This is a genomic window from Corynebacterium sp. HMSC14B06, assembly GCF_001807075.1.
Lineage (GTDB): Bacteria > Actinomycetota > Actinomycetes > Mycobacteriales > Mycobacteriaceae > Corynebacterium > Corynebacterium jeikeium_D.
In genome coordinates, this window is record NZ_KV787368.1 from 1 (window position 1) to 115,343 (window position 115,343).

99 protein-coding genes, 1 tRNA gene and 1 pseudogene (1 of these 101 running past the window's edge) are annotated in these 115,343 nt (G+C 59.2%); 39 read left to right on the top strand and 62 right to left on the bottom strand.

Going from position 1 to position 115,343, the window contains the following annotated elements; all coding sequences use genetic code 11:
• Nucleotides 1–80 precede the first annotated feature (80 nt).
• Together HMPREF3130_RS04055 and HMPREF3130_RS04060 are read right to left on the bottom strand one after the other, a co-directional pair.
• Entirely contained in the window at nucleotides 81–1,847 is a 1,767-nt protein-coding gene (locus tag HMPREF3130_RS04055) for a metal ABC transporter solute-binding protein, Zn/Mn family (protein ID WP_246815105.1), read from the bottom strand.
• Nucleotides 1,844–2,653, bottom strand: coding sequence for a metal ABC transporter ATP-binding protein (locus HMPREF3130_RS04060; RefSeq protein WP_035006260.1), 810 nt, complete (start codon nucleotides 2,651–2,653; stop codon nucleotides 1,844–1,846). Before HMPREF3130_RS04060 ends, HMPREF3130_RS04055 begins: the two co-directional genes overlap by 4 nt.
• A 289-nt stretch (nucleotides 2,654–2,942) precedes the next feature.
• Between HMPREF3130_RS04060 and HMPREF3130_RS04065 the strand changes: the two genes are divergently transcribed.
• Genes HMPREF3130_RS04065 through HMPREF3130_RS04090 form a run of 6 tightly spaced genes read left to right on the top strand, consistent with a single transcriptional unit; the run spans nucleotide 2,943 to nucleotide 9,641 of the window.
• Nucleotides 2,943–6,077, top strand: coding sequence for a Na+/H+ antiporter subunit A (locus tag HMPREF3130_RS04065; protein WP_318155832.1), 3,135 nt, complete (start codon nucleotides 2,943–2,945; stop codon nucleotides 6,075–6,077).
• Nucleotides 6,074–6,589, top strand: coding sequence for a Na(+)/H(+) antiporter subunit C (locus HMPREF3130_RS04070; RefSeq protein ID WP_048760372.1), 516 nt, complete (start codon nucleotides 6,074–6,076; stop codon nucleotides 6,587–6,589). Before HMPREF3130_RS04065 ends, HMPREF3130_RS04070 begins: the two co-directional genes overlap by 4 nt.
• A complete protein-coding gene (locus HMPREF3130_RS04075) occupies nucleotides 6,579–8,282 on the top strand; it encodes a Na+/H+ antiporter subunit D (RefSeq protein WP_049193797.1) in 1,704 nt (567 codons plus the stop codon). The genes HMPREF3130_RS04070 and HMPREF3130_RS04075 overlap by 11 nt, the downstream gene beginning before the upstream one ends.
• Complete coding sequence (locus HMPREF3130_RS04080) at nucleotides 8,282–8,887, top strand: Na+/H+ antiporter subunit E (RefSeq protein ID WP_070429375.1); 606 nt, start codon at nucleotides 8,282–8,284, stop codon at nucleotides 8,885–8,887. The genes HMPREF3130_RS04075 and HMPREF3130_RS04080 overlap by 1 nt, the downstream gene beginning before the upstream one ends.
• The gene (locus HMPREF3130_RS04085; RefSeq protein ID WP_069358944.1) at nucleotides 8,884–9,294 is read left to right on the top strand and encodes a monovalent cation/H+ antiporter complex subunit F; all 411 of its coding nucleotides are present in this window, start codon (nucleotides 8,884–8,886) and stop codon (nucleotides 9,292–9,294) included. Before HMPREF3130_RS04080 ends, HMPREF3130_RS04085 begins: the two co-directional genes overlap by 4 nt.
• Nucleotides 9,291–9,641 (top strand): monovalent cation/H(+) antiporter subunit G, encoded by a 351-nt coding sequence (locus HMPREF3130_RS04090; protein WP_069358945.1) that lies wholly within the window; start codon nucleotides 9,291–9,293, stop codon nucleotides 9,639–9,641. The genes HMPREF3130_RS04085 and HMPREF3130_RS04090 overlap by 4 nt, the downstream gene beginning before the upstream one ends.
• Nucleotides 9,642–9,763: 122 nt before the next feature.
• Here HMPREF3130_RS04090 and HMPREF3130_RS04095 read toward each other — a convergent pair whose 3' ends face one another.
• The 4 genes from HMPREF3130_RS04095 to HMPREF3130_RS04110 form a co-directional block, all read right to left on the bottom strand.
• Nucleotides 9,764–10,987 carry a glutamate--cysteine ligase gene (locus HMPREF3130_RS04095; protein ID WP_069358946.1) on the bottom strand — a complete coding sequence of 408 codons (1,224 nt, stop codon included), beginning with the start codon at nucleotides 10,985–10,987 and terminating at the stop codon, nucleotides 9,764–9,766.
• Between the two features lie 17 nt (nucleotides 10,988–11,004).
• Complete coding sequence (locus tag HMPREF3130_RS04100; protein WP_070429376.1) at nucleotides 11,005–11,562, bottom strand: hypothetical protein; 558 nt, start codon at nucleotides 11,560–11,562, stop codon at nucleotides 11,005–11,007.
• Between the two features lie 224 nt (nucleotides 11,563–11,786).
• Nucleotides 11,787–12,704 carry a LytR C-terminal domain-containing protein gene (locus HMPREF3130_RS04105; protein ID WP_070429425.1) on the bottom strand — a complete coding sequence of 306 codons (918 nt, stop codon included), beginning with the start codon at nucleotides 12,702–12,704 and terminating at the stop codon, nucleotides 11,787–11,789.
• A gap of 51 nt (nucleotides 12,705–12,755) precedes the next feature.
• A complete protein-coding gene (locus HMPREF3130_RS04110; protein WP_246815106.1) occupies nucleotides 12,756–13,103 on the bottom strand; it encodes a DUF3263 domain-containing protein in 348 nt (115 codons plus the stop codon).
• A 195-nt stretch (nucleotides 13,104–13,298) separates the two neighbouring features.
• Between HMPREF3130_RS04110 and HMPREF3130_RS04115 the strand changes: the two genes are divergently transcribed.
• Together HMPREF3130_RS04115 and HMPREF3130_RS04120 are read left to right on the top strand one after the other, a co-directional pair.
• Nucleotides 13,299–13,880, top strand: coding sequence for a peptide deformylase (locus HMPREF3130_RS04115; RefSeq protein WP_070429378.1), 582 nt, complete (start codon nucleotides 13,299–13,301; stop codon nucleotides 13,878–13,880).
• A gap of 3 nt (nucleotides 13,881–13,883) precedes the next feature.
• Entirely contained in the window at nucleotides 13,884–15,056 is a 1,173-nt protein-coding gene (locus HMPREF3130_RS04120; protein ID WP_049193790.1) for an N-acetylglutamate synthase, CG3035 family, read from the top strand.
• 46 nt (nucleotides 15,057–15,102) lie between these two features.
• Here the strand turns inward: HMPREF3130_RS04120 and HMPREF3130_RS04125 are convergent, their stop codons facing one another.
• Nucleotides 15,103–15,930 carry an RDD family protein gene (locus tag HMPREF3130_RS04125; protein WP_222865185.1) on the bottom strand — a complete coding sequence of 276 codons (828 nt, stop codon included), beginning with the start codon at nucleotides 15,928–15,930 and terminating at the stop codon, nucleotides 15,103–15,105.
• 121 nt (nucleotides 15,931–16,051) lie between these two features.
• Between HMPREF3130_RS04125 and HMPREF3130_RS04130 the strand changes: the two genes are divergently transcribed.
• The 3 genes from HMPREF3130_RS04130 (at nucleotide 16,052) to HMPREF3130_RS04140 (ending at nucleotide 18,015) form a co-directional block, all read left to right on the top strand.
• Nucleotides 16,052–16,849: an exodeoxyribonuclease III gene (locus HMPREF3130_RS04130; protein ID WP_070429379.1), complete on the top strand. Its 798-nt coding sequence runs from the start codon at nucleotides 16,052–16,054 to the stop codon at nucleotides 16,847–16,849.
• A 242-nt stretch (nucleotides 16,850–17,091) separates the two neighbouring features.
• Nucleotides 17,092–17,655: a MarR family winged helix-turn-helix transcriptional regulator gene (locus HMPREF3130_RS04135; protein ID WP_016421518.1), complete on the top strand. Its 564-nt coding sequence runs from the start codon at nucleotides 17,092–17,094 to the stop codon at nucleotides 17,653–17,655.
• A 42-nt stretch (nucleotides 17,656–17,697) separates the two neighbouring features.
• Nucleotides 17,698–18,015, top strand: coding sequence for a hypothetical protein (locus HMPREF3130_RS04140; protein WP_187403920.1), 318 nt, complete (start codon nucleotides 17,698–17,700; stop codon nucleotides 18,013–18,015).
• A gap of 37 nt (nucleotides 18,016–18,052) precedes the next feature.
• Here the strand turns inward: HMPREF3130_RS04140 and HMPREF3130_RS04145 are convergent, their stop codons facing one another.
• Complete coding sequence (locus HMPREF3130_RS04145; protein WP_049189483.1) at nucleotides 18,053–18,556, bottom strand: NUDIX domain-containing protein; 504 nt, start codon at nucleotides 18,554–18,556, stop codon at nucleotides 18,053–18,055.
• A 135-nt stretch (nucleotides 18,557–18,691) separates the two neighbouring features.
• On the opposite strand from HMPREF3130_RS04145, the gene HMPREF3130_RS04150 reads away from it, so the two are divergent.
• From HMPREF3130_RS04150 to HMPREF3130_RS04165, 4 genes are all read left to right on the top strand, one after another.
• Entirely contained in the window at nucleotides 18,692–20,350 is a 1,659-nt protein-coding gene (locus HMPREF3130_RS04150) for a hypothetical protein (RefSeq protein ID WP_070429380.1), read from the top strand.
• On the top strand, nucleotides 20,347–21,426 hold the full coding sequence (locus HMPREF3130_RS04155; RefSeq protein ID WP_070429381.1) for a glutamate ABC transporter substrate-binding protein: 1,080 nt from the start codon (nucleotides 20,347–20,349) through the stop codon (nucleotides 21,424–21,426). Before HMPREF3130_RS04150 ends, HMPREF3130_RS04155 begins: the two co-directional genes overlap by 4 nt.
• Nucleotides 21,423–23,897 (top strand): serine/threonine protein kinase, encoded by a 2,475-nt coding sequence (locus HMPREF3130_RS04160; protein ID WP_070429382.1) that lies wholly within the window; start codon nucleotides 21,423–21,425, stop codon nucleotides 23,895–23,897. The genes HMPREF3130_RS04155 and HMPREF3130_RS04160 overlap by 4 nt, the downstream gene beginning before the upstream one ends.
• Nucleotides 23,898–24,010: 113 nt before the next feature.
• Nucleotides 24,011–24,862 carry a L,D-transpeptidase gene (locus tag HMPREF3130_RS04165; RefSeq protein WP_070429383.1) on the top strand — a complete coding sequence of 284 codons (852 nt, stop codon included), beginning with the start codon at nucleotides 24,011–24,013 and terminating at the stop codon, nucleotides 24,860–24,862.
• A gap of 251 nt (nucleotides 24,863–25,113) precedes the next feature.
• Here HMPREF3130_RS04165 and HMPREF3130_RS04170 read toward each other — a convergent pair whose 3' ends face one another.
• Both HMPREF3130_RS04170 and pta read right to left on the bottom strand, forming a co-directional pair.
• The gene (locus HMPREF3130_RS04170; RefSeq protein WP_049193781.1) at nucleotides 25,114–26,310 is read right to left on the bottom strand and encodes an acetate kinase; all 1,197 of its coding nucleotides are present in this window, start codon (nucleotides 26,308–26,310) and stop codon (nucleotides 25,114–25,116) included.
• A gap of 5 nt (nucleotides 26,311–26,315) precedes the next feature.
• On the bottom strand, nucleotides 26,316–27,641 hold the full coding sequence (gene pta, locus HMPREF3130_RS04175; RefSeq protein ID WP_224783755.1) for a phosphate acetyltransferase: 1,326 nt from the start codon (nucleotides 27,639–27,641) through the stop codon (nucleotides 26,316–26,318).
• A 727-nt stretch (nucleotides 27,642–28,368) separates the two neighbouring features.
• Between pta and HMPREF3130_RS04180 the strand changes: the two genes are divergently transcribed.
• Nucleotides 28,369–29,757 (top strand): FAD-dependent oxidoreductase, encoded by a 1,389-nt coding sequence (locus tag HMPREF3130_RS04180; RefSeq protein ID WP_049169886.1) that lies wholly within the window; start codon nucleotides 28,369–28,371, stop codon nucleotides 29,755–29,757.
• Between the two features lie 33 nt (nucleotides 29,758–29,790).
• Here the strand turns inward: HMPREF3130_RS04180 and HMPREF3130_RS04185 are convergent, their stop codons facing one another.
• The 6 genes from HMPREF3130_RS04185 to HMPREF3130_RS04210 all read right to left on the bottom strand — a co-directional run bounded on the left by HMPREF3130_RS04185 (nucleotide 29,791) and on the right by HMPREF3130_RS04210 (nucleotide 36,854).
• Entirely contained in the window at nucleotides 29,791–30,561 is a 771-nt protein-coding gene (locus HMPREF3130_RS04185) for a sirohydrochlorin chelatase (protein WP_049169883.1), read from the bottom strand.
• Nucleotides 30,562–30,616: 55 nt separating this feature from the next.
• A complete protein-coding gene (locus tag HMPREF3130_RS04190) occupies nucleotides 30,617–31,918 on the bottom strand; it encodes a sulfate adenylyltransferase subunit 1 (RefSeq protein WP_049189478.1) in 1,302 nt (433 codons plus the stop codon).
• A complete protein-coding gene (gene cysD, locus HMPREF3130_RS04195; protein ID WP_070429385.1) occupies nucleotides 31,918–32,844 on the bottom strand; it encodes a sulfate adenylyltransferase subunit CysD in 927 nt (308 codons plus the stop codon). The genes HMPREF3130_RS04190 and cysD overlap by 1 nt, the downstream gene beginning before the upstream one ends.
• Before the next feature lie 119 nt (nucleotides 32,845–32,963).
• Nucleotides 32,964–33,728: a phosphoadenylyl-sulfate reductase gene (locus HMPREF3130_RS04200; protein ID WP_048734528.1), complete on the bottom strand. Its 765-nt coding sequence runs from the start codon at nucleotides 33,726–33,728 to the stop codon at nucleotides 32,964–32,966.
• Nucleotides 33,729–33,978: 250 nt separating this feature from the next.
• The gene (locus HMPREF3130_RS04205; protein WP_016421533.1) at nucleotides 33,979–35,685 is read right to left on the bottom strand and encodes a nitrite/sulfite reductase; all 1,707 of its coding nucleotides are present in this window, start codon (nucleotides 35,683–35,685) and stop codon (nucleotides 33,979–33,981) included.
• A gap of 143 nt (nucleotides 35,686–35,828) precedes the next feature.
• Nucleotides 35,829–36,854: a sulfite exporter TauE/SafE family protein gene (locus HMPREF3130_RS04210; RefSeq protein WP_049193775.1), complete on the bottom strand. Its 1,026-nt coding sequence runs from the start codon at nucleotides 36,852–36,854 to the stop codon at nucleotides 35,829–35,831.
• A gap of 253 nt (nucleotides 36,855–37,107) precedes the next feature.
• On the opposite strand from HMPREF3130_RS04210, the gene HMPREF3130_RS04215 reads away from it, so the two are divergent.
• Entirely contained in the window at nucleotides 37,108–38,613 is a 1,506-nt protein-coding gene (locus HMPREF3130_RS04215) for an FAD-dependent oxidoreductase (RefSeq protein ID WP_049189473.1), read from the top strand.
• Between the two features lie 64 nt (nucleotides 38,614–38,677).
• Nucleotides 38,678–39,181, top strand: coding sequence for a phosphoribosyltransferase (locus HMPREF3130_RS04220; RefSeq protein WP_048734520.1), 504 nt, complete (start codon nucleotides 38,678–38,680; stop codon nucleotides 39,179–39,181).
• A gap of 93 nt (nucleotides 39,182–39,274) precedes the next feature.
• Here the strand turns inward: HMPREF3130_RS04220 and purT are convergent, their stop codons facing one another.
• From purT to HMPREF3130_RS04250, 6 genes are all read right to left on the bottom strand, one after another.
• A complete protein-coding gene (gene purT / locus HMPREF3130_RS04225) occupies nucleotides 39,275–40,495 on the bottom strand; it encodes a formate-dependent phosphoribosylglycinamide formyltransferase (RefSeq protein ID WP_070429386.1) in 1,221 nt (406 codons plus the stop codon).
• Nucleotides 40,496–40,611: 116 nt separating this feature from the next.
• Nucleotides 40,612–41,643, bottom strand: a complete 1,032-nt coding sequence (locus HMPREF3130_RS04230; RefSeq protein ID WP_049189472.1) for a nucleoside hydrolase — start codon at nucleotides 41,641–41,643, stop codon at nucleotides 40,612–40,614.
• Between the two features lie 96 nt (nucleotides 41,644–41,739).
• Nucleotides 41,740–42,996: a glycerophosphodiester phosphodiesterase family protein gene (locus tag HMPREF3130_RS04235; protein ID WP_070429387.1), complete on the bottom strand. Its 1,257-nt coding sequence runs from the start codon at nucleotides 42,994–42,996 to the stop codon at nucleotides 41,740–41,742.
• Nucleotides 42,997–43,188: 192 nt separating this feature from the next.
• Nucleotides 43,189–43,827, bottom strand: a complete 639-nt coding sequence (locus HMPREF3130_RS04240) for an LppP/LprE family lipoprotein (protein WP_048734507.1) — start codon at nucleotides 43,825–43,827, stop codon at nucleotides 43,189–43,191.
• Nucleotides 43,828–43,989: 162 nt separating this feature from the next.
• On the bottom strand, nucleotides 43,990–44,574 hold the full coding sequence (locus HMPREF3130_RS04245; protein ID WP_069358963.1) for an LppP/LprE family lipoprotein: 585 nt from the start codon (nucleotides 44,572–44,574) through the stop codon (nucleotides 43,990–43,992).
• Between the two features lie 257 nt (nucleotides 44,575–44,831).
• A complete protein-coding gene (locus HMPREF3130_RS04250; protein WP_016421542.1) occupies nucleotides 44,832–46,121 on the bottom strand; it encodes an adenylosuccinate synthase in 1,290 nt (429 codons plus the stop codon).
• A 51-nt stretch (nucleotides 46,122–46,172) separates the two neighbouring features.
• Here HMPREF3130_RS04250 and HMPREF3130_RS04255 point away from each other — a divergent pair, with 51 nt between their 5' ends.
• Together HMPREF3130_RS04255 and HMPREF3130_RS04260 are read left to right on the top strand one after the other, a co-directional pair.
• Entirely contained in the window at nucleotides 46,173–47,117 is a 945-nt protein-coding gene (locus HMPREF3130_RS04255; protein ID WP_224784293.1) for a hypothetical protein, read from the top strand.
• A 134-nt stretch (nucleotides 47,118–47,251) separates the two neighbouring features.
• The gene (locus tag HMPREF3130_RS04260; protein ID WP_070429388.1) at nucleotides 47,252–47,944 is read left to right on the top strand and encodes a DUF1707 SHOCT-like domain-containing protein; all 693 of its coding nucleotides are present in this window, start codon (nucleotides 47,252–47,254) and stop codon (nucleotides 47,942–47,944) included.
• A 73-nt stretch (nucleotides 47,945–48,017) separates the two neighbouring features.
• Here HMPREF3130_RS04260 and HMPREF3130_RS04265 read toward each other — a convergent pair whose 3' ends face one another.
• The 11 genes from HMPREF3130_RS04265 to clpB all read right to left on the bottom strand — a co-directional run bounded on the left by HMPREF3130_RS04265 (nucleotide 48,018) and on the right by clpB (nucleotide 62,121).
• Nucleotides 48,018–49,421: an FUSC family protein gene (locus HMPREF3130_RS04265; RefSeq protein WP_005510217.1), complete on the bottom strand. Its 1,404-nt coding sequence runs from the start codon at nucleotides 49,419–49,421 to the stop codon at nucleotides 48,018–48,020.
• A 97-nt stretch (nucleotides 49,422–49,518) separates the two neighbouring features.
• Nucleotides 49,519–49,929 (bottom strand): DUF3151 domain-containing protein, encoded by a 411-nt coding sequence (locus tag HMPREF3130_RS04270; RefSeq protein WP_016421545.1) that lies wholly within the window; start codon nucleotides 49,927–49,929, stop codon nucleotides 49,519–49,521.
• Nucleotides 49,930–50,061: 132 nt separating this feature from the next.
• Complete coding sequence (locus tag HMPREF3130_RS04275; RefSeq protein ID WP_005510131.1) at nucleotides 50,062–51,279, bottom strand: glycoside hydrolase family 76 protein; 1,218 nt, start codon at nucleotides 51,277–51,279, stop codon at nucleotides 50,062–50,064.
• Nucleotides 51,280–51,348: 69 nt separating this feature from the next.
• Nucleotides 51,349–52,020, bottom strand: coding sequence for a TrmH family RNA methyltransferase (locus HMPREF3130_RS04280; RefSeq protein ID WP_070429389.1), 672 nt, complete (start codon nucleotides 52,018–52,020; stop codon nucleotides 51,349–51,351).
• Nucleotides 52,007–52,852, bottom strand: coding sequence for a lysoplasmalogenase family protein (locus HMPREF3130_RS04285; RefSeq protein WP_016421548.1), 846 nt, complete (start codon nucleotides 52,850–52,852; stop codon nucleotides 52,007–52,009). Before HMPREF3130_RS04285 ends, HMPREF3130_RS04280 begins: the two co-directional genes overlap by 14 nt.
• Nucleotides 52,853–52,988: 136 nt before the next feature.
• Nucleotides 52,989–53,549 carry an orotate phosphoribosyltransferase gene (gene pyrE, locus HMPREF3130_RS04290; protein ID WP_049189439.1) on the bottom strand — a complete coding sequence of 187 codons (561 nt, stop codon included), beginning with the start codon at nucleotides 53,547–53,549 and terminating at the stop codon, nucleotides 52,989–52,991.
• Between the two features lie 51 nt (nucleotides 53,550–53,600).
• Nucleotides 53,601–55,637, bottom strand: coding sequence for a type III secretion system chaperone family protein (locus HMPREF3130_RS04295; RefSeq protein WP_070429390.1), 2,037 nt, complete (start codon nucleotides 55,635–55,637; stop codon nucleotides 53,601–53,603).
• A 188-nt stretch (nucleotides 55,638–55,825) separates the two neighbouring features.
• The gene (locus HMPREF3130_RS04300; RefSeq protein ID WP_049169848.1) at nucleotides 55,826–56,656 is read right to left on the bottom strand and encodes a sulfurtransferase; all 831 of its coding nucleotides are present in this window, start codon (nucleotides 56,654–56,656) and stop codon (nucleotides 55,826–55,828) included.
• A gap of 265 nt (nucleotides 56,657–56,921) precedes the next feature.
• The gene (locus tag HMPREF3130_RS04305) at nucleotides 56,922–58,460 is read right to left on the bottom strand and encodes an HNH endonuclease signature motif containing protein (RefSeq protein WP_070429391.1); all 1,539 of its coding nucleotides are present in this window, start codon (nucleotides 58,458–58,460) and stop codon (nucleotides 56,922–56,924) included.
• A gap of 247 nt (nucleotides 58,461–58,707) precedes the next feature.
• Nucleotides 58,708–59,355: a GNAT family N-acetyltransferase gene (locus HMPREF3130_RS04310; protein WP_070429392.1), complete on the bottom strand. Its 648-nt coding sequence runs from the start codon at nucleotides 59,353–59,355 to the stop codon at nucleotides 58,708–58,710.
• Nucleotides 59,356–59,541: 186 nt separating this feature from the next.
• Nucleotides 59,542–62,121: an ATP-dependent chaperone ClpB gene (clpB, locus tag HMPREF3130_RS04315; RefSeq protein WP_070429393.1), complete on the bottom strand. Its 2,580-nt coding sequence runs from the start codon at nucleotides 62,119–62,121 to the stop codon at nucleotides 59,542–59,544.
• 360 nt (nucleotides 62,122–62,481) lie between these two features.
• Between clpB and HMPREF3130_RS04320 the strand changes: the two genes are divergently transcribed.
• Nucleotides 62,482–63,369 (top strand): fructose bisphosphate aldolase, encoded by an 888-nt coding sequence (locus HMPREF3130_RS04320; protein ID WP_070429394.1) that lies wholly within the window; start codon nucleotides 62,482–62,484, stop codon nucleotides 63,367–63,369.
• 131 nt (nucleotides 63,370–63,500) lie between these two features.
• Here the strand turns inward: HMPREF3130_RS04320 and HMPREF3130_RS04325 are convergent, their stop codons facing one another.
• From HMPREF3130_RS04325 to HMPREF3130_RS04335, 3 genes are all read right to left on the bottom strand, one after another.
• Nucleotides 63,501–64,139, bottom strand: coding sequence for a DedA family protein (locus HMPREF3130_RS04325; protein ID WP_070429395.1), 639 nt, complete (start codon nucleotides 64,137–64,139; stop codon nucleotides 63,501–63,503).
• Nucleotides 64,140–64,222: 83 nt separating this feature from the next.
• The gene (locus HMPREF3130_RS04330; protein ID WP_016421558.1) at nucleotides 64,223–64,840 is read right to left on the bottom strand and encodes a trimeric intracellular cation channel family protein; all 618 of its coding nucleotides are present in this window, start codon (nucleotides 64,838–64,840) and stop codon (nucleotides 64,223–64,225) included.
• Between the two features lie 99 nt (nucleotides 64,841–64,939).
• Nucleotides 64,940–65,788 carry a nitrilase-related carbon-nitrogen hydrolase gene (locus tag HMPREF3130_RS04335; protein WP_049171725.1) on the bottom strand — a complete coding sequence of 283 codons (849 nt, stop codon included), beginning with the start codon at nucleotides 65,786–65,788 and terminating at the stop codon, nucleotides 64,940–64,942.
• 143 nt (nucleotides 65,789–65,931) lie between these two features.
• On the opposite strand from HMPREF3130_RS04335, the gene HMPREF3130_RS04340 reads away from it, so the two are divergent.
• Together HMPREF3130_RS04340 and HMPREF3130_RS04345 are read left to right on the top strand one after the other, a co-directional pair.
• Nucleotides 65,932–66,249 carry a hypothetical protein gene (locus HMPREF3130_RS04340; RefSeq protein WP_049189443.1) on the top strand — a complete coding sequence of 106 codons (318 nt, stop codon included), beginning with the start codon at nucleotides 65,932–65,934 and terminating at the stop codon, nucleotides 66,247–66,249.
• A complete protein-coding gene (locus tag HMPREF3130_RS04345; protein ID WP_070429396.1) occupies nucleotides 66,237–67,799 on the top strand; it encodes an alpha/beta hydrolase in 1,563 nt (520 codons plus the stop codon). Before HMPREF3130_RS04340 ends, HMPREF3130_RS04345 begins: the two co-directional genes overlap by 13 nt.
• 108 nt (nucleotides 67,800–67,907) lie before the next feature.
• Here HMPREF3130_RS04345 and HMPREF3130_RS04350 read toward each other — a convergent pair whose 3' ends face one another.
• From HMPREF3130_RS04350 to dnaK, 4 genes are read right to left on the bottom strand one after another with little or no spacing between them, the layout of a single operon-like run.
• Nucleotides 67,908–68,318: a heat shock protein transcriptional repressor HspR gene (locus HMPREF3130_RS04350; protein ID WP_016421562.1), complete on the bottom strand. Its 411-nt coding sequence runs from the start codon at nucleotides 68,316–68,318 to the stop codon at nucleotides 67,908–67,910.
• Entirely contained in the window at nucleotides 68,318–69,514 is a 1,197-nt protein-coding gene (dnaJ, locus tag HMPREF3130_RS04355; protein WP_005511752.1) for a molecular chaperone DnaJ, read from the bottom strand. The genes HMPREF3130_RS04350 and dnaJ overlap by 1 nt, the downstream gene beginning before the upstream one ends.
• 60 nt (nucleotides 69,515–69,574) lie before the next feature.
• Nucleotides 69,575–70,162, bottom strand: a complete 588-nt coding sequence (gene grpE, locus HMPREF3130_RS04360) for a nucleotide exchange factor GrpE (protein ID WP_016421563.1) — start codon at nucleotides 70,160–70,162, stop codon at nucleotides 69,575–69,577.
• Between the two features lie 2 nt (nucleotides 70,163–70,164).
• Complete coding sequence (gene dnaK / locus HMPREF3130_RS04365; protein ID WP_016421564.1) at nucleotides 70,165–72,006, bottom strand: molecular chaperone DnaK; 1,842 nt, start codon at nucleotides 72,004–72,006, stop codon at nucleotides 70,165–70,167.
• 515 nt (nucleotides 72,007–72,521) lie between these two features.
• Between dnaK and HMPREF3130_RS04370 the strand changes: the two genes are divergently transcribed.
• A complete protein-coding gene (locus HMPREF3130_RS04370; RefSeq protein ID WP_016421565.1) occupies nucleotides 72,522–73,253 on the top strand; it encodes a YcnI family protein in 732 nt (243 codons plus the stop codon).
• Between the two features lie 223 nt (nucleotides 73,254–73,476).
• Here HMPREF3130_RS04370 and HMPREF3130_RS04375 read toward each other — a convergent pair whose 3' ends face one another.
• On the bottom strand, nucleotides 73,477–74,535 hold the full coding sequence (locus HMPREF3130_RS04375; RefSeq protein WP_016421566.1) for a chymotrypsin family serine protease: 1,059 nt from the start codon (nucleotides 74,533–74,535) through the stop codon (nucleotides 73,477–73,479).
• A gap of 381 nt (nucleotides 74,536–74,916) precedes the next feature.
• Here HMPREF3130_RS04375 and HMPREF3130_RS04380 point away from each other — a divergent pair, with 381 nt between their 5' ends.
• The gene (locus HMPREF3130_RS04380) at nucleotides 74,917–75,693 is read left to right on the top strand and encodes an enoyl-CoA hydratase (RefSeq protein ID WP_070429397.1); all 777 of its coding nucleotides are present in this window, start codon (nucleotides 74,917–74,919) and stop codon (nucleotides 75,691–75,693) included.
• A 268-nt stretch (nucleotides 75,694–75,961) separates the two neighbouring features.
• On the opposite strand, the pseudogene HMPREF3130_RS04385 reads toward HMPREF3130_RS04380, so the two are convergent.
• Nucleotides 75,962–76,192 (bottom strand): annotated as a pseudogene (locus HMPREF3130_RS04385) (AMP-dependent synthetase); the annotation flags it as partial.
• Between HMPREF3130_RS04385 and HMPREF3130_RS11335 the strand changes: the two are divergent.
• Nucleotides 76,158–76,556, top strand: coding sequence for an NAD(P)-binding domain-containing protein (locus tag HMPREF3130_RS11335; RefSeq protein ID WP_070549979.1), 399 nt, complete (start codon nucleotides 76,158–76,160; stop codon nucleotides 76,554–76,556). The pseudogene HMPREF3130_RS04385 and the gene HMPREF3130_RS11335 sit on opposite strands and share 35 nt — an antisense overlap.
• Nucleotides 76,557–76,578: 22 nt before the next feature.
• Here HMPREF3130_RS11335 and adhP read toward each other — a convergent pair whose 3' ends face one another.
• Nucleotides 76,579–77,640 carry an alcohol dehydrogenase AdhP gene (gene adhP / locus HMPREF3130_RS04390; protein ID WP_070429398.1) on the bottom strand — a complete coding sequence of 354 codons (1,062 nt, stop codon included), beginning with the start codon at nucleotides 77,638–77,640 and terminating at the stop codon, nucleotides 76,579–76,581.
• Nucleotides 77,641–78,013: 373 nt separating this feature from the next.
• Here adhP and HMPREF3130_RS04395 point away from each other — a divergent pair, with 373 nt between their 5' ends.
• The 3 genes from HMPREF3130_RS04395 to HMPREF3130_RS04405 all read left to right on the top strand — a co-directional run bounded on the left by HMPREF3130_RS04395 (nucleotide 78,014) and on the right by HMPREF3130_RS04405 (nucleotide 83,447).
• Nucleotides 78,014–81,304, top strand: coding sequence for a (Fe-S)-binding protein (locus HMPREF3130_RS04395; RefSeq protein WP_070429399.1), 3,291 nt, complete (start codon nucleotides 78,014–78,016; stop codon nucleotides 81,302–81,304).
• Nucleotides 81,305–81,553: 249 nt separating this feature from the next.
• Nucleotides 81,554–82,660, top strand: a complete 1,107-nt coding sequence (locus HMPREF3130_RS04400; RefSeq protein WP_246815107.1) for a histidine kinase — start codon at nucleotides 81,554–81,556, stop codon at nucleotides 82,658–82,660.
• A 133-nt stretch (nucleotides 82,661–82,793) separates the two neighbouring features.
• Nucleotides 82,794–83,447 carry a response regulator transcription factor gene (locus tag HMPREF3130_RS04405; protein ID WP_070429401.1) on the top strand — a complete coding sequence of 218 codons (654 nt, stop codon included), beginning with the start codon at nucleotides 82,794–82,796 and terminating at the stop codon, nucleotides 83,445–83,447.
• 110 nt (nucleotides 83,448–83,557) lie between these two features.
• Here HMPREF3130_RS04405 and HMPREF3130_RS04410 read toward each other — a convergent pair whose 3' ends face one another.
• From HMPREF3130_RS04410 to HMPREF3130_RS04420, 3 genes are read right to left on the bottom strand one after another with little or no spacing between them, the layout of a single operon-like run.
• Nucleotides 83,558–84,157 carry a hypothetical protein gene (locus HMPREF3130_RS04410; RefSeq protein WP_070429402.1) on the bottom strand — a complete coding sequence of 200 codons (600 nt, stop codon included), beginning with the start codon at nucleotides 84,155–84,157 and terminating at the stop codon, nucleotides 83,558–83,560.
• A gap of 8 nt (nucleotides 84,158–84,165) precedes the next feature.
• Nucleotides 84,166–84,840 (bottom strand): hypothetical protein, encoded by a 675-nt coding sequence (locus HMPREF3130_RS04415; protein ID WP_016421573.1) that lies wholly within the window; start codon nucleotides 84,838–84,840, stop codon nucleotides 84,166–84,168.
• A 47-nt stretch (nucleotides 84,841–84,887) separates the two neighbouring features.
• Nucleotides 84,888–85,481 carry a hypothetical protein gene (locus HMPREF3130_RS04420; RefSeq protein WP_016421574.1) on the bottom strand — a complete coding sequence of 198 codons (594 nt, stop codon included), beginning with the start codon at nucleotides 85,479–85,481 and terminating at the stop codon, nucleotides 84,888–84,890.
• 518 nt (nucleotides 85,482–85,999) lie between these two features.
• Here HMPREF3130_RS04420 and HMPREF3130_RS04425 point away from each other — a divergent pair.
• Entirely contained in the window at nucleotides 86,000–86,191 is a 192-nt protein-coding gene (locus tag HMPREF3130_RS04425) for a hypothetical protein (protein ID WP_049171743.1), read from the top strand.
• Nucleotides 86,192–86,241: 50 nt separating this feature from the next.
• On the opposite strand, the gene HMPREF3130_RS04430 is transcribed toward HMPREF3130_RS04425, so the two are convergent.
• Nucleotides 86,242–87,009, bottom strand: a complete 768-nt coding sequence (locus tag HMPREF3130_RS04430) for an FMN reductase (protein ID WP_049191049.1) — start codon at nucleotides 87,007–87,009, stop codon at nucleotides 86,242–86,244.
• Complete coding sequence (locus HMPREF3130_RS04435) at nucleotides 87,009–88,130, bottom strand: CE1758 family FMN-dependent luciferase-like monooxygenase (RefSeq protein ID WP_070429403.1); 1,122 nt, start codon at nucleotides 88,128–88,130, stop codon at nucleotides 87,009–87,011. The genes HMPREF3130_RS04430 and HMPREF3130_RS04435 overlap by 1 nt, the downstream gene beginning before the upstream one ends.
• 303 nt (nucleotides 88,131–88,433) lie before the next feature.
• Here HMPREF3130_RS04435 and HMPREF3130_RS04440 point away from each other — a divergent pair, with 303 nt between their 5' ends.
• The 3 genes from HMPREF3130_RS04440 (at nucleotide 88,434) to HMPREF3130_RS04450 (ending at nucleotide 92,485) form a co-directional block, all read left to right on the top strand.
• Nucleotides 88,434–88,970 carry a YceI family protein gene (locus HMPREF3130_RS04440; protein ID WP_048734412.1) on the top strand — a complete coding sequence of 179 codons (537 nt, stop codon included), beginning with the start codon at nucleotides 88,434–88,436 and terminating at the stop codon, nucleotides 88,968–88,970.
• Nucleotides 88,971–89,106: 136 nt separating this feature from the next.
• The gene (locus HMPREF3130_RS04445; protein WP_275435271.1) at nucleotides 89,107–90,489 is read left to right on the top strand and encodes a pyridoxal phosphate-dependent aminotransferase; all 1,383 of its coding nucleotides are present in this window, start codon (nucleotides 89,107–89,109) and stop codon (nucleotides 90,487–90,489) included.
• Between the two features lie 544 nt (nucleotides 90,490–91,033).
• Nucleotides 91,034–92,485: a YibE/F family protein gene (locus tag HMPREF3130_RS04450; protein ID WP_070429404.1), complete on the top strand. Its 1,452-nt coding sequence runs from the start codon at nucleotides 91,034–91,036 to the stop codon at nucleotides 92,483–92,485.
• Here the strand turns inward: HMPREF3130_RS04450 and HMPREF3130_RS04455 are convergent.
• Together HMPREF3130_RS04455 and dcd are read right to left on the bottom strand one after the other, a co-directional pair.
• Nucleotides 92,482–93,864, bottom strand: coding sequence for a UDP-glucose dehydrogenase family protein (locus HMPREF3130_RS04455; RefSeq protein WP_070429405.1), 1,383 nt, complete (start codon nucleotides 93,862–93,864; stop codon nucleotides 92,482–92,484). The genes HMPREF3130_RS04450 and HMPREF3130_RS04455 overlap by 4 nt on opposite strands.
• Nucleotides 93,865–94,065: 201 nt before the next feature.
• Nucleotides 94,066–94,647 carry a dCTP deaminase gene (gene dcd / locus HMPREF3130_RS04460; RefSeq protein WP_038626826.1) on the bottom strand — a complete coding sequence of 194 codons (582 nt, stop codon included), beginning with the start codon at nucleotides 94,645–94,647 and terminating at the stop codon, nucleotides 94,066–94,068.
• Nucleotides 94,648–94,854: 207 nt separating this feature from the next.
• Here dcd and HMPREF3130_RS04465 point away from each other — a divergent pair.
• Nucleotides 94,855–94,928 (top strand) — tRNA-Gly (locus HMPREF3130_RS04465).
• A 34-nt stretch (nucleotides 94,929–94,962) separates the two neighbouring features.
• Here the strand turns inward: HMPREF3130_RS04465 and HMPREF3130_RS04470 are convergent.
• The 10 genes from HMPREF3130_RS04470 to HMPREF3130_RS04515 form a co-directional block, all read right to left on the bottom strand.
• On the bottom strand, nucleotides 94,963–96,354 hold the full coding sequence (locus tag HMPREF3130_RS04470) for an ABC transporter ATP-binding protein (protein ID WP_016421583.1): 1,392 nt from the start codon (nucleotides 96,352–96,354) through the stop codon (nucleotides 94,963–94,965).
• A complete protein-coding gene (locus tag HMPREF3130_RS04475; protein ID WP_070429406.1) occupies nucleotides 96,351–97,037 on the bottom strand; it encodes an energy-coupling factor transporter transmembrane component T family protein in 687 nt (228 codons plus the stop codon). Before HMPREF3130_RS04475 ends, HMPREF3130_RS04470 begins: the two co-directional genes overlap by 4 nt.
• The gene (locus HMPREF3130_RS04480; protein ID WP_016421585.1) at nucleotides 97,030–97,626 is read right to left on the bottom strand and encodes an MptD family putative ECF transporter S component; all 597 of its coding nucleotides are present in this window, start codon (nucleotides 97,624–97,626) and stop codon (nucleotides 97,030–97,032) included. The genes HMPREF3130_RS04475 and HMPREF3130_RS04480 overlap by 8 nt, the downstream gene beginning before the upstream one ends.
• Before the next feature lie 34 nt (nucleotides 97,627–97,660).
• On the bottom strand, nucleotides 97,661–99,409 hold the full coding sequence (locus HMPREF3130_RS04485) for an ABC transporter ATP-binding protein (protein ID WP_070429407.1): 1,749 nt from the start codon (nucleotides 99,407–99,409) through the stop codon (nucleotides 97,661–97,663).
• A complete protein-coding gene (locus tag HMPREF3130_RS04490) occupies nucleotides 99,406–101,193 on the bottom strand; it encodes an ABC transporter ATP-binding protein (RefSeq protein WP_070429427.1) in 1,788 nt (595 codons plus the stop codon). Before HMPREF3130_RS04490 ends, HMPREF3130_RS04485 begins: the two co-directional genes overlap by 4 nt.
• An 84-nt stretch (nucleotides 101,194–101,277) precedes the next feature.
• Entirely contained in the window at nucleotides 101,278–101,745 is a 468-nt protein-coding gene (locus HMPREF3130_RS11470; RefSeq protein ID WP_224433374.1) for a recombinase zinc ribbon domain-containing protein, read from the bottom strand.
• 15 nt (nucleotides 101,746–101,760) lie between these two features.
• Nucleotides 101,761–102,150 (bottom strand): recombinase family protein, encoded by a 390-nt coding sequence (locus HMPREF3130_RS11480; protein WP_070429408.1) that lies wholly within the window; start codon nucleotides 102,148–102,150, stop codon nucleotides 101,761–101,763.
• A gap of 71 nt (nucleotides 102,151–102,221) precedes the next feature.
• A complete protein-coding gene (locus HMPREF3130_RS04505) occupies nucleotides 102,222–102,869 on the bottom strand; it encodes a response regulator transcription factor (protein ID WP_070429409.1) in 648 nt (215 codons plus the stop codon).
• Nucleotides 102,866–104,035, bottom strand: a complete 1,170-nt coding sequence (locus HMPREF3130_RS04510; RefSeq protein ID WP_070429410.1) for a sensor histidine kinase — start codon at nucleotides 104,033–104,035, stop codon at nucleotides 102,866–102,868. Before HMPREF3130_RS04510 ends, HMPREF3130_RS04505 begins: the two co-directional genes overlap by 4 nt.
• Before the next feature lie 56 nt (nucleotides 104,036–104,091).
• Nucleotides 104,092–105,423 carry an MFS transporter gene (locus HMPREF3130_RS04515; protein ID WP_083276334.1) on the bottom strand — a complete coding sequence of 444 codons (1,332 nt, stop codon included), beginning with the start codon at nucleotides 105,421–105,423 and terminating at the stop codon, nucleotides 104,092–104,094.
• A gap of 184 nt (nucleotides 105,424–105,607) precedes the next feature.
• On the opposite strand from HMPREF3130_RS04515, the gene HMPREF3130_RS04520 reads away from it, so the two are divergent.
• The 3 genes from HMPREF3130_RS04520 to HMPREF3130_RS04530 all read left to right on the top strand — a co-directional run bounded on the left by HMPREF3130_RS04520 (nucleotide 105,608) and on the right by HMPREF3130_RS04530 (nucleotide 110,110).
• Complete coding sequence (locus HMPREF3130_RS04520; RefSeq protein WP_005510532.1) at nucleotides 105,608–106,087, top strand: universal stress protein; 480 nt, start codon at nucleotides 105,608–105,610, stop codon at nucleotides 106,085–106,087.
• A 196-nt stretch (nucleotides 106,088–106,283) separates the two neighbouring features.
• The gene (locus HMPREF3130_RS04525; protein ID WP_005510537.1) at nucleotides 106,284–106,478 is read left to right on the top strand and encodes a DUF2613 domain-containing protein; all 195 of its coding nucleotides are present in this window, start codon (nucleotides 106,284–106,286) and stop codon (nucleotides 106,476–106,478) included.
• 29 nt (nucleotides 106,479–106,507) lie between these two features.
• Nucleotides 106,508–110,110 carry an alpha-(1->3)-arabinofuranosyltransferase domain-containing protein gene (locus tag HMPREF3130_RS04530; RefSeq protein ID WP_070429411.1) on the top strand — a complete coding sequence of 1,201 codons (3,603 nt, stop codon included), beginning with the start codon at nucleotides 106,508–106,510 and terminating at the stop codon, nucleotides 110,108–110,110.
• Nucleotides 110,111–110,116: 6 nt separating this feature from the next.
• Here the strand turns inward: HMPREF3130_RS04530 and HMPREF3130_RS04535 are convergent, their stop codons facing one another.
• Complete coding sequence (locus HMPREF3130_RS04535) at nucleotides 110,117–111,385, bottom strand: acyltransferase family protein (protein ID WP_070429412.1); 1,269 nt, start codon at nucleotides 111,383–111,385, stop codon at nucleotides 110,117–110,119.
• A 196-nt stretch (nucleotides 111,386–111,581) separates the two neighbouring features.
• On the opposite strand from HMPREF3130_RS04535, the gene HMPREF3130_RS04540 reads away from it, so the two are divergent.
• Nucleotides 111,582–112,742, top strand: coding sequence for a cell envelope lipid trafficking protein PgfA (locus tag HMPREF3130_RS04540; RefSeq protein WP_070429413.1), 1,161 nt, complete (start codon nucleotides 111,582–111,584; stop codon nucleotides 112,740–112,742).
• 92 nt (nucleotides 112,743–112,834) lie between these two features.
• Nucleotides 112,835–114,667 (top strand): MmpA family trehalose lipid delivery protein, encoded by a 1,833-nt coding sequence (locus HMPREF3130_RS04545; RefSeq protein WP_070429414.1) that lies wholly within the window; start codon nucleotides 112,835–112,837, stop codon nucleotides 114,665–114,667.
• On the opposite strand, the gene HMPREF3130_RS04550 is transcribed toward HMPREF3130_RS04545, so the two are convergent.
• Nucleotides 114,647–115,343 carry the 3' portion of a glycosyltransferase family 4 protein gene (locus tag HMPREF3130_RS04550; RefSeq protein WP_070429415.1) on the bottom strand. Its footprint extends 482 nt past the window's final position, so the window shows 697 of its 1,179 coding nt (coding positions 483–1,179); its start codon lies off the right edge, out of view; its stop codon occupies nucleotides 114,647–114,649. The two genes, HMPREF3130_RS04545 and HMPREF3130_RS04550, sit on opposite strands and share 21 nt — an antisense overlap.

A 115,343-nucleotide genomic window follows, 5' to 3' on the forward strand; every position in this document is an offset into this window, starting at 1 on the left:
CCCATTATCGGGGACACTCACAAGGTAACGGGAATGCGACCGGGGAAGCCCAACGCATGTGGGCCTCGAGCATTCGCGTTTTAGCGCTTCAGCCCCGCGATCATGGTCTTCAAGTTGCTGCGCAGGAAATCCTCGTAGGTTCCCGCGACCGTGCCCGGCTTGCCGAGCTCATCGGAGTGCAGTGGCTCGTCGAAGATCGGAATCCCGGCCTCCTTCGAGACGGTCTTCATGGGGCGCGTATCCACGTTCGACTCCACGAACAGGTGCTTCGGGCGCTTGTCCTTCAGCTGGCGCACGAGGTGTCCGATCTGCGCGGGGGAGCCGTTTTCATCCGTGTCGATCTGCCAGATATACAGCTGCTCCATGCCGTAGGTGTCGACCATGTATTGGAAGGCATGTTCACTGGCCACGAGCACACGATCCTCCTTCGGCAGCGCACCGATCTGCTCGCGGTAGTCGGCGTCGATGCTCTCCAGCATGGCCTTGTACTCCGCCCCCTTCTCCTCGATGTGCTCGGCACGCTCGGGCAGGGCCTCGGCCAGCGCCGCGGTCACGTTCTCGGCCATCGCGATGCCGACGGTCGGGTCCAGGAAGGCGTGCGGGTTGATCTCCTGATTGCCCTTTTCGTCCTTGAGGTACTTCGGTTCCACGCCCTTGGTGGCCTCGACCATCTGGGAATCGTCCAGGCCCGCGGTGTTTTTCAGTTTCGCGAGCCAGCCGTGCTCACCGCCCTCGAGGTTCAGCCCGTTGTAGAACAGCAGGTCGGCGTCGCTCGTCGCATCCAGGTCCGCGGGCAGGGGGGCGTAGTCGTGCGGGTCCGTGCCGGTCGGCACGAGGTTATGGACGTCCACCGCCTCGCCGCCGATCTCCTCCACCAGGTCCGCCAGCAGCGTGAAGGTGGTGACGACGTTCAGCTGCTCACCGTCTGCCTTCTCCTCCGTCGAGAAGGTCACGGCCCCGAACACGAGGGCACCGCCCACCAGGAGGGCCAACAGCGCGGCCAGTGGCTTATTGCCCAGCGAGCGAGCAATCAGTCCCTTGCCTGGCGCGAAGAGGAAAGCCAGCAGGAACAGCGCGCTGGCGGTCAGCACGATCGTCACGCCGGAGGACACGTTGTAGCTATAGCTCAGGAACAGCCCCACTACGGAGCTGAGCGCCGAGATCGCCACTGAAAACCCGATCATCACTCCCAGCCGGTTCGTCAGCAGGTACGCCGCCGACGCCGGAGTGATCAGCAGGGAGACCACCAGGATCACGCCCACCGTCTGCAGGGAAATGACCGTCACCAGCGTGAGCACCACCATCAGCCCGTAGTGGATTGCCCGCACGGGCACGCCAGCCGACTGCGCCATGACGGGGTCGAAGGTGCTGAGCTTGAGCTCCTTGTAAAAGACCAGCGTGAGAATCAGCACGGCAGCGGCAATACCGATCGAGAGGTTGCGGTCGGCGTCCTGAACGGTCAGGACGTTGCCGAAGAGGATCTCCGTCAGATCCGTCGCCGTCTGCGCTTTCGCCATGAGCAGCACGCCGATCGCGAAGAAGGTGGAAAAGACGATGCCGATCGCCGAATCGTTCTTCACAGTGGAGCGTTCGCTGATCAGCCCGATCGCCAGTGTGGCGAGTAGACCCGCGACCACCGCCCCGAGGAAGAGGTTCGTGCCGAGCAGGTAGGAGGCCGCGACCCCCGGTAGTACGGCGTGCGAGATGGCGTCGCCGATCAGGGCCATGCCGCGCAGCACGATGAAGCTGCCGACGATGCCGCAGGCCACGCCCACGATCACCGAGGTGATCAGCGCTTTTTGCAGGTAGCCGTGGCTGAGTAGTGAGTCGAGGAACTCCGCGATCATGCTGTCTCCTCCTGGAGGGCTGCCTGCCGTGGCGTGGGGTGGGCTGGTGCTGACGGCTCGCGGATGACGAGCGCGCCGAAGGCCTTCTGCAGCACGTCGGGGACGAAGACCTCCTCGGTGGGACCCGCCGCGACGAGCTCGCCGTTGAGGACGATGAGGTCGTTGTAGTAGCCGCGCACCGTGTTCATGTCGTGGTGCACGACGACGACGTGCTTGCCCGCGTCCGCCATCTGCCGCAGCAGGGTCACGATCGTCTTCTCGCTGGGGACGTCGATGCCGACGAAGGGCTCGTCCAGGAAGATGTACTCCGCGTCCTGGACGATGGCGCGGGCAAAGAGGACGCGCTGGAACTGTCCGCCCGAGAGTTCGCTGATGTGGCGGTGGCGAAAGTCCCACATGTCGACGTCCTTGAGAGCCTGGGTGGCTGCTTCGCGTTCGGCCTTGCCGGGGCGGTGGAAAAGACCCAGGCGCGGGTAAGTGCCCATCAGGACGGTGTCGAAGACGCTGGTGGGGAAGTTGCGGTCGAGGTCAGAGCGCTGCTCGATATAAGCGATTGCGCGGCGCTGCTCGGCGGGGGCCTTGCCGTCGAGGGTGACGGGGTAGCCGGCAGGGGCGCCGGTGGGGCCTGTGCCGTGGACGTTGTGTTTGTCCAGGATCTGGAGCATCGCCTTCATGAGGGTGGATTTGCCTGAGCCGTTGGGGCCGATGATGCCGTGCATGCCGGGGGAGTCGAGGGTGAAGCTGATGTTCCGAATCGCGGTGTTCGCGCCGTAGCTCACGCTCAAGTTCTGGACGCTAATACTCATGGCAGCCAAGAATAGTGGTCAGTTCAATGAATCACCAAGTTCAATGTATTGACCTTTGGGGTGGGGTGGTGTTGGGGGCAGTAATGGCACTGATTTGGGGCTTGAGCAGTCAGCCGCTCAAGCCCCAAAAAATGCCCAACTTCCGCCCCCCCCCCCACAACTCACCCCCAAATTTTCACTTTCCCAGAAACAATTGACCGTTTTCACACACTCGGTTAACACCGCTTCAAATGCTTAAGTCCCTAAAACGGGGTTGCATGAACTGGCGTGTTCCAATCATTATGGAATAGTGACTTCTCTCCTGTGCATCCTGTTCGTTACGGCAGCGCTTGCACCATGGACGATTAAGTGGCTCGGAACCCGCGGGTTCCTCGTACTCAGCCTCCCGCTGGCAGGCGGTGCCATCTACACCGGCACCCATCTCGTTCGCTTAGCTCTAGACAATGGCAACGGGGAAACTTCCGCACTCACGCAACCCGCCGTCACGCATTTTTCGTGGATGCCCATTATCCACTTGGATGTAAACCTGCGATTAGGTCCTATTGAATCGCTCTTCGGCACGCTGGTTTTGACCATCGGCTTTCTCGTACTGGTGTACTGCTCCGGTTACTTCATCAACCCGCCACTCGGCAAACGTCGCCGCGTAGGTTCCTTCGCAGCCCAAATGATCGCCTTCGCTGCGGCGATGTACGGCCTGGTCATCAGCGACAGCATCATGCTGATGTTCGTCTTCTGGGAAATTACCTCGGTTCTGTCCTTCCTCCTGGTGGGCTACTACGCCGAGCGCGCCTCCTCCCGTCGCGCAGCAGGCCAGGCGCTCCTGGTCACGACGCTGGGTGGCCTCATCATGCTGGTCGGTATCGTTCTGATGGGAGTGACCACCGGTTTCTGGAACTTCTCCGAACTCACCGCGCCTGGCGCTCTGACAGCGGCACAGCTGGACTCCACGGCAGTATCCACGGCCGCAATCCTGCTGGTCGTTGGTGCGCTGTCGAAGTCCGCTATCGCGCCCTTCCACTTCTGGCTACCCGGTGCAATGGCCGCCCCTACCCCGGTTTCTTCCTTCCTGCATTCGGCAGCGATGGTCAAAGCCGGTGTGTTCCTGGTTGCCCGGCTCGCGCCGACCTTCAATGACACCAACGCGTGGCAGCCAATCATCATCCCGCTCGGCCTCTTGACCATGATCATGGCCGGCTGGATGGCCCTGCGCCAGAAGGATCTCAAGCTGATTATGGCGTATGGCACTGTCAGCCAGTTGGGATTCATCATCACAGTCGCGTCGATAGGCACGCGTGCGACGATGCTGGCAGCCCTGGCACTGACGCTCGGCCATGCCATGTTCAAGGCCGCGCTGTTTATGGTCGCGGGCACAATTGACAGGCTGACTGGTACGCGCGATATCCGTGAGCTCTCTGGGCTCGGTAGAAAGTCGCCGCAGTTGCTGGTGATTTCGATTCTCGCCGCTGCATCGATGATGGGTGTGCCGCCGTTCTTCGGCTTCGTCGCCAAGGAAGCTGCGCTGGAGGCCACGCTCAATGCTGATCCGCTGCATGGGATGCCGTCGGTGTTTACCACCATTGGCCTCGTCGTGGGTTCGATTCTGACCGTAGCGTACTCGCTGTACCTGCTGCGCGCCGCGTTTGCGACCAAGTCCAGCACCCACGCCAGCGGCGGTGGCACTTCCCCTGCCGTGGCAGAGATGGATTCCCCGACGTGGGATCAGATTGGCCCGGCTTGGCTGTTGGCGCTGGCAGGTTTGGTTTTCGGCCTGGTTCCCCGCGTCCTCGACTCGACTATCTCGCCCTACCTCACCAATGCCTACCCGAATGCGGAAGCAGAATCGCACCTGGCTCTCTGGCACGGTTTCACCCTTCCTCTGGCGCTGACAGCCACAATTCTGATCACAGGTGGCATCATGCACTGGCAGCGCAAACTGGTGCGTCAGCTACAGTTTGAACAGCCGGCTCTCGGTAGTGCCGATGCGCTTTACGACGGCATCCTGGACTTGGCCCGCCGTCTTTCTCTCCGTGCCACTGCTGCGACCCAGCGTGGTTCCCTTCCGTTGAATGAGGCGGTCATTTTGCTGACCCTCATCGTGCTGTCCATCGGTGCCTTGTTGCTCGGTGAGCGTGATGAGCTCCGGATGGAACTGTGGGACTCTGCACCGCAGGGCGCGGTCGCGTTGATTATGATCATCGCGGCTTTGGCCGCCACCCAACAGAAAAACAGGCTCTCCGGTGTCATCCTGGTAGGTGTGACCGGCTACGGCTTGGCCATTATCTTCGCCATGTACGGTGCACCTGATTTGGCTCTGACGCAGCTGCTGGTTGAGACGGTCTCAATGATTGTTTTCGTGTTGGTGCTGCGCACGCTCTCGCCGCGGGCACCGGCATCAAATCCGAGGTGGATACGACACCGTGCATGGCTGGCCATCGCAGTCGGTGTCACTGTCCCAGTGTTGGCCGCCTACGCTATGGGCTCCCGTCGTACTGAGCCAATCTCCGGCGACATTCCGCCGCTGGCTCACGACATTGGGCACGGCCAGAATGCGGTCAACGTACTTCTTGTCGATATCCGCGCCTGGGATACCTTCGGTGAAATCACCGTGCTGGTGATGGTGGCGCTGGGGATTACCTCGCTGGTATTCCGCACGCACACGATGCACATGCGCTCAAAGATTAAGCCACAGCGGAATCGTGCTCGCCGCAACACCCGCTGGTTGAACACCATCGATGAGTCCGGTGAAGCCGAGCGGTTGCGCTACCCAATCATGGTTCTGGTGGCATCGCGCGCGCTCTTCCCCGCCATGATGGTGGTTTCCATCTACCTCTTCTTCGCCGGCCACAACGATGTCGGTGGTGGCTTCGCAGGTGGCCTCGTGGCTGCGCTGGCACTGACCATGCGTTATCTCATCGGTGGGCATCGTGAACTGGCAGCAACTCTGCCAATTCCTACCGAGGTACTTCTCGGCGGCGGTCTGCTGGTGTCGGCTCTTAGCGCCGTATGGCCACTGTTCGTGGGTTGGGCTCCGCTGACTTCCTGGTACGGCTCGCGGGAAATTCCGCTGCTCGGCGACGTCACCGTTGTCTCCCCTATGCTCTTTGACCTGGGTGTGTACATGATTGTCGTTGGCACGATTGTCTACATCCTGCGCAGTTTGGGCGGCGGCATCGATGCTCAGATAAACCTTCGCGCTGAGCGTGATCGTTCACGTCGTGTGAATCGAGCCGCACTCGGCCAGTCCCGCCAGCTGCGTAGCAAGTTGGCGGCGGCTAAGCCCGCAGGTGTTAAGTCCGCAGGCGCTAATCCCGCAAGCGTTAAACCTGCCGGCACTAAACCCGCAGACTCTGCCAACACAGCCACCTCAGAGGCTTCAGAACCGACAGCCCCAGCTAGGACCGAAGGAAAGGACACACACCCGTGATTCTCAATTTTGTTCTGCTAGCAACTGTCGGCACGCTGATTGCTACAGGGGTGTACCTGTTCCTCGATCGTTCGTTGACCAGGATGCTCATGGGACTGTTGCTGATGGGCAACGGTATCAACCTGCTCATCCTGCTTGGCTCTGGTTCGCCGGGACGGCCACCAATTTGGGATAGGGAATCGCTGGTCAGCGATGCTCAGGCAGACTCACTGCCCCAGGCCTTTATCCTCACCGCAATTGTTATTTCCATGGGCATGACCGCATTCCTGTTGGCTCTGCTCTATCGCCAGCACCGCTACCGCATCGGCGATCACGTGCAAGATGACCACGAGGACCGCAGCCTGGCAATGCGTCGGGCCAGCGACCCATCAGCTGCTCCGGACCACGACAAGTCCGACGATCCCACCACCGGTCGTCCCACAGAGGCCGGCGATAGCTTCGGTCCGGCCAGTTTCGAAAAGCCCGTGACCCCGCCATCAAACTCCCCAGGAGGTGACGACGATGACGACTGAGCAAATAATTCTGGCACTAATTCCGCTGCCTATCATCGTCCCCGCCGCCACCGCCGCAATTGCTCTGCTGCTGGCACGTTTTCCCAAAGCACAGCAGGCGATCGCGCTAATCTCGCTCGGCAGCCTGCTGGGAGTCGCCAGCGCCTTGGTGTATCTCATCTACGCGCACGGCGTCCACACGGTCCAGGTGGGCGGCTGGGACGCACCAATCGGCATCACGCTCGTAGCCGACAACCTCGCAGTGTTGATGATCACCGTCTCTCAGCTGGTCCTCTTTGCCGTGATGTGGTTCGGCATCGGCCAGGGTATTAGCGATGGTGACGAAGATGAGCCGATCTCCGTCTTCGTTCCGACGTACATGCTGCTCAACATGGGCGTCTCCATGGCCTTCCTGGCCGGCGATCTGTTCAACATGTACGTCGGCTTCGAGGTTCTGCTCGTAGCCTCCTACGTGTTGCTCACGCTGGGGGCATCGTCGTCACGCATTCGCGCAGGCGTGTCGTATGTGATGGTCAACATGTTGTCCTCGATGGTGTTCCTGCTGGCGATTGGCCTGGTTTATCAAGCGGTCGGCACGGTGAACTTCGCACACATTTCCCTGCGCATGGAGGACATCCCCGATGGCACCCGCACCGCGATCTTCGCAGTGCTGCTCGTCGCCTTCGCAGTGAAGGCGGCGGTGTTCCCGCTGTCGGCGTGGTTGCCAGACTCCTACCCCACCGCACCGTCGATGGTTACCGCGGTCTTCGCGGGGCTGCTGACGAAGGTGGGTGTCTACGCGATCATCCGCACGCGCAGTGTCGTTTTCCCAGACGGCAGGCTTGACGACGTCCTGATGTGGGCTGGCCTAGCGACAATGCTCATGGGCATTCTCGGTGCCATGGCCCAAAATGACATTAAACGTCTCTTGTCTTTTACGCTGGTATCCCACATCGGATACATGATCTTCGGTATTGCCGTCGGCAATACGCTGGGACTCGGCGGCGCGATTTTCTACATCGTCCACCACATTCTGGTGCAGACGGCATTGTTCCTGGTGGTCGGGCTTATCGAGCGCCAGGCGGGCTCGTCCTCCCTGCGCAGCCTCGGTAGCCTGGCCAAGACGTCGCCGCTGCTGGCGTTGCTATACCTCGTGCCCGCGCTCAACCTCGGTGGTATCCCACCGTTCTCAGGCTTCCTGGGCAAGGTCATGCTCATCGAGGCCGGCGCACAGAACGGATCCGCCACCGCATGGATTCTGGTTGCGGGATCTATCATCACCAGCCTGCTGACCCTCTACACCATGATTCTCGTCTGGTCGAAGGCCTTCTGGCGCGACCGTTCCGACGCCCCCGAGGGCGACACCGTGCTTGCGCAGCCAGCCGCGCTCCGGGAAAGGACTCAGATGGTTGCTATCGCAGAGCGTGACGACGTCGGCAAGATGCCACTCGGCATGGTGATGCCGACGGCCCTGCTGGTGATTGCCTCTGTGGGGGTTACCGTTCTGGCCGGGCCACTGTCCAATGTGGCTACCGAAGCGGCAAGCAACGTCGCGAATGTTGATGAGTACCGCGCAGCGGTCCTCGGTATCGACTCGGCCGATGACAAGGGCCTGGAGCAGCTGGAAAACCCAGGCCGCACCAAGAGCCCATGGAAGTCGGATTCAGCGACCGAACGTGCCACCAGCACGCTGGAAGGAGCAGGTGAAAGCTGATGAGTAAAGCGCGCGCCAAGGTGGCTGCAAAGCGACCACCACGTATTTCAATCCTGCTCTTCTTATTCACAGTGATTATTTGGGTCATGCTGTGGGGCGAGGTGACATTTGCCAATGTGCTTTCGGGAATCCTGGTAGCCACGTTGCTCAACCTCGCCATGCCTATCCCGCCAAACAGCGCGCTGGACATCAACTTCGGTGGCATGGTGCGACTGTTCGGTTCCTGGACAATCGACTTTGTGAAGGCCTCAATCAGTGTCTCCTGGCTGGCCATCCGACGAGCTGATCCACCACCGACGGCCATCATCAAGGTCCCTATGCGCACCAATGACGATATTTCGCTCACGACTGCAATGGCACTGATTAACTTGCAGCCGGGCGGAATCATCGTGGACATCGACAAGCGGGAAAAGACGCTGACCATGCACATTCTCGACGCGTCGTCGACGAGCAAGGTAGCCGAGCAAATCAACCAGCTGACTCGAATCGAGCGTCGGGTTATTCGGGCGTTTGAAAACCGCGATGTCAACGAGCAACCGACCAAGTCGGTGCCAAGTGACAACCAGGTGAGCAGTGACAAGAGCAGCGAAAGGAGTAGCCGATGAACCCGGAAGTTTTTAACACTCTGCTCGGAGTGGCTGCCGCAGGCTATTTCATTGCGGTGATGATTACCCTCGGGCACATGATTGCCGGTCCAAACTCGCTGGACCGCCTGGTGGCGCTGGAGTCGACGACTGCAATGCTGCAGGGCATGCTCGCTGCGTTCATGGCCTGGAGCTTGGACACTTCGGTGGTCTACCCAATGCTCATCATTGCGCTGCTCGGTTTCCTGTCTTCGCTGGCGGTCGCCAAGTTCCGTGTTCCGGATGACGGAAAGCAGCCCGCAAAGAGCTCCCGGAAGGGTGCGACGAAAGCAACCGGAAAGGTCGCCACAAAGAAAACCGCACAGAAAGCGGCGCCTAAGGCAACACCGACAACGGCTCCGAAAACAGCGAAGGGAGAATCCAAATGATTCTCGTGGCAGACATTATCGCCATCACACTGATTCTCACCGGAATGCTACTGTGCGTTGCAGCGTCCGTGGGATTGATACGCTTCCGCGACACCATCAGTCGGATGCACGCATCCTCCAAGCCACAAACACTGGGGCTAATTTTGACGCTGTCGGGCTCGCTTGTACACGTCGCCACGCACGCGTCAGCTCACACAACTACTAGCAGTGACTTGGCTCTGTTGACCCTGATTATCCTGTTTGCTCTGGGTACATCGCCGATTGTTAGTAACCGCGTTGGCCACGAGGCGTTCAAGGAGAGGCTCGTCGACGAGGACAGCGTGGCCCGCGATGACAGCCGGGAATAACGAGAGGACAATGGCCTTAAGTCACTGACTGGGTTTATGACAAAGTGACTAGGTTTATGCACCTCAAAAGTGCTATAAGCCTAGTCACTATTTTTGTCTAGGCACACACCGCTTAACGACGGCTAGTCGCTCACCTGCTCGTGGAAATCTGCAGGCGCTATCGGATGCCCGGCGCGCAGTTCCTGCACTGCAAGATCCACAGCGGCCCGCCACGGGGTGTGGCCAATGCGCTCTTCGTTCGCTCGTACGTCGTCCTCGGTAGCCATGGAAGGCAGCGCCCCGGCCGCATCCGCCACAGTGCGCTGACGCTCGTATGCCGCGCCCATTTCCACGATGTTGTTGACGAATTCCAGTTCGGCTCGGCAGCCCAGTTCGTCGGCAAGCGGGGCGAGCTGAACCACAAGCTCACGGAGTTCATCGCGAACCCACCGCTCGTCGGTATCGCGATTGACGATGACCAACGCGTCCATCCCGTAGCGAGCGGCGCGCCACTTGTTTTCGGCGATGTGCCAGGACTGCAGTGACGGTAGTTCCTCGCCAGCCTCCCACATGCGGTCGTAGTAAACCGTCAGGCAGTGCGTCAATGCCACGATAGCGGCGAGTTCCTGCAGGTTAGAGGTAGCGTCAGCGACACGAATCTCAATGGTGCCGTACTTTGATGCCGGGCGAATGTCCAAGTGCATCGAGCCGGTGTGATTGATGACGCCGGAGCGGGACTGGTCGTGCATGTAGGACTCCCACTCGGGCCACGTGTAAATCGCCGGCGGCTGACCCGCGGTGGGAAGCTGCTGGTAGAGCAGGCTTCGGTTGGAAGCGTAACCCATGTCCTCGCCGTTCCAGGCCGGTGAGGAGGCAGACAGCGCCAACATGTGCGGCAGCTTCGTTGCCAGAGCCTGAATAATCGGCCAAACGCGTTCGGAGTCTTTAATGCCTACGTGGACGTGGACTCCCCAGATAATCATCTGGTTCCCCCACCACTGAGTGCGGTTGATGATTTCGGAGTAGTGCCCCTTGGCACTGACCTGCTGAGCAGTACCGCGGGCGAACGGATGCGAGCCCGATGACCACACATCCACCCCAACGCGGTCAGCGGCGTCGAGAACCATATCCAGCTGGCTTTGGAGCTCCGCTACGGCATCGGGCACGTTCATGTGCACACCGGTGACGAGCTCTACAGTGTTGGCGAGGAACTCGCGCTGGAGCCCATGTCCGGGATGCTCCGCATCGATGATGTCGAGCACCTCGGCGGCAGCGGGGGCGGTGTCGCGCGTTCGTCGGTCAACGAACGCCACTTCCCATTCCACTCCCAGAGATGGCTGCGCCGATCCGGAAAATTGCTCAGTCATACCGCTATTTTTTCACACTAGGAGTCGTTTTCCTCAGTTGGCTCCGTCCAGGTGACGGTTTTTGCGCAGGAGGCAAGGTCACCGTTGGAATCGACAAGCGCAACTGTGGTGAAACTGTCTTCATCCACCTTGGACGGAACGTTCCAGACATCTGCATTCCGTTTGTCATCGACGTGCACTTCGCCGATGACACCTAACCCCTGAGCTGCGGGACTGCCTATGCCACTGCAGCCAGATGCACCGCGCGCCTGCACTGTGTACTTACCCTTATCCAAGGTAGTGAACTGACCTTTTTCGTCGGAAAGACCCATCCACCCCTTGGCACTCATGACCTGTACAGTTGCCAGCATTTTCATTGATCCGTCGTCGTTTGTGCGGATGAAGTTATAGGCGCTGACTCGCTCGGTCAGCTTCGGTGCAGCCGGATCTACGCTCACTGGCGCAGTGCTTGACGACGCGTCCGCGTTCCCGTCTTTGTCACTGCTGGATTCAACCCCTGAGCAGGAAACCAACAGTGTTGCAGCACAACCCAACGCGGTGGCGACAGCAACGCGACGACGCATTACGGCGAACATAAAAACCTCACAGACCTCACTGGCTACTAGCAGAATACTAGTACCCCTTTTTCAGCCGTGATCTGTTTGAGACTGCAAAATATGCAAAAGCCCCGCCTAAGCCATGAAATGTGTGGCTTACGCGGGGCTTGGGAAGCTATGGGAGGGCTTCGTACCACGGTGGCAGGTCTTGACGCTTAGGCCGCAGACCTTAGTGAGAGACCGAAGTTCGGTGGGCCGGGAGTCTAGTGAGCCGGGTCAGTGGCGACCACGACGATTCCCGCCGGAGCGTCCCGGAGACGGTCATCGCGAGGTGCGGCTTCCCAACCGTTGTCGTGCGCGATCTGCTCAGCAGCGGCCTTTTCCTCTTCGTTCCTCGGGTCGAAGTAGACGGTGGTCTTCTCCCACACACCCATCTTCTCTTCAGGAGCGTTGCCGGTCTCGCCGACACCCCAGCCCTGCTCGCCCATCTGCTTGGACAGGTCATCGGCAAGGCCCACGACCTCAGAGTTGTTCAGGACACTGACCTTGACAGTCTTGCGGTCAATCTGTGGCGCTTCGTTGGCCTCATCCTGTGCCGGCGGATTCTCCGCGGGAGGAACCGGTTTGCCTGGCTCGTTTGCCGGCGGTGGCAGGACCTCGCCGTCACCATCTCCAGCAGCACCATCCTTTGCCGGATCACTGCCGTTGGCCGAGTCAGCAGGCGCACCAGAGTCAGCCGGAGCGGATGCCGAGGTGTCATTCTGGCCGGTGTTCTCAGCATCGTCGCCACGCGTGCTGAGTGCGTAGGCACCGTAGGCGACCAGGCACACGCCGATAGCGAGCAGCACGATAGCGAGAACGCGCATGTAGCGGCCATCACCGGCACCGTCGCCGATGTCGCCGTCATCAGCACCATCAGCAGCTGCGGAATTGCTAGCAGCAGCCCGAGAGCCAGCACCGGTAGTGGCGGCAGCGGTAGCACCAGCAGCGGCTGCGCCAGCGGCCGAGGCCGCAGATCTGGGAGCTGCGTGTTGAGCATCCGACGGCTCGGAGTACGCGTGAGCGCCGCCAGCGGCGGGAGCCTCCGCGTAATCGCTGTACTCATCGAAGTCGTCGTAGTCGTCATCGAGTCGATGACGGCCCGGACGCGGCGAATTCTGAGGGTTTAGTTGGTCAGACACATCCCACATCCTATATGTTCTGCCGCCGAACCGTGAAGTGAAACTTGAACCTTATGCGTCGTGGTTGTCCCGCACGGCGCGCAGCCGATGAACCAACACGGGTTCGGCTGCTTCGGCTGCTGGAGAGTCGAGAAGTCGCGAAAGTACCTGGTGGTAGCGGATTGTGTTGTTTCCAAAGCCCTCGGCAAAGCGACGCCGAATTGCCTCCTGCCGCGCACCGGCCATACGCGGTCCACGGCGGGCAACTTTCAGCCATTCTTTCTCAAAATCCAGCATTTTCTGAGCCAAAACGGGTTCAATGCCGCTGGTATCACCCACGAGTCCGAGATGCTCGGATGAGTCAAGCCGCCGCTCGGCCTCAGGTTCGTGGCTGCCACCTATGGGCTTCTTGTTCACCACTTTCCGCACCCCGCTTTCCTTCTCGCTCGCCCTGATCCTCTATTCTGCACGACACTGTCTATGCAGATACTTAGTGAAGATACATCGTCAGATCTAGCCACCCAGCCTCACCTACGCCCCACCTACAACTCCCTGACACAACTCAGGCATCACCAGGCGATTTAGAAAACATGGACGCCGAGTAGAATCAGCGGCATGACTATCCGTCCCATTGTGATTGCCGGAGACCCCGTTCTCCACACTCCTACCCAGCCGGTGACCGAGGATGCCTCCGAGCTGCGTGAGCTCATCGAGGACATGTACGAAACCATGGACCGCGCCCACGGTGTGGGGCTGGCTGCCAACCAGGTGGGTGTCGGCAAGCGTCTGTTCGTCTACAACTGCCCCGATGACGACGATGTCTGGCACCGCGGCTGCGTCATCAATCCGGTGCTGACCACCAGTGAAATCCCGAAGACTATGCCTAACGACGACGGCTCCGATGACGAAGGTTGCCTCTCTGTGCCCGGCCTGTCCTTCCCCACCAACCGTGCGGAGAAGGCTGTTGTCACCGGCCTGGATGAAAACGGCGAAGAGGTCCGCATCGAGGCCACCGGTTTCTTCGCCCGCTGCATGCAGCACGAGGTCGGCCACCTGGATGGGTTCCTCTACACCGATTGCCTCACCGGTCGTTGGAAGCGCATGGCCAAGAAGGAAATCAAGCGCGCCGGTTGGACCGAGGGCGGCCTGACCTGGATGCCGGGCGTGGATCCGGATCCGTTCGGCCACGAGGATTAGATCGTGGCGGATAGGCAATTGGAGTCGTCGGCAAGCGAAAATGCAGCACAGAAGCTACCGATTTCCCGCTGGGGCGTCGGTGAAGTGGCGGTGGGACGTCGTGTCATTGTGCGGCACGCGCTGACCGATGAAGAAGCATTGGCCAGCGGCAAGAAGACTACGGACGTCATTGGGCATGTGCTCAGCATGGATCCGTTCGTCGTGCGTCCGCAGGTTCGTGCTGGCGTGCGTGCCGACGAATCCGTGGCAGCGGTGGACTTTAGCGATAAGCACATTTTGATTGTGAAGGCCCTGCCGGATCATCCGGTGCGCAATTCGGATATTCGCGCCGTGGAAACTGCGACAGCGAAGGCCTTCCCGGGTATCGCGCATGTGGTGGAGTCGGGCTGGCTGCTGCGAGCCGGCGATGGCATTACGGAGCGTTCCAACTCCGCGCTGCCGCTCGAACCCGGAGCCAGCACTCAGCCGGTGCCGTTGGAGAAGATTAAGTCGTTTTACGATTCCCACGATTTGCCGGTGCGGATTGCGATTCCGGATAGAATCGCCAAACCTGCACAGGCGCTGGTCGCGGGGCCGGAGTGGACGGTCGGGCCGGACATTGTGGTTATGACGCGCTCACTCGATGGGGATTTGCCGCCTGCTGAATTGGCAGCTGAATCGCACAGCGCCGTACAGGTGCTTGATGAGCACAGCGCCGTACAGGTGCTCGATGAGCACAGCGTCGAGCTTGCAGACGTGCAGGTGGATATCGCTGATCAACCTGACGACGACTGGCTGGGGCTCTACCATTTCCGCGGTACCACGCTGCCCGAGCATGCACTACAGCTTCTGCGCAATGAAATTGATGGCCGCATGTGCTTCGGACGCCTGCAAGTGCCTGACAACAATGCGCCTGAAGGCATACGCACGGTAGCCATTACGCGCGGCACGCTGACCGAATCGGACGACGGCCGTGTGTGGCTCGGGTTCTCCGCTGTGGAAGTCGCAGCCGATATGCGCCGCCGAGGACTTGGCACCCTACTGGGAATTCACATGATGCACTGGGGCACACAACACGGGGCAGATTCTGCATATCTGCAGGTATTGGGCTCAAATGAGGCTGGCATTGCGCTGTACCGGACACTCGGTTTTACCGAGCACCACCGGCACCGCTACGCGGAGCTGACAGGGGCTTAGGGGCCGGGGGTTACGTTTCGGCCCTGCGCTGCTCGCCCTGATTGCCCTACTTCCCGCGCTTAACCCTTTTAATCCGCTTCAGCTGCTTGCCCTGCTGCTCTTTGCTACCCATGCGATTGCCCATGCGGCGCTGCCCACGCGGCAGCTCGCGCGTCTCCGGCTTTTCCACCACACGGGTGTGGACCGAGAGTTCATGACGACCTCTCCCCAGCGGATCGCGTGAGGCAGCCATTGCAATCCAGCCGGCCAGGCCCGCAGAGACAAACCAACCGGCGACCGGAATCATCGACGGCAGAATCCAGGCATTGCGCACAAAACCATCGCGGGCTGAGACTGGCATCCCGTGTGCACCTTCGATTTTCATGCCCATGGCGTGTTTACCCGGCGACCCGTCGAAGATGGAGTCCCCCGCCACGCGGTAGAGGTAAAAACCACCGGGACCGAGGAAGAGGCTGATCAGCATCACCATTACGCCGCTGTCCGATGTCCCCACGATGCTAGTGAGAACTGCAATGGAGGCAATCAATGCAGTGTAGATGACAGAATCCACCAACAGCGCACCACCACGACGTGCCACTGAGCCATTGGCCAGATTGGGGTCAAAGCCCAGGTGTACTGCCATTTGAGCGGTCAGCGGCGCGACTTTGGGATTAGCACTGAGCTCACCGAAGGAAGACACCCCATAGCTAGCGGGGTACCCGCTTTCATAGCCGACCGGAATGTTTGCTACCGGATATGGCACTTCCTGATACGGCATTGCCGCATCGTACGCCGCATATGCGTCGTGTTCCCGATAAGCGTTCCTGCCACTACTACCCAGGTAATCCGTCGGACTGTACTCGCCGCCGTAACGGCGATCGTCCCAGTTAGCCAACCTCGAAACTCCCTTTCCTACCGGGCTTCCGCCCACCTTATCCGTTTTTGTCCGCCTATTTTGTCACTGCTTTGTTCAACGCATGAGGCCGCCGTTTCGTTCCCCTTTTACAATCGTTGATATGCAAATCTGTGTCTGGAACGTCAATTCGGCTCGAACTCGCCTCGACCGAATGGTGGAAATGCTGCGCCGGAATGACATTGATGTCCTGGCCGTCCAGGAAACCAAGTGCAAGGACGACCAATTCCCCACCGCTGCTTTTGAAGAGCTGGGATACCAAGTCGCCCACCACGGCCTGAATCAGTGGAATGGCGTTGCCATCATCTCCCGCGTCGGCCTTGAGGACATCCAGGCAGAGTTCCCCGGTCAGCCGGGTTTCAACAAGGACCCCGACGCAACTCCCGCATTGGAGGCCCGCCATATCGCCGCTACCTGCGGTGGCGTGCGCGTCCATAGCCTCTACATCCCGAACGGCCGCGACATCACCGACCCGCACTTCGAGTACAAGCTCGAATTTCTGGAGCGGCTCCGTCAGCACATCATCGCCACGCTTGACGACGACCCGGAGGCCACCTTCATGATGGGCGGCGACTTCAACATTGCCCCGACCGACGGCGATGTCTGGTCAATGGCAGCCTTCGCAGGGAAAACACACGTCACACCGCCTGAACGCGCAGCTTTCTATGCGCTGGAGCAGGCGGGCATGAAGGAAGTAACTCGCCAATTCACCCCAAACCAGTGGACCTACTGGGATTACAAGGCTGGCCGCTTTTTCAAGGATGAGGGCATGCGCATCGACTTCCAGCTCGCCTCCCCCGACCTCGCGGCAAAGGCGTCCGCCGGATTCATCGACATCGAAGAGCGTCAGGGCAAAGGCGCATCCGACCATGCTCCGGTGATTGTGGATTACGAAGTGTAGATAAACGGGCGGAAAAGCGCGTAGGCCTAGTTCCTACTAGGGGGTGTCGCTGGGGCCGTCGTAAAGCGGAGTCTTTGCTGCCAGCCCCTAAAATCAGGGGCAGAAATGGGCGATAAAGCACCCGCACAACACTTATGAGTCTAACTTTTTGTTCAATCTACAAATTTTCACCACAGAAAGTTATTTCGACGATATAAGGTGTTTATTCAGAACATCAATTCATTACGTCGGGAAGGAAGATCATGACTTCTGCACGCTCCCCTCAGCGCACCACTACCCCGGAGCCAGCGAGCGGCTTCCCCACCGCGGATGACTCGACTGAGTCCGATGAATCCCTGCGCGAAAGCGTGCAGAAGATTTCCATCGGCCTGTATGACTTCCTTGCGTCGACTCGCCGCCTCGGTGAGCGCCCGAATGCCAGGATGGACATTTCCCAGTCGGAAATGGAAGTACTGCACTTTATTTCAACCCACCCGGGCTGCGGCGTATCCGACATTGCACGCCTGCGTTTCCTGCGCCCGTCCAACGTTTCGGCAACAGTTCGCCGTCTACTCGACAACGGACTGATTGAACGCGAGAACAATGCAAAGGATCGCCGTGCGCAGAACCTCTATGTCTCCAGCGATGGCGAGACGCTGCTGGAGCAACTTATCGACCACTGGGGTGCGCTGGTGTACGAAATTGTGCGGACAATGTCGCAAAAGGACGTTCGTGCGCTCATTAAGGCACTGCCCTCGCTACTGAAGCTGGCGGAGCACTCGGAAAGCTATGTTGAGGAGCACCAGCGCCGCCAGGAGCCGTTCTAAAAGCGCGCCGCCAAGCCCTTCTTACTAGGTACGATGATGCTTATGGCTATTACTTTGAAGAAGGCAAAAGACGTAAAGACCGCTCCGCTCGTGGCCACTGGCCTCATCGGCGGCTGGCTCACCGCTCGCGAAACAGGCATTCGTCCGCTCGGTGGCGTCATCTTGGGTGCCGCCGGCGCATACGCAGCACGCACCTGGAGCGCAAAGACCGGCGCCCTGGGAGCCGCTGGCCTAGTGGCCGCCTACCTCGGCGCTTTCGGCCTCTCACACCCGCTGGCTAAGAAGATTGGCGCATGGCCGTCTGTCCTGACCGTCACCGCGCTGGCCGCTGGCGCGGCAGCAGTTGCCGACTCCAAGTAGTCGACGCAGAGAGCGCCGGTAGGTGCGAAGCCGACACCTAGTCAAGGGCCTCCAGCAGTTTCTCGAGGTGCGCGCGCACCCGGGGCCACGATTCCACAAAAGGCGGCAGCAGATCGAGGCTGTCGACGTCGTCAAGCGGAATCCAGCGCAGCTCTAGAGACTCTTCGTTCGGATTCGTCTCCAGCTCTTCGGCAGCTAGTGCGTAGACCGTGTGGTACTTCCAGCCGCCGGCGAGCTCGGGGCGGTCCGGATCGGCCGGGAAGGGCCCGGTGGTGACCTGCGTGTCGAGGATGCGAAGCTGATGCTCCAGCAGCCCAGTTTCCTCAGCCGTTTCACGCAGCGCGGTCGCCTCAGGAGTCTCATGAGAATCACAAGCCCCACCAGGAACACCCCACGTTAGGGGGAACGATGTCCAGTCAGCTCGATACTGCATAAGCACCGTGCGCTGAGGGCTCACAATCAGCAGCCCTGCAGCTCCGAAGCGTCCCCAGCAGCGCGTACCGTTGGGGCCGGCCGCCCAACCATTTCCATCCTGAAGCATGTCTCCACCCTACGCCAGATACCCTTGTGTTTTCCGTCACAAGCCCGAGCGACTAAGATTTGCAAGGAACTAACGTTGCTCTGAGCGGAGAGATTGTCGCAGGCGACTTCGGTCACGTCGGAAGGACACGTGCACATGGGTGAAACCACTTCAAGTGCGCCTCATTCCCGCGCCCACGACAAAAGCCGAAACCCATTCCACCGCAAGAATCGCGCTCCACGCCGAACTCGTTTCAGCGGTCGCACCACTCCCGGTGGCGAAAGCTTAGACATACACACTGCGGCTCAGGCGGCAAAGGAATCGAAAGATACTCCCGCCGCCACCCCGGCTCCCGAGAGCGCGGCACCATCAACTGCTCTGGACACTACAGAGTCCTCGGCTAATGCCCCAGCAACGGCCGCAACCCCAACAGCCCTGGCAGACTCTCCGCGCGATACAGACCTGCGCGTGGATGCCCTGGAGATTGGCCCGCGCAACCGGAGATTGACACGTTTTCTCGGTGAGCGCCTCTATGACAAGCTCGGCCCGTCGGCCACGTATGTGCGCCGGTCAGCGTCATTTTTGATAACGTCACCGGGCCGATTGACCATAGTCGCCCTCATCCTCATCGTCGCTATCCTGGCAGCCGGCCTATCCATGTGGCAAACAACCTCGCAACGCCAGCAGCAGCTCACCCGAATTTCGCAACTGAGCGAGCCGATGGCCAATGCCTCGCAGAATCTCTATGCCTCGCTGACGATTGCCGATGCGTCCGCCAACACCGCTTTTTCCCGCGGCACACTCAACAGCAGCCAGGACTTGGTCAGCAACTTCGACGATGTCATCGCACAAGCATCCATGTCCGCTACCCGCGCAGCTACGGGCATTGAAAACGTCGATGATCCAGAGATGAAGGATGTCGCGACTGTACAGCGACTGTTGCCGGTCTACACCGGCATGGTCGAGACAGCTCGCGCGAATGCGCGCCAGGGCAACCCCGTCAGTGTCGCGTACCTCGCCTCTGCCTCAAACTTGATGCAGGTCCAGATTCTGCCAGCTGCAAAGTCGCTCTACGAACGCACCAGTACCACGACTAATGAGGAGCAGCGCGAACTATCGAAGCCACCTCTTTTCCCGATGTCAGGCCTGGCAGCGGCAATTTTGATGCTGCTAATCACACAGTGGTGGCTGACTCGCCGCACCGGTCGACTATTCAACGTCGGCCTGTTTGGTGCAACCATGCTGATGGCCATCGCACTTGTCGGTGTGGGAATCGCCACCACTCAGCCGTGGCAGTCTAACTCCCTCTTCGGAGAGCAGCGCCCGGACGTTCATGCCCTAACCCAAGTACGCATTGATGCCCAGCAGCTACGCGCCAGCGAAACCCTCGGCTTAGTGCGCCGTCAGCCCGCGGATGCGGAGTCCTTCTCGCAGTCGGTGCGCACCCTGGTCGGCGAGCTGGAAAGAGTGGACACCAACGCGCCGGACGACGATGTCAGAGCCGCTATCCACGGTATCTACAGCTGGGAGTCCGGCCACAACCTGATGATGGAGCACTTGAGTTCAGGCGACTACGCCGGTGCGGTTCGCATCGCGACCGATGTGGATAATGCCAGCTCGTCGGCGACTGCGTTCAACCAGGTCGATGAGTCGCTACAGAATTCCATCGCCGAGTCCCGCCTGACCGCCCGTGAGAACCTCGACCAATCCCGTCGCGCTATCGCGGCACTATCCCTCGCCACGGTTACGCTGACCGTCATCGCGGCAGTTCTGGTTGTTTTCGGCTTCCGACACCGGCTTCTGGAGTACCTATGATTGTTTCGTTCTCCCCGTCGCTCCACAGTCTCGCCGGTTGGCGGCGCGGGGCCGTCCTTGGTGCACTCGCCATCGCCGGGCTCACCGTCAGTGCCTGCGCGACCGATTCGCTTGCCGACGATCCCTACTCGCGCACAATCCTGGAGGCCACCGGTGACTTCCCCCTGCCACCGGGCGCGTTCTACGACAAAGCCTCCTCGAGGAAGCCTGCGGCAGAAGCCAACACCCCAGATCTGTCCACACTCGCCCCCGATGACCAAACACCGGAAGAGCGAATCCCGGAGATTTACCAGCGCGGCCGCATCATCGTTGGTGTTGACCAATCATTGAACCTGCTCAGCTTCCGCGACTTCAGCAGCGGAGAGCTCTCGGGGTTTGAAGTATCCCTGGCACAAGAGATTGCCCGGGACATCTTTGACAATCCCGATGCTGTCGAGTTTCGGTTCGTCGACAGCAACGAACGCACTGCCGCACTCGAAGACGGCACTGTCGATGTCGTTTTGCGCACTATGACGGTCACCGATGCCCGGCGCGAAAGGGTGCTGTTCTCCACACCGTATTTGACAGCACGAGCTGGAGTTCTAGTCTCTTCGCCGGGTGGCGATGCTTCCCCCGAGGACGTCGAGGACGGTCGCATCTGCGTTTCCCGGGGATCCACTACCGAGGATTTGATTCGACGGCTCTCGCCGAACAATACGCTGCTGTTGGTCGGTAACTGGTCGGACTGCCTCATTTCACTTCAAAACAGCCAGGCAGAGATTGTCGTTGCCGATGACACCATCCTCGCTGGTATCAACGACCAAGATCCGGCTACCGCCATTGTCCAGCGGGGCTTGAACGAGGAAAGCTACGCGGCCGGTGTATCCAAGGGGAACCCAGGCCTAGTTCGCCAAATCAACGCGACCCTGGAGCGTATGGCCAGCGATGGCACCTGGCAGTCCCTCTACGACACTTGGTTCGGCCCCTTCCTGCCAAGCGGTACACAGCCATCGCCACAGTACGGCGACGATGAAGACATACTTGGAATCTCCCCCACACCGGAAGCTGCTCCAGAAGGCGAGGTGGATAACCGATGAGCGACGAAAACCAGTTCTCCGAACAAGCCCAGCAATCCGAGCAAGCCCAGCATCCCCAGTACACGCCGGAGCCCCAGGAGGATGCTCACGCAGAGGCAGAGGCAGCTGCCACTCAGGCCGTCGCCTTCGACCCATTCGCCGATGAAGACGACGAACAAGAGCCCGGCACTGCCGCTGTCGCCTTCGACCCTTTTGCGGACGATGATGACGATGACGAAGAGTTCGATATCGCCGAATTGTTGGGGCGCGGGGGCTCGTCGTCAAGCGCGACGACCCAACCCGGCGCCCAGACGCCAGATCCGTCGATGGCCTCGCACCGGAAAGCGTTGGAGGACTTCCGCCGGAGGCGATCGAATGCACACCGCGGACGCACTGTCGCCGACGGCATGGTGCACCTGCCGTACATCACAACGCAGGATCCGCGCGATGCAGTAATGAGTGATGAGAAGATTCGAGCGACGAATAAGCCGGCGCCGAGCCTGAAAGCCGGCGATATCGTGGCGGATCAGTACGAGATCGTAGGCCCGATTGCCCACGGCGGGCTCGGCTGGATTTACCTGGCGATTGACCACAATGTCTCGGATCGTTGGGTCGTGCTCAAGGGCATGATGGCAGCGAAAAACGAGAAGGATTTCGCCGTAGTCCAGGCGGAACGCGAGTTCCTCGCGGAAATCTCGCATCCGGGAATTGTGAAGATCATCAACTTCATCGATGAGACGGACGCCAACAGCGCCACCGGCTTCATTGTGATGGAGTACGTCGGCGGCCCGTCGTTACGCAAGCAGCGACGGAGCTACCCCGACGGCGTCATGCCCTGTGACCTGGCGATTGGCTACATCCTGGAGCTGCTCCCCGCGCTGGATTACCTGCACTCGCGCGGCGTTGTCTACAACGATTTGAAGCCGGACAACGTGCTGCTCAGCGAAGACCACGTCACGCTTATCGACGTTGGCGCGGTCACCGGCATCGGCGCCTACGGCCATATCTACGGCACGCCCGGTTTCCAGGCGCCGGAGATTGCCACGACGGGACCAACGATTGCCAGCGATATCTACACAGTCGGCCGCACGCTGGCCTCGCTGATTCTGAAGTTGCCGGCGACCAACGGCGTCTACGACCCGGGGCTACCCTCACCTGTCGAAGAGCCTCTATTCCGCCGTTTTTACTCGCTCTACCGCTTCCTACTACGCGCTTGCCACGAGAACCCGGAGGCTCGCTTCGGTTCTGCCGAAGAGATGAGTGTGCAGCTCATCGGCGTATTGCGCGAGATTCTGGCGGTGCGCGACGGCGTGCAATTCCCGCAGGCGGTGTCGAATTTCTCGCCGCAGCGTTCCACGTACGGCACCAAGCACCTGGTGTTCCGCACCGATCAGCTTGTCGACGGCATCACCCGCGGCGTGGAAATCACTCCGCAAGAAGTGACCTTCGCGCTGCCTGTACCACTGATTAACCCGACAGATCCGGGTGCGCGCATCTTGAGTGCCTCGTCATTTACGGAGCCCAACGAACTTATCGAGGCACTGACCAATGCTCTGTCCGAACCCGAGTATGGTTCTTCGGTGGAAATTCCACTGGGCATCGTGCGTGCGAAACTGGACCTCGGATTAATTGATGAGGCCCGCGACAGCCTCCGCGATGTCTCTGAACGTTTGCAGCGCGATTGGCGTTACCACTGGTACGAGGGCGTGACTTATTTGCTTCTCGACCAATTCAACGATGCCCTCGCCTCGTTCCACCACGTGCTGACGATGCTGCCCGGCGAGCCCGCCCCGAAGTTGGCGCTGGCAGCGACTCTCGAGTTGATTCAACAGCGCTTGGGCATCGCCAACGCATCTCTCCTCGAGCCCGCTGTCGCCCGCGCCGCCGCGAACTTGAGCAGCGCGCTGGATAATGTCGCTGCCGATACGCCCGAGATCTTCTCCCCCGCCTGGGCCAGCGAGTCCCTGTCGCCTCAGACCATTCGTTTCAACACCCTGCGTCTCTACGCCGTCGTGTGGGCGGCCAACCCGACGACGGTATCCTCCGCCTTCGGGCTAGCTCGTCAGCTGGCCTCTGAGCGCCAACACGAAATGGCTATCTCCCAGCTTGACCGCGTACCCGGTAACTCCCGTCACCATCGCATGGCACGTTTGACGACGATTCTGATGCTCACCTCAGGGATGCCCTCCGAGTTAACTGAATCGAGAATTCGCCGTGCTGCGCGTCGTCTGGTGGAGCTGCCGACGAATGAACCGCGCATGCCACAGCTACGCATCGCCGTGATGGCGTCCGCGCTGAACTGGTTGCGCAGCTCGAACCTCGACCATGCAGCTAGCTCCAATGGTCTTTTCGATGCGCCCTTTACCGTGGCCGGCCTGCGTGAAGGATTGGAAAAAGACTTACGGATGCTGGCACGCTCTTCGCAGTTTCCGCGACACCGCTACAACTTGGTGGATATCGCAAATCTCATTCGGCCACGGACTTGGCGTTAGCTCTCTAACAGCTCCTTACCGAACCTGGTCAAACATGCTGTTGTGGGCCTGAGCGCCACCCCAGAATTGGTGAATAAAGAGAGAATTGCCTTTCGTGGTTTAAGATATCCTCTATGTTTGCCTCTTCGAAATCCTCTCTCCGCAGCGCTAAGCGCGTAATTATCAGCGCTGCAGCCCTCACCACTGCCTTTGGTATTGGGTCCGGCACTGCCGTTGCCCTGCCGGTTTCCCCAGACCTGCAGTCGCTTAGCCAGAGTGTTCGGGACCTCAAGCTGCCGGAGATCTCGACTCTGAATTCGGGCGACCTTGCCCCTGAGCTCTCTGAGGTACTGGATTCCTCTTCGGTGAAGCTGCCGGATTCGGTCGTCGCTCTGATTAATGAAAACTTCAAGTTCGCTGAAAACAACAAGCAGGTGGCGGACAAGGTCAAAACTCAGCTGCTGAGCGCCATCGACAGCCTGCCGTTGCCAGCCGCACAGAAGGCCGAAGCCACCCGCGTTGTCAACGAGATTTTCGGTTTGCTGGGGGGCCAGGACGAGCCGTCGCAGCCTGAGCCGGCGCCTGCCCCTGCTCCACAGCCAGAGCAGAAGCCACGCCCTGAACCACGCCCAGAGCCAAACAACCCGTGCCCGCCGAACGCCCGCGCATGCGTTGACCTGGCTAACCAGAAGACCTGGCTGCAGGAAAATGGCAACATCACCTACGGTCCGGTGCCAATGTCCTCCGGTATGCCAGGTTACGAAACCACCCGTGGCCACCTGAGCGTTACCCGCAAGGTCCGCGATGAGTGGTCCCGTCCTTACAACGGCCCGATGCCGTTCTCGGTGTACTTCACCAACGACGGCGAAGCTTTCCACGAGGGCTCTGTTAATCAGATGTCCCACGGCTGCATCCACCTGAACCACGATGATGCTGTGAAGTACTTCGATACCCTGCAGGTCGGCGACGGCGTCTACATCTGGTAGTTAGCTGCGCTGATGCGTTGAAACGATGACCGGGTGACTGAGCCTGTTGAGGCATAGGCGCAGTCGCCCCGGCGGTGAAAAATGAGCTCGCCCCACTAGAGTCTTCCAGTTTGGAGGACAGTGGGGGCGAGCTCATTTTTGTTGAGTTTTTGTTGAGTTACAGTCGCGGATTCAACAGGTGAGGTACACGGCAGCCGTCGATTACGGGTTACCGCAACCCTGCCTACTCGTCAGGGTTCCGGTCCAAAGAACTAGTCCACGAAGCTCATTGCGTAGCGGGCAATGGCCAGTTCCTCATTGGTCGGTACCACGAAGACCTTGACCTTCGAGTCATCCGCCGAAATCAGACGTGGGCCGTCATTCGGCTGGGAGTTGAGCTCGTCATCAATTTTGATACCGAAGTTCTCAAGCTCAGCCATCGAATCACGGCGGATACCGACGTGGTTCTCACCGACACCGGCGGTGAAGGTGATGGCATCGAGACGACCGAGAATCAGCATGTACGAGCCGATGTAGCGGCGCAGCTGGTGAACATACATCTGGTATGCAGCCCAAGCATCCGGGTCGTGGTCATCCATGCGCTCCTGCAGGACTCGGAAGTCATTGACACCAGAGACACCCTTCAAACCAGACTGGCGGTTGCACAGATTGTCGATCTCATCGATGCTCATGCCGTTGCGGTAGAGGTGGAAGATGACGCCCGGGTCAATGTCACCGGTACGAGTGCCCATCATCAGACCAGCCAGCGGAGTCAGCCCCATCGAGGTATCCACCGCCTGGCCACCTCGGATAGCCGCACACGACGCACCGTTACCCAGGTGCAGCGTAATCTGGTTGATTTCCTCTGCCGGCTTATTCAGAAGGTCCGGCACCTGCTTGGAAACAAACTCATGCGAGGTGCCGTGGAAGCCGTAACGACGGATATCAAACTTCGATGCGACCTCTGCATTTAGCGGGTACAGAGCAGCAGCTGGCGGCATGGTGTGGAAGAAACCAGTGTCGAAGACGGCGACGTGAGGCACGTCCGGAAGCAGCTTGCGAGACTCTTCGATGCCTACAATATTGGCCGGGTTGTGCAGCGGCGCCAGCGGAATAAGGTCGCGGATCATGCCCACGATCTCGTCGGTAATCAGCTCCGGTCCAGAGAACAGGCGACCACCGTGAACGACGCGGTGACCGACGGCGGCAATATCCACCGACTCCGGACCAACACCGTGCTCATCCATCAGCTCGAACGCGCGGTCAAGGCCACTGGCATGGTCAGCGATAGGCTCAGTGATTTCAATCTTCTGTCCGGAGAACTTCAGATTAATAATGCCGTCTTCTTCACCAATGCGCTCCACCAGACCGGAGACATACGGCGGCTGCGTTGAGTCCTTCTCTGGATCTACCAGCTGAAACTTGATAGAGGAGGAACCGGAGTTCAAAACAAGTACGTGACGGGACATAATAATTAGTTTCCTCCAGCCTGAATAGCGGTAATTGCAACCGTGTTGATGATGTCCGGCACCGTGGCGCCACGAGAGAGGTCGTTGACCGGCTTGTTCAAGCCCTGCAGAATCGGGCCGATTGCCAATGCACCACCACAGCGCTGGGCAATCTTGTAACCGATGTTACCGGCGTCCAGATCCGGGAACACGAAAACAGTTGCCTTACCCGCAACGGAGGAATCCGGCATCTTCTTCGCAGCCACAGACGGGTCAATAGCGGCATCGAACTGCAGCGGACCATCGACAGCGAGGTCCGGGGCCAGCTCCTTGGCCTTGGCCAGACCCGCCTTCACACGGTCAACATCCTCACCTGTGCCGGATGCTCCAGTGGAGTAGCTCAGCATGGCGACGCGGGCGTCGATACCGAAGGAAGCTGCAGTCTCGGCGGATACCACCGCGATTTCACCCAGCTGTTCCGGAGCCGGCTTCGGCAGCACCGCACAGTCCGCAAAACCCCACAGCGAGTTGTCCATAACCATGAGGAACAGCGACGACACCGTGGAAGCCGACGGCTTGGTCTTAATGATTTGCAAGGACGGACGAATGGTGTGCGCAGTTGTGTGGGCTGCACCGGACACCATGCCGTCGACAAGCCCGTTGTGAATCATCATCGTCGCAAAGTAGGAGATGTCCTGCATCGTCTCACGGGCCTGCTCCAGCGTGACCCCCTTGGCCTTGCGCATCTCTGCGAACTGTTCCGCGAACTGCTCAACATATTCGGAGGTCTGTGGGTTCCAGAGATGGGCGGCGTCGATGTCAAAACCAAGTTCGGCGGCGCGCGCCTTCATAGCATCCGGGTCACCGAGGATAGTAAGCTCACAGATGTCCTCGCGCAGGAGGTAATCAGCGGCCTCAAGAATGCGGTCATCATCCCCCTCTGGCAGCACAATGTGGCGCTTATCAGTCTTGGCGCGCTGCAACAGCCACCACTGGAAACGCTGTGGAGTCATCACTGCGGTGACCTCGCGGCTTACGACCTTGCGAAGCCCCTCAGCATCGTCAACGGCAACAACGGGAACGTCGAGATCGAGAGTCTTAGCAGCCTCGACTGCTTCCTCCCCTGTGAGAACAACAGCGAGTACCTCGCTGTGACGCTGAGCTGCACTGCTGAGCGCCAAACGAACGCGAGCCTTTGCGGCCTCTGTGTGACAGCCCTCGCCACCAGCGACAACGATGACACCGGCACCGGCGACGGTGGCGATGCGGAAGTCAAAATCGAGGTTGCCGGAGCCGGTCAGAACAGCCGCCCCCTCGTTAGCAGCGCGGTCGTCCTCAACAGCACTGACGATGGTGTCAAGCGCGGATTCCGGATCCACAACAACCTGATCCACAGTGGCGCCGTGAGCCCCACCGACAGTGTGGAGGCAACGTGCCCCACCCAGTGCCTCAGACAATGCCGTAATGACATCCTGTAGATCGTCTGCGCGGTCCACTGAAGTAATCAGGACTGCGGAGTTGTTGGTGGACGCTTGGGCGTTCTTATCGCTCACCGACGTTCCTTTCTCGCACTGCGCTTAATCGTTGACTTATTTGAACGTTGACTTGGCTCGAGCCATTGGACTGCCGGAGGCTCAAGATCATGCTGAGCTTCCAATCCCGCTGAGTCCCAAATCATTATTTTCATCTTATTGTGAGTCACCTTACATCTCACGACGGACTCAAACCTCTTTGGTTACCCCTGGTAGCCACACTTTTCCCCACAGATTCCAACAATTTTCCCGCATAATCGCGGGTTTTATGCGGTTTTTCTAGTGAACTATCCCAAATTCCCACATTGGACGTGACTAAGGTCACATTTAGTTTTGTACGCCTTCAAAAGCATCTCACCGATGATGTGATGCTCGCCTCTCGATTTTTCGTAAGTTATCGCTACGATTGGGGGCGCTACCATTGGGAATGTCGAATAAACCGATAGCTCACCAATAACTCCTTTCCCCCACGAGGTCACCGCTGGCAGCTACTTACGCCGCGGTCTCGTGGCCGTCGTAAAGCATTAGAGAAAGAAGGACACGCTTCATGAATCGCCCGCTCCGCGTTGCCGTAATTGGCTCTGGCCCGGCCGGTGTTTATGCTTCCGATGCACTGATGAAATCCAGTACTGACGTGGAAGTCGATCTGTTTGAAAAGATGCCGGCTCCATTTGGTCTAATCCGCTACGGCGTCGCCCCCGACCACCCACGTATCAAGGGCATCATTATGGCCTTACACCGTGTGATGGAAAAGCCGGAGCTGCGCCTGTTTTCCAACGTTGAGTTCGGCAAGGACATCACGCTCGACGAATTAAAGGAGCATTACGACGCCGTCATCTTCGCCACCGGTGCCGTCGGCGACCGCGCGCTGCCAACGCCGGGTGCGGATCTGCCGGAGCACTTTGGTGCTGGTGAATTCGTGGGCTTCTACGACGGCAATCCACTCTTTGAGCGCACCTGGGATCTCTCGGCGGAGTCCGTGGCCGTCGTCGGAGTCGGCAACGTCGCGCTGGATGTCTCCCGAATCCTGGCGAAGACCGGTGAGGAACTGCACGTCACAGAAATCCCGGACAATGTCTACGAGGTTCTGAAGACAAATAAGGCCAAGGAAGTCCACGTCTTCGGCCGCCGCGGCCCGGCACAGGCCAAGTTCACCCCGCTGGAGCTCAAGGAGCTCGACTACTCACCGAACGTCGAGGTCGTTGTCGATCCGCGCGATATTGATTACGACTCCGCATCCGAGATTATGCGTCGCAACTCCAAGATCACTGACCAGGTCTGCACCATCCTGGAGAACTACGCCATCCGTGAGCCAAAGAACGCACCGCACAAGCTCTACATTCACTTCTTCGAGTCGCCAGTGGAAATCCTCAGCGAGGAGGGTACCGACGGCCAGCAGCATGTGACAGGCTTGCGCACTCAGCGCATGGAATACGACGGTGCTGGCGGGCTGCGGCCGACCGGCGAGACCACCGACTGGAAGGTCGGCGCTGTCTACTCCGCCGTGGGCTACCGCTCTGATGCGCTGCCGGGTATCCCGTTCGACAACGTGAAGAATGTCATTTCCAACGTCGGTGGTCGAGTCATCGAATCCGACAACACCGAGGATGAAGCAGCCGAGGCCATCACTGGCCTCTACACCACCGGTTGGGTTCGCCGCGGACCGGTCGGCCTGATTGGTAATACCAAGGGCGATGCCAATGAGGCCGTAGCCAATCTGCTGGCCGATGCCGCTGAGGGCAAGAAATTCAACCCGTCGAAGCCGGAGTTGTCCGCTGTCAACGAGCTGCTGGAGTCCAAGGGTATCGACTACCTGGACTGGGAAGGTTGGCACAAGCTCGATGCTGCCGAACGCACCGCCGGCGAGGCCGAGGGTCGCGAACGCAAGAAGTACGTCGAGTGGGATGAGATGGTCACCCACTCCAAGGGCGAGTAACGGCGAGTAACTAGGACGGATAAAAAGCGTCGGCTACGCCACTACCTTCACGTCCGTGTACGCGGCGCGCGAGTCCCAGCGGCAGCACACAATCGGCGCCAACAGCTCGGCCAATGGCTCACCAAAAGCCACCTGACCAGCACCGTCGGCAGCGCCTGCATCGATGACTCGATCCCACAATAGGCCCGGCGCGGTAAACAGCGGCACCACTACGAGTCCGCGTCCGCGCTTGGCCGCGCGCTCCTGCGCCGCGGCCACAGCATCGGCTCCCTTGATTTTCTCAGGACCGACCACGAATGCCGCGCTCACATGTCCCGGCAGCATCCCGCCAAGGTTTGCCGCAAACTGGTGCACCGCCGCATTGGCATCCTCATCAGAGGAGCCGACCCCCATCACCAGCGCATCGACCGGCCAGGAAAAAGATGCATTCTCCGCCGCTTCGATGATTCGCTTTACGACGGCGCGCTTCGTGCCGTCGCCAAGCCCGAGTCCTTCAGCCACTGTGATGTCAACACCATGCCGATCGCAGAGTCGAACCTGCTCGGGAACGTCGACTCGCGAGTGGAACGCATCGGTGAACAGCAGCGGTACAGCCAGTGCCTGAGTCTCGCCGGCAGCGGCGAGCTCGGCACATACGGTATCCAGCGAGGGCTCGTCGAGGTCCAGCCAGGCGAGGCGAATCTGAGAGGGCGCATCCAGGCGGGTGAGCGGCATCTTCTCGCGCACGAGCGCGACCACGTCTTCGAGCACCGGTTTGGTCTCTGAGTGCCGAGAACCGTGCGCAAGCAGAATCAGTGCGGTCATCGATGGTCTCCTCAGGCTCGCTAGCTGTGCTTTCTGGTTTCTCTACCTGGCGGCTCTACTGGGCAGCGCCACGCACGAGGCCTGCGGTGAGGGTGTCACCGGTGCCCGGCTCGATGAGCAGGAATGCACCGACACGGCCACCGACGCGGTAGGCATCGACCGGCAGCGGCTGTGCGACCTCGACGGTGATCTCCGCGACGTCGTTGACTGCAAGCTGATCAGCCACACCGGTGGGCTCACCGGTTTCGATATCGATGAGCGCATCGACGGAAGCGATACGACCACGCACCAGTGCGGCACCATAGCGCACCTCTACGACGCGACCGACTGCCAACGGCTTGTCTGCAAGGTGGACGGCCACGGCGGAGAAACGGCGCACGTCTTCCGGGCGCGTGCCACTGATGAGGTCGCCACGGGCGAGGTCGAACTCGGCATCCAGGCTGATGGCCACCGACTGGCCGGCCACGGCCTCAGTGACATCCTCAGCTGCCACGGTGATCTTCGTGACCGTAGCCTGACGGTTGGCGTCTACGGAGACAACATCGCCCACACGCACGCTACCTGCGGCGATACGGCCGGCGTAACCACGGTATTCAGTGGCGTGATCGCGAATGACATAGTCGATGGGCAGGCGCAGGTCAGCCTCGGCATCGGTTTCCAGGTCGGCACCGATGTTGAGGTTTTCCAGCAGCTCCAGCACGGTCGGCCCCTCGTACCACGGAGTGTGCTCAGAAGAATCGACAATGTTGTCGCCGACCAGAGCCGACACTGGAACAACGAAGGTGTTCTGCAGACCCAGGCGCTCTGCTAGTGCTGCCACATCCGACTCAATGGCGCGGAAGGCCTCTTCGCTGTAGTCCAGTAGGTCAATCTTGTTGACTGCGAAAATCACGTGGCGAACGCCCAGCAGACCGGCCACCGTTGCGTGACGCTTGGTCTGCGTCACGACGCCGTTGCGCGCGTCGATAAGCAAAACGACGGCCTCGGCGGTGGACATACCGGTGACGGTGTTTCGGGTGTACTGCTCGTGACCTGGGCAGTCGGCGAGGATGAAGGAGCGGACGTCGGTGGCGAAGTAGCGGTAGGCGACATCGATGGTGATGCCCTGCTCACGCTCGGCCCGCAGACCGTCGACCAGCAGCGACAGGTCCGGGTTTTCCTGACCGCGCGCCTGTGAGGAGGCGACGACGGCCTCGTACTGGTCAGCGAGGATATTCTTCGTGTCGTGCAGCAGGCGACCGACGAAGGTGGACTTACCGTCGTCGACGGAGCCAGCGGTGCACAGGCGAAGAGTGCGACGAGCGCGAGTGGCGCGGTCAGCGGAAATCAGGGTAGCTGGGGAATTTGGCTGGCTCATCAGAAGTAACCTTCCTTCTTACGGTCTTCCATGGAGGATTCGGACAACTTGTCATCTGCGCGGGTAGCGCCGCGCTCGGTGAGCTTGGATGTGCGAAGTTCCTCCATGACCTCGGCAATAGTGGTGGCAGTCGATTCGACAGCGCCGGTGCAGCTCATGTCACCGACAGTGCGGTAGCGGACAGTGCGAACCTCGAGGGTCTCGCCGTCGCGGGGTCCACCCCACTCGCCCGGTGCCAGCCACATACCGCCGCGGTTGAACACCTCACGCTCATGGGAGAAGTAGATGGGCGGCAGTTCGATGTCACGGGCTTCGATGTAGGCCCAGACGTCGGCCTCGGTCCAGTTCGAGATCGGGAAAACGCGGACGTTCTCTCCGGCGGCGTGGCGACCGTTGTAGAGCCCCCACAGCTCAGGGCGCTGACGGCGTGGATCCCAACCGCCGAAGGAGTCGCGGACGGAGAACACGCGCTCCTTTGCGCGGGCCTTCTCCTCATCGCGGCGGGCGCCACCGAGAACGGCATCGTAACCACGGTTGGCAATGGTCTCCACCAGCGGCACTGTCTGCAAGGGGTTGCGGGTGCCGTCGGCACGCTCGGTGAGCACGCCGCTGTCGATCCAGTCTTGGACCTTGGCTACGTGCAGCTTGATGCCCGGCTGAGCGGCAATCTTGTCGCGGAATTCAATAACTTCGGGGAAGTTGTGGCCGGTGTCGACGTGGAGCAGCTCCAGCGGGATACCCGCCGGTGCGAAGGCGCGCTTGGCCAGCTCGAGCACGACGACGGAATCCTTTCCGCCGGAGAAAAGTAGTGCCGGACGGTCGAACTGACCGGCGGTCTGGCGAATAATGTCGATGGCCTCGGCTTCCAGCTCGGCAAGCCGCGGGTCGAGGCGGTTTTGTACGGAAACGGTGGTTGAGCTAGTCATGGGGGGTTCTTTCTGTTGGGGGCTGTGTTGGCTGTTGCAACTGCGCTGTTTTGGCTGATATCGGTTATCGGCAGGTGGCTAGTGGCTGGCGGCAAGTAGCTGTCTGCTAGCCGCTCGAACTAGAGGTGCAATCCGCACTCAGTCTTCTCGGAGCCCGCCCAGCGACCCGAGCGCGGATCCGCACCCTCTGCCACTCGCGCGGTGCATGTCGCGCAGCCAATCGACGGGAACCCCTGTTGCGTCAGCGGATGCACAATGAGGTCGTTGTCCTCGATGTACTGGGCAACATCCTCATCTGTCCAGGTGGCCAGCGGGTTGAGCTTGATGCGACCAGTCTTGTCGATTTCCAGTACCGGCGTGTGTGCGCGGGTCGGCGCGTCGACGCGCTTCAGACCTGTGACCCAGCCCTCGTAGGGGCGCTTCACGGCAGACAGCGGCTCGACCTTCCGCAATGCGCAGCATCGCGTCGGGTCGGTCTTGTACAGATCGACGCCCTCTTCGGCGTCCTGCTCGGCGCGGGTGCGCTTCGGCTCAATCGACAGCAGTCGGTTGTCGTAACGCTGTGCGACCTGCTCTGCCACGTCGAGGGTCTCCGGGAAGTGGTAACCGGTATCCAGGAAAATCAGATCTGCCTCCGGCGCGTGCCGAGCAGCCAGTTCCGCCAACACTGTGTCCTGCATCGACAGGGTCACGGCCAGTGGCGTGTGCAGGTGCTCCGCACCCCATTCCAGTACTTCCCCAGCAGTGGCAGTCTCCAGCTTGGAGCCCCACTCCAGTGCGAGCTCAATCAGACGGCGAGCAGTTTCCGGGTTGTCCAGCGCGTCTTCACGCGCGAGCGCCTCCTGAGTCTTAATGACCTCAGCGGTTTTCAGTCCCGTGCTCATGACGCCACCTTTCTATCGATATGTCCGTGCAGTTTCACTGTGAATACCCGGCAGCATTCGCGGCATTGCCAGGCGTAATCGGTTTCCAGGTCGGGCCACAGATCATCACCGCCGCAGTAAGGGCAATGCATCACCGCACCCCGGTTCGGATTGGGGTGTGCGCTTCGGCCACCGATCCCCAGTCGCGCTGGCGTCTCGTCTTTTTCGCTTGACGACGGCCCCTGCGACCGAACCCCATTGGGAGATTCACTCACTTCAGGTCCTCCTCATCAGCGCGGACAATCCACTCGCGGAACTGTTCACCCTCGTGGCGCTGCTCCTTGAAGTGATTGACGACGCGCTCGATGTAGTCACCCAGTTCTGCCGAGGTGACCTTGTGTCCGCGAACCTTGCGGCCGAAGTTGGCATCGAGCCCCAGCGAACCACCGAGGTGAACCTGGAAACCCTCGACACGGTTGCCCTCGTCGTCGGTGACAATCTGCCCCTTGAGTCCGATGTCGGCAATCTGCGTGCGGGCGCAGGCATTCGGGCAGCCATTGAGCGCAATGGTGATTGGGACGTCGAGGTCACCGAGGCGTTCCTCCAAGTCGCCCACCAAATCAATTGCGCGCTGGCGCGTGGTGACAAGTGCGAGCTTGCAGAACTCTAGGCCGGTGCAGGCCAGGATGCCCCGTCGGAAAGCTGAGGGCTTGGCAGACAGGCCAATTTCGTCGAGTTCTGCGAGCAGGGAGTCGACCTGGTCGTCGGCGACGTCGAGGAGAATGAGCTCCTTCATCACGGTGGTGCGGACGCGGGAAACACCGTGGCGCTCGGCGATGTCGGCGAGTTTGACCAGATCAGAGCCCGGAACACGGCCAACAGCGGGCTTAACACCGACGTAGTTGAGACCGTCGGCCTGCTTGTGCACGCCGATGTGGTCACGGTCGCCTTCGAAAGGTTCGGGTGCGGGGCCGTCGATAAGCTTGCGGTTGAGGTAGTCGTCTTCGAGTACCTGGCGGAACTTCTCCGCGCCCCATTCGGCAACGAGGAACTTCAGACGCGCACGATTGCGCAGGCGACGGTAGCCGTAGTCCCGGAAGATGCGGCACACGCCCGCCCATACCTCGGGAACCTCGTCCTCTGGGATCCAGGCGCCGAGACGCTGGGCGAGCATCGGGTTGGTGGAGAGACCACCACCGACCCAAACGTCGAAACCGGGGCCGTGCTCTGGATGATTGACACCGACGAAGGCAACGTCCTGGACCTCGTGGGTGACATCGAGACGCGGGGAACCGGAAACTGCCGACTTAAACTTACGCGGTAGGTTGGAGAACTCGTCGCCGGAGAGGTACTCCTCCTTGATGCGGCGGATGGCGTTGGTGCCGTCGACAATTTCATCGGCCGCAACACCGGCAACCGGGCTGCCTAGAATAACGCGGGGAACGTCGCCGCAGCCAAAGTTGGTGTCGAGACCAACTCGCTCAAGGCGGTCCCAGATCTCCGGCATATCTTCGACGCGAATCCAGTGCAGCTGGACGTTCTGGCGGTCGGAGAAGTCCGCAGTGTCGCGGGCGAAGTCGCGGGAAATCTCGCCGATGGTGCGAATGCCCTCGGTGGTGGTCTGGCCACCGTCGAGGCGGACGCGGAGCATAAAGTACTTGTCCTGCAGCTCGGCGTTGGTCTTCACGCCGGTGTGCTCACCGCTAAGCCCCTGCTTGCGCTGGGTGTAGAGGCCAATCCACTTAAAGCGAGGCGCTAGGTCCTCCGCGGGGATGGAGTCAAACCCCTGCTTGGAGTAGATGTCGATAACACGCTGCTTAACGGCGATGCCAGCATCTTCTTTCTTAATGCGCTCGTCGTCGTTAAGTGGCTCGCGGCCGTCGATAAGCCACTGCCCCTGTGGCTTCGGTGCGCGCTTCTTACGTCGGGTAGCCGCTGCGGAAGCTGGACGCTCGGCGGTTTTCGTAGGAGAGCTCATGGGGAATCTACCGAATCACTTTCGTTTTGTTCTCGTTGACCGAATTAGTTTCTAATCTTTATAGACCGTTTGGTCTACGTTGCATTGCAGGCAACATTAGACCGACCAGTCTGGCTAGTGCAAGCCGGGACACGCTCGGATACCTAGCGGACTTCCGCTTCGCCCACGCGGACACCGTTTTTCGCACCCACTTTGACACCTTCAGAAGCATCCTCGGCCCCGGCATCAACCGAAGCGGGTGATGGAGATCCAGAACTAGGCACATCAGCCGAGGAAGACTGAGAAGTCGGCTCAAGTTGGACCCGCTGACGCAGCCCCGGAAGAGTGTCGTGCGAACGCGCCCACAGCACCAGCACAACGACAACAAAAGCCCACACGAGCAGCGCTGTCGTCAGTACGCCCCCAGAAACCAGCGACGAAAACAGAGTGCGAATATTCAGCCCCACCAACACGCCGCCGATCGCAATCCCAAGCAGCCGCGGATTAATGCGCCCCACCAGGTACGCAGCCAAGGGTGCCGCAATCACACCACCGCACAACAAACCAATTACCGGTGCGGCATGCTGAGTGAATTCCTCCCGCAGCTTGGGCAAAAAGCCCAGTACAGCCGCCAAGGCAACGAGAAATTCCGCCGCAGAGACAGTACCGATAATCTTGCGCGGCTGGTCAGCCTCAGCGCCGAGCAAAGTTGAGGTGGTAACAGGCCCCCAACCACCGCCTCCAGTGGAATCAAGCAGGCCACCAAAGAGCCCCAGCGGAGCGAGCTTCTTCGCCCCCCAGGCCTTCTTCTTGCGCTTAACATTGGCCAAAAAGGCGAAGCGGATAATCACCCACAGACCGAGGAAAAGCAAGATTGTCGAGGTCACAGGCGTCGCGGCATCACCGTCGAGATTCGCCAAAAAGGTCGCACCAATAAAGGCACCGATAGCACCCGGCACGCCAAGACTCAGCGCGCGTCGCCAGTCGACATTGCCGAATCGCCAGTGTGAAATACCGGAGGCCAGTGTCGTACCCACCTCTGCTACGTGAACCACCGCCGACGCAGTGGCAGCACTACTACCAGCGACAATAAACAGCGAAGTAGCGGTGACACCGAAAGCCATCCCCAGAGTGCCGTCGACTAATTGCGCGCCAAGGCCGATTAGCACGAAGACTATGAGTTTTTCCATGACAAGCCCTTCCCCGCTTACCCAACCAGAGCCTGCCGTTGCCACGATGCTCGCACGACGAGCCCCTTTCAGAGCTCATTCAGCAGAAGCGATGCGCAGCAAAACCCTCTCAAGCCAAAGCAGTGATTCTTGCGGTGTTTTGTGTTTGCTTTTTGTAGACCAGTTTGTCTATATTCTGTTTCAGCAAGCATAGACCGGTTGGTCTACGATAAGCAATCGCGACAAAGAAAACGTAGAAAAAGGATTCCACCCAATGACCAACGACCAGACTGCAGCCCAGAACACGGCCGCTTCCTCACTGCCCGATCTCGCCAACTCCACCACGCCACTGCGTGTAGCCGTGGTTGGCTCGGGCCCGGCCGGCATCTACGCCTCCGACGCGCTGATGAAGTCCGGCCGCGATGTCGCCATCGACCTCTACGAGCGCCTTCCAGTGCCGTTCGGCCTCATCCGCTACGGTGTTGCGCCAGACCACCCGCGAATCAAGGGCATCATTAAGTCCCTCCACCGAGTGCTGGACAAGCCGCAGGTTCGACTGCTGGGCAACGTGGACGTCGGCAAGCAGGTCAGCGTTGATGAACTGCGCCAGTTCTACGACGCCATCATCTTCGCCACTGGCGCGACCGGCGACCGCGATCTGAACATCCCGGGCTCGGATCTGCCGGAGCACTACGGCGCCGGTGAGTTCGTAGGTTTCTACGACTCCCACCCGGAGTTTGCTCGCGAATGGGACCTCTCTGCTGAGTCGGTCGCTGTGATCGGCGTCGGTAACGTGGGTCTCGACGTCGCCCGTATTCTCGCCAAGACTGCCGATGAGCTGCACGTCACCGAAATCGCCGACAACGTCTACGACGGCCTGGCAAAGAATGCCGCCCGCGAAGTCCATGTCTTTGGCCGTCGCGGTCCGGCTCAGGCAAAGTTCACTCCACTGGAGCTGAAGGAACTGGACCACTCTGACACCATTGAGGTTGTCGTGAATCCGGAGGACATCCAGTACGATGCCGCCTCCGAAACGTCCCGTCGCGAGTCCAAGATCACCGATCAGGTCTGTACGATTCTGGAAAACTACGCCATCCGCGAGCCAAAGGGCGCCCCGCACAAGCTCTTCATCCACTTCTTCGAGTCCCCGGTCGAAATCATCGGCGAGACCGGTGAAGATGGAGTACAGCACGTCAGCGCTATCCGCACCGAACGCACCGAACTCGACGGCGAGGGTGGCGTCCGCGGCACCGGCAAGTTCACCGAATGGCCGGTCGGTGCGGTCTACCGCGCAGTCGGCTACCGCTCCGACGCAGTCACCGGCGTACCGTTCGACACCGGCACGCACACCATCCCAGATGCCGGCGGCCGCGTGCTTGACGACATCGACGGCAACCACATCCAGGGCCTGTACACCACCGGCTGGATTCGCCGTGGCCCGGTCGGCCTAATCGGTAACACCAAGGGCGATGCCAACGAAGCTGTCGGCAACCTCATCGCCGACTGGGAGGCAGGTCGCCTGGCCGCACCTGCAAAGCCCACGCATAACGACGTCGACGAGTTCCTGGCCGACAAGGGCCTCCAGGTCACCACCTGGGAGGGCTGGCACGCACTCGACGCCGCCGAGCGTGCCGCGGGCGAAGCCGAAGGCCGCGAGCGCAAGAAGCTGGTCGAGTGGGCTGACATGGTTGCGGCCTCCACGGTCGTCGCAAAGCAGCCAGATGCCGATGACGTGGCCGAAGCTGTGCACGAAGCTGTTGTGGAGACCGTCGCGAGCTAGCGCATCGGGTCTAACCGGACAGTTGATTGTGCACGTCAGTCGATCTTCGGATTAGAGTTAATACATGGCTTATCATGCAGACTCATCCAACCTGGACGTCAAGGAAGTTCTGACCTGGGAAGGCTTCGGCGTCGCCTCCCGTGAACTGGCACAGCAGATTGTCGACTCGGACTTCGACCCGGAGATTATTATCGCCGTGGCCCGCGGTGGCCTGCTGCCAGCAGGCGCACTCAGCTACACCATGGGCGTCAAGCTCTCTGACGCCATCAACGTCGAGTTCTACACCGACGTGGCGGAGACCCTGCCGGATCCGGTTCTGCTGGAGCCGCTCCTGGACATCGAATCGATTTCCAACCGCCGCCTGCTGGTCGTTGACGATGTGGCCGACTCCGGTCGCACGCTGCATCTGGTGCTCGACCTGCTCAAGAAGCACGGCGCTGAAGTCCGTTCCGCTGTGCTCTACGGCAAGTCCCGCTCGGAGATTGCACCGGACTACGTCTGGAAGCACACCGATGACTGGATCGTCTTCCCCTGGTCGGCCGAGCCACCGGTACAGAAGTCCAAGTAGATCAAGTAGCTTACGCACCACAGCGGGCACAAAAAAGTGCGCTGCAGCGTTCCTTTCCCAAGCAACACCAGCAGCGCACACTAGGTCGTCGAACTACCCCAGTTCGACGACCTTAATCTTTGATGCCGCCTCCGATGCGCGCTCACGAGCAGCATCGACAGAATCCGCGGTCGAAACAGCAACACCCATGCGGCGACGCGGGCCGGCAACCGGCTTACCAAAGATACGAATATCGGTCTCCGGAATAGCCATGGCCTCCGTCAGCCCGGTGTAACCCGGCTGCTCGATGTCAGCACCGCCGTAGACGACAGCGGAGGCTCCCGGGGACACCAGCGTGACGTCGATAGGCAGACCCAACACTGCGCGCGCGTGCAGCTCGAACTCGGAGAAACGCTGCGTACCCATGGTGACCATGCCGGTGTCGTGCGGACGCGGGCTGACCTCGGAGAACCACACCTCATCGCCGCGGACAAACAGCTCGACGCCGAAGATACCGCGACCGCCCAGCGCGTTGGTGATGCGCGCGGCGACAGAGCGAGCATTGTCCAGGGCGTTTTCGCTCATGGCAGCCGGTTGCCAGGACTCAACGTAGTCACCATCCTGCTGACGGTGGCCGATGGGCTCACAGAACCACGTTGCCCCCTCGCCGGTCTCCGGATCCACGGAGCGCACGGTCAGCAGCGTGATCTCATAGTCGAAATCGACGAAGCCCTCCACGATGACGCGACCGGACTCAACGCGACCGCCACTCATGGCGTAATCCCACGCGGCCTGGACATCCTCCGGCGAACGCAGCGTGGACTGTCCCTTGCCCGAGGAACTCATGACCGGCTTGACCACGCATGGGAAGCCAATCTCATCAACAGCTGCGGTGAACTCATCAAAGCTGGAGGCGAAGTGATAGCGGGAAGTCGGCAGCCCCACCTCTTCCGCAGCCAGGCGGCGAATACCCTCTCGGTTCATGGTCAGCTGAGTCGCCCGTGCGGTCGGAATAACGGTGACGTCCAGCGTCTCATCTTCCTCGACCTCTGCCAGCACCTCGGTTGCCAGAGCCTCAATCTCAGGGACGATGAAGTGTGGCTTGACCTGGAGAATCAGATCCCGCAGTGCACTGGAATCCGACATATTCAAGACGTAGGCGTGGTGAGCGACCTGGTGTGCCGGTGCATGCTCGTAGCGATCGGCAGCGTGCACCTCAACGCCAAGACGCTGGAAAGCAATGGTCACCTCCTTGCCGAGCTCGCCAGAGCCGAGCAGCAGAACTCGCGTTGCTCCCGGCTGGTACGGGGTTCCGGTGACTTCAGGGGTGAACATCGAGATAAATTCGCTTTCGTCTACGGCACATACGCTGCGCAACCAGCAGCTGTTAAATTGATTGCCTCCAGCATACGACAGCGAGCTGATTCACCGCGGCGGGCACGGGCGGGAACCTAGCGCGGGAACACCCGCTGGAACTCAGCCAGCGCCACCTCACGGTCAGCGGCCAGGACAACATTCGCCACCGCTCCGGCTGAATCCTCCACCACCTGGCCGCGGCGTGCTGGCTCATCTGCAAAGGTTCGCTTATCGACGCCCACGAGACGCATCTTCTCCACTTCCCCGGTCACCGCACCGACGGCCACCATCGCGGCAAAGAGGTCATGAACCTGCGCCTTGTAACCGACTCCAACTCCCTGGTGGAACTCAAAGTAGAACTTCAGTGAGCGACGCAGAACACGCAGTAGCTCCGGGTTCATACCGGCATCTCGCCAGGATTCAATCTCAGTATCACTAATGGTGATGGTCTCGGTGACATTGAGCGGAACCAGCGTCGGCACCGGCGCGCCTGCGGCGGTGGCGATGCTGCGCACGGCATCCTCCGGGCGCTCGACGGCCACAGCGCCCGCGGTGCCGAAGACCTCGATGACCGCGGTGGGGTCAACCCAGAAGTTCCATTCCGCAAACTCGGTAACGTTACCGTGGTACTCCACAGCACCACCCATAATGGTCACGCCGTCGAGCTCCCGCATGAGTTCCGGGTACTTCTTCAAAGCGGCCACGTAGGTGGTCATAGGGCCAGTGACCAGCAGGTGCACCTTCTCCCCCGTCGACCGTGCCTGCTCGATGACCTGGCGCCACAGCGCCAGCGGATCCGCCGCTCCTGCGCGCCCCGGTTCGTAGATGACGGCCGGTGGCGCCAGGTTGTAGCCCAGCCCGTACGGGCCATGAGTCTCAGGCGTGGTGGTCAGCTCACGGTCAGCGGGCCCCTCGAAACCGCTGACGACCGGAACCTCCGGACAACCACAAAGATTCAGCATGTACTTGGTATTACGGGCAGACCATGCCGCAGTGGTGTTACCACCTGCGCAGGTCACACCCACCAGCTCGATCTCGCCTGCGGTATGCAACCCCGCGAGGTAGACGAGAGCAAGACTGTCATCGATACCCGTGTCAACGTCGGCAAGCACTTTCAAACGCGTCATAAGGTCAAGTGTGACACGAAACACGCTCAGCCCGCAGAGCTAAACACGGGCAAAACAGGGATACAGACGAGTTTCCGCTGGTGCTGGCCGGGTTTACTAGTTCGTCGACATCGCTGCATCACCCACCGGAGCAGGCTCCGGCAGCGGCATATTCAGCTCGGCCAAGACCTCGCGCAGTCGCGTCGGGTAGTCGGTGATGATGCCGTCGACACCAGCGGCAATTTGCTCGCGCATGGTCTCCTTTTCATTTACGGTCCACGGCACCACCTTCATGCCGGCCTCATGCGCACGGGAGATTAGCTCCGGCGTGGCGACCGGGTGGTAGTCAGCATCTGACGGTGTCTTGCCGTAAGGAATGCTGTGCGTCGGTGAGAGCACCTGCACGCCGAGCTGCTTGGCGGCCTCGATGATGTCGCCATTGACCTCGTCGTAATTGACATCGCCAATCCAAGGAGAATCCTTCTTCCAGGTGGTCTCGTCCCACAGCATGACCAGCGGAATCTCCGGGTTCCGTTCCGCGACCAGCGGCAGCGAGCGCCAATCGAAGGACTGAATCATCACACGATTAGCCACACCCGCGCGGTCAATCTCGTCGAGAATCACATCGACGAACTCCTGCGGTTCTGCCGAGTCAGCGCGCTTTTCGCCCTCAATCTTGGTCTCAATGTTGAAGTGGATGTCCTGGTTGTCCTTAGTCAGCTCGAACAGCTCCGGCAGGGTCATCATCCTATTGCCCTTGATTGGCTCCGCATCCGGAAAGTCCTCGAGCTTCTTGTCACAGACCAGGGTTTGTACCTGCTCATAGGTGAGATCATGCACGAGCTTGCCGACGTACGGGTACTGCGGATCCCCCTCCGTCACTGGCTCGGTGTCCGAGCACTTATCGTCTTGGATCTCCGGATCGTGCCAGACCATAGGCACGCCATCCTTCGTCAGGACGATGTCCAGCTCCAACGTCGTAACACCCAGCTCCAACGAGTTGATCATCGCCTGCTTGGACTCCTCCGTCCACTCACCGCGACCACCACGGTGCGACTGCAGATCAAAACCCTCCGGCAGCTTAGCCATCGCAGCCGGCCGCACATTCGCGGCCGCATTCAGCTCAGCAACCTGCTGCTTTTCAAAGGTCTTCTCTTCGCTCGACGTAGTGCTGACCGCGCTTGCACTGCTTGACGACGATGCCGCGTCGTTGTCTGCATCATTGCTGCAGGCTGCAATAGGAGAAATAGCAAACGCGCCCATAGCGATGGCCGCGATTGCGCGGCGCGTGCCGTGGACGCGTGAATTCTGAGGCTGCTCGCTCTGCTTGGTCCGTTCGTCAAACATGGAGTCAGATGAGTTGCGAGAAGACATGGCCGGTGATTTTCCTCTTTGGGCGTAGTATTAGCGACTTCATAGCGACGGCGCAGTACCGACAACACAGTGTCGACAAACTACCGTCGGAGGTTTACGGAACACAGAAATCTAGATGAAAACTGTGTGGCGCGCCACTACTTTAAAACGGCCTGACAGCACTCGCATCTGGAGAGAGTGCGGGGTGAGCGTTTAATTTCCCTCTGCTTTTGGAATCTCGCCTTCTTGAGCGACCTCTGACCCATCCCAGGAGTACGTAACGGGAGCGTTGTACTGGTCTTTAAAGGCGAAGGCACCGCCGTCTTCGATCATTTTATTGACATCGAAGAAATTGACGGTCACAGTTTTGCCATCGCCCTCGACCGAGTTGATTGTCTGCGGACCACCGGCGGTACCCACGTACTCGCCCTTATGAAACAGCAGCACTGCACCAGCGGTAGTTGAATGCGTAATTTCATTCTGTACTGCTGAGGCAAAGGTCAACTCGCTGGTGGTATCCCAGTTCGTATCGTCCGTGACTGTCCAACCGCTGCCATTGCCACCTTCCATTGAGTTCAGGTCGGCAACCGCTTCTTCGAAAGCCTCTTCCTGGGTTGGCGCAGAAGAACCCCCATCGGAGTCGTTGTCATCGACATCCGGATTGGGGGTATCTGCACTTTCACTGTCATCCTCGACAGTGGTGGTCGTAGTGATGGTCGTCGTTTCTTGATCTACCTGAGAAGCAGAGGTCGGTGCTGCGGTCTCATCAGTGGAGCAACCGGACAAAGCCACTACACCTGCGACCGCCGCGCTAACCAGCATCGACCCGCGACGAACTGAATGACCACTCATGGCTGGAACCTCTTCTGTTCTCTCAAGTTTTCTCAAGCACTGCGCTACGACGGAGCATTACTTTCTCATGTCCGACTCTGAATTGAGTTTACTTGGGAAAACTCAAGAGACCCCGGGAGTGTCCAAGAATTTTCGAAAGCTCTCGAAAATTCTCGGGAGTCCTTAGGAAGCGGGTGTCGCGCCGCCGGGAATCTTGCCCTCGTGGACGACGTGATCTCCGTTCCAGAAGAAGTGAACATTAGAGGTGAACTTGGCCGCATCAGCGTTCGGCGCACCTGCGGCCTCCTGGGCCTCCCAGTCGTGGTAGATGACCGAGATGTTCTTACCATCAGGGGTCGGCGTCACCTTGTTGATGTGCTGAGGCCGGTCAGAGTCCGTACCAATAAACTCACCCTTGTGGAACATCAACAGCACAGTGGAGGACTGAGCGTTGCCCTGCTTGGCCTGATCTGCGAGAGCAAAGCTCAAATCGCTACACGGGCTGAAGTTGGAGGTGCCAGTGTACTTCCACCCATCATGGTTGTTCGGACGCTCCCTGTTGACCTTATCCAGGGCCTCCTGGATTTCAGGTGCTGCCGGGTTCGGGGTACAGCTATCTGCCTTCGCCGGAGCCGGTGCCGGCACTGGGGCCGGTTCCGCCTGAGCCGCGGGAGCTGCAACGGCTCCACCTACTGCGGAGAAAACCATCGCGCCGGAAAGTACGGCGGAACTTGCCAGTCGTTGTACTCGGTGTCCTGTGTTTTGCATGAAAACCACACGCCTTCTGTCGTTTGGACTTCTGTCGTTGGACCACGCGGTGAGGCCTACGATACAAAAATGACTCTGGGATGCCAGTGTCAACTGACAATTCCCAGAGCCTTCTCGTGGTTAGCAAATGTTCTTTTTTACAGCAGCCAGCGGTTTCGACACCGAAGATTTTTTATCTAACAGTTCGATAAAGTCGGGTCGAAAGCCGGACTATTTTCCGGCTAGTTCGCCACTGTCCCCAGACTAAGTGTCCAGCGCTAGTTGTCCAGCACGTCGTGGACAACGATAGTCTGGTCACGACCCGGGCCAACACCGATGTAGGAAATGCGAGCGCCAGAGAGCTCCTCCAGGCGGTTCAGGTAATCCTTGGCCTTGTCCGGCAGCTCATCGAAGGTGCGGCAGCCAGTGATGTCTTCGTCCCATGCAGGCATGGTCTCGTAAATCGGGACAGCGTGGTGGAACTCCGACTGGGTGAGTGGCATTTCGTCGTGACGCACGCCATCAACGTCGTAAGCGACACAAATCGGAATCTCGCCGATACCAGTCAGGACATCCAGCTTGGTGATGAACAGATCCGTGAAACCGTTGACGCGCGCGGCGTAGCGAGCCAGCACCGAGTCGTACCAACCACAGCGGCGCTTACGGCCGGTGTTGACTCCGACCTCACCGCCGGTGGTCTGCAGGTACTCGCCCCACTTGTCGAACAGCTCCGTCGGGAACGGGCCAGCACCGACGCGGGTGGTGTAGGCCTTCATGATGCCCAGCACCGAAGTGATCTTCGTCGGGCCGATGCCGGTGCCCACGCAGGCACCACCAGCGGTTGGGTTCGAGGAGGTCACGAACGGGTAGGTGCCGTGGTCGACGTCGAGCATGGTGGCCTGGCCGCCCTCCATGAGGACGTGCTTGCCGGCATCCAAAGCCTGATTGAGCTCAAACTCCGAGTCGATAATCATCGGGCGCAGACGATCGGCGAAGCCCATGAAGTAATCAAAGACTTCATCCGGGTCGATAGCGCGGCGGTTGTACAGCTTGACCAGAATCTGGTTCTTCTGAGCCAGCGAAGACTCAATCTTCTGGCGCAGAATCGACTCATCCAGAATGTCCTGGACACGCAAGCCCGTACGGCCGACCTTGTCGGCATACGTCGGGCCGATACCGCGGCCAGTGGTGCCGATAGCGCGCTTACCCAGGAAGCGCTCGGTCACGCGGTCCAGCGTCTGGTGGTACGGAGCAACCATGTGGGCATTGCCGGAAACGCGCAGGCGGGAGGCTTTTGCACCGCGAGCTTCGAGGCCATCAATCTCGTCGAAAAGCGCCTCGAGGTTGACCACACAGCCGTTACCGATAATCGGCACAGCGTTTTCCGACAGCACACCCGCCGGAAGCAGCTTCAGCTCGTACTTCTCACCGCCGACGACAACGGTGTGGCCGGCGTTATTGCCACCGTTGGGCTTGACGACGTAGTCGACGCGGCCACCGAGAATATCGGTTGCTTTGCCCTTGCCCTCGTCGCCCCACTGGGCACCGACGATAATGATTGCGGCCATAGTCCTACTTCAACTCCTGGGATTGCAGACGACGCATTAGAGTGTAGTCCTATGCGTATTGTTGTGCTGCAGTGTGGCCCCGATGTACCCGCGTTTCCCCAATTGCTCCGCCAATCATGGTCTACATCAGCACCGTCCACACCATCAGCACCAGCTACTCCGGCACCACCCGCCTATGCGCTTCACGACGTCGCGATGATCCCCACCCGCAAGGAGCTGGCTTTCATCGACGACCTGGCCAAGGACGTACTGCCTGTCGATACAGCTCCGACGCCGGAGGAAATCTCCAAGCAGAAGAAAGTCGACCACTTAGGCGCTCCGCAACCCGCTCCGCAAAAGCCGAGCGAGCCGTTACGAATTGTGGTCGTTGGCACCGACGCGGCACTGGCTACCGTGGCAACCTACCTGATGCGCAAGAACCTCCTGTGGATTGAAGTGGCACATGTCCCCACCGCACCGTCGACCGCGGCCAAAAACTGGGGCATCGAAGGAGGAGAAGGGCTCGATGCGGCGACCGCGCTCACACGCCCGACGACGCCAGTGCCGCTGATTCGCGATGACACCGGCCACGCAATTGTTGGTTACGCCCTACTGACAGAGCCGGGAATTACCGGAGTGTCCTCGGCAAACGGGTTTACTGGCGAGGTCTATGTCGACGAGCATCAGATGTTCTCCGGCACATCCACCGGCCTGCAGATTCGCCCTACCCCCGACGCCCCGGGCATCGTTGCGGCCGAAGTTCCGGCTCCGGAAGCGGAAATCGGTAACGAGGATGGAGGCAACAAAGGCCTGCTGAGCCGACTCGGATTGGGGCGCGGTGGCCGTCGTAAAGCGAAAGAAGCCCCGGCCCGCGAGCTACACCGTCCGATGACGGGTCGGGCAGTTCAAGTTGGTGGCCTGGGCTTCCGATATGTGCGCGATGGAGTCGAGTCTCGAAAGCCGCGAGAGAAGACAACTCTGTACCGACACCTTCGCGACTTGCAGATTGTGCACTAACTGCGTCGGGGCAATAGCCACGGTCTGCCCGTGAGAAAGTGGCTTGCGCGAAAGTGGCCTGCGCGATAGCTCGAGTACAGATAACATTTGGGTGTTAAAGCCCCTGCCCGCCACTGCCTCGATAGGACAGCATCATGACTGACAACACCCCACGGCTACGCGCTGGCGACCAAGCCCGCCACACTGCGCTGGAACGCTTGGAATGGGCATTCCGCGATGGCCAGATTGACTTTGCGGAACTGCAGGAGCGCACCGAGAAAGCCCAAAAGGCAACGTACATTGATGAGTTGCCCACATTGACACAGGACTTGTCGCTGCCCGCGAACCTGGCCGAGCCGACTCCACATGCGCACCCAAACCCTAACCTGCGCCCGAACCTGCACAGCGTCCCGGACGAGCACCATTCAGTGGCACCGAATGCAGCCAGCAATCATCAACCAGCCCGGATTGATAGCTCCGCCGCGGCAACTGGTTCGAAGCTCTCCATCGGCATCTTCGGCGGCACCGACAAGAGAGGCCCATGGACGTGCGCTCCCACGCACACCACGGTGGCGGCCTTCGGCGGGACTGGCTTGGATTTCCGCGAGGCCATCCTGACCGCGGAAACCACTGTCGTCAACATTGGCTGCGCCTTCGGTGGAGTCGACGTCATTGTCCCCGACCACTACCAAGTTGATGTCGACGTGCTGCCCATCTTCGGCGGCACGGATGTTACTGGAAAGCCGGGACGTCACCTTCCAGCTCCTGGCGCCGGACAGGCTCCGAAGATTATTGTGCGCGGCTTCGTCGCTTTCGGTGGCGTCGAGGTCAAGCGCGTACCGCACTAGAGCACGCTGCAATAGCACGTGGGCAGTAACCGACTGGCGCCTGGCGAGCCACTACTCGCCCACGCCTCACCGGCTACTCGTCCCATACCTCCGGTGGCATTGCTGGGAACGGCGTCGTCGGCGGCAGCGTTGCCACAGCTGAACGTCTGGACAGGCCACACACCTGCAACAGGTCCACCACCAAGGAGCGGGACTGCGCAAACACAACCTGTTCCGACAGCGTTGCGTCCTCGATCACGCGCGGGTGCATTTTCGCCGCTAGACGACGCAAGTACCGAACCACGTCTTCAAGCTTGACCTCTCCGGATCCCTCGGAAAGCTGAGCGATAGCGATGTCGCCGGATTCGAAAGGCAACTCGCCCCACTCTGGGATTCGGCGCACGGCGGCTTCGTCGTCAAGCACATGACTGACCAGGCGCGTACCTTCAGACACGCCGAGAACAAGTGCGCACAGTTCGGACGAGAAGTCGATGTGATCCTCACGTGCGGTGATAGCGCGACGCGCGAGCACACGGATGTTGCGCATGGCGTTGTCGACGGGATGTACCATGCGCGACAGCGAGTGGATTCTATCCCGAGAGCGCCAGAGCAACGGCGAGATACGGACCTGCTCGCCCGCGTCGGCGACAGTGCGGTCCATCAGCGAGACCTGCGCCTGCATGGAGCGCACCACGCTCAGTGCGGTGCGGATGCGATCGGTGTCGCCCTCTTTCATGCCGATGCCGATGTCATAAAGTACGTCTGCACCCATGTCGAGGACCTTGGCCACCTTGCGGCGAGCACCCGCCAGCGGGCTTCGCGGCAATATCATGAGCACAATAATGCCCACCACACCACCGACGAGAGCATCGATCATTCGGTAATAAGAACCGGCGGTGCCCGGCGGAATAATGGTGGCGATGAGCACGGCTGAAGATGCCGCTTGGTTGACCACAAGCGGACCGCGACCGACAAACACGCCAATGACCATGGCGACGAACACACCGACAGTCAGCTGCCAGATACCCGAGCCGAGGATGGAGATAATCACATCACCAATGCCGACTCCCAACGAGGCGCCGAGCACCAACTCCACAGAGTGCTTTAGGCGAGGACCTGCGGTCATCACGTTGAGGCTGATGAAAGCGGCCATCGGCGCGAAGAACGGGTTGGGGTGCCCCAGTACCTCAAGTGCGAACCAGTAGGCCAACCCAGCGGCTAACGTGGCTTGGACAATGAGCATCCAACGGGAGCGCACACGGTCAATCGCATGGAGGAAACGCGTGCGGGGCCTCACTTTCTGACGCAGCTTGTTTGCTGCGCGGGAGGCCGGATGTAGGTACGTATTGCGAAAATCTTGGAAATCCGGGCGCGGATTATCCTCGACGAATTGCGTTTCCTTAGCTTCGACGAGGTCGTCGACATGCGCGGGAGCAAGGTCCTCTAGATTCCTGGCAGCTGCGGCATCCTTATCTTCCCCACCAGCTATGCCAGCCATGCCGAAGTCACCATCCTCATGTAAAAAACTGTGCGCTTTTTATGTACCCGTTGTGCTGTTGTGCACTCTTATGTGCCCGCTGAATCTCTATGCGCGATTAAAGACCCAGTTCTGGCAACGCGGATTCATCACTGTCACGCAGCAACGCCATCATGCGATCGAATTCATCATCCTCGCCGATAGCCTTAGCAGCCTTAGCCAACGCTGCGAAGGCGCGGAGCACACCACGATTCGGCTCGTGCTCCCACGGAATGGCTCCGAACCCCTTCCAGCCGTTTCCACGCAGCAGGTCCAGACCGCGGTGGTAACCAGTGCGAGCGAAGGCATAGGCCTGAATCTCCTGGCCCTCGGACAAGGCGCTTTCAGCCAAATCCGCCCAAGCCTGGGAATCGCGCGGGCATGCGCGAACCACGGCCTCCGGGCTTGCGCCACCGTTGCGGGCAGCAACGGCCTCGTCAAGAACGGGGAGCTTCACGGGAGCAGGAGCCATCATGTCATTGAGTTTCATGCGTCCTATTGTGCCAGGCATCACGTGGCGATGGCAGGGGCTCAGTATGTGACTCTCTGTTGGCAACGGCGGGCACAGCGTGGTGGTACAACGTCGGCAAGCGCCAGATGACGACCAACTAGCGTTCCCCGACTACTCCGGACAGCTCGGCTTCGTCGAATCCAACGACTCACCATTTTCCAGCTTGGTCGCAACAAAATCGGCCACTCGGGCGCACGCTTCCATCAGCATCCAACCCGACAGCTGGACAGAGAGGTCACGCTCCTTAATCGCCGAACCGCGAACCGCGCCACCGACTGATTGCGCAACCGAACCGCCCTGTGGGAACTGAGCATTGTCGTTCCAATCTGCGGGGAAAAGCGGCAGGCCATCAACCTCGAGGCGGTGGTACCAGCACTTCTCCCCCGACGCCAGAACCAGTCGGCGAGCAATGCGGGCCGCCGCGCGATTCATGCGATTGTCTCCAGGCAAACGCACCGCCGCATCGGCGAGGTATCGCACGAGGATGCCGTTGAACAGACCACCATCGCCGCCACCGGCACCGGCGATGACATTGTCGGTGGTCGCCAAATCCTTTGCCACCGCGTGGATGAGGTTTTGCACGCGCGTGAAATACTTCGTCGCCTGTTCACGCTGGCCGTGCGCCCGAAGCGCAAGTCCCACTTCGAGGCAAGCGCCAATCATGACACCCTGGTTGTACGTAAACATGCCCTTCTGTACGACGGCACCTGCCATGGACAAGCGAATGCCGTCGTAGAGCAGCCCTGAGTCCGCCAGGAGGTTGGCGTAAACCCAATCGATAAGTTCCTCTGCCTCCTTGATACGACCAGCCCGGGCCAGAGCGATGGCTGCAGGACCGTTCGAGGGAACGTTGAAGAAGAGGTCCTGCTCACGCCACGGCAGCACACCCGTGGACTCCTGCCGACCATCACCCAAGCATGAAATCAGCCGTGCTGTCGTCTTCTTGGGCACCGATGCGCCGAGGACCGCGTCGGCACGCCCGAGCGCCAACGCCATCCACGCGCGATCGTCGTAGTACTTGTTCTTGGTCAGCAGCGTGAGGTTGCGAATGCGGATACCCCGAGTGGTCTGGCGGATAGCGCGGTACTTCTCCTTAGAAGGCACGCGCTTGGCTGCGTCTACCAGGCAGTCGAGATACTGCGCCTGCCACCAGTAATGCCAGTTGATGAAGACCTTATGTCGCAGCGGCGCGGGCCAGGAAGCCATTGCCAAATTCGTGCCCGGAAGACCCCACAGCTTCGCCGCATGACGGTTGCGAATCGCCTGTTCAGCCACGTCCGCACGATAGGCCCACGTTTCGGCCTCCGGACGCGACATTTTTAGAACCACTGGCTCTCCTTAAAACGGCTGTGAAACAGCTCTAAAACAGCCTTCGAAATAAAACACCTAAGCAGACAATTACCAGGCCGCGGTGATATCTGCATGAGTACGAATCCAAGAGTGCATGGCAATACCCGCCGCTACCCCCGCATTTATCGAACGCGTCGAGCCAAATTGGGCAATCGACACCGTCAAATCCGCCGACTGCTGTGCTTCTTCAGTCACTCCCGGCCCCTCCTGGCCGAAGAGCAAAAGACAACGCTCGGGCAACTCAACGGTTTCGATGGGTACGGAGCCCGGCACATTGTCCACGGCCACGACAGCCAAATCATGCTCGCGCGCCCAGCTAATGACCTCCGACACCGTCTCGTGGTGCAGCAAGTGCTGGTAGCGGTCAGTCACCATCGCGCCGCGACGATTCCAACGCTTGCGCCCCACGATGTGCACGGCCTCCACCAGGAAGGCATTTGCGGTGCGTACCACGGTGCCAATGTTGGAGTCATTCTCAAAATTCTCGATGGCGATGTGCAACGGATGACGACGCTTATCCAGCTCCGCGACGATAGCCTCCATCGTCCAGTAGCGGTAAGCATCGACGACATTACGTCGGTCGCCCTCATCCAGAAGCTGCTCATCGTATTCTGGGCCGGTCGGTCGGGGTTCGTTCGGGTGCTCCTGCTCCCACGGCCCCACCCCGACACGAGCCTCAAACCATTCCGTCGGCCCCTTCCCGGGCTCAGGCGCGGTCAAGAGCCAACAGCCCCTCGACCAGGAACAACTGCGCCACGGTGTAGGTGTCCATCACTGCCGCATTCAGAAGCTTGCCGACGACGCCCTCCTCCGCAAACATCTTTCGAGCCATCAGTAGCGTGTCGGAGACGAGGAACAGGTTGCCACCGTGGCCGAGGCCGTAGGCGGCATCGGCAATCGGCAGGCCGGTCTGCTCATCAGTACCGACAGCACCGGCACCCTCCAGCAGCGCCGGGTCATCGGCCAGTGCGGAGGTCACAGCCAGCAGCGGACCGTAGCCAACAGCAGCGGGCAGCGCCTCGGGCTTTACAGCACCGACCAGCGGTACCGAACCAGCCCACAGTGGGAAGCGAATGGCAGCACGCAGCGCGCTAATCCGAGCTCCGGCACGCCACAGCAGCACGTGGTAGGCAACCTGGTTAACTGCGAACGGCACAGAACCGCGGTTCAGGTTCGGCTTATTCGGCATGAGAATCAAGTCGCCCAGCCAACCGCCGGCGAGGCCGATGAGCAGGGTGGTCGTCGTAAAGCGAGACGTCTCGTGGCGACGGCGCCAAACATTGGCCGCCAACAGTGGCATGAGGACAGTCTTGGAAACTCGACGTGGAGTCTCCCAGCCGAAGGCACTGGAGACAACGTTGACCGCACTGGCGGCGATATAGCCGGCACGTTCTGGGGCACGGCGGGTGTCGGAGCTTGCGCTGGCGATACCGACGAGTGCGCCGAGGCCCTCGCCCGTGCGACGCACAAACATGTCAGCGACGGTTTCCTTGGTGCCGGGAAGTTTGGTCGTGGTGAGCTTGGACAGGAGTCCTGCGCGCTTGGTGGTCATGGGGATGTTCCTCTTTCGTGGGACTGCGTTGGGGCGGTGAGCAGGGTGAGGCTCGGCGAGCAGGGTGAGGCTCGGTGAGCAGGGTGAGGCTCGGCGAGCAGGGTGAGGCTCGGCGATAGCTCTAGCGCTCAGATTCTTAGGCCAGACCCAAGTCATCCAAACCGAGCAGATAACGGTACTCCAGGCCTTCAGCCTTGATGACCTCGCCGGCACCCGTCGCGCGGTCAACCACCGTGGCGACACCGACAACCTCAGCACCGGCCTCACGTAGGGCAGCGACGGCGGTCAGCGGAGAGTTGCCCGTCGTGGTGGTGTCCTCAACAACCAGGACCTTCTTGCCCACAATGTCCGGCCCCTCGATGCGGCGCTGCATGCCGTGCTTCTTGGCTTCCTTACGCACCACAAAGGCATCAATTGGGCGCCCTTCGGCGTGCATGACAGAGGTAGCCACCGGGTCCGCGCCAAGCGTCAGACCACCGACGTGCGCGTAGTCCCAGTCTGCAGTGAGCTCCCGTAGCAGGGAACCAATCAGACGCGAGGCCTCATGATGTAGGGTGGCGCGGCGCAGGTCAACGTAGTAGTCAGCCTCACGTCCAGACGACAGCGTGACCTTGCCATGAACAACCGCCAGCTCCTTGACCAACTCGGCCAAACGCTGCAGCTTCTCCTGATTGACATTGCTCGTGTGGATGCTCATCTGAGGTTGTCTCCTAAATAAACGACTGTGTGCTCAAGGATATGTCTGGTTCTACTCGTCCGCGGAATCAGGGGTTGCGCCCTTGTCCTCGGATACAGATTCGGTGGGGTCGTCGCTGCTGTCGAGGTCTGGGGCGGCGTCGGTAAAAATACTGGCGGGCTTCACATTTGATCGCACCACACGCCCCTGGCTCGAGCGCATCCGGCTATGTTCGGGGTCCTCACCAAGCGCAGGAATCTGCTGGCCAGAATCTCCAATGTCCTCCGACTCGCCAACGTTTGCACCCATCTTTCGTGCCGTCGACCGCGAAGGCAGCGCCGTCGGATCCAGCGGTATATCCCGCGTAGGGCGCCACGACGAACCGTCAATCGCCTGCACCACCGTGGGTTGTGCATTGCTTTGCGACGGCCACTGCGAATCATCCGTGGTTGCATCCGCGGTAGCAGCGGACGAGGACGAAGGAGAATCTGCGTAAACAATTTCCTCAACGTCCAGCGGCTCTTCACCCTTGCTATTCTGCGCGCTGTGACTCTGGGCATGCCCGTTCTGTGAGCTGTGATCCTGCGATTCGTGGTTAGCAGAACCGTTGCGACGCTGATCTGGTACCGCGTGCAAGTGCCCACGCCCGGTTCCATCCGAAATCAAGGAACCAGAGTCAACGGACTGCTCGGTGAGCTGCAAACGAGTGGGATCCCACTGATTAGTGTCCGGAGCGACGGTTTCGCCTTCCGCCGGTGGCAACCTGCGCGCAATGTCGGAGAAGTCCGACAGCGATGCCAGTGCACCGTCCCAGTCCTCTGGCACTGAATTATCAATCAGCTGAGCCAAGGACCAGGAGTTTTCGGACCACATGCGGGTAATGGCCGGGTGTACGTCGGCAAGCATGCGGGTTGCACGGTCGTCGAAGATGCGATGAATGAGCTCTGGGTCGGTAGCTGCGACTACCAGGCCGGCTTCGGTAGCTACGTGAGGCAGCGTCGTGCCGCCGCTGCGGCGCAACTCGAAAACCTCATCGCTGGATACAGAGCGGCGGATGGCGATGGTGGTGATGCCGCCGACATCGGCGAGGTGCATTTCCCGGCCAAAGGCGAAACCGGAGACCACGGCCTTGGCATCGCCGTCCGGCGTACGCTGCCAGTACGACGGCAGCTCATGGTCCACACGGTTATAGACAGAATTACGTTCCTGCGCCCAGGCTTTCCGCAAGTGACGCACACGGCGACCGCTGATACGTCGACGGATAGGGGCCACTGATTGCTGCTGAGCGCGCTGCGGTTGCGCGGGCTGGGTGGGCTCAGTGTGCGGGGTGGCCTGGGTGGCCTGGGTGCGCGCCGCACGATCGGATGATTGCGGCACTTCGTCAGTCTCGGCATTTTCGCCGGCTGCAGCCCGGAATTCTGTACCCCCAACAGTTCCAGTGCGAGCGTCAGCAGCGGTGGTGCTGTCGGCCCCTGTGGCAACGGCATCGCCCACTAAACCTGTCTCGGGCTCATCCGCGGTATCGGTATCTTCAGCAGTCACCGACTCGGCTGGCTCCGCGCCAGGCCCTGCTCCAGATTCTGTGCCAGACTCCGCGCCGCTTCGGAGAGTCACGTCCGTTCCCGCATTCAGATCAGCTGCTGCTTCCGATGTTTCGGCAGCACCCGCGTCTTCTGTTGCTTCGGGCATTTCAGCAGTGGCCGCCGGCTCGATTCCCGAGACAGATTCAGGCTCCGTCGGTGTCTTTTCTACAGCTGAAGTCCCCAGTTCTGTCGTCGAAACCTCAGTTTCAGAGTCAACTTCAGCGGCACCATCAGTCTCAGCGACAACCTCAGAGTCAGAGTCAGCATCAGCTGCGACATTCGGTCTCGCCACAGAAGCTGTCTCGGGGCTGCCTTGCTCTGAAGAATCCGGCAGTTCGGGCACAACATCTTCTGCCGCCACACCGGTTACTTCGCCGGTGAAGTCCGAGGGCTCGTCGTAAAGCGATGGCGATGACGGAGACGCCACAGCAGTCTCACTTATGCTGCGACGGCGGCGGTCGACAACGAACAGCGCGACTGCGGCGATGATGAGAATCGCTGCGAGGGTGAATACTAGGGGAATCATTAATCTCCTAGCTTAAGCCAGAAGCCGTTCTATTTGGTCAGCGACAAGATGCCGTCCCCCGTCTGGCGCAATGCCAATGCCCGAGGAGAGAGCGTACGGGACTCTCTAGGACGGTAAAGGGCGAGGGGCAAAAGCCACATGGACGGCACATCTGGGGCCCTGGGGCGGTCGCCCTGGCCCGGGCCCGCTTAGAAGCGGACGATAGGCAGGCTCGGATTGCCAGCCCACTGGGACCAGCCACCGACATACAGAGAGGCCCCCGTGATGCCCGCTTCTTCCATAGCCTGAATGAACAGCGAGGAATGAAGACCGGAACCGGAGTAGACCGCTACATTGCGACCGTCTTCGATACCGACGGAGGCAAAGCGCTCACGGAGCTGCTCAACAGGCAGGAAGGAGCCGTCGGCATTTTGCAGACTGCGAGCCGCCAGGTTCACAGCACCCGGGATGTGACCTGCCTGCAGATCGACGCGCTCACTACGACCTTCAAAACGGCTGGGCTCACGCGCATCCACCAAAATTCCACGCTCAGACCAGGTGCGTACGTCATCGAGGCTGGCAACAGGCATATTGCCTTCACTCACCGCAATCGTTCCAGGCCGCGGCAGATTTCCGGGCCCGAAGGCAGTCTCGTTTCCATCTGCTTCCCAAGCAGCTAACCCACCGGTGAGGACACGCACATTCTCCAAACCTGCCCAGCGCAGAATCCACCAAGCACGTGACGCGAACAGTCCATCGCCCGCGTCGTAGACGATCACGAGATGCTCCGAGCGGACTCCCCATCGACGGACGGCATCGCGCACACGCTCGATATCCGGCAACGGGTTGCGACCAGCTTCTCGGCTTGGAACACCTGCTAGGTCCAACTCGGGATCACAGAACACGGCCAGTGGGATGTGAGCCGTGGCGTAGGAGTCATATGGTTTTTTAGCACGCGACCAGCGTGCGTCAACGACGACGATACGACCGCCGCCGGCAATCTTGTCACGAAGCTCTTGTACCGAGATGGATGTTGTCATAATTCCGGATTCTAAATCGATTGACTTGGTAGCGCGATATGTACGTTATTAAAACTAGGAGCTTGGGAAGGTGCATGAAGACGCTGCTCACCTGGCCGTTTTCATCTCAGGCACAGGCCATGGAATCGGCTGTGCCACCGCAGAAAAACTGCTGCACTATGCCGCCAGCATCGGCACCCCCCTTTCCTCAACCGCTTTATTAACACAAAGCTGACTACGAAACGGAAGATCAGCCTCTAAGCCAGGCCTCGGTCTCCCAATCCGACTACCCACCGGGATCCGGCCCCATCTCGTCATTGCCATCCACTGTGTCCCCCGCCCGTTTCTCTCGCGCTTTACGACGCAACCAGCGCCCCGGGCTATCGAACGTATCGGGGTCCTCATTGGATTCCGCTTTCCGGTTTCCTTCCTCGTCTTTCGGGGGCACCCAGACCACACGATCAGTAGAGGCCTGCTCACACTCCCCGCTAACCCCGTCCCCTTCGTCAGTTCCTAGAATCTCCGCCACCTCATCCGGCCGGAGCGTCCACCAAGCATTTTCATTACATCGAGCATCGTCGATCTTTCGATGCGTACCCGGATCCACCAACGTGAGATTATCCAGGTCAGTGCCACCACCGGAAGCCCACGACTGCACATGGTGAACATCGCACATAGCTCCCGGAGTGCCCATGCCCGGCGCGGAGGAACCTCCTTCCTCTCCAAGAAGGGCCAGATACTGCGGCAAAGTCCCCAGCCTGCGGGACCGACCAAAATACAAGGTCTGCCCCTCATTCCCCAATACTTGGAGGAACGAATTTCTATCAACCATCTGTTGCACGGCCTGACTAATGGAAATTCGCACTCCCGCGTCTGAGACCGCTTTGCCCGATCCAGGAAGTACAAAATCTTTCCCCTCAGGCAGGGAGACTCCAGCTAACGCTGCCACATCTGCGATATGCGCGACGGTGACCACCGATGTCGTCCCCCGCGCCGGCTGAAGCTCACCGCCTGGTTGAAAGCCCCCGTTCACCGCCGCTTCCACGGCATCATGGAAACGCTGCTCCGGATTCCGCTGGTCATCGGCGCCTTCTTCGAGTAACCCACCAGGCCGCGCATGATCTGCCTGCAGCCTTTTGAGCACCGCCGCAAACGAAGGCGTAACCACACCGCTCAACCGGCTCATGCCGTCCGGCCCCTGAGCACCGATTTTTAGACTTCGTTTCCGAGCGCGGTCCTCATCCGTATACGGGTCATCAACCCCCAACATCGCCCGCAGGCGGTTCGGCAATTTATTGAGATCATCAACACGGATTTTGTCCACTAAATCTGAAATGTGCTTGTCCAGCAGCCTAGACAGCTGTGCATGCTCCGTTGCCGGCAGCTCCCGAACGGCTTTGTCAATCTTCGCAACAGCATCCGCACCGACAACACCTTCCTCAACCTTCTGACGAAGGTTCGGCATTCGCACATCCTCATTCGCCGGAGCAAACGGATCAACATTCCTACTCAGACGTCCGACGACATTGATACGCTGCCTCGCTTCTGCTCGCGAGATTCGCATCTCCTGCGCTAGCCACGCGATCCTTCGGTGCTCCGCGCTGGGCATCCGCCCCTTCATAGTCTCCACATAAGTCGCATCAATTACTGCGAGTCGTTTTCGCGCTTTCTCAATCGACTTATATGCATCGTGCGCATGATCCGGTGCAAGTACTTCGAAGTTCTCCACGATGACTGTCGACAGAGCTTCAAACTGCGCAACCGCATCTAAAACCTGCGATGTCGAAAGCGGTCCACCGCCGTTTGACGCCGATGGTGTAGACATTTCCCCACCCCTTTTAAAACGCTAGCAATCCGAATCCCCAAATGGACTAACTAATTTCCCTCCCCCACATTATCGCACACCCATTCGACACACCACAACCCCCTAAGTCAACTTTTTCGAACCTTTTTCCGAAACGCTGCCTCGCTTCCAGCGCCTAAACACCCCACCATCCGCCCTGAAAACCCCACCAACTCGCGCAGTCCCTCACCACCCGCGCAGCCCCCCAAAAAAACTGCACGCCGAAAGCCTAAAACCGCACCACCATCACATCGTGGTCCGGGAAGCTCGAGCGCCCCACTAGCTCAAACCCCGCCTTCACATAAGCTTTCGCCGCCCGCGGGTTGGCATCATGGACAGCCAGACTAACCCCCGGGTACCCCAGCTCACGCGCATACTCAAGAAGCCCCGCAATCATCGGCTGCGACAGCCTGCGTCCGACTACACCCGGACGCAGCGCAATCGCTACCTCAGGAATCCCATTTTCCACAAAACCGTACCCCGGATCGTCCTTCGTAAACGTACGCAGCCAGGCCGCCCCCACCGGCACTTCATAGCCCTCGCATTCTTCGCTTGACGACGAATCCCCGCGCTCCAACCATTCCGCCTTAATGGCGGCCGCACTGTAAGTAGCCTCGCGAGAAACCCTCGGTTCAAATGGGTCAGTGCGGGTCATGTCGCCACTGAGCGACTCGAGGTCAGCGTCGTCAAGCGAAGTGGCGAAAAGGATAACCCCGCCCTGACTCGCGTCCCACTGGTCGACGTATTGACGCCTCGTCACTACATAGTCTTCCGGCAGTGGCTGACTTTCATCTCCGAACGTTTCCGTTAGTTCGTCCATCCAGGCAATGAAGGGGCGGTCGGAGTCTGTCGCTGGTCGCCACTGAAAGTTAGTCATATTTGCGCACTATACCGGTGCACCCCAGGCCGACCGGAATGCAACAAGCCCACGCGATCGGCCGCAAGGAACATAAGCCCGGACAACAAAAGCACAAAAAAGGGGCAGTTCAGGAGAAAAATCTCCCAAACCGCCCCAACAAACGGACAGCCTGCTGAACAGGTATCGCCCTGAGGATTGGGCGCCCTAGACCCGGGCTACGCCGTCCTCGCCATAGCCGACAACCTTCAGCGACTCGCCATCGTCAGCAACCGTAACCTCTACACGGTCACCATCGCGAACATCGCCCGCGAGCAGTCGACGTGCCAGCTCATCGCCGATTGCCTTCTGCACCAGGCGACGCAGCGGACGGGCACCATAGGCCGGGTCGTAGCCGCGCTCCGACAGCCAATCCAGTGCCCCATCGGAGACATCCAGCACCAGACGACGTGCAGCCAGACGCTCCGCCAGGTTGCGAACCTGAATGTCCACAATGCCGCGCAGCTGCTCGGAGGTCAGCGGATCGAAGATCACTACATCGTCGAGACGATTGATGAACTCCGGCTTGAAGGCCATCTTGACCGCATCCATGATCTGTTCATGCGTACCACCAGCACCGAGGTTGGAGGTGAGAATCAGAATCGTGTTTCGGAAGTCCACGGTTCGCCCCTGACCATCAGTCAGGCGCCCCTCATCGAGCACCTGCAGGAGCACATCGAACACGTCCGGGTGAGCCTTCTCAACCTCGTCGAAAAGCACGACCGTGTACGGACGGCGACGAACAGCCTCGGTGAGCTGACCGCCAGCGTCGTAGCCAACGTATCCGGGAGGGGCACCAATCAGACGAGCGACAGAGTGCTTCTCGCCGTACTCGGACATATCGATGCGAACCATCGCACGCTCATCGTCGAAGAGGAACTCCGCCAGCGCCTTGGCCAGCTCCGTCTTACCAACGCCAGTTGGACCGAGGAACAGGAAGGAACCAGTCGGACGGTTCGGATCGGCAACACCCGCACGCGAACGGCGGACAGCATCGGAGACAGCCTCCACAGCGGCATTCTGACCAACGACGCGACGGCCGAGGTTGAGCTCCATTTCCAGTAGCTTCTCGGTTTCGCCCTGCATCATCTTGCCAGCCGGGATACCCGTCCAGGCGGAGACAACCTCAGCGACTTCCTGAGGCGTGACCTCCTCCTTGAGCATGGAGTTTTCCTCTGCGTCAGCGACCGATTCCTCGGCGGCCTCCAGCTTCTTCTCCAACTCAGGAATGCGCCCGTAACGCAGCTCTGCGACGCGCCCGTAGTCACCTTCGCGCTCAGCCTTTTCGGACTCAGTGCGCAGGGCATCGAGCTCTTCGCGAACGGAGCGAACATCATCAATCGAGGACTTCTCGTTCTGCCAGCGAGTCTTCAGAGCGTTGAGCTTCTCGCGCTCATCTGCAAGTTCCTCACGGAGCTTGTCCAGACGCTCCTTCGACGCGATGTCAGTTTCCTTCTCCAGGGCCATTTCCTCGATTTCGAGGCGGCGCACAATACGTTCCGCGGAGTCGATTTCCTCCGGCGAGGAGTCAATCTCCATACGCAAACGCGATGCGGCCTCATCCACCAGGTCAATGGCCTTATCCGGCAGGAAGCGGGATGTGATGTAGCGATCCGACAGCGTTGCCGCAGCCACTAGCGCGGAGTCCTGAATACGGACACCGTGGTGGACCTCGTAGCGTTCCTTCAGGCCACGCAGAATACCGATGGCGTCCTCAACGCTCGGCTCACCGACAAAGACCTGCTGGAAACGACGCTCCAGCGCAGCATCCTTCTCGATGTACTTGCGGTACTCATCCAAGGTCGTCGCACCGACCAGGCGGAGCTCACCACGAGCCAGCATCGGCTTAATCATGTTGCCCGCATCCATCGAGCCATCACCCGTGGCGCCAGCGCCAACGATGGTGTGAATCTCATCGATGAAGGTAATAATCTGACCGTCGGATTCCTTAATCTCGTCCAGAACCGCCTTCAGGCGCTCCTCGAACTCACCGCGGTACTTCGCACCGGCGACCATAGAGCCCAGATCCAGGCTCATCAGCGTCTTGCCCTTCAGAGATTCCGGCACATCACCTGCAACAATGCGTCGTGCCAGCCCCTCTACAATGGCCGTCTTACCAACGCCCGGCTCACCAATGAGCACCGGATTGTTCTTGGTACGACGACTCAAGACCTGTACCACGCGACGAATCTCCGCATCGCGGCCAATAACTGGGTCAATCTTGCCCTCACGTGCCCGCGCGGTTAAGTCCGTCGCATACTTTTCCAGAGCCTGGTACTGCTCTTCTGGATTCTCCGTTGTTACCTTCCTCGATCCACGCACACTAGTCAGCGCACCCTTTAACGCCTCGGCAGTAGCACCCGCCGACTGCAGCACAGTTGCCGCCTCCGACTGGCCAGTTGCCACACCGATAAGCAGAATTTCCGTGGAAACGTACTCGTCTCCCAGCTCCCCCGCCAGCTCCTCGGCGGCGTTCAGAGCATTAACGGCGTCCCTATTAAACTGTGGGTTCGCCATATTCGCCCCGCTTGCCGACGGGTACCCCGCGACCAACTCCTTAGCGCGGGTCAAAACCCCGGAAGGATTAACGCCCGCTGCTTCAAGCAGTGGAGCCGCAATACCCTCCTTTTGCTCCAGCAGTGCTACCAGAATGTGCCCAGGCCGGATATCCGGGTTACCCGCGCTGGTCGCGGCCTTCATAGCTTCCTGGAGAACTTCTCCAGTCTTAGTTGTTGGTGTAAAACTCATAACTTGCGCCCCTTTGACTCAACTTTGTCATTCACTACCCATAACGCACTCAGCCTTGAGTCTGTTCCACTCAACTTCAAATTTTTCAATTTCCCGACCGTGATTCACACCACACCTATAGCAAAAAGGATTGAGCTCGGCAGCGTCGTTAAGCGTAGTAGCGCGCCGGAAAGCACTAGAAAACGTTGGAAAGCTCCAGAAACCACGTGCGAACACACTCCGACACACCGCCCGACGTCCTCACCAGCACACTCCCGCCGGATTCAACTTCCCCCATGTGAGTGATGGGTGGACAGCGCACTCATACTGTTTTGGTTACCCTGGTAGATGACATTCCTTCATTCTCACGAAAGGACTCGAATGAACATCGAGCAGGCACGTCAGATGACTGAGGGCAAGGGCTTCATCGCCGCTCTCGACCAGTCCGGTGGATCCACCCCGAAGGCTCTGCGCCTGTACGGCATCAACGAGGATCAGTACTCGAACGAAGATGAAATGTTCGACCTGGTTCACGAGATGCGTACCCGCATCATCACTTCCCCGTCCTTCAACTCTGAGCAGATTATTGGCGCGATTCTCTTCGAGCAGACCATGGATCGCGACATTGAGGGAATCCCGACCGCTCAGTACCTGTGGGAAAAGAAGGGCATCGTCCCGTTCCTGAAGACTGACAAGGGTCTCGCCGACAAGGAGAACGGCGTTCAGCTTATGAAGCCGTGCCCGGGTCTGGATGAGCTGCTGGAGCGCGGTGTCGCTAAGGGCATCTTCGGCACCAAGATGCGTTCCTTCATTGCTGAGGCAAACGAAGAGGGCATCAAGGCCAACATTGCTCAGCAGTTCGAGTTCGGCAAGCAGGTTCTGTCCCACGGTCTGGTTCCGATCCTGGAGCCGGAGGTCGACATCAACGCTGCTGACAAGGCAGAGGCTGAGGACATCGTCCTGCGCGAGCTGCTCGCCGGCCTGGATGACCTGGCTGATGACCAGAAGGTTATGATCAAGGTTTCCATCCCGACCAAGGACGACCTGTACAAGCCACTGATTGAGCACCCGAAGGTCATGCGCGTCGTTGCCCTGTCCGGTGGCTACGAGCGCGAGGACGCCAACGAGCGCCTGTCCCGCAACCACGGCATGATTGCTTCCTTCTCCCGTGCACTGTCTGAGGGCCTGTCTGCTCAGCAGTCCGACGAAGAGTTCAACGCAACTATGGCTGAGTCCGTCAAGGGCATCTACGAGGCTTCGATTTCCTAATCGTCCGTGCTGTGCATCTGCGCTTGTGCGCACCTCTAGGTAGTCGCTAGCGCAATTAAAAACTCCCGCACCAGGTTTTCTTGGTGCGGGAGTTTTTCTGTCGGCGCCTCTGCCCTTACGACAGCACCGTCCTACACCGAGCGCTTCGCAACAGCTGCTTTACGACGCGCATTCACACCACCAATGACAACCGGTAGCACGGAAATTGCAATCACCAGTAACATGATCTTGTCGATGGAACTGGTGATTCCCGGAATGTTGCCCAGCAGCACACCAACAGCGACCATACTGGCGACCCAGCCAATCGCACCGGCGACATTCCAGCCGATGAACTTTCCGTAGGGCATATTCGCAGTGCCCGCAGCCAGCGGAACGTAGGTGCGCACAATGGGAACAAATCGCCCCAGCACCAACGACAGAGGTCCGTACTTGGCAAAGAACTTCTCGGCCGCTTCCAGACGATTAGTTCGCAGCACCTTTGCATTGTCGCTGAACAGTTTGCGGCCGAAGGAGTGGCCTAAGAAGTAACCGACTTGATCGCCCAGCACCGCGGCAATAATACCGATAACCAGCACCTGCCAAGTGTGGACATCTAGCTCTGACCTTAAGACGGCAGCAGTGACCAACAGCGAGTCACCGGGCAGAAAAGGAAAGAGCACACCGGACTCAATGAAGATGATGAGTCCAAGCCCCGCAAGCACCCAAGGGCCAAACCCCTGGAGTAGAGCTTCGGGGTCTCCGATACCGGAGAGGAATCCAGAAAAATCCATAACGGCAATCTTTTCAGCAACAACTATCGATTCTGCTGAGCTAATTAGAGTATTTTGCTGAGAGTTTTTCTGGGTACTGTGTTTTAATCGCGCCCCTGATAGTCAAATACCGGCAGCGACCAGCCACGCCAAAGCGCCGCTAGTCGAATGAACAGTGCGGACAGCACCGCACAGATGATGTTGATGTTCTCGTGCAGGCCAACCATGTCGAGCACGTAGTAAAGCGTCGCCGCGACGACTGCGATGGAGGCATAGAGCTCCTTTTGAAACACCAGCGGGACGCGGTCACACATCAGGTCGCGGAGCACACCTCCAAACGCACCGGTAAGAACGGCGCCGACAATAGCGATGATGACGCCGTGCCCCATTTCCATGGCCACGCGGGCACCAATGATGGAAAACGCCGACAAACCGATTGCGTCAGCGACCAAGAACACGACCCGGAAGTGCTTCATCAGGAAGTCGGCCAACAGCACCGTGATCAGTGCTGCACCGACAATAACCAGCAAATATTGTGGGCTTGCAACCCACACCAACGGATAGTGACCGAGAATGACATCGCGCAGGGTACCGCCGCCGATAGCAGTCATGCACGCAATTGTTGAAACTCCAAAGAGATCCATGCGCATTCGACCGGCCGCTAGTGCGCCGGTGACGCCTTCGGCCGTAATTCCGATGACCCAGAGGATGTGGAGCAGCATGATAAGAAATATAAAGGACTTCGCCCGAATCGGTAGAACTATAGGCTAATATCCCGCAATCTTCGCCCCCTCGACTCGGCCCGCTTCATTGCTTCCCGGCTAGCCCTGATCGCGAATTTCCAGCACCGGAATCGAGCGACGAATCCGCTCCACCTCCGCTATATCCACATCGGCCACAAGCAACTGCGGGCCGTAGCCCGCCGAGGCAATAACTCCGCCGTCCGCATTGACCAACATGGAATGCCCCGCGCCGGTCGGCCCCTCATCCTTCCCCGCGGCCTTCGCCCCACCAGGCCGGGCCGCATCGACTGCCGCAATCACACAAGTGCTATCCAGTGCGCGTGCCGACACCAGCGTCTGCCACTGCCTTACCTTGCCCGGGCCATCATTCCACGATGCAGGCAGCGCGATGACCTCTGCGCCCAGGTTGGCCAGTTGAATGAATTGCTCCGGGAACCTGATGTCAAAGCATGTCGCAAGACCGAGGGCGACCGACGATCCGTCGGCAAGCGGGACATCACAGACCACGTGCGCGTTGCCCGGCGCGACAGTATCCGATTCGCGAAACCCAAAAGCGTCGAAGAGGTGGAGTTTGTCGTAGAACTCGACACCGGGGCCGTCCTCATCACGCCAAGCCAGAAGCAGCGAATTGAAGACGCGGTGCATCGTCTTACCGTCGCGCTCCACTTCATCTGCCGGCCGGAACATGCCGACCACCACGCTGATTCCGGCATCGTGAGCGGCCTGCGAGACCTCCGCTACGAACCTATCGCTGCTGGACTCCGCCACGACATCCAGGCGACCGGAATTGAACGCCTTCATCGTGGCTTCGGGGAAAACCACCAAATCGGCGTTGTCCTGTGCTGCCCGCGCGATAGTCACCTTCACCGCGTTCAGATTCTCTTCAACCGACGCTGACAATTCCAACTGAGCCAGTGCAATACGCATGCCTAAATGTTACCGACTACCCCGGATTGACCGCCCTGAAGTTATCCACAGCGCGGCTTCCTGCGTTGCTTCCGCTCAGAGTTATCCACAGTTCGCTGAAGATGGTCTTCCGCTGCCTTACTCCACCCAGCAGAATCAAAAACATGGCCGAACACATCACAGTCAACCCAGCTCAACTATCCGCCTTAAGTCGTTCCTACCAGCAGATTTCCACTCGTATTGATGCTCTTTCCACCATCGTCGCAGCTGCCCCAGGAAGCGCCGGGCTCACCTCTGCCCTGCCCGGTTCACGGATTGTCCCCGCGGTCTCCACTACTTGTGGGAAGTGGTCGGAATCATTGCTTGCCGCGTGCACAAACATCGACGTTATTGCGCAGGCTGCCGATGCCCTCGCTGTCAGCGCTCTCGCGCACGAGCATGACCAGTCCGCCGCCTTGGAAAAGCTGTCATGGTCACGGTAGGCGAAGCGCTGCTGTGGCGTGTGGATTCGCTGGAGACGCTTGCCCGGGCACTGCGTTCCGGGGCGCGCGCCCTCGCCGATTCCGCCGACAGTTCCCAGGCCGCACTCAACGCGCTTTCAGAGGATGACTTCGCCGGCGACAACCGCAGCGCCGCCGAGGTTTCTGTCACCCACAGCTCCACGCGTCTGCGCCGAAGCAGCGTCGCGCTCGAACGTCTCGCCGCCTGCTGCAGCGACACCGCCGCCATGCTTAACGACGTCATCCGCGACCTTACCGCCGCGGTAAACCAGGCAACCAACCTGGGGTTTCAGGTGAACCTGGTTTCTGGTGCGGTGACTCCGCCGGAGGGCATGCTGTCTGCGATTGCGCGCAGCCTCGTTCATCCCAAAATTCCTGCCGGGCCTTTCACCATGGCCGAATGGCGTGCAACCTCGCAGCTTCGGATTCAGTCGGCTTTGGCTGAACTCAACCGACTCGATGAGAAGGCGGCGGGCGCAATCTCAGCTCTTTCACCACTGGTGGCAAGCGAAGTTAGCGGCTCGGGTAGATTGCAGCCATCACAGGCTGGCAGTGGTACTGGCAACCCTGCTGACAGAGGGCTTGACGGTGGTTGGGACTTGGAAGTTGGGAGCGGATTGACTGGGGCGTATTCGAGTAGACCGCTATCGGAGATAGACGCTGCCATGTCCGCTCGCGCCCGGGCTTTGGGGCTGCCTCCTGGACAACTATTGGAGTCCTCGCCTGGACATTCTGCGATTGCGTTCGGTGACGTTGAGCGAGCATCGACTGTGATTACTCTCGTCCCCGGCACCAGCTCTAGCGCGGAGGATGCTAGCAGGCAGTTCGAGCGCGTAGCCGCGACCTTCCACGCCGCCGGTGAAGATCCGGAGGATGTGGCGGTGGTGTTGTTTTCCTATGACGCGCCGCCCGACCTCCGTGAGGCCATACGCACCGAGTATCACAATTTTGCCGCTGAGCGGCTGCAGCATTTGCAAGCTGGTTTGATTGAACGTTCCGGTGGTGTCGATAGTGGTGACACTGCGATTGCCGGTGGCATTACTAGCCACGGCACGTCTTCTACTCAGCGGCACGTTGTTGCCGGCTATAGCTATGGGGCGACGGTGGTCTCGCAGGCTTCCCTTGGTAGTGGCCTCTACGCGGATAGGGTGCTGCTCATAGCTCCGCCAGGTGTTGGCCCCGGACTGGAGCGCGCAAACGACATGAAACTACTCAAGCCGGACGGCACAGTCCGACCCGAAGATGAAAATAGCCACCGTGTGGCAGTGGCGACGTCCCCGATGGACCCCATTCGTATTCCTGCCGAACTGGGGATTCATGGGAAAAACCCAGCGGATAAGGATTTCGGCGCGTACGCACTCAACCTGAGTGAGCGTGGCCTGTCCATGCGAGACTTGGCCGAATTCATGGTCACTCCCGTGCAGGATATTCCTCAAAAGTATCGGCACATCCAGGGCAACCCGCACATCGAACACTACTTTGACGACGAAGTTTTCACCCGCGAGACCAACCGGTGGCTAACTGACAGCTGACCGGCGTCTCAGATCGGCGGTTGCGAATCCACGGCCCAAATTAACAAGCCAAAAGAAAACGGACTAACCAGGCGACGCTGGTTAGTCCGTTCACTCAGCCGTGTGGGATTACCTTTCCCCACCGCGGTTGTCTTTGTGCCGGCGTCGTGTGCGCGGCTCCCACATCACCACTGCCGTAGAGCGTGGGACGTGGACCAGTTCGCCTCGCGAACGACGAGCCTGTGCCTTTGCTTGATAGAGCTGCTCTCGCAGTTCTGCATTTTCCTGCTCAAGCGAATCCACCCGCTCAGTCAGGTCGATGATGGCCTTAATACCGGCCAGGTTGACGCCGTCTTCCTGACTCAGACGCTGAATCTCACGCAGCAGCGCCACATCGCGTTTGGTGTAGCGCCGACCTCCGCCGGAGGTTCGCTGCGGAGTTACCAACCCGAGTCGGTCATAATTACGCAGCGTCTGCGCATGCATGCCCGCGAGATTCGCGGCTACGGATATGACATAGACCTCAGTGTTGTCGGACATTATTTCGCACCTGCCCAACCCTCACGAGGATTGAACCCGCTGGCACGTTCCGCTTCGACGTAGGAGCGCAATGCCGAAGTGGCATTGTCGTCCAAATTGGTCGGCACCTTCACACGCACGGTTACCAGCAGGTCACCCGGAGTGCCATTGCGCTTCGGGATTCCTCGACCGCGCACACGCAGTGTTCGGCCATCGGCTGTGCCAGCCGGGACACGCACGCGAATCTTGTCACCCAACGTCGGCACGGTAATGGTGCCGCCGAGTGCGAGCTCGCCGAAGCTCACGGGCACCGTGACCTCAAGGTCGTTGCCGCTGCGGGTGAAGACTTCATCCGGGCGAACATGAACGGTGACAAAGAGGTCACCGGCCGGACGCCCCCGCAGTCCCGCTTCACCTTGGCCCGCAAGACGGACCTTCTGGCCGTCCACCACACCTGCGGGGACGCGAACGGTGATGGTACGACGGCGGGTGGTCACACCGGTGCCGTTACACTGCGAGCAAGGGTTCTCGATACGAGTGCCCTGGCCACCACAGTCCGCACACGGACTGGAGAAGCCGAAGGCCCCCTTTTGCTCCTTGACATATCCCGAACCATGACAGGTGGTACACGTCACCGGTGAGGTTCCCGGCGCTGCACCCGAACCATTGCAGTTCGTGCATGGCGACGGGTTGGTGAGCTGCAGCGGGATGGTGACACCTTGGGCAGCCTCGCGGAAATCGAGCGTAATCTCTGTCTCCACATCCGCACCACGGCGGGCCTTCTGCCGCCCGGCAGCACCAGCGCCACCATTGCGGTTTACGAAGCCGCCCAGGAAATCACCTAGGCCACCTGCACCACCAGCATTGCCACCGAATCCGGCACCTCCGCCGAAGAGATCCGACACGTCGAAGTCGAATCCACGTGCACCGGCAGCACCGGCTCCGCCGGCACCTGCGGCACCGGGGAATCGGAAACCACCTGCGAGAGCTGCACGCAGCTCATCGTATTCGCGGCGCTTGTCCTCGTCACCGACCACCGAGTATGCCTCGGAGATTCGCTTGAACTTATCTTCAGCGGCCTTGTTACCCGGGTTCTTATCCGGGTGGTTCTCCCGGGCTAACTTGCGGTAGGCCTTTTTAATCTCGTCGAGTGACGCAGACTTAGAGACGCCCAAGTCAGCGTAATAGTCCTTATCTGCCCATTCCCGTTGAGTCATGGTGCATCTCCTCCTTTCAGAAAAACTAATTCAAAGAAATCTGCGTCACTTGTGTCTCCGCTACTGCGGATCGCCGATGATTACCATCGCCGTACGAATGACACGGTCATTAATTCGGTAGCCCTTGCGCAGCACATTGGCTAGAACCTTGTCATCCCCTTCGGAGAGATCCTGGACAGCCTCGTGGATGTCCGGGTTGAACTCCTCTCCTGCGGCACCAAATTCCTCAACACCCTGTGCGGTCAGCACGCCACGGAATTTATCCGCGAAAGCCTTCAGCGGGGTGCCGTCTGCCAAGTCGCCGTGCTCTTCAGCCCGGTCGAGGTCATCAGCCAAAACCAGCAGTTCTCCAGCCAGCTTTGCCTTCGCCTGTACGCGCTCGGCTTCACGGTCTCGGTCAACTCGACGACGGTAGTTTGCGAACTCCGCCGACAGGCGCTGCAGGTCCTCCGTGCGCTCATCCAACTCACGCTGGATGGCTGCAACTGGGTCTGCAGCTTCCTCCGCGGCGGTGTCGCCGGCGGCACCTTCGGTCGCCGGCTCCACGTCGTCGTCAAGCTTGGCCTGCTCGAAGACCTCGTTGACCTGATCGGCCAGGTTGGCCGGCTCCTCCGGGGTGGGCTGGTTTCCCTGATCCTGGTCAGTCATTCTTACTTGTCCTTCTCGTCCTCGTCGACGACCTCGGCGTCAACGACGTTGTCGTCAGCGTCAGCGGCCTCAGCGCCCTCGGCTGCGGTTGCACCCTCAGCTGCCTGAGCCTCGTAGATAGCCTTACCCATCTCCTGGCTCTCGGTGGACAGCTTCTCGACGGCGGACTTGATGGCCTCGATGTCGGAGCCCTTCAGAGCCTCGTCGACTTCCTTGGCAGCCTCTTCAACGCGGTCGCGGATGTCCTGGGAAACCTTGTCCTCGTTCTCCGATGCGAACTTGCGGGTCTGGTAAGCCATGGACTCAGCCGAGTTGCGGACTTCCTGCTCCTCGCGGCGCTTCTTGTCCTCGTCAGCGTGCTTCTCAGCGTCCTTGATCATCTGGTCGATCTCCTCCTTGGAGAGGCCGGAGCCGTCCTGGATGGTGATCGTGTTTTCCTTACCAGTGCCCTTGTCCTTAGCGGTGACGTGGACAATGCCGTTGGCGTCGATGTCGAAGGTGACCTCAATCTGAGGGACACCACGCGGTGCCGGAGCGATTCCGCCCAGCTCGAACGAGCCCAGCAGCTTGTTGGCAGCAGCCATCTCGCGCTCACCCTGGAAGACCTGAATCTGGACGCTCGGCTGGTTGTCTTCAGCAGTGGTGAAGGTCTCCGAACGCTTGGTCGGGATTGTGGTGTTGCGCTCGATCAGCTTGGTCATGACACCGCCCTTGGTCTCAATACCCAGCGACAGCGGGGTGACGTCGAGCAGCAGCACGTCCTTGACCTCACCGCGCAGAACGCCGGCCTGCAGAGCAGCACCAACTGCGACAACCTCGTCCGGGTTAACGCCCTTGTTCGGCTCACGACCACCGGTCAGTTCCTTGACCAGCTCAGAGACTGCCGGCATACGGGTGGAACCACCGACCAGCACGACGTGGTCAATGTCGGAAACCGGAACATCAGCGTCAGCAATGACCTGCTGGAACGGCTTACGAGTGCGGTCAAGCAAATCAGAGGTGATGCGCTGGAACTCAGTACGGGACAGGGTCTCGTCCAGGAACAGCGGGTTCTTGTCAGCATCAACGGTGATGTACGGCAGGTTGATAGATGCCTGCTGCGAGGAGGACAGCTCAATCTTGGCCTTCTCAGCAGCCTCACGCAGACGCTGCAGAGCCATCTTGTCCTTGGTCAGGTCAATGCCGTTGCTGGACTGGAACTTCTCAACCAACCAGTCAACGATGCGCTGATCCCAGTCATCGCCACCGAGCTTGTTGTCACCCGCAGTTGCGCGAACCTCAACAACACCGTCGCCAATCTCCAGCAGGGAGACGTCGAAGGTACCGCCACCGAGGTCGAAGACCAGAATGGTCTGCTCCTTGTCGGACTTCTCCAGACCGTAAGCAAGTGCAGCAGCAGTCGGCTCATTGACAATGCGCAGGACGTTCAGGCCAGCAATCTGACCTGCTTCCTTGGTTGCCTGACGCTCAGCGTCGTTGAAGTAAGCCGGAACGGTAATAACCGCATCAGTGACGTCGTCACCCAGGTAAGACTCAGCGTCGCGCTTCAGCTTCATCAGCGTACGAGCGGAAATCTCCTGCGGAGTGTACTTCTTGTCATCGATCTCGATGCTCCAGTCAGTACCCATGTGGCGCTTGACCGAACGAATAGTGCGATCAACGTTAGTGACAGCCTGGTTCTTAGCGGACTGGCCAACCAGGACCTCACCATTCTTTGCAAATGCAACCACCGACGGAGTGGTGCGCGAACCCTCAGCGTTCGCAATCACCTGAGCCTCGCCGCCCTCGAGGACGGAGACACAGGAGTTCGTCGTACCCAAGTCAATACCAACAGCGCGTCCCATGATGAACACCTTTCTAGAAGAGTAAAAGAATTGCCCTTAAGTCTTACGCGCTCAAGTCTGCATTGCCGTAGAAAATCTGTCAAGCAAACTTGAGTGTGTCCGACTCAATGTTTGTCATGCTGTGCAACGGACTATGGGGCAAAGTTATTCCCACCCAACTCAACTTTTCTAGAAAAACCTCCATCACCCCAGGTCAACTCGATAAAAGATTTTTGTAAAACTATGTTCTAAAGCTACTCGCGGTAGCCGACAGCGCAATTTTCTATACAAAATCCTGTCTTCGGCCTCCAGGGGGAATTTCTTAGCACTAGCCCTGGGAACTTTCCTGCAAAGCGAACCGACTAATCCCCTGACGTGTTTTGCAGCCACCGGCTCATCAACAGGCCATGCCCTTTGTTACCCCCCCATGACCTGCCACCGAATCAGCCCTGGCGGCTCCACTGATACATGTCTAACTTCTCCCCACTTACGGGGCGATTGAGCCAAGAATTCATCCCACTTTTTAGGAGTTTTTCGTGCCTCAGAATGCACAGCGACACCATTTCCCCTTTTTCCGTGGGCTCGCAGTAGCGTCGGCAAGCGCCGCACTAACCCTCGCCTTCCCTGCCATTGCATCCGCACATGTGCATGCAACCCCGTCGTCTGCCCCGATTGGCGGCTACGCAGATCTGGCTTTCGGGGTCGGCCATGGCTGCGACGGTTCGCCGACGACGAAGGTCGAGTTCACCATCCCGGAGGAGTTCGAAAAGGTTACGCCGAACATGAACGCGAACTGGGATGTCACGAAGGAGTCGACCGGCTCTGGCGAGAATGAAAAGGTGCAGAAGGTCATCTACACCGCAAAGACTCCACTGCCGTCGGACCTGAAGGATTCTCTGACGCTCAGCGTGAAGGTGGCTGATAATGCAAAGCCGTCGACGGTTGAGGTGCCGACGCTGCAAACCTGTGAAAAGGGTTCGATGAACTGGGCTGAAAAGGACCACGATAGCGATTACCCGGTTCCAACCGTGGAGCTGATTGAGAAGTCGGCAGACGATGAACATAGCCACGGTCACGACCACAGCCACAGTCATGGCACCGGCGAGACAGAGCACGGCGATAACCACTCGGGCAACGTGGAGCATTCCGCAGCTACTACCAGCGAGGACTCAAGCAGCACGCTTGGTGGCTGGGGCCTGGGACTCGGCCTCGTGGGCGCACTGACCGGTATTGCCGCATTGGTGATTTCACTGCGTAAGCGAGGTTAAATCGCTTTGACATTTCTTGAACAGTTTTCCCGCCTTTACCCGGCACGGACGAACCATTGAGGTTTTGAAACGGTTTTCTAAGCGAATAAGGATTCAAGGGTCTGGTTTCCGATAGCTAATTGGAACCAGACCCTTTCGTCATTCCGCGACCAAACACCCTCCGCTAGAAAGCTGCCGGACCTCCGGTCCAACCCATCAAGAGCAGCTCAACCTAGCGCGCGAGTCACTGGAGAATGGTCAAATTAAACTGCTTAATCAACGGAGATAGAGCTGCAGCACCATTTGAAATTGCGTCATGAGGGAAGCCGTAACTTGTCATCCCCACTGCATAAATCCGGTTTGGGTCTTCTGGATCCACAGCCCAAACTGCCCCGCCAGAATCGCCATGGTCCGAAATATTTCCGAATCCGAACATGTAGCTCCCCACAGTCTCTTTGTAGGGGCCACATGAAAGCCCACTACGGTACCCAAGACGGCAAACGCGAGGTTGTTCTTGCTCGAGCCATTGAGGACTTGCCCAGCCAGCTAACTCCGCCCCCTTAAGCATGGGAGTGCCGTAAACATTCTTAGGGTTAACAGTCAACTCAATCAATGCATGATCTGTCGGGTTGTTCTTAGCCTCCAGGTCAAACGACCTCCAGACAAATTGTCCGACTTTATAGAACTTCCCTTTTTCATCCTCTACGTATACGCTGTCTCCCTTATTCCCGCAGTGCCCAGCACTTGTGATGTAGTGCCGCTGGGGTTCATCCTTGTTGTACACCCACCACGCAAAGGAACAGGATGAAGTCGAATCACCAGCCCCCTTCACAAGAAAACGAGCTCCCGGCGCAATAAGCGCTGAGTTTTCGAGGAACTCCCATCCTTGACTATTGCGGTAGATTTTCTCATTCTCTGGATTACTAGGCTCCAGTTTGGTCGAACCATCACCCATTCCCTCAACATCGGTGCCCGATTCCGCTGAACCGGTGTCCGATTTATCGGAACTATCATCGGGTTTTTCCATCCCCGAACTGGGCGCACTAGTCGAAGATTGGCTGTCATCCCCCTGAGACTGCCCTGCACTTTCTTCCTGCGAAGTTGATGTTGAAGAACTTTCTCCGACCCCCATAGCGTTTTTCAAAGAATCTGCATCGCATGCACTCAACCCCACTGCCAGCAAAGCCGCGATTGTGGAAGCCCAAACTCGTCGCTTGAATGACTTGCCCCTCTTACCGCTTCCCTCGGTAACCAAACCGACACTCGATGATGTAAGCGAGCGTGTCTCCATTTCCGGATTCATATCAATACTCCTGTGACGCTTAAGTCATTTCGATTGATGGACCCACATATGCCCGCGAGTGCAAACTTTTACGTAGGTTTTCGGTCATTTGATGAGCTTTTGTCGCGATTGGACTGCTAGCTTCGTCGTAAGTATAAGAAGAAACCTTCCATTCGGCATCAAAAGGTGAATAAGTTTTCGGCACTTTCTTATAACGTCGTTAGCCCAGCTCCGGCCACAAAACGCCACAAACACAGATTCCCGATCACACTGACCTACCCTGCCGTCGCTTTCCCATCCAGGAAAGCACCGATGTAATCGTCGTAAAGCCCCACCCAAATCCGGCCCCACGGGTAACCTCGCTTACAACCTGATTTCTATTACCGCTTTGGAGACACGAATATGTCCGAGTACACCAACATCCTTACCGAAACCCGAGGTCGCGTCGGCATTATCACCCTGAACCGCCCGAAGGCACTGAACGCCCTGAACCACAAGACCATGGAAGAGATCGGCGCAGCAGCCACCGCTTTCGACAACGACTCGGGAATCGGCGCGATTATCATCACCGGCTCGGAGAAGGCGTTTGCCGCAGGTGCGGACATTAAGGAGATGGCGGACAAGTCCGGCACCGAGATGTATGTCTCTGACTGGTTCGCACGTTGGGATGTTCTGACTTCCGTCCGCACTCCAGTTATCGCCGCCGTCAACGGCTACGCCCTGGGCGGTGGCTGCGAGGTCGCTATGATGGCGGACTTCATCATCGCTGGCGCTAAGGCCAAGTTCGGCCAGCCTGAGGTCAACCTCGGCATCTCTCCGGGCATGGGCGGCTCGCAGCGTCTCACCCGCGCAATCGGCAAGGCTAAGGCAATGGAGATGTGCCTCACCGGCCGCATGATGGGTGCCGAGGAAGCTGAGTGCGCAGGTCTGGTCGCCCGCGTCGTCGAGCCGGAGGCGCTTCTCGACGAGGCCCTGAAGGTCGCCGACACCATTGCGTCGAAGTCACTGGTAGCCACTACTCAGATTAAGGAACAGATCAACCAGGCCTACGAAATGACGCTGTCGCAGGGACTGCTCTTTGAGCGTCGCACCTTCCACTCCCTGTTCTCCTCCAACGACCAGAAGGAAGGCATGGCCGCGTTCTCCGAGAAGCGCAAGGCGAACTTCACTAATTCCTAAGAGTGCGCGGGGGCGCGGGGGCGCAGGCGTGTGCGTGCAGGAAGTGCGGGGTGCGGGACGTGTGCGCGGTAAATGTCGGCGCGAACGCCCACCAGCGCACCACACGCACGTTTTTGCCAGCTTTTTGTAGGAAGTAGCGCCGAATTCGCGGTTACTTCCTACAAAAAGCTGGCAAAAACATTTCAAGGGGGGGGGAGGCAAGGCCGCACCGGGGCCAAGACCGCCCAGGGAGGGGCCGACGCTGACCGCCGACCTCCCGCCTACCGCCCTACCCCTTCAGACCGGGGAAGTCAGTGTCCGCGTACTCGGTCGAGGCCTTGGACTCGCCGCCATCACTGGCGTGGATCTCACCTTCGCGTTTACGCAGGTCAACACGGCGAATTTTGCCGGACACCGTCTTCGGCAGTTCGTAGAACTCAAGGCGGCGAATCCTCTTGTACGGCGCCAGATTGTCGTGGCAGTACTTGAGGATCGACTCCGCCACCTCAGCGGACGGCTCGGCGGACGCCACCAACCCCTGGGAGGCCACCGGAACCAACTCCGCAGAGTCCGTAACAACGGCGGACCTCGCCAAGCGATCCCCAGGGGCCCACATCGCCAAGACGCTAAACCACGTCTCCTATGAAGAACTGATTAGCGACTACCGAACCCCGGAAGAGATCGCCGAGGGCGCACCGCGCCGAGCAATCGCGGTCATGTCGACTGACCCGGCGGCCCTCGAGGCCGCACGAGCAACAGTCGAAGCCTTCGGATTTGAACCCGTGCCCGTTGACGTGAGCGTCGGCAAGCGATTTAGGCCCGACGGCGACCTTTTCGGAGTGTGGCTATCTGCAGATCAGATGAGGCAGGCGGTCGAGGAATAGAAGCGCCAACTAACTCCTGGGGCTAGTAGCGAATGGCCATGCGACCATCGATCTTGCCCTGGCGCATCAGCTCGAAGACGTCATTAATCTCATGCAGCGAGCACTCCTTAACGGTCGGCTTGACCAGCCCGCGGGCGTAGAAGTCGAGAGCCTCGGCCATATCCTGGCGCGTGCCGACAAGTGAACCACGAATAGTGAGATTGCGGAAGACAATGTCGAACACACTCGCCGGGAACTCCCCCGGCGGAAGGCCATTGAAGACAATGGTTCCATCGCGGCGCGCCATACCAAGAGCCTGGCCGAACGCATCCCTATGGACAGCAGTGACCAGAATGCCGTGAGCTCCACCATCGGTATAGGCCTGAACCGCCTGGACCGGATCCTCATCCTTGGCGTTTACCACGAACTCGGCACCCCACTCCTTTGCGTGGTCGAGTTTGTCTTCCGCGATATCCACGGCGATTACACGCATACCCATCGCCTTGGCGTACTGGATCGCCAAATGCCCCAATCCACCGACGCCGGAGACCACCATAAACTGACCCGGCTTCGTTTCGGAAACCTTGAGGCCCTTATATACAGTCACGCCGGCGCAGAGAATCGGCGCAGCCTCCAGGTAGTCCACGCCCTCCGGTATGCGAGCGGCATACCGCGTGTCGACCAGCATGTACTCGCCAAAGGAACCGTCCTGGGTATAGCCGCCATACTCGGCGTCGTTGCACTGAGTCTCACGACCGGTCCGGCAGTACTCACAGTCGCCACACGCGGACCACAGCCATGCATTGCCGACAATGTCACCCACGCTGACCGAATGCTTTCCAGGACCGAGCTCGATCACCTCACCGATTCCCTCATGCCCCGGAATGAAGGGCGGCTCCGGCTTCACCGGCCAGTCCCCCTCTGTCGCATGCAAGTCAGTGTGGCAGACGCCGGAGGCAATCAATTTCACGAGCGCCTGATTCAGCCCCGGCTTTGGCAGATCGACGTCGCGAACATTGAGGTTTGGCCCGAATTCATCAACAACTGCGGCAGTGAACTGGGAGGACTGCCCAGAACGGACACGGTCTGGCTGCACGGAGGTCATAATCAATCAACTCCTTGACTGGTCGGAAAACAACTGACGTGCAACCCCACGCTTTTTAAAAACGGTTTGCATTAGTATATTTCGTTTCGTTTGTAAAACTGTGGGGCGCAAAAGTCAGCATACAGTGACGCACGCCACACTGTAAACCCTTATTTTTCTAATGAAACATATTTAGAGCATGATCAGCGGACGGAATTAAGAAACCCATTCGTTGCGAAAATCGCCGAAAACGCGCAGGTTACACCGCATAGCCATGATTTCAGCACTAATTACGGCGTTAGTTATGTACACGTCCTTGGCTCGTGATACAACTCACAAGAGAACTATTTTCACTCAGCCATCACCCTGGCTGAGCCAGCCTAGAAGGAACATTATGAGCGTGCTCAACCTCGCCGCAGCGACGGCTGACACGGCGATTCCGGAATCTACCGGATTCACCGTCGCAGTCGGCGTTATTGGCGTCCTGTTGTCCCTGCCCTGCTGGTTCATCTTTATCAAGGGATTCACCCATATGGTGAAGACCATCATGGTGGGCCAAAAGACATACGGTCACACCGGTGAATGGGGAACCCGTATTTGGACCATGATCCGAGAGATCGTCGGTCACACCAAGATGGCCAAGAAGCCCGGCGTTGCTGTGGCTCACTGGTTCGTCATGGTGGGCTTCCTCCTCGGCTCCCTGGTGTGGTTCGAGGCTTACATTCAGACCTTTTGGCCAGCCGGTGGTTGGCCAATCCTCAGGAATCTGACAGCCTGGCACTTCATCGACGAACTGCTCGGCCTGGGCACCACCCTGGGTATCCTGGCACTGATTCTCGTCCGCCAGACCAACCTGGGCAAGGAACGCCTGAGCCGCTTCTACGGCTCCAACGCCAAGGCTGCCTACTTCGTTGAGGCTGTCGTCCTCATCGAGGGCCTGGGCATGATGTTCGTCAAGGCCGCCAAGCTGGCTACCTACGGCAACCACGGTCACACTGGCGCCGAGGTCTGGAACTGGGCGAACTTCGTCACCGGCGGTATCGCACAGGTTCTACCGGCCTCCGAAGTCATGGTGTCCATCTTCGCGCTGATTAAGCTGCTGTCCGGTATGGTCTGGCTCTTCGTTGTTGGCCGCAACCTGACTTGGGGTGTCGCATGGCACCGCTTCCTGGCATTCGCCAACATCCTGCTCAAGCGCAACGCTGATGGCTACAACGCCCTCGCTGGTGCTAAGCCGATGACCTCTAACGGCGAGATTTTGAACCTGGAAGAGGCTGACCCAGAAGTTGACTCCATGGGTACCGGTGTGGTCACCGACCACTCCTGGAAGGCTCTGCTGGACTTCACCTCTTGTACTGAGTGTGGTCGCTGCCAGGAGCAGTGCCCGGCATGGAACACTTCCAAGCCACTGTCCCCGAAGCTGCTGGTTAACCAGCTGCGTGACCACGCTTACGCTTCTGCCCCGTACCTGCTGGCTGGCGAGACCATCGAAACCGCTCGCGAGGGCGAAGGCGCTGGCGCAGCACTCCTGACCAAGCCGCTGGTTGGCGACGGCGATGAGGGCATCATCGACCAGGACGTCCTGTGGTCCTGCACCAACTGTGGTGCCTGTGTTGAGCAGTGCCCGGTTGACATTGAGCACATCGACCACATCGTCGATATGCGCCGCTACCAGGTTCTGGTTGAGTCGGACTTCCCGACCGAGCTGGCTGGCCTGTTCAAGAACCTCGAGACCAAGGGCAACCCGTGGGGCCAGAACGCTTCCACTCGTGCCGACTGGATTAACGAGGTCCGCAAGGAAGGCATCGTCGTCCCGATTTGGGGCGAAGATGTCGAGAGCTTCGACGACACCGAGTACCTGTTCTGGGTCGGTTGTGCCGGTGCGTACGACGACAATGCGAAGAAGACCACCAAGGCTGTTGCAGAAATGCTTTACACCGCCGGTGTGAAGTACGCTGTGCTCTCCCAGGCTGAGGGTTGTACTGGCGATTCCGCTCGCCGCGCCGGTAACGAGTTCCTCTTCCAGATGCTGGCTGAGCAGAACATCGAACAGCTCGATGAGGTCTTCGACGGTGTCCCGCCGAAGCAGCGCAAGATTGTCGTCACCTGTGCGCACTGCTTCAACACCTTCAAGAACGAGTACCCAGAGCTGGGCGGACAGTACGAAGTTGTCCACCACACCCAGCTGCTAAATAAGCTGGTTCGCGCTAACCGCCTCCAGCCGGTTGCTTCCGGCCAGGGCCGCCAGGTCACCTACCACGACCCGTGCTTCCTGGGTCGCCACAACAAGGTCTTCGAGGCTCCGCGTGAGCTGATTGGTGCATCCGGCGCTAACCTCGTCGAGATGCCGCGTAACAAGAACACCGGCTTCTGCTGTGGTGCAGGTGGCGCGCGCATGTGGATGGAAGAGACCATCGGCCAGCGCATCAACGTCAACCGCACCGAAGAGGCTGTCGGCACTGGCGCTGAGGCAATTGCCATCGGCTGCCCGTTCTGTAAGACGATGATGAATGACGGTGTCAACAACGTCATCGAGGACGACGAGAAGAAGCCGGAAGTCCTGGACATCGCCCAGATGCTCCGCGACTCTGTGAAGGTCGACGGCGAGCTGCCACAGGCACGTGAGCCGGAGTGGATTGAGCAGCCAGAGCGTGGCTGGGTCGATCCGAAGAAGGCTGAAGAGGAAGAGCGTCAGCGCCTCGAGGAAGAGGAAGCTAAGCGCAAGAAGGCCGAGGCTGCCGAGAAGAAGAAGGCAGAAAAGACTGCCGCTGCCGGCGCTGGTGCCGCAGCTGCTGGTGCTGCTGCAGGCGCTGCTGCCAAGGGTGGCGCTCCGACTCCGGGTGGTGCCAAGAAGGGTGCTCCAGCTCCGGGTGGCGCTCCAAAGCCTGGCGGCGCTAAGGCCGGCGCACCGACCCCGGGTGGCGCCAAGAAGGGCGCTCCAGCCCCAGGTGGCGCTCCAAAGCCTGGCGGCGCTAAGGCCGGCGCACCGACCCCGGGTGGCGCCAAGAAGGGCGCTCCAGCTCCAGGTGGCGCACCGAAGCCAGGCGGAGCAAAGGGCGGCGCCCCGGTTCCAGGTGGCGCCAAGAAGGGCGCTCCAGTTCCTGGTGGCGCCAAGGCTGCTAAGCCGGCCGCGCAGGCAGAGCCAGCAGTTGCGGAAACCGAAGCTCCGGCTGAGGCTCCGAAGGCAACCAAGGGTGCTCCGATTCCGGGTGGCGCGCGCAAGGGCGCTCCGGTTCCAGGTGGTGCTAAGAAGGCAGCTCCGGCCACCAAGCCGAAGGCCGAGGAAGCCGCTCCCGCCGAGGACACCGCTGCTCAGGTAGCGGCCACCAAGTCCGAGCAGCCAGCAGCTGAGCAGCCGAAGACCGCATCCGGTGCTCCGGTTCCGGGTGGCGCACGCAAGGGCGCTCCGATTCCGGGTGGCGCACGCAAGGCCAAGCCAGTCGCTAGCGCCCCTGCCCCGGCAGTCGAGGAAACCGAAGCTCAGGAAGCATCTGCCCAGCCAGAGGCGGAGCAGGCTCCGGAACAGCCAGAGGTTACCGAACAGCAGTCGGCGGAAGGTGCTACTTCCACCGAGCAGGCCGCTGAGGCCCCAGCCGAGGAGACGCAGGCACCGTCGGCAAGCGCTAAGAACCTTCCGCGCAACCAGCACGGAGTTCCGCTGCCAGGATCGGCGCGACGTAAGTAACGCTCGCTAAGTAAGCCAGAATCCGCCCGAGAGGTTATTCTTCCCGGGCGGATTTTTTGTGCTTTACGACGACCCCTGCGCCACGGCATTAATCATGCAAATGGCACTCTCAACCGCACTGACAATATATTGATTACTGCATCCCGTTAGAGATGACCGCGTTGTGGTGTGGAAAGAGGTCTTGGCGTAGTGATTAAGAAATCGCTGTCACAGATAAGAGACTTTCTGAGGACTCCGGGGTCAGTGGAGATGGTCATTGCGCTGATCCTCACTGCTCTCGATGCGCTAATTCTCCGCGAGAGCAACTCTGATCTATTGTTGCCAACCATTATCGGTGGCCTTCAGGTCATTCTTGTTGCAGTGGCGACGTATTTGCCGCTCTTTGCCATGGTGGTTGTCCCAGCGAATTTCTTGGCGTTGACTTTCCTTCCTACAGAGCAGGCTCCAATGCAGATTTTCTGCGCGCTTCTCATCGTGGAAGTGATGCGTGCTAACAACAACAAGATGCCGGCGAGAATCACTGCGTTGCTCTTGTTGGTAATTTCAAACTACGACGTAAACACAAATACGTTCGCGCGCGACCACGTCGCGACCTTTGTGACAACGCTGCTTTTTGTAATTGCCTACGCCATCGGCATGATGCGCAGTCGCTACAAAGAGCAACGCCGGCAGGCAACGATTGAATCTAACCGCGCCCTGGAAGAACAACGCCTTGAGTTGGCGACCGTACTGCATGACTCCACCGCCAAGTCCTTTACTCGCGTAACCATGTTGGCGCAGGCGCTCGCCATCGAGCGAGAAGGGACAGATGAAAAGCTTGAAGAGTCCCTGGAGGACATCGCAGAAACCTCCCGAGAAGGTCTGCTACAGCTTCGCCAGTTGCTTTCACTGCTGAAATCCGCTGACGAAGAAAGCTCTTTGACCTCGGCTATTGGCCAAGATGAGCGAGTTCCTAGCATGAACAGGGTGCTCCAACAGGCCAAGGATGAACTGCAGGAAGCTGGGTTTAACGTTTCACTGGCCACGAGGATTGAAACCGAGCCCTCTTTGACGCAGATTTCAGAAGTTATCTCGCCGGCGCTGTCGGAGTTCTGCACGAATATTCAGAAGTACGGCGAGCCGCAAACGAACGTCCACATTCTGGCGCTGGGCAATGAGGAGGATGGCTTCACGCTCGACATCAGCAATCAGATATCGAAGGTGCTACCGCATTTTCTGCCGCGGGCGATGCTCTCGAGCGGTTTGGGGCTTTCCTCACTGCATCGGCGAGTGCGACCGTGGGACGGTTCCATCACATCAGAACGAGAAGGAAATGTGTGGAATACCAAACTCCACATGCCACCTACCAATCAGTAAGTTACGCTAGCGTAAGATTGGTGTAGTAACCGCCTGTGACGAAGATATCTCTCGAAACGTCCTGGTTAGCGTAGTAATATCGCACAATGACAGATATTGTTCGGTTTTTATAAATTCTATGAAAGGTTCGCGGATGTCTGACATCAAGGTTCTCATTGTCGATGACGACCCACTCGTACTCTCGACGCTGCGAACTTACTTCAAGAAGGCACCGCACATTACCGTGGTCGATGAAGCCAGCGATGGCCACGAGGCCCTCAATATCATTGCCCGCGGTGGCATTGACGTAGTTTTGACCGATATTCATATGCCCAACATGGACGGCGTTGAGCTGCTCGAGCGCATTAAGAAGGTGGAGAATCCACCGAAATTCATCGCTATCACCTCATTCGATACCGATGAAACAATGCTGAAAATCTTGAGCCTCGGCGGAAACGGCTACATTCTCAAAACCGCCCGCCCCGAATCCGTCATTGGCACCGTTGAAGATGTCTTCCAGGGCGGCACCGTCATCTCCCCGATTTCTGCGACTCGGCTGATTAAAACGCTGCCGTCCCGCAACATTTCCTCGTACAAGATCACTCATGCCGAGCGAGAGGTTCTCGGCCTAATCTGTCGCGGTAAGTCGAACCACGACATCGCCAAGGAACTCGGCAAGTCGCCCGGCACCATCAAGAAGCACCTCTCCAGCATGTTCAATAAGTTCGGGGCTACCTCACGCCTGGACTTGGCTCTGAAAGCAATAGACGCAGGCTTCCAGCCTCCGGCATCCGCTGCCGCGCAGTAGCAAAAAGACGGAGTAGCAAAACACCGGAGTAGCAAAAAAGGGGCCTATTCACTTTCGTGAATAGGCCCCTTTTTTACCCGTGCTGAGTGTGGAGAGAGAGAACTGTGTAACTACTGAATGGTCACCTCGACATGTCGCTCACGCGGAGCCACGCCGAAGTAGCTGCGCCCAATGGGCTGCCACGTCTTCGAGTTGGCGTTGCAGCGGACTGTCTGCCCGGCGAACTCGTCAACCAGGAATCCCCAGCTCAGACGACCAGTTTCGCCCTTGCGTACTTCGTATGGTCCGATCTTCTGCCCGAGGCTCCAAACCATCTCTCGGGAGTATTCCCAGGAGTACTTGCGGTTGAGCTCCTTGCTGACCTTCACGCTGACAGAGATATTGGTCCACCACTTCTTGGTCTTGGACTCCTTAATGGTCTGCGTCAGCGGAATCGGCTCATCACCGATGTCATTCTTCGTAGAAACAACGCCCTCAACGTCGTAGCGAGAGCCGGTGATTTCCACAAACTCAGCCACCGAACCCGGAGCTTCACAAGTGGTTCCCGGTGCCGGACCGCGGTCAACTGCCGCTGGCTTGGGCACTGGTACCCACTCCTCCGGCGCGAACGGTTCACCAGCTCCTGGATTCGGGGCGGCCACTGCTGTCGGAACGCCGAGTCCGAGCGCAAAGACCGTCGTCAAGCACATGGCGACAACACGCTTTTTCATAACTGCTCCTAGTCGTTAATCGTGGCGGATGCCGGGCCGCCGTCACCGGAGTTGCCGCTGACAGGCGCCCACTGCTGACGGTGCTCGCCCTCCTTGGTGGTCTTGTGCCAGACCACGAAGCGAGTCGACGGCCCCTTGCCGTTGTACTCACCGAAGTAGGGTTCACCGCGCCACAGGCCGGTCTTCTGATCGCAGGTGCGAACACGGCCAATAAAGGACTTCATGTGCACGCCGTAGTCTGCGCGAACGGTCTCACCAGGGTTGACGGTCACCGGACCCAGCTTGTCACCAACAGACCACTGACTGACCTCGACAATGCCGTACTTGTTCTTCACCCCGTGGAGGAACACGTCCCACATATTTCCGGAGCTCATGGCCTTCACGGACTCGTTGACCCCCTCTGTCACCTCGAGGGTGTACTGAATCGGGCGGTCAGTGCGGTTGGTGAATGAGTTAGTGCCGTTGTAGCGGTCCCATTCGTCGGTAATCCACTGTTCCCAGGGGTGACGCTTGGCATCCTTGACCGGGTCACATTTATCCGTATTGGTGAAACCGGTGTGGTGCTCATCCTGGTCGGGGGTCTGGGTCAGCGGGGTCGCCGCGACCTGTCCGACGATGCCTGGTGCAAGAAGACTTGCACCCATCACCGCGCAGGCCAGGGCCTTCTTTTTCAGGCTCAACATGGAGAAACTTCCTTCTACTTCGAGGTCTTAAAGAGGCTCAGCCCGTCTTAGACGGCGTACTCCTTGACCTGCGGAGCAGCACCGTCCACGGAGCGATCAGCTTCGTTGGCGCGCATGGAAACGCGAATGTGGCGTTCCTTCGGGATGGTGCCCCAGTACGGACGACCTGCGTCAATCCACTTTCCGCCCTTGCAGGTCAGGTGAGTACCTTCGAAGGACTGGTTCAGGAAGCCATACTCCAGCACACCGGTGTAGCCAGGCTTGACCGGGTACGGGCCGAGGGTCTGGCCAACTTCCCAGGTCTGAGTGGACTGGTAGCCGGCGCTGAAGGTGACATGGAAGAGCTTGAGCAGGTCGAAGTCGACCGAACCGCCGACGTTCCAGGACTTGGTCTTGCCTTCCTTGAGGGTCTGGGTCAGCGGCAGGTCGGTATCGCCGTAGTTAGCGACGGTGGCGGTACCTTCGACCTCGAACTTCGAGCCGGTGATCTTCAGAGACTGGCCGGACTGGCCTTCAACGGAGCAAGTGCCACCGACGGTGCCCGGGGTGGGGGCTGGGGCAGCTTCGGCCATCGGGGCGACAGCCAGCGAGGACATGGTAACCAGGGCTGCAATGGAGCCGGAGAGCAGGGTCTTCTTCACGGCGAAATCCTTTCAGGGTGTGACGAGCAACTCGTAAGGAAATACTTGAACTGACACCTGCAAAGGTAAGTCGAAATTCAGCGTTTTGTAATGGAAAATTTTCGACTGGCTTTACGACGGCCGCAGCAATTATCCACATAGTAAAAATGGAATCTCACCGATTTCTACCACGCGAAAATACGACATCTAATTGACCTTGACCAGCGATTATGGGCGCCACAATAAGATTTCGGCGATCAATTCAATCGCATCAGAACTACGCCTTTTGAACCAATTCAAAAATGCCTCGGTCGGCCACTTGGTACTAGACAATCAACATTTCGGCCACTAGCCCACCTACATAAAGACACCAGAGAGTAGCCGAATGGCCACCCCCAGGCGCGGGCAGGTAGAGAGACCTCCACACTTCACACTCTTGATTAAATAGTTATGATTTCTTTATTAATCACTGGCGAAGTCCGGCAGTCCACACAGCCTTGACACTTTGCCGAGGCAGATATCTTTCGGAGTACTACCTAATGTTTCGACGCACTTCTGTTCTTGCTACCACCATTGCATCCGCAGCACTTTCCCTGGGCGCGCTGACCGGCGCCCCGACCGCTACCGCAGCACCGACAGCTACGACCAGCAGCGACGACCTGCAGGTTAAGGAATACGCTCTTTCCGATACCTTCTCTTGCGACTACTACAACCTCCCGTGGTGCCGCTAAAGAGCGCTGACCCCCTACCCCTCCTCTGCCGCCCCTTCACGTGAGCGCGGCTACTTCGCGGTGCCGTCGAGCCCCTCTAGAAGTGTGGCAAAATCCGTGACGTTAGTATCCACCCGCGTGTTTGTACTGCGTCGCCTGTTCGGCGCGCTGGCACCCTGATTCCCCTCGCTGGCCCCGCCCGCTGAATGCGCTGCACCCTTTTCTTCAGCTTCGTTCCCAAAATCTGGACCAAAACCGACTACTGCCGAGCGAACACCGACAAGGTACTCGGCAAGCTCACGAGCTGCACGCACGACGCGATTGTTCATCTCCGCGCCAGATACTCCGCCGGCGCCATTTCCGGCACCATCGCCAGCACCAAAGTCCTCAGTAGCCGCAAATACAGCAGTCGGCATAACCGTGCCGCGCAGGTAGCTAAACAGCGGACGCATCGCATACTCCAGCACCAACGAATGTCGTGCTGTGCCAGCCGTCGCAGCAATAATGACCGGCATAGAAGTCAGCGCATCCTTATCCAAGGCGTCGAAAAACATCTTGAACAACCCCGAGTAGGACGCTGCGAACACCGGGGTCGCGGCAATCAATCCATCAGCACCGCTGACAGTATCGAGGGCGGCGCGCAATTTTTCGTCGTAAAGCCCTGTGGACATCACAGTGCCGAGGCTGACAGCGAGTTCGCGCAGCTCGACGTACTCAACTTGGACCCCCTCGCCACGCTTGGAGACCTGCGCCTCGACGGCCTCCGCGATGCGGTCGGCAAGGATGCGCGTGGTTGATGGATCGGAAACACCGGCACTTACGACGACGAGCTTTTTCACTACTGATTCCTTTCAGCCGGGCGGACGAGAAGGTGCGGGGAATCTGCGCCCTCGGCAACCAGCGAGGCATGCGTCGGCGGGTCGGAAGGCACGTGCGCCGGACGGCGGCGCTCGAACTCTTCACGCAGGACCGGAACGATTTCGGTTCCCAGGATTTCAACCTGCTCCAACGCCATTTCCAGCGGCAGGCCGGCGTGATCGATAAGGAAGAGCTGACGCTGGTAGTCGCCAACGGCGTCTGCATAGCCCAGGTAACGTTCGATGATTTGCTCAGGCGTGCCGACGGTCAGTGGAGTGATGTTCTCGAATTCTTCCAGAGATGGCCCATGTCCATAGACCGGGGCATTGTCGAAGTATGGGCGGAAAATCTCCTTGGCCTTCTTCTCCGTCTCAGCGGCGAAGACCTGACCGCCAAGCCCGACGATTGCCTGATCAGCAGCACCATGACCGTAGTGCTCATAGCGCTGGCGGTAGAGGTTGACCATGGCTGTGGTGTGCTCGATATTCCAGAAAATGTGGTTATGGAAGAAGCCGTCCCCATAGAAGGCGGCCTGCTCAGCAATCTCAGTGGAGCGGATTGAGCCGTGCCACACGAAAGGTGCTACACCGTCGAGCGGGCGCGGTGTGGACGTAAAGGACTGCAGCGGAGTGCGGAATTGACCTTGCCAATCCACATTCTCCTCACGCCAAAGAGTGCGCAGCAGGTGATAGTTCTCGATGGCCAGCGGAATTCCCTTGCGAATATCCTTGCCAAACCACGGATAAACAGGCCCGGTGTTGCCGCGGCCCATCATGAGATCAATGCGACCTTCGGAAAGGTGCTGGAGGTAGGCGTAATCCTCGGCGATGCGCACGGGGTCGGTGGTGGTAATCAGCGTTGTCGAAGTCGACAGAATCAGATTTTCGGTCTGTGCTGCGAGGTTGGCTAATAAAATCGGCGGATTCGCCGGTGCCACAAACGGTGGATTGTGGTGCTGGCCAGTAGCAAATACATCGAGGCCGACCTCTTCGGCCTTCTTCGCTAGGGCGACAGTTGCCTTAACTCGCTCATGTTCAGTAGGGATTTGTCCAGTCGTGGGATCTTTTGTGACGTCGCCAATTGTAAAAATTCCGAATTGCATAATTCTCAATCCTAAATAGCAGTTGTTGACATGTCAACGCCTGTTAGGCTGGGCATAAGCGCTTAAAACGACTCCATATAAACCGCCTCCAACCAAAGGAGCCTCGCCCAGCCATGACAAAACCCCGAGCCAATCGCCCGACCGGATGTGCGCTTCTAAAAAATATTCGGCATTTTCTTTGAACTTTGTTGACACATCACCACATCTAGAGTTATCGTTGACACGTCAACACCGGAAGTTGGTTCCGGCGGACAAAAATACTTCGAAACATTCGAGATACTTTTAACTTTTAGGAGATTCACTATGGCTCTTCAGTCTGGCAACTACGTTCTTGATGCACAGCACTCCACCGTTGGATTCACCGTTCGTCACGCAATGATCACTAAGGTCCACGGTCAGTTCACTCAGTTTGAGTCCGTTATTAATTTTGATGCCGACAAGCCGGAGAATTCCACGGCAAAGGCGACCATTCAGGCGAACTCCATCAACACCAACAATGAAGAGCGCGACAACCACCTGCGCTCGAAGGACTTCTTCGGCACCGACGAAAACCCAACCTTCGAATTCGTTTCCACCGCTATCGAGCTCCAGAGCGAAGAAAAGGCCACCGTTACCGGCGACCTAACCATCAACGGCATCACCAAGCCGGTCACCCTGGATGTCGACATTTTCGGCTCCGCTGAAGACCCATGGGGTCAGACTCGCGTTGGCTTCGAGGCAGCCACCAAGATTGACCGCACCGATTTCGGCATCGATTACAACGCTCCTATTAAGACTGGCGGCCTGCTCCTTGGCAACGAGATTTCCCTGCAGATCGACGGCTCCGCAGTTAAGCAGTAACTAGCAGCCAGAACCCCAGCTGCCCGCACCCCAGTAAAGCGTCCTGCATCCTCATGCAGGGCGCTTTTGCGCAATCAATGTGCAATTAATCTGCCCCCGCTGTGAGAAAAGCATGGTGCGGGAGCAAAAAAGTGGCATGCTTAGACAGGTGAGTTCCAGTAAAGACACTTCCCAGGGCACCGAAACCACCAACGAGACAACGCAGGACGCTCAGGCTGCGCAGGCCGCTCAGGCCGAGCAGTCCCGTGCTGCCCGTGTTGCCGCCCGTCGTGGAAACATCAGGGCACCTCGCCGCACTCCACTGAAGACACTGGACCAATCCTCCAAGCTGCAGAACGTCCTCTACGACATTCGCGGTCCGGTGACTACTCTCGCCGAACAGATGGAGGCCGACGGCCACCGCATCATGATGCTCAACACCGGCAATCCGGCAAAGTTCGGCTTTGATGCACCTGACACCATCGTGCAGGACATGGTCCGCGCCCTCCCCCACGCACAGGGCTACTCCGAGTCCAAGGGTATTTACTCCGCACGCCGTGCCGTCGTCACGCGCTATGAGATGGACCCGGACTTCCCCCGTTTCGACGTCAACGACGTCTGGCTGGGCAACGGCGTCTCCGAGCTGATTTCCATCACCACGCAGGCGCTGCTCAACGAGGGCGATGAGGTCCTCATTCCAGCTCCGGATTACCCGCTCTGGACTGCAGCAACCACCCTCGCCGGCGGCAAGGCCGTCCACTACACGTGCGATGAGGAGAATAACTGGGCCCCGGATGTCGAAGACATTCGCTCGAAGGTGACGGATCGCACGAAGGCGATTGTCATCATCAACCCGAACAATCCGACCGGCGCGGTCTACACACGCCAGACACTCGAAGCCATCGTCGATATCGCTCGTGAGCACTCACTCCTGCTGCTTTCCGACGAAATCTACGACCGCATCCTCTACGACGATGCAGAGCACATTTCCACTGCCTCCTTGGCCCCGGATTTGCTCTGTATCACCTTCAACGGCCTGTCCAAGACCTACCGTGTGGCCGGCTACCGCGCTGGCTGGATGGTGCTGACTGGCCCGAAGCGCCACGCAGAGGGCTTTATCGAGGGCATCAACTTGCTGGCCAGCACCCGTCTATGCCCGAATGTCCCTGCTCAACACGGCATTCAGGTGGCACTTGGCGGTTACCAGTCCATCGAGGACTTGATCCTGCCAGGGGGTCGCCTTCTGGAGCAGCGCAATGTCGCCTACGAGGGACTGACCTCAATTCCGGGCGTGAGCTGCGTGAAGCCGATGGGCGCCATGTACGCATTCCCGAAGCTGGATCCGAACGTCTACGAAATTCACGATGACGAAAAGCTGATGCTCGACATCCTGCGTGAAGAGAAGATCCTGATGGTCGGCGGCTCTGGCTTCAACTACCCGACGCCGGATCACTTCCGAATTGTCACCCTGCCGTGGGCACGCGACCTGAAGGAAGCCATCGAGCGCCTGGGCAACTTCCTGGTCAGCTACAAGCAATAGCAGTACTTAAGGTTGCGCACGCTACTGGTTCTGCCCTTCTCACATATCGATGCGCTATTCACTTATGGACACACTGGAGCGCATCGATGAGTGAGTATTGCATCGATAGGTGGGCCATAGCGCTGATGACCACGGCCCGGCGCGCCGGAATGGCGGTACGCCTTCCGGTGCTGGTGCAGCGATTAGGTTATTAAGGGTGGGCAGGCATTCAAAAGATTCAATGAACTCTGACAACCAGCAACCTTTTCGCGTTGCTCCGGGTTCCGACATAGGTGCGCATCTCGACGTACTGAAGAACTCGAACAGCGGCTCCCCTACCGGCCGGTTCCGGGCTGTCAATACCGCGAATCAACCCAACTCTGCAACCTCGGCTGCCCCAGCACGACATGCAGAACCAGCCGCACATTCAAAACCAGCACCGGTACGGCAAAACGAACCTGCACAAGCCAAACCAAAACCAACGAAACCGCGGCACAACCCCACAAGAGCACGTCGCTTACTGGCCACAGTTCTCACAGTTGCTGGTATTGCCACTTTCCTCGCAGTGATTGGGCTCTGGCCATCGGGTGAAGCTCCGAGCCCAGGGCCGGGATTCCTGCAGTCACAGACGTCAGCTGCAGAGACGGTTAAGGGAACCGTCGTAAAGCACAGCGTCGGCGCGTGCAATTCGCCTGACAACGGACGTGTCTTCGACGACCAGCCGCGGCCAGGGCTGACGGCTTCGCTCAACGACCCCGCGGTGCCGAAGTGCCAGCTCTCGGTCATTGAACTGACCTCGGGCCCAGACGAGGGCAAGAAGACTCTTCTGGAGGCATCCGGCCTGCCCGGCGAGATTGAGCTGGCGGAGGGCGACAAGGTCGTCCTGGCAATTCACCGTCCAAACGCTGCCGGTACCGGAGCTGTCGACAATGGTGCCGTGCCGGATCCGGGGTTGATGACACCAGCTCCTGGCGTTGTTCCCGCGCCTGCCCCTGAGGGAGCAGAGGGGGAGCCTGCTCCTGATGCTGAGGCTCCGGCACCGACTCCGGCACCAGCTCCGGCCCCGGAGCAGGAACCAGCACCTGAATCCGACGCAGAAGCCCCCGCTGCCCCCGCTGCCCCCGAAGCTCCTGCTCCTGCCACCGACACTAATGTCGTCGACCTCGCACCTCATCAGGTTGTCGACACCGCTAGCATCGGCAACACCTACACCTTCCTGGACATGGATCGCACCACGACCATCTGGATGTGGCTCGGCGCAGCGGTGCTGCTCATCATCCTCGTCGGCATGACTCGCGGAGTCTTGAGCCTCATTGGTCTTGGCATCACGCTGGCCGCAGTGATGGGATTCCTGGTTCCGGCACTGCTACGCGGTGGCGATCCTGTGGCCTTAGCCATCACGGCGGGCGCGGCGATCCTCTTCCCGGTGCTCTTCCTCGTACATGGCATCAATTGGAAGTCAGCTTCCGCACTGGCGGGAACACTCACCACGATGGTGTTGGCGGCGGGCCTGGCCAACCTCGCAATCTCCACGTCGCAGCTACGTGGTCTCGGCAACGAGGACAACCTGCTCATTCAGCTTTACCTGCCTGACGTCTCCGTCACAGGTCTGCTTCTGGCGGGATTCATCATCGGCGCGTTGGGCGTGCTTAACGACGTCACCATCGCCCAGGCATCGACCGTCCAGGAGCTTTACGAAGCAGCTCCGCGGTCGCGGCCTATGGAGGTCTTCCGCTCGGCAATGCGCGTCGGTCGCGACCATATCGCGTCGATGGTCTACACACTGGTACTGGCGTACCTCGGCACCGCACTGCCGCTATCGATTTTGTTAAGCGTCTCCGACCGGCCGCTGATGCAGTCGTTGACCTCCGATGTAGTGGCCACAGAACTACTGCGTTCCACCATCGGTGCGGTCGCTTTGGTACTCGCGGTGCCGATTACCACCCTCATCGCCGCCTATACCGTGGCTCCGGAGGGTATGAAGTTCCCGAAGCGCTCGAGAGCGGCCAGTATTTAGCCGCGGCCGAGGCAGGTGACGTCCCAGCCTGCGGCACGCCACTGATCGGTTGGCAGGCAGTTGCGGCCGTCAAGGACCGCTGCACGCTTGACCAGTTTCTTCGCAGCCACCGGGTCGATGTCGCGGAACTGCTGCCACTCAGTGGCGACGACAACCATCTCCGAGCCTTCCAGAGCTGCTTCGATGCTCGGTGCGTACTCCAAGGTCGGGAAATTCTTCTTGGCGTTCTCCATGGCCTGTGGGTCGTAAACGCTCACCGACGCGCCTGCCAACGACAGCGAACCGGCAATCGACAGCGCCGGGGAGTCACGCACATCGTCAGAGTTCGGCTTGAAAGCCGCACCCAGCACAGTCACGGTGTGACCGAGCAACGAGCCACCGAAGCTGCCGCGTACCAGGTCAACGGTCTTTTCACGGCGACGCATGTTGATTGCATCGACCTCGCGCAGGAAAGTCAGCGCCTGGTCAACGCCCAGCTCACCAGCGCGGGCCATGAATGCGCGGATATCCTTCGGCAGGCAACCGCCGCCGAAGCCCAGCCCCGCATTGAGGAAGCGGCGGCCAATTCGAGCGTCCATACCGATGGCGTCGGCAAGCGTGGTGATATCCGCACCTGTGACCTCACAGATTTCAGAGACCGCGTTGATGAAGGAAATCTTGGTGGCGAGGAATGCGTTCGCCGACACCTTCACCAGCTCTGCGGTGGCGGTGTCCGCGACGATAAACGGCGTCTCACGCTCAAAGATAGGGCCGAAGCACTCGCGCAGACTTTCCTCAGCGATCGATTCGACTTCCTGACCTGCACCATTGAGGATCATGCCCGGCTTCTGGGTGCCCAGCACCACACGGTCCGGCTCGAGAGTGTCCTTTACCGCGAAGCCCTCGCGCAGGAACTCCGGGTTCCAGGCAATCTCGAGACTGGTGTTCTTCAACTCATCGTCGCCGGATGCGGCGCGCTCACTGATCATCTCCGCAGCCAGCTCCTGCAAGCGCGGTGCGGTACCGACGGGCACAGTGGACTTACCAAACACTAAATGCTTGCCGACGACGCGCTTGGCCAATTCGGTAATAGCTGCGTCCACATAGCGAACATCGGCTGCGTACGAGCCCTTGACCTGCGGAGTTCCGACACCTACGAAGTGGACGTTCGCAAATTCAACAGCCTCGTCGTAGTTAGTGGTGAAACGTAGTCGCCCCGACTCAACGTGCTTCTTTAGCAGTTCGGGCAAGCCGGGTTCAAAGAAAGGAACTTGGCCTGCGGACAATGCCTCAATCTTGGCGGGATCAACATCTACGCCGAGAACCTCGTGGCCTAACTCCGCCATCGCCGCGGCATGAGTGGCGCCAAGGTAACCCGTACCAATAACCGTAATACGCATAAGGGCTATTATTTATCGAAAGATAAAAGGCCCTCAAGCCGATTTAACCCTTAAATGGTGTGAACTAAAGGCCCATATTTAGGCTTTTCACCTGCGGAAACTCTTTATTGAACAATTGTTTCCATTTCTTCACCGAGAATTCACTCGGGGCTATTCACAATTCATTTATATTCCGAGTTCATATCCCGAGTTTCAGGTGCCTTATTCCTCATCACGGAAGTTCAGGTACGCACGCGACGGCGTCGGGCCGCGCTGCCCCTGATACTTCGAACCGAGCTTGCCGGAACCGTAAGGCACCTCTGCCGGCGAGGACATCTTGAACAGTGCCAGCTGGCCGACCTTCATGTTCGGCCACAGTGCGATAGGCAAGTTCGCCACATTGGATAGCTCCAGCGTGATGTGGCCTGAAAACCCTGGGTCAATAAAGCCGGCGGTCGAGTGCGTTGCCAGGCCCAGACGCCCCAGCGAAGACTTACCTTCCAGGCGGCCTGCCAAGTTCGGAGGAATAGTGAAGTACTCCAGGGTCGATGCCAGGACGAACTCGCCCGGGTGAAGAATGAAGGGCTGCCCTTCTGGAACCTCGTGCGGGGACGTCAGTTCTTCCTGCGGCAACTTCGGATCGATGTGCGTGTACTGCGAGTTGTTAAAAACTCGGAAGAACTTGTCCAGACGCACGTCGATGGACGAAGGCTGAATCATCTTCGGGTCAAAAGGATCAATGCCGAGATGGCCGGAGCCTTCGGCATCGATAGCGGCACGAATATCACGATCTGAGAGCAACACATAGACCAGCTTAACCGCTCTGTAATGCACAGCGTGCGCGGGTTGCAGGATATGCCCGCGATAAATTCAGCGGAGCTGCTGCCAACCAATTTTTTCGACGCGAATCGAGAGTGCTACATTGAAGTTACAGAGGGCGACTGATTTCCTGCATGCCACACCTACTGTGCCAATCCCGTGGCGTGCTTTTAATCATTCCGCCTACTGTGTGCCGATGTAGTTCAATGGTAGAACTCCTGCTTCCCAAGCAGGCGGCGCGGGTTCGATTCCCGTCATCGGCTCCACTATGACGTCGAAAATGATAAGTAGGCGTTTGCGTTAGCAGGCGTTGATTTGGTCGAGGCGGACGCTATGGTCGGCGACCTCGGTAACGAGTTCAGCGTCGTGGGTGATGACAATGACGACGGCACCAGTGTCAGCGAGTTTACGCATTACCCGGGAAATCGCGACAAGGTGCTTGTAGCCAACACCGGACGTGGGCTCGTCGAAGATGTAAACTTTCTTGTTCGCAGCAAGCGCTGTAGCAATAACCAGGCGTTGGCGTTGCCCGCCAGAGAGTGCTTGGGGATGATCAGCCTCGTGGTCGGCAAGGTCGAGTTCTTCAAGGATCGCGTGGGCATCGATGCGTTGCTTTTCGGCTTTGGTCGTGCCGAGCGTGACTTCGTCAATGACTGTGTCCGAGAACAACTGTCGGGTAGGGTCTTGCATCACAAGGTAGGAGTCACGGCTGGTGAATTTCTGTCCATTGAGTGTGATGGATGTATGCTTGGCCTTTTCAAGTCCGCAGACGATCCGTGCCAGTGTTGATTTGCCCGACCCGCACGGGCCCAACAGTGCAGTGATTTTCCCTTCCGGGAAGAGCACATGGTCGATGTTGAGGACTGTGTTTCCGTGGCGGTAGGCGAAGGTGAGGTTGTCGATCGTGAGCCCATCTCCTGCCGGTTGCGGTAGCTGCGGCATGGGCACGGGCACAAGGGATCGCAGTCCAAGCTGTTTGCGCTCCTCATCCGAGGTAGCGTAGAACTCTTCGCCGGTTGCGGTGAGGGCGATATTGCCTTTGTCGAAGCAGTAGACGCGGTCGACAATCCCGGCGAGGAAACTCAGCCGGTGTTCAGCGATGATGATGGTGTGCCCGTCTTTTTTGAGCCGGGCGATGAGCGTGGCGAGTTGGTCGATAACGTCAGCGGACAAGTTCGCGGTCGGCTCGTCAAAGACGATCAGCGACGTGTTGTTGCACATGGCGACGGCGCAGGCCACGCGTTGCATCTGCCCACCCGACAGTTGTGTGACGCGGGATTCCAACTGGTCGGCGATACCTAACTCGGCGGCAACCTCGTCAATGCGGGCACTAATCTCCTGCGGGTCGCGGCCGAGATTTTCTGGGCCGAAGGCGAGTTCTTGGCGCACGTGAGTGGTGTAGAACTGGGTGCGCGGGTTTTGAAACACTGTCGAACAGTGGTGGGCAAGCTCTGATAGATCTACTCGTGCCACGTCAATGTCGTCGACTGTGACGCTTCCGGTAAGGTCGCCGTCGTGGAAGTGCGGGATCAGCCCGTTAAACAGCCGTAGCGCGGTAGTTTTCCCTGACCCAGACGCGCCGCACAGCAAGGTGACGGTTCCAGGTGTGATGGTGATGGTTGCGTCTGTGATTGAGGGGTGGTCTGCTCCCCGATAGGTGAAGGTGACGCCGGTGGCTTGGGCTGTTGTCATAGGGTGATTCTCCATATCGCGAAGCCGATAACGATGAGCAGAATGACCGCGTCGACCACCCGGAATTTCACGACCGTGACTGAGGTAGGCTTTGCGGTTCCGCCCAGTCCGCGTACAAGGGCAGCAGATGCCAGTTCGTCCCCGCTTCGCACCACGGTCGATAGCAGCGGGATCGTGAAGTACTGGGCCGCGCGCAGGGAAAGCGCGGACATCCCGCGAAGCTTCATCGCATCTGAGATCGCTTTAACCTCGTGGCCGATCACGGGCAGCACCCGTAACGCGACTGAGATAGGGATCGTCAAACAAGTCGGGATTCGTGAGCTGGCTAGTGCTTTTTGCAAGGTGGCAGGTCGGATTACACCGATCGCGTATGCGCCCATGCCTGCGCTGACGCTGAATCGCCACATCCACTGCAGAAACAGCACGAGGAATGCGCTGGCTGTTGATTTCCAGACCAGGGGTATCACATAAACGAGCCCACCGAGGACCGCAAACGTGGCCAGGTAGACGGCCACCCAGCTCGGGCGCACGAGCGTGTTGGGGTTGATCGAGGCGCTCGCCAGCATCACGGCAGCGAATCCGCCCAGAGCACACACGAACCACGGCGAGTAGGAACTGTAGATCGTGGTGGAGACGATGACGAGCGCTACGATAATCGTGCGCGGGTCGGGAAGTTTAGACAAGACCGGCCCGTTCAAAGTGTTTGCGCGCGACCCTGGTTCCCAACAGACCAGCAAGCCAGCCAACGATGAGCATCACGACGAAGAAGCCCAACAGAATCGGGATAGTGACAACCTGGGCCATCTTCGCGGCATACTCGGCGCCCATTTGTTCGGCGATCTGCGACATATATGCCTCTTGGTTCATAAATAGCGGCATCCACGGTGACACGTAGATCGGCAGAATAAACAGTGCGTATGCCAGCGGAACGCGAACCTTCACGCTCTTCGGCCCCTTGGTGATGACTAGGTCGGCGAGCAGGCCGAATACAGCGGCGATCGCGATGCCGCCCACCCAGTGGCCGGTCACGAAGAAGAGGATTTCGATGAGGATCAGCATGATGGTCAATGCCCCCATCTTCGGAGTGCGTGCTGTGAACAGCGCAAAGACGATGCCGTTAACGAGGATAGAAAGCAAGAAGCCGGCATACATGGCGACGGGGATGAACCCGAGCATTCCGAATGCAAACACGATGACGAACATCAAGGCAGTGAAGACGCCGATGTTGATGAAGTCGCGCGTGTTGAGGCGCGAGGATGTGCGTGTGGACATAGTTTTTCCTTTTATGTGCTGATATGCGCTGTGTTTAGACGAGTTGCCATCCGCCTGCGTTGATGCGCTCTTGCCAGAAATCGCGGTATTGACCCGGCTGGTTGACCAGCTCGTCGTGAGGCCCGCGCTGGGCGATACGCCCACCGTGGGAGAGCACAATAATTTGGTCAGCTTGGCGAATGGTTTCCAGTTTGTGGGCGATCACGATCAGCGTGGAGTGCTTGCGTAGCTCGTTCATCGCCGCAACAATGTTGGCTTCATTTTCCGCGTCCAATGCGCTGGTGGCCTCATCGAACAGCACGATCGGGGCCTTCTTCACCAAGGCGCGAGCGATGGACACTCGTTGGCGTTCCCCACCTGACAGTGCACGCCCGCCAGCGCCCGCCAATGAATTCCAGCCATCTGGGAGGCGGTTGACGATTTCCGTCACGCCCGACAGGTCAGCGGCCCACCTGATTTCTTCATCGGTAGCTTCTGGGTTGCCAAGGCGAATGTTGGCCTCAAGCGTGTCATTGAATAAGTAGACGTCTTGGAAGACCAGGGATATCTGGCGCATCAAATCTTCGGTGGTCTGCTCACGCACATCAACCCCGCCAACGCGCACGCTGCCGGACTGCACATCCCAGAAACGTGCAACCAACCGGGCGATCGTCGTCTTCCCGCACCCAGATGGACCAACCAGGGCACACATGCCGCCTTGCGGGACATGGAAGGAAAAATCACGGAGAACCGGGGTGTCCGGATCGTAGCCGAAGGTCACATCATCGAAGCGAACATCACCAGGAGCGCTCACCGGTGTGGAGGTGACAGGTTCGGACAGTTCGGGAGCGTCCATGACCTTGTCGACGTGGTTCATCTGCTGGCGGCGTTCTTCCAGCCCAGATATATTTCCGCCAATGTCTTGGAGCATGGTGGTGAACCGCAGGCACATGCCGATTGTCACCAAGGCGTTCAGCGCATTCATCTGCCCGCCGAGGGTGAGTTGGGCGGTGAGCCAGATCATCACCACAATGAGCGCTTGGACGAACATCCCATTAATCAGGTTCGCTAGTGTTTCGAACCACAATGCTTTGCGGCCCTTGCGGTCAGCCTGGTCGAAAGCCTGATCAAGGGCCGGGTAGTCGTCGGCGACGTGACAGGAACGCAATGCACCTTGGCAGGTGGCGAATTCGACCATGCGAGCCGCCAACTCTGACTCGGCTGGTTCGGAAACCTTCTTGCCCTTATCGAGAAGCACACGGGAGATATGGAGGAAGGCAAGCATGATCGGGAACGCGATCGTCAAGGTCAGTCCCAGCCGCCAATCCCAGAACCAGGTTCCCACAGTGACTACGAGCACGGCTGAGAGTTTTTGGACGAGGGAGAAAAGGAAATGTGCCGCCGACTCGCCCAAGTCCATCATTTCCTTGGTGACCATGCGCGACAGTCGGCCAGAGCTACCCGAATCGAACACTCCCAGTGGTAGGCGGGCTACTTTGTTACCTACTGCCTGGTGGACGTCGTGAATGAATCCAAGCGCGCCGATATAGCCGGTGCGCATGCCATAAAACTCCGTGCCCACGCCCAGCACCGCGAACACCGCCAAGGCGATGAGCCAGCCCCAAAACGACAGCCCCCACACCGGCATTCCGGTCGCCAAGGCGCTTGCTGCAGGGAGTAGCGCGAGCAGGGCAAAGCCGTGACACAGTCCTGAGACCGCACCCCACGCTTGACCGACCGAGAGGTCTCGCCACGAGGTGGGTTCCATCAAACGCTTAAAGCGTGGCAGCAATAGTTGATTCATCGTTTCATCTCCTCGCATGCACCTTGGGCAAGAAGTGCCTGATAGTGCGCATTACCCAACAGCTCGTCGTGTTTACCGACCACAGCAATGCCCCCGCGTTCCATGACGACAATTTGGTCTGCCCCTCTGATCGAGGCCAGTCGGTGGGCGATCACAATCACGGTTCTGCCTTTGGCAAGAGTCGAGAGAGCTTGTTGGATTTTCGATTCCGATTCCGGGTCCGCCATCGCCGTCGCCTCGTCCAGCACCAACACTGGGGCATCAACCATGAGCGCCCGGGCGATCGCGATACGGGCTGCCTGCCCGCCCGAAACGTGGGTGTCCTCCCCCAACACAGTGTCGTAACCATCGGGCAGGCTCATGATGAACTCGTCGATCTGCGCTGCTCTCGCTGCCTGCCGCACCTGCTCCAAGGTTGCGTCTCGCGCGCCCAGGGCAATGTTGTTGTGGATGGTGTCGCGAATAAGCTGTGCATCTTGCAGGACGAATGCGACCGTCGAATACAACACATCCTGGGAAATGCTCTTTAGATCAACCCCGCCGATGGTGATCGTGCCAGCGTCCGGGTCATCGAAGCGGGCAATTAAACTCGCCAACGTCGACTTCCCCGCACCCGACGGGCCAACCAGCGCGGTCACCGTGCCTGCCGGAATGCTCAGGCTCACCTCGTCTAATGCCTGGGTGTCGTCATAGGCATACGACACACCCCGAATCTCGATATCATGACCGTGTGGTGTCTGTGGCGCATCGGGCTGACTCAACGCCGGTAGCTCCATGACATTCACCAGCCGTACTGCCGCTGAACCTGCGAGCTGATAAGACCAGGCGATGGTTGCGACTGCCATCAACGCTCCCGGCAGCACCAAGGCGATCAACGTCGTCGTTATCACCTCGTAGATGCTCACCCAACCGGCGTTCATCATCAACGCGCCACCGCCAAGGTTCACGATCAACAGCACCGGGATCGACACCCACGAAAATGAGGCGACCGACATCGACACCAGCGGCATACACCACGCCCGGTAGAACTTAGAAAACTCGTTAGCTGCATCTAAATAGGCTTTATGTGCTTGGCCGACCTTGCCGAACGCTTTCACCACTGAGATACCGGCAACGAACTCGGCCATCGTTGCCGAAACCTGAGCGAGCTTGGTGTCCATTTCCGCGGTCTTCTCATTCATCCCTCGCATCGACATGCCATACATGCCCACATAAACCGGAATCGTTGCAATCGACAGCAGAGCGAGCCGCCAATCCACCACGAACGCATAGGCCAACAAGGCGAGCGGGGAGACGATTGCGTTCAGTTTCTCGATCGGCCCGTGTGCGATCACTGTGTGCACCGTGGCCGTATCATCCTGAATGGTCTTGCGGATCTTCCCTTCGCCCTCGCGGGTAAACCACGACAGCGGAGCAGTCGACATTCGGGCGGCAATTTGCCGACGCATCTGATTACGCAACGACAGGTCAATAAAATGCGTCACGCCCAACGCAACAAAATACAAAGTCAACCGCGCCATGTAAGCAGAAACAAGGAGCATCACGATCCAGTTCACCCGCGCCGGGTCCACCCGGTCTTGCATCAGCGCAGCTCCCAGCTCCACCAAAGCCACATAGGGTGCGATAGCCAACACCCCAGAGGCGAACGTTAAGGCCTGCGCGATAAACAGTTTGCCTTTCACCGGCTGCGATAGCTGACGGATCGCGTTCTGGCCAGCGACTGATTTTTCCTTCGCCGACCCATACTCGCCTTCAACAACCTGATCCGTTGCACTTTCGTTCACGTAAGCACCATCCTTCTTAGGCATGCCTAACCTTACTATATTTCTGGGAGGTGTGTCTACTGTGCACGTCAACTGATACGAACATCACCCTTTCAGGGCAATCCTCACCTGTTCACCGGTGCGGAACACGAACCGGATCGCGTCCTCGGTGACAATGGCGTGGTCGATAAGTGCGCTCCATTGTGCGGGGTGAAACTCGCTCACAGGTTCCCCTGTCAGATCATTCAGGGTTGTGGTGATGGCGGCGTGCTTGGCGGTGTTCGCTGCGATATCTTTTTCCAGGCTTGTTCTACGTGCGAGCGTCTTACGGTAGGTAGTATCGAGTTCGGCGTACGCGGATTGGCAGGCGTCCTGGTCGAGCGCACACCGCTGGTTTTCCGCAATCAGCGCTTCGATCTGCTCGTCTTTCACCGTCGCGCTGCTGCAGGGATGTTCGTCTGTGTATTTATGGTTGCATTGCCAAACTGCGTCTTTGCATTTCGTGTTCGACGCCCACGTTTTACGCCCATACCACGCCCCACACCGAGCACATTCCAGCCGGGTGGAGAACAACCCGACTTTCGCTGACTATATGTTGCCATGCCTGGTGGCGAGTTCGTATTGCATCTGATCCCAGATACGCGGTTCGGTAATCGGCTCATGATTACCTGATACATAGTATTGGGGTACTTCGCCTTCGTTGACCTTCATCTTCTTAGTAAGGAAATCGGTGGTGAACGTCTTTTGCAGCAGGGCGTCGTCCTTGTATTTTTCGTTGGACAGGATGGAGCACACTGTCGAGGTTGACCACACTTCTTTCCCGCGCGGGGTGAGAATCTTGCGGGCAGCGAGCTCGGTTTTAATCTCACTGATCGCTATCCCATCAAGGAACAGCTGGTAGATCAACCGCACGGTCGGAGCCTGCGTCTCGTCGATGACGAGGCTTCCCCCCTCGCCTTTCTTATATCCGAGTAGCACCAATTACCCATAATCCCCACGCCGACTCCCGTTTCGGAGGAGTTGGCGTGGGGCTTTTACGTGGTCGCGGTTTACGAGGATGGCGACGGCGCGGTGTACCTCAGCCACCGCAACACGGCTTTGACACGACGGTTTGTATCTTCCGGTTGGAAACCCAGCTTCAAGAACACATTTGCCACATGTTTACTCACAGCGCCTGCGGTTAGTACCAGGCGTTTTTCTATTTCCTTATTACTGAGCCCCTGCGCCATCAGATTGAGCACTTCGCGCTCACGCGGAGTCAGCGTGGCGATACCGTACTGCTTTGCAGTAAGCAGCGTCGCGACCACTTCAGGATCAACCACGGTACCGCCACTTCGTACCTCTTCCAGTGCTGAGACAAAGTGCTCGACATCCGAGACACGTTCTTTCAGCAAGTACCCAAAGCCACCATGCTGCAGCAGGCGATCCAGGTAACTGGCCGCCACGTATTGGCTGAGCACGACAACTGGCTGGTTGGGGTTGCTCTGACGCAATGTGGATACCGCGACCAGGCCGTCGTCACGCATGCTCGGCGGCATCCGAACGTCAGTAACGATGACATCGAACACCTGCCCTTCAGCAGCGGCGAGCAGCTGATCAGCATCGCCGACGGCGACGACCTCGTGCCCCAGCGCCCGCAGCAGGCCGGTCAGCCCCTCGCGCAGGAGTACGGAGTCCTCTGCCAGCAGTATTTTCATCGCGTCCTTCCTTGGCGAATCGGCAGTTCCAGCAGCAATTGGGCTCCACCGTCGGCGTTGGTGAGTTCCACGGTTCCACCGAGCGCTGCCGCCCGTTCGCGCAGGCCCGCAATGCCGGTTCCACTGTCATGCTTTACGACGTCTACAGCGTCTGCACTCGTTGGTTTTTCCAGGCCTTCGCCATTGTCGCGCACAGTGACCGTAAGCGTATCCAGATGGGACACGAGCGCCTTCTTCGGAGTCTGAACCGCGAGAGTGATATCAGCTCGATCGGCATGGCCATGCTTGGTGGCGTTGGTCAGCCCCTCCGCTGCGCAGTGGTAAGCGAGTAACGCTGAGGTTTCGTCAATCGGGCCGAAGTCGGAGACACCGTCCTCACGAACAGAAACCTCCATGCCAGAGTGCGCTGCCAATTCCTCTACTGCTGCGACTAGGCCATTTTCGAAAAGCACTGGCGGGGCGATGCCAAGCACCACGGAGCGCAGCTGCGCAAGAGCCTGCGTTGCATTGCGGTCGGCGGCAGAGAGTGCCTCGGCTACCTTTTCCTCAGTCTTACCCATGCGAGCAGCGGCAATGTTGAGTTTCAAGGCGGTCAGGTGCTGCTGCGGACCGTCGTGAAGCTCGCGCTCAATGCGACGGCGCTCGCCTGAGAAAGAGTCGATGAGCACATCGCGGGACTGGCTGACTTCCTCACTGGATGGTGCGAGGATGACGCGAGAGAGCCAAATGGACAGCAGGCCGGCACCGAGGTTGATGGCGATGGTCAGCACCAAAAAGACGATGGCGAAAACCCAGGCAACACCGATTTTCTGTGTGGGGTCTGTCAGAGTCCAGCTGAAAAACTCCACTTCATCAACCAGGAATGGTGCGCCAAAAAGCACACCAACAGTGAACCCGCCGCCGACCCACGCTATGAAGGTGACAAAGCCAATGGCCAACTGGACAAGCAGGTTGACGAAGTTGCGGATGTCGAACCAGCGATTGGTCACGCGGTTGGCGATTGGGGTGCCGGACCACGATGCTGCCCAGCGGGAGAGCCAATCGGCACCGCGGCCAATGAGCGGAATCCAGGGCAGAAGAAAAGCGGAGACAATCAATCCCGGAATGAACAGCAGTCCGAGAATAAAACTCCAGGCCAGCGCGATTAAATTCGTTTTCTTTGTCATAGGTTCAAAGCTAAGTTGGCCCGTGTCCAAATACAGTGGAGCTAACTCCCCTAAATTCAGTCGAGCTGAATACGTCCCGGCTTCTTTTCGCCGATACCTCGATCGGCCAGTTCGTCATCAATGTACGTTGGCCGACCGACAATCAACCCAAGCACTGCTAGCACCATCGTGGTGCCAAGCAGCACGACCAGAATCGGCGTCCACGCTTCCGTCGTTCCAGCGGCCACACCCACCAGGAAGGGCCCGACTGCGGAGAAAACGTAGCCGATTGGCTGCACGAAGCCGGACAGTCGCGCGGTCAGCTCGTGGCTGCGCGTGCGGCCCGGAATCAGTGCGATGGCCATGGGGAAACAAAAACCACCCACACCCAGCAGGAACGCAGCCCCAATCGCGTATCCAGCACCAGTTTCCGCCGCTCCCCGCTGGTCAATCAAAATCATCAACACATAGCCGAGGAAGAAAAGGCAGCCGAGACCAAAGGCGACGTAGGACATGGTGCGGAGCCGTGCAATCAGCGGTGGCATCAGCAGACCGCCGATGATGCCCAGCCCTTGAACGATCATGGACGCTGCAGTGGCTATGTTTACGCTGATACCTGCGTCGATAAGCATTTTCGGCATCCAGCCCATGAGCACGTAGGCGTTCATCGACTGCACGCCGAAGAAAACTGCCAGCGCAATGGCTGTCGGTGACTTCCAGATTGGTGTGCTTGCCGAGGAGCTGACCGGCGCCTTCGGGTAGTCGAATCCGATGCGTGCACGCAGCGGCAACCACACGACGAGCTGCACCAGGGCGGTGATTGACCATGCGGCAAGCGCCCAGCACCACATCTCGATGCCATCTGCAGATGTCTCGGGAGAATCGCTAATGAAAAATGCCGTCGCTGGCCCCAGTCCACCGCCGAGGGCGAGCATGCTGGAGTACAGCATCATCAGCACGACCGTATGGCGACCGCCGTGCACCTTAATCCACGCAGGTAGCAGCACATTTCCCAGCGCAATGCCAGCAACCGACAACGCAGTAAACAACAGGAATAGCCAGATGCTGCTCACCCACGGGCGCACCGCAAGACCGACGAATAGCAACGCTGCAGACAGTGTGAGTGCGCCGCTTAAACCCATGCGCTTGCCGACGGACACCGCGGACAACCCAATCGCGAAAAACGCGAGCCCCGGAATGGCCGTAATCAGACCACCAAAGGCGGAGGATGCGCCGAGGTCGGAGAGGAGCTGATCGAGCACCGGACCAATCGACGCAATACTCGGGCGCAAGTTCAGCGCCGCAACGATTACGGCTATGACAAGGACGGGGACGCCGAGTGCAATGGCGTTCTTCGAGGACCCAGGAACTTTTGATTGAGGTTGCCCTGGATTTTGTTCTGCTGCCATAACAGTGGACGTTACCGCTTTCTGTTAATGACTCTCTATCTGATTCAAGCCGCTCGTTCGGAGTAGCTTTAAAGATTGACGTACTCGATGTCGCTGTTGTCCTATCCTGGACTACAGCGACATCTCTTTTTCTGTATCTATTGACAGTCTTTCGGCTATCTCTGACGTAAGGATTGAACTGAAAATGGTTGAACCGATTTCTGATTCCATGCTCATTGCCTATGACGGCTCCGACGAAGCCAAGCGGGCGCTGGCCTACGCCGGAAAACTGCTGCGCGTTAAGAAGGCCTACATTCTGACGGCCTGGGAGCCTCTACAGCGTGCTGCAGCACGCACTGCTGGCGCCTCTGGCATGATGCAGCCCGACTGGGACGCCACTACTGAAGACGGCGATCCCGCTCACGACGAGGCCGTCCGTATTTGCCGTGAAGGTGTGCAGATTGCCGCTGAGGCCGGCTTCGTCGCGGAGCCCTACTTGGTAGAGACTGAAACTACTATCTGGTCGGCCATCGTCGATGCAGCTCACGACCTCGATGCGGGCGTGATTATCTCCGGCACTCGTGGTGTGACTGGCTTGCGTGGTCTGTTTACCGCCTCGACCTCTGACGCGTTGCTGAAGAATGCTGGCCGCCCGGTCCTCGTCGTTCCGGGGGAAAAGGAATAATTTCTAGAAAATTTTTAAAAACTTACTTAGCTGATAGAAAATGGGTTAATCTCTCAACTAAGAAAACTCAATGACCGCTGAAACCACCCAAAGTTCAAGGCAGGGAGAGATTCCCAGCTGTTCCACTGGTTTACAGAAGTCACAGAGTGTAGTTTTAAAAACAGTATTGACTTAATGCACACGAGGAGTCCTCAACATGGCATACGAAACTGATTCCGAGCAGCGTCGTAGCGTTGGCCCTGCCCTGGCCTCGGCGCTCATTGGCGCCCTTCTCGGTGGTGCCGCTATCTTCGGCATCGGCCAGGCTCTGACCGAAGACCGAATTCCGGAAGCACAGGCTGTTTCCACCGATGACGCTCTGCTTGGCGGTGTCGAGTACGGTCAGCGTTAAGCCCTTAACGCTACCCCTCCTTTAACGCTATGCCCACCTTTGTTCGAGCGCGTAAGCGCGTGCTTGTACCTTGGTGGGTTTTGCTGTGCCTGCTGGCATTCATCCAGTCCCCCGGCAAGACTGTCGCTGACACAAAGCACGACCTGACAGAAGACCCCATCGGGTTTTTGTCCGCCTCGCTCAACATGTGGTCAGACACCATGCCACTGGGACAGCTCCAAAACCAGGCATATGGCTATCTCTTTCCACAGGGCGCATTCTTCGCGCTGTTCAGCTTGCTGCCCGATGTCCTAGCGCCCGGCTGGATCATCCAGGCGCTGTGGTGGAGTCTTACTCTCTGCTTGGCTTTTACTGGCACATATCGCGTGGCCGAAGCTATAGGCGTCGGCACGCATACCTCTCGCGTACTGGCGGCGTTGTTGTACTCGTTGTCGCCGCGGGTGATTACGACGTTGGGCGCGATTTCGTCCGAGACCTGGCCCGTAGCGCTGGCACCGTGGATTCTGCTTCCGCTCCTGCGGGTCGCGGCCCGGCGCGAGGAACTGCCCTGGCGCGCGACTGCCCGCGCCGTATTGCTGTCCGGTCTAGCGGTACTGTGCACTGGCGCGGTCAATGCGGTCAGTACAGCTGCGGCTTGCATCCCCGCAGGTCTGATGCTGCTCTTCTTCGCTTTTACGGGGCCTCGCCGCGGGCGTGCGTGGGCGATGCTCGGCGGTTGGCTGGCTGCGTGTGCAGCGGTCAGCATGTGGTGGATTGTGCCACTACTGCTGCTAGGCAAGTACTCACCACCGTTTACGGACTACATCGAGTCCTCCGGCGTGACCACTCGTTGGTTGAGTCTCGGCGAGACGCTCCGCGGCTCCACTTCGTGGACCCCGTTTGTCTCTTTCGAGCGAGTGGGCGGAAATGCGCTGGTCGCGGAGCCCATTCTCATTTACGCCACTCTGGCCGTAGCGGCGATTGGTCTGCTTGGCTTGGTCATGCGCTCACTGCCGCTGCGTCGGATGTGGCTGATGATGCTGCTCATCGGGCTTGTCATCGTGGCGGCCTGGACGGAGCCATTCGGGCTGGTGTGGGAATCGGCTCGAGAGGTGCTCGATTCCACGCTCGCAGCAGTACGCAACCTGCACAAATTCGACACAATTGTGCGCCTGCCACTTGTTATCGGCTTCGCTCATGCGACAGCCCAGCTGCCATGGCCGTGGCGAGAGCCGGCGAACGAGCACAAGAACGAGCGCGCTGACCAGTCGCCGAGCGATTCAGCAGCCACTGGCTGGCAGCAGTGGCTGCACCCTGAGAAGCACCCGCGCGCTATCGCATCGATGCTGGTTCTGGTGATTATCGCCAGTGCCACCGCCCCTGCGTGGAGCGCCCGCCTCGCTCCGGCAGGCGGTTTTTCCGAGGTTCCGGGCTACTGGCACGAAGCTGCCGACTGGCTGAATGAGCAGGGCGAGGACACCCGCACGCTGGTGGTGCCATCATCGCCGTTTGCTGATCAGACATGGGGCAATACTCGCGACGAACCGCTCCAGCCGCTTGCCGACGTGCCTTGGGCCGTCCGCGATACCGTGCCACTAGTGCCCCCAGAGGCGATTCGCGGCCTCGATGGTCTGCGCGATTCGCTGACTCGGGGCCGCGAGGTACCGGCACTGGATGCCACCCTGCGCAACAATGGCATCGGCTATGTGCTGGTCCGCCACGACTTGAGAGTTACCTCGAGGGGCGATTCGCTGCGCGCCATCACCTCCACGCTGCAGGACTCCCCGACCATGGAAAAGGTGGCGGAGTTCACGGACGAGGACGGCCATACCGCTATCCAGATTTGGGGCGCGGGCCCGAAGGAGCTGCGCAATCACGCCCTTTCGCCGCGGTTGGTGGACACTACACAGGTGCCGCTGGTCGCCGGTGGTCCTGAAGTGCTCCCGCGGCTTGATGAGGTCGATTCCGATGCCCCGGTGCGCATCCTGTCCGGTAAGAACGCCGGCACTGTCACCGACACTCCCGCACGCCGCGGCCGCAACTATGGTGAAGTCGTCGGAGCGGAGTCGGCAATCCTGGCCGAAGACGAGGACTCATATGTCCGCAACCTCGTTCCGGACTACCCCGTCGCGGGACTGCCGCTAACCCAGACAGCAACGGGTCGCGCCACAATTGAGGTTTCATCGTCGGCCTCTGAGCCATACAACGTCGGTGGTGCATCGGCTGACCACTCGGTCAACGCAATGCTCGACGGCGACACCTCCACCTGGTGGGAACCCCTGGCGGGCAAGAGTCAGGCTGAGTGGGTCAAGCTGTCGTGGAAGGAACCGACCGATAACGCAGTGCTCAGCCTGACCGGTGCTCGCGTTCCGGCGCAACTGCGCATCCAGACCGATACAGCTTCCAGCTCCGTACAGTTGGTCCCGGGTGAGACGACCCGCATTCCGCTGCCCGGCGGCAAGACCACATCTGTGCTCATCACAGCAAAGATTGCTCCTGTGGGGTTTGCTATCTCCGAGCTAGGACTGGTGATTCCAAAGCGGGACACTGGCTTCGACGCATTCGAATCCAGCAACCCCGATTCCGATGAAGAAGCGGAGCTTTCCGCCGAGGATATAGCGGAGGACCTCACGCCGGTTCGTGTCCCGGTGGTACCGAATTCCTCGTCGCTGGCTCAGCGTTGGGTCTTTGGCCAGGAGATTCACGAGGGCACGCTGGTGCGCCTGTTCACCGTTCCGAAGCCGGTAAAGGTAAAGGTCGATGCTGATACCTGCCGCAGCAGCATCGGAGACCCGTGGGCCAGCCTCCAGCGCGGTGACGGTTCTGATCACCGCGGGCTGACCTGTGGTGAAGAGATTGAGCTCTCGCCGGGGCCATGGCGCATCGATGCCAAGTCCGATTGGGTATCGCTCACCTCGACTGACTACTTCGCACCGTCAGCTGAGCAGCAGAAAGCCACGCCAATCGACCTGAACAATCCTATTGACGCTGCCGACCACGATCGCATCGTGTGGTTGCCAATCTCTGTCAATGCTGGCCACGAGCTTCGTGTCGGAGGTGCCCCCATGAAGCCGGTAACGGTCTCTGGTTGGCAGCAGGGTTGGACGATTCCGGCTGGAATTGGTGGTGCAGTCGAGCTGACCTATCCACCGCAGCAGACCTGGCGTACTGGAATCCTCGCAGGCGGCGCACTCGCAGCTGTGTACGCACTGGTCGCTGTGGGGCTGGCTTTCGCTTGGCGACGATTCGCTCTCACCTCTCCGATTCCCGCATCTTCGCTGGGCAATGACTTGCCGCGGGCGGCTATTGGCATTGCGGCTGCCGCGACAGTGACCCTGGTATCCAGCTGGCCTGGCGTGGTCGTTGCCCTCGTGGTGGTTGCCGCTACCCTTGGTGCGGTTTTCTGGGCACGGAAGCGTGGGGACGTCGTCAAGCCATGGCTGAACGTGCGAAATGCACTAATTGTGGCGCTTGCTGCGATGATGTCGATTGCGGGCTTGGTGCTGGCGGCGAACCCATGGCCAAAGGATGACTACGCCGGTGCCGGCTGGCCGCTTCAGTTACTGCTGACGGCGGCGCTGACGATCGTGGCGTGCTGCTCGATGCTTTCCGGTGGCGGTGCTGATGACGACACCGACAACACCGCTGATTAAAAGCCGTTAGCGGTTGACCCAGACGCGTGCGAAGAAGCGGCGGGCAGGTTCCTCGACGAGCGCGTAGGAGGCGGCGGCCACCGGAATCGACAGTGCGACCGTGACAATGGTGACACTGAGCAGATGTCCGGTGAACAGCTTCACGCCAAGCAGCGGGAATGCAATGGAGAGCATCGCCACATGCCAGAGGAAGATACCGTACGACCAGCGCCCTAGCGCCTGCATGATGGGGTGTTCAAGGAAGCGAGACTCCGGCGCTATCGTCCAGGGGCCGATGATGGCGGCACCGAAGACCAGACCGCACAGCAGGCGGCGGGTGAATTCCCAGTTGGTGAGCTCGACTAGCCCTTCGGGACCCAGGTAGGAAGCCAGAACCAGCGCACCAACGGCGATCGCCAGCCACAGCGAACGGCGGCGTGCCCAGCGCTGCATGGTCTCCACCTTCGCGCGGGCGGCATCGGTATCGACGCCCTGGAGCGATTCCAGCTCGGCGAGAATCATGCCAGCTGCGAACCAGGAAAAGTAGGCAATCGGCTGAATATGCGGGTTAACGCCTTCTGGGTACGGCAGTGGCAGGTAGGGCCAGCCGAAGCTCAAGATCGCAAGCAGGGAAATTGCCACTATGCGGCGCCCCTGCTGGCGATGCGGGTCCAACCGGCTAAGCCCAATGGCAAACAGCGGCAGCGCGATGTAGAACGCGACCTCCACCGACAACGACCACAGGTGCGTCAACCCACCGTGCAGCGAGCCGGAGAAATACACCTGTGTCAGCGTCAGATTTGTTAGCCAAATCTTGAGATCCGCGCCGCGCCCCACCGGCAGTGCGATGAGCACAATAAGCACTAGCACCCAGTACGCGGGCATAATGCGCGCGACGCGCTTCTTGTAGTACTTCGCCCAGCTCTTCTTCCGTCCGCCGTCGGCATCGGACAATGCTTTACGACGGGGAATTCCGCCGTAACCCGAGCGGTGAGAACGCCACAACAGGAATCCGGACAGCACGAAGAATACGGCCACGAAGAAGTCGAAGCGGCCGAGGATGCGCTCCCACAGGGCTCCCACATCATGCCCGGTCTGGAATGCGACGTGCGTGCCGATGATGCCCATCGAAGCCACAGCTCGCAGGCCCTCCAGCGAAGGCAGGAAGCCTGGGCGGAATATGGTGGCAGAGCTCGATGCAGTGCTGGATCCCGAGCTGGATGCAGTGTTCGGCACAGAGCTCGACGCTGTGTCTTGCCTAGCGTTCGGCGCTGCCGCAAATGCCTTGGACGTCATAGTACTTTCTTACACGGATACCGGAATGAGTAAAATTACTTGCATTCTATTATGAAATAAGTCCTGTTCAGGCCGGTTTTTCCAAAACTCTTTTGTTTTCCCGACAAGTTATTTTTAAAAAACACACCACATAACTTCTAACTTCCTGCTAGGTTTTGCAGCAGAAAGTTACGTACAGTTAAAGGACTATCCGCTGATGAAGAGAACTCTCGGACATGCACTGATTATCATCGGTGCTGCATTGATTGTCATTGCCGTCCTTCTGCCAACCTTCCTGGTGCCTCGCCTCCGGGTCATCCCACTTGACACTGTGAGCGACACCATCACGGAGGTGCGCGACGGCACTCTGTTGGACTCCAGCCAGCTGGGCAAGAATGAGCCAACGCCAAACCGCAAGAATGACCCGCGTTGCAAGGCAGAGACGGACGAAGAGAAGCGCGATCTCCCGGTCCACTGCTTCATCAACGACAAGACTCCGATGCAGTCGAAGCGCCACGTTGAGATTGAGGAGCCGGCTGACGACAAGATCGCAACCCTCCAGGTCGGTACCACCCTGCTGCGCGATGACCGCGAAGAGCCGAAGAACCTCATCAATGCGACCCTCGACCGCATCACTGTTGACCGCAGTACTGCGTACCCGGTAGATGACCCGATCTCCAGCGTTGCTATTAACGCGCCCCAGGGTGGTTCGGACACCAAGCCGCCGACGTTCACCCGTCCGGGCATCCAGTACCAGTTCCCGTTTGGTGCCGAGAAGAAGTCCTACCCGTACTACGACGTCCAGGCGATGCGTAACTTCGAGATTGACTTCGTCGGTGAGGAAACTCAGGATGGCGTCAAGGTCTACAAGTACTCCATGACCATTCCGCCGCAGAACCTCTACGAGTCCCTGACCGAGCACTTCACTCGCGACGGCCGCAAGCTCACCGAGGCTGACAAGTCCTCGCTGGCCTCCATGCGCCTGAGCTTCCCGGCTCACAAGTGGGGCCTGGAGGGTGACGACGACGTCGAGTTGGATCGTTACTACACCAACGTCCGTACTGTTCGCGTCGAGCCGACCTCTGGCGTGATCGTCAACGGTACTGAAGAGATGTTCATGTTCTACGCCAAGGATCAGAAGGAAGCGGAAGAAATTGCTTCCAAGGCTGGCCGTGAGAAGGAAGCCAAGGAGCAGAACCGCACCGCGATGAAGTACACCGCTCAGTGGGACGAAGGCTCCAAGGGCCGTCAGATGGACCGTGCTAAGGAAGCACGTAAGTCGCTGACTATCGGTGGCACTGTCGCACCGTGGATCCTCGGCATCCTCGGCCTGGTTCTCATCGTGATTGGCTTCCGCATTCGCAGCAAGTCCGCCTAAGAGACCAAGCCACGAGGCCCTTAAGATGCCTCAGGCACTCGCTTAGCCCGAGTTTCACTGAGGAAATCTAAAAATAATTTAATATAGGGCACGTGACACAACGTTTCCGCACTACTCTGACCCAGTCGGCTCGCTCTCATTCGGAGCGAGTCGCCTGGGTTTTTGTGTTGTCGTGGATTCTCTTACTGACCGCTGCCGTGTGCTGGCCTCTCTTTGCGCCTCTCAAGGCCCCGGCTGATGGTCGCTTTGGGGCGCCGATTTTCCTGCTGCGCGACATGGTCATCCCCAATCACCCACCGCTTACCGACGCGGCCCTGGGACTCGGCCCCGCTGCGGCACGAGCTGTTCCACAGGACACCGCACTGTGGGCACTGGGGTACTTTGTGGATGCCAGCCATTGGGTGCGCTTCGCCATGGTGGGCGCCTGTTTGATTGGTGGTCTTGCAGCTGCTGAGCTCGCCCGCAGGTTCACTCGCCGCGACTCTGGCACTAGTGGCGTATCCGGTGCCGGCCTTATCCCCATGACTCCGAGCTTGGCCAGTCAGCTGATCGCACCGACGATGCTGCTCTGGAACCCGTTCGTCGTCGAGCGTTTACTCCAGGGACAGTGGTCACTGGTCATCGCCGTATTGTTACTTCCTGCAGTAGTTCTGGCAACACAGATGGGTAGTGCTTTGTGGCGCACCAGCGCCATTGCCGCTGCGGGCCTCACACCGACTGGTGCCCTTTTAGCTGGTATCACCGGCATTGCTGCCGCCCGCAATAACCGCGACCGCGCTTGGATTGCGGCCACAACAGTGGCGGTCAGTTCACCGTGGTTGGTGGCATCTTTGCTTAACCCGAGTGCAGCTGGGTCCTCCGATGTTGCTGGCGCTGCCGCATTTGCGGCCCGAGCAGAGGCTCACGTCGGCACGCTCGGCAGCCTGTTGGGGCTGGGTGGCATCTGGAATAAGCAGGCTGTGCCACTGACGCGCGAGGCTGGTTTTTCGGCGATCATGGTGCTGGCACTCCTGGTGCTTATGGGGCTGGGATTCCGTCGTGTCTGGCATTCGCAGGAGCGCTGGCGGGGGCTGATTATCACCGGCGCCGTGAGCATTGTGCTCGTCGCTCTCGCCGCAACAACGCCGGGCATTTTGATGATGGGTTGGGCACTCGAGCACATCCCGGGGGCGGGTCTGCTTCGCGATGCACAGAAGTGGATCGCGCTCGCTGTCCCTGCCTATGTCATCCTCGCCGCCAGTGGTGCGGAGTACCTGGCACGTCGCGCGCGCAGTGCCACCGCCAATGTCGGTCAGTGGTTGGCTACTGGCGTCAGCGCGCTCATCATCATTGTCGCTGTCCCCACGCTGCCCGCCGATGTCGCTCCACTCCGCCCCATTCCGTCATGGGAGGGCTGGTCGGCAGTTTCCGGTGTCGTCGCGCTTGACGACGATCGCGTTGCGGTTCTACCTGCCGGTTCTTACCGCATCATTGATGGGCGCCCTGTCCTCGACCCGGCTACGAAGATTTTGCCCGCTCCGGTGGTGAGCTCCGGCGAATTGATCGTCTCTGGGCAGTCGGTGTCTGGCGAGGGAGCCACAACCGTTGAGCGTACGCTGCTCGGCGGTGCGAAGAGGCAGGCGGAGCTTGCGTCTGCGCTCCAGAGCCTTCGAGACCAGGGCGTTGGCTGGGTCCTAGTGGAGAATTCGCCCGGCAACTTCGGCGATTCAGCTGACATTGTGGCAGCGCTAGATCCCGTCTATGAAACACCTGACCTGCAGCTATACCATGTCCCCGGCGTTATCGATCCGACCACAGAACCAAGCCAGGGGGCCTATGCAGCTGCGTGGATGGCTTTTGGAATCTGGGCTCTTTGCCTGCTCGCTGGGCTACTGGCGGGACTACTGGCTGGAGTAAAGGAAGCGCTACTGCCCCGCCGCAGGTAGCAGCTTGTCCAGAGTTGGGTTTTCCAAGACATTCAGAACTGCCTCGCCAGTTTTATCCCAACCAAATTCCGCAGCACGCGCGACGCAGGCCTTGGACATGGCGCGATGCAGTTCGCCGTTATCGAGAATCTGTCGTGTCTTGGTAATTAGGTCCGCTTCATCGCTGGCCAGCAGGCCAGTTTCACCGTCGTTGACCGAATCGCGCAAGCCCGCCGAGGATCGGTAACCGACCGTCGGCACGCCGTGCTGCGCCGATTCGATGACGGCGAGCCCCCAGCCCTCCTTGCGCGAAGGCATCAGATGCAGACATGCCTTGGAGAGGATGCGGTGTTTATCCGCCTCTGTGACCTGCCCGTGGAAGACCACGTGATCCGAAACGCCCTTGTCACGGGCGTATTCCACGAGGTTGTCGTGCCACCACCCCGAGCCAATAACATCGAGAATCGCACCTGGACGATCCTGCACAAGATCTGCGAGCACATCGATGGCGTGCTCAATCTGCTTATGCGGGACCAATCGCGACAGCGTCACCAGATGCGGTGCCGGACCGTCGCACTCGGATAGGTCTGCCATGATTTCGGTCGACTGCAACTCCTCCGGAATCGGGTCCACACCATTGCGAATCACCGCGATGCGCCCCGGCGACACTCCGAGTTCTACCAGTTCAGCGGCACTT

Coding starts and splice junctions, on each gene's coding strand:
- HMPREF3130_RS04340 (WP_049189443.1), top strand. CDS start 65,932: ATGGCCGAACACATCACAGTCAACCCAGCTCAACTATCCGCCTTAAGT.
- HMPREF3130_RS04100 (WP_070429376.1), bottom strand. CDS start 11,562: ATGTTCGCCGTAATGCGTCGTCGCGTTGCTGTCGCCACCGCGTTGGGT.
- clpB (WP_070429393.1), bottom strand. CDS start 62,121: ATGAGTTTTACACCAACAACTAAGACTGGAGAAGTTCTCCAGGAAGCT.
- HMPREF3130_RS04445 (WP_275435271.1), top strand. CDS start 89,107: ATGCTTAGACAGGTGAGTTCCAGTAAAGACACTTCCCAGGGCACCGAA.
- HMPREF3130_RS04480 (WP_016421585.1), bottom strand. CDS start 97,626: ATGTCCACACGCACATCCTCGCGCCTCAACACGCGCGACTTCATCAAC.
- HMPREF3130_RS04310 (WP_070429392.1), bottom strand. CDS start 59,355: ATGACTAACTTTCAGTGGCGACCAGCGACAGACTCCGACCGCCCCTTC.
- HMPREF3130_RS04145 (WP_049189483.1), bottom strand. CDS start 18,556: ATGCTTCAGGATGGAAATGGTTGGGCGGCCGGCCCCAACGGTACGCGC.
- HMPREF3130_RS04075 (WP_049193797.1), top strand. CDS start 6,579: ATGACGACTGAGCAAATAATTCTGGCACTAATTCCGCTGCCTATCATC.
- HMPREF3130_RS04270 (WP_016421545.1), bottom strand. CDS start 49,929: ATGAAACTCAATGACATGATGGCTCCTGCTCCCGTGAAGCTCCCCGTT.
- HMPREF3130_RS04375 (WP_016421566.1), bottom strand. CDS start 74,535: ATGAATCCGGAAATGGAGACACGCTCGCTTACATCATCGAGTGTCGGT.
- HMPREF3130_RS04090 (WP_069358945.1), top strand. CDS start 9,291: ATGATTCTCGTGGCAGACATTATCGCCATCACACTGATTCTCACCGGA.
- grpE (WP_016421563.1), bottom strand. CDS start 70,162: ATGACTGACCAGGATCAGGGAAACCAGCCCACCCCGGAGGAGCCGGCC.
- adhP (WP_070429398.1), bottom strand. CDS start 77,640: ATGACCTCCGTGCAGCCAGACCGTGTCCGTTCTGGGCAGTCCTCCCAG.
- HMPREF3130_RS04250 (WP_016421542.1), bottom strand. CDS start 46,121: ATGGCCGCAATCATTATCGTCGGTGCCCAGTGGGGCGACGAGGGCAAG.
- HMPREF3130_RS04170 (WP_049193781.1), bottom strand. CDS start 26,310: ATGTCCCGTCACGTACTTGTTTTGAACTCCGGTTCCTCCTCTATCAAG.
- HMPREF3130_RS04515 (WP_083276334.1), bottom strand. CDS start 105,423: ATGGCAGCAGAACAAAATCCAGGGCAACCTCAATCAAAAGTTCCTGGG.
- HMPREF3130_RS04215 (WP_049189473.1), top strand. CDS start 37,108: ATGACCAACGACCAGACTGCAGCCCAGAACACGGCCGCTTCCTCACTG.
- HMPREF3130_RS04400 (WP_246815107.1), top strand. CDS start 81,554: ATGGTCATTGCGCTGATCCTCACTGCTCTCGATGCGCTAATTCTCCGC.
- pyrE (WP_049189439.1), bottom strand. CDS start 53,549: ATGAGCATCCACACGAGCAATGTCAATCAGGAGAAGCTGCAGCGTTTG.
- HMPREF3130_RS04155 (WP_070429381.1), top strand. CDS start 20,347: ATGATTGTTTCGTTCTCCCCGTCGCTCCACAGTCTCGCCGGTTGGCGG.
- HMPREF3130_RS04150 (WP_070429380.1), top strand. CDS start 18,692: ATGGGTGAAACCACTTCAAGTGCGCCTCATTCCCGCGCCCACGACAAA.
- HMPREF3130_RS04335 (WP_049171725.1), bottom strand. CDS start 65,788: ATGCGTATTGCACTGGCTCAGTTGGAATTGTCAGCGTCGGTTGAAGAG.
- HMPREF3130_RS04455 (WP_070429405.1), bottom strand. CDS start 93,864: ATGCGTATTACGGTTATTGGTACGGGTTACCTTGGCGCCACTCATGCC.
- HMPREF3130_RS04055 (WP_246815105.1), bottom strand. CDS start 1,847: ATGATCGCGGAGTTCCTCGACTCACTACTCAGCCACGGCTACCTGCAA.
- HMPREF3130_RS04540 (WP_070429413.1), top strand. CDS start 111,582: ATGAAGAGAACTCTCGGACATGCACTGATTATCATCGGTGCTGCATTG.
- HMPREF3130_RS04295 (WP_070429390.1), bottom strand. CDS start 55,637: ATGATTCCCCTAGTATTCACCCTCGCAGCGATTCTCATCATCGCCGCA.
- HMPREF3130_RS04255 (WP_224784293.1), top strand. CDS start 46,173: ATGCGTATTGTTGTGCTGCAGTGTGGCCCCGATGTACCCGCGTTTCCC.
- HMPREF3130_RS04240 (WP_048734507.1), bottom strand. CDS start 43,827: ATGAGTGGTCATTCAGTTCGTCGCGGGTCGATGCTGGTTAGCGCGGCG.
- HMPREF3130_RS04435 (WP_070429403.1), bottom strand. CDS start 88,130: ATGCAATTCGGAATTTTTACAATTGGCGACGTCACAAAAGATCCCACG.
- dnaK (WP_016421564.1), bottom strand. CDS start 72,006: ATGGGACGCGCTGTTGGTATTGACTTGGGTACGACGAACTCCTGTGTC.
- HMPREF3130_RS04395 (WP_070429399.1), top strand. CDS start 78,014: ATGAGCGTGCTCAACCTCGCCGCAGCGACGGCTGACACGGCGATTCCG.
- HMPREF3130_RS04350 (WP_016421562.1), bottom strand. CDS start 68,318: ATGTCCGACAACACTGAGGTCTATGTCATATCCGTAGCCGCGAATCTC.
- HMPREF3130_RS04325 (WP_070429395.1), bottom strand. CDS start 64,139: ATGGATTTTTCTGGATTCCTCTCCGGTATCGGAGACCCCGAAGCTCTA.
- HMPREF3130_RS04525 (WP_005510537.1), top strand. CDS start 106,284: ATGGCATACGAAACTGATTCCGAGCAGCGTCGTAGCGTTGGCCCTGCC.
- dnaJ (WP_005511752.1), bottom strand. CDS start 69,514: ATGACTCAACGGGAATGGGCAGATAAGGACTATTACGCTGACTTGGGC.
- HMPREF3130_RS04235 (WP_070429387.1), bottom strand. CDS start 42,996: ATGTCTTCTCGCAACTCATCTGACTCCATGTTTGACGAACGGACCAAG.
- cysD (WP_070429385.1), bottom strand. CDS start 32,844: ATGACTAGCTCAACCACCGTTTCCGTACAAAACCGCCTCGACCCGCGG.
- HMPREF3130_RS04320 (WP_070429394.1), top strand. CDS start 62,482: ATGAACATCGAGCAGGCACGTCAGATGACTGAGGGCAAGGGCTTCATC.
- HMPREF3130_RS04470 (WP_016421583.1), bottom strand. CDS start 96,354: ATGACAACAGCCCAAGCCACCGGCGTCACCTTCACCTATCGGGGAGCA.
- HMPREF3130_RS04085 (WP_069358944.1), top strand. CDS start 8,884: ATGAACCCGGAAGTTTTTAACACTCTGCTCGGAGTGGCTGCCGCAGGC.
- HMPREF3130_RS04185 (WP_049169883.1), bottom strand. CDS start 30,561: ATGACCGCACTGATTCTGCTTGCGCACGGTTCTCGGCACTCAGAGACC.
- HMPREF3130_RS04135 (WP_016421518.1), top strand. CDS start 17,092: ATGACTTCTGCACGCTCCCCTCAGCGCACCACTACCCCGGAGCCAGCG.
- HMPREF3130_RS04245 (WP_069358963.1), bottom strand. CDS start 44,574: ATGCAAAACACAGGACACCGAGTACAACGACTGGCAAGTTCCGCCGTA.
- HMPREF3130_RS04210 (WP_049193775.1), bottom strand. CDS start 36,854: ATGGAAAAACTCATAGTCTTCGTGCTAATCGGCCTTGGCGCGCAATTA.
- HMPREF3130_RS04410 (WP_070429402.1), bottom strand. CDS start 84,157: ATGAAAAAGCGTGTTGTCGCCATGTGCTTGACGACGGTCTTTGCGCTC.
- HMPREF3130_RS04425 (WP_049171743.1), top strand. CDS start 86,000: ATGTTTCGACGCACTTCTGTTCTTGCTACCACCATTGCATCCGCAGCA.
- HMPREF3130_RS04330 (WP_016421558.1), bottom strand. CDS start 64,840: ATGCTGCTCCACATCCTCTGGGTCATCGGAATTACGGCCGAAGGCGTC.
- HMPREF3130_RS04520 (WP_005510532.1), top strand. CDS start 105,608: ATGGTTGAACCGATTTCTGATTCCATGCTCATTGCCTATGACGGCTCC.
- HMPREF3130_RS04440 (WP_048734412.1), top strand. CDS start 88,434: ATGGCTCTTCAGTCTGGCAACTACGTTCTTGATGCACAGCACTCCACC.
- HMPREF3130_RS04200 (WP_048734528.1), bottom strand. CDS start 33,728: ATGAGCACGGGACTGAAAACCGCTGAGGTCATTAAGACTCAGGAGGCG.
- HMPREF3130_RS04505 (WP_070429409.1), bottom strand. CDS start 102,869: ATGAAAATACTGCTGGCAGAGGACTCCGTACTCCTGCGCGAGGGGCTG.
- HMPREF3130_RS04510 (WP_070429410.1), bottom strand. CDS start 104,035: ATGACAAAGAAAACGAATTTAATCGCGCTGGCCTGGAGTTTTATTCTC.
- HMPREF3130_RS04260 (WP_070429388.1), top strand. CDS start 47,252: ATGACTGACAACACCCCACGGCTACGCGCTGGCGACCAAGCCCGCCAC.
- HMPREF3130_RS04220 (WP_048734520.1), top strand. CDS start 38,678: ATGGCTTATCATGCAGACTCATCCAACCTGGACGTCAAGGAAGTTCTG.
- HMPREF3130_RS04130 (WP_070429379.1), top strand. CDS start 16,052: ATGCAAATCTGTGTCTGGAACGTCAATTCGGCTCGAACTCGCCTCGAC.
- HMPREF3130_RS04415 (WP_016421573.1), bottom strand. CDS start 84,840: ATGTTGAGCCTGAAAAAGAAGGCCCTGGCCTGCGCGGTGATGGGTGCA.
- HMPREF3130_RS04180 (WP_049169886.1), top strand. CDS start 28,369: ATGAATCGCCCGCTCCGCGTTGCCGTAATTGGCTCTGGCCCGGCCGGT.
- HMPREF3130_RS04300 (WP_049169848.1), bottom strand. CDS start 56,656: ATGACAACATCCATCTCGGTACAAGAGCTTCGTGACAAGATTGCCGGC.
- HMPREF3130_RS04535 (WP_070429412.1), bottom strand. CDS start 111,385: ATGACGTCCAAGGCATTTGCGGCAGCGCCGAACGCTAGGCAAGACACA.
- HMPREF3130_RS04190 (WP_049189478.1), bottom strand. CDS start 31,918: ATGAGCCAGCCAAATTCCCCAGCTACCCTGATTTCCGCTGACCGCGCC.
- HMPREF3130_RS04095 (WP_069358946.1), bottom strand. CDS start 10,987: ATGACTGAGCAATTTTCCGGATCGGCGCAGCCATCTCTGGGAGTGGAA.
- HMPREF3130_RS04305 (WP_070429391.1), bottom strand. CDS start 58,460: ATGTCTACACCATCGGCGTCAAACGGCGGTGGACCGCTTTCGACATCG.
- HMPREF3130_RS04230 (WP_049189472.1), bottom strand. CDS start 41,643: ATGACGCGTTTGAAAGTGCTTGCCGACGTTGACACGGGTATCGATGAC.
- HMPREF3130_RS04530 (WP_070429411.1), top strand. CDS start 106,508: ATGCCCACCTTTGTTCGAGCGCGTAAGCGCGTGCTTGTACCTTGGTGG.
- HMPREF3130_RS04205 (WP_016421533.1), bottom strand. CDS start 35,685: ATGAGCTCTCCTACGAAAACCGCCGAGCGTCCAGCTTCCGCAGCGGCT.
- HMPREF3130_RS04265 (WP_005510217.1), bottom strand. CDS start 49,421: ATGGCTGGCATAGCTGGTGGGGAAGATAAGGATGCCGCAGCTGCCAGG.
- HMPREF3130_RS04140 (WP_187403920.1), top strand. CDS start 17,698: ATGGCTATTACTTTGAAGAAGGCAAAAGACGTAAAGACCGCTCCGCTC.
- HMPREF3130_RS04345 (WP_070429396.1), top strand. CDS start 66,237: ATGGTCACGGTAGGCGAAGCGCTGCTGTGGCGTGTGGATTCGCTGGAG.
- HMPREF3130_RS04380 (WP_070429397.1), top strand. CDS start 74,917: ATGTCCGAGTACACCAACATCCTTACCGAAACCCGAGGTCGCGTCGGC.
- HMPREF3130_RS04115 (WP_070429378.1), top strand. CDS start 13,299: ATGACTATCCGTCCCATTGTGATTGCCGGAGACCCCGTTCTCCACACT.
- HMPREF3130_RS04285 (WP_016421548.1), bottom strand. CDS start 52,852: ATGACCACCAAGCGCGCAGGACTCCTGTCCAAGCTCACCACGACCAAA.
- HMPREF3130_RS04060 (WP_035006260.1), bottom strand. CDS start 2,653: ATGAGTATTAGCGTCCAGAACTTGAGCGTGAGCTACGGCGCGAACACC.
- HMPREF3130_RS04160 (WP_070429382.1), top strand. CDS start 21,423: ATGAGCGACGAAAACCAGTTCTCCGAACAAGCCCAGCAATCCGAGCAA.
- HMPREF3130_RS04080 (WP_070429375.1), top strand. CDS start 8,282: ATGAGTAAAGCGCGCGCCAAGGTGGCTGCAAAGCGACCACCACGTATT.
- HMPREF3130_RS04485 (WP_070429407.1), bottom strand. CDS start 99,409: ATGAATCAACTATTGCTGCCACGCTTTAAGCGTTTGATGGAACCCACC.
- HMPREF3130_RS04165 (WP_070429383.1), top strand. CDS start 24,011: ATGTTTGCCTCTTCGAAATCCTCTCTCCGCAGCGCTAAGCGCGTAATT.
- purT (WP_070429386.1), bottom strand. CDS start 40,495: ATGTTCACCCCTGAAGTCACCGGAACCCCGTACCAGCCGGGAGCAACG.
- HMPREF3130_RS04405 (WP_070429401.1), top strand. CDS start 82,794: ATGTCTGACATCAAGGTTCTCATTGTCGATGACGACCCACTCGTACTC.